The following is a 91,932-nucleotide window of genomic DNA, read 5'->3' as shown; positions in this document are numbered from 1 at the left end:
AACGGCCGCCCCGGCCCCCCGGGGACCGCGGGCGCCGGGCCGGGTCGGGGCCCCCAACCCACCCCGGGGGCCGGCCGCCCCCACACCCCCACTCTGACCCGCTTCGCGGGCAGATGAGCGTCAGGCTGCGGTTTCGGGGCCGTCTCGATAGAGCAGGGAGTGATCAACAGTGCGGGCCACGGCTGCGGAGTACCGGCGGATTTCCATATCGACTTGACGACAAGGGATGCCGATGGCGCGAAGCTGGGCCCGGAGGCTTTTGACGTGCTCGCTCCAGAATTTGCGGCCGGCGATATAGTCGAGGGAGCAAAGCTCATGCGCGGTTGCCCTGACCATAATGGCGCGGCGGTCGACCGGGAACGTCACCACTTGGCCTGGCTTCTTCGGTGCTTGCTTGAAAAGGTCCAGTTGCGTCATGCGTCACCCGAGCAAGATATGGCTGTAATAGCGGGACCACTGTGGCCCCACATTCGGGAGGTCGGCACCGGAAGGCATGCGAGACCACTATGGTCCGGCAGACTGGCGCCACCATGCGAGACCACTGTGGTCCTCACGGCCCGTCCTCCCTCATGGCAATTCCGGGGGCAAATGTCTTCGGTAGCGACAGGCGAAGGGTCCGGACTTCGATGATGCCGCCACCTGGCAGCTTGTGCCGACGTCGTGTTCCGATGAACAGGCCGAGCCCCTCATACAAGCCGATCTCACGCGAGATGGTCTTGATAGAGCAGCCCCCGCCCATCTTGGAGAATTCCAGATTGGTGCCGCTGATCGTGCCTGTCTTCATGTTGAGATGCTGGCGGACGAAGGCCAACAGGCGGAAGCTGATATTTTCGGCATGCACGATCTGCAGAGCGCAATGGTGCCAGTCGGCGAATGCCTCCTCGCACTCTTTGACGGTCTTGCCCCACCCCATATGGGCCGAGCCGGACGTGCAACGCGGGATCCGCTTGCGCTTGCCGGTCCAGCGCGGATTGTTCGGGTCGGTGCCAGGGATGAACGTCGACGGCTGAACGGTCATGCGCGAGCCCGGCGCAGGTTCGCCTCTTTGCAGACCTCGCAGGCCTCGGCGATAGTCAAGCCGAAGCGCTGACGCAACAGCGGGATCGGCCGCCCGATACGGTCGCGCGGGTGCTGTGACAGCCACTGGGTGGCTTTCTCGATCGCCTCGGAATGTTCGTTGTCACAGCCCGTCATGCTGCTTTCGGGCACGAGCGCGCTCCCAGGCGACGAGGTCGGAATCGAGGAAATAGCGCCGGCGGTTGATCACCATCGGCCTAGGGAAGGCGAGGGCGTCATCGGCAAGCCAGCGCCATAACGTCATGTCGGTAATATTGTAACGGCCAAGAACCTGCTTGGCAGTTACGTAGTTTCCGGGATTTTCCATCAGTGTTAGGCCCTGTGTTGCTACAGTGCCTAACTATTTATTGGGATGAGGCAGCCTCTTCACCGTGGACTTTTTCAGTCGGGTTCGAACGGGTCGAGGTCCACGTCGCCGAAGGGCTCGAACTTTGCCGGATGCCTGCCTTCTTCAGCAGCTTCGGCTTGGCGAGCCCTATCGTCGTGCTCTCTTATCACCGGCCGAATATGATCCTGTACCAATTGCAGCAGCGTTTTGGGTGCCGGTCTTTGGTCGCCCAGCGGGACTTTCAAGCAACAATCGATGAACCTGATTAGCGGATTCGACGGATTTGGATTTCGCCGCGGCAGTCCTAGCGATGGATCAACATAATCATGCCAAACTTGGCAGAAGTCGTAGATCATCTCCTGCAAATCCGTTGGGAGTCGCGAGGTGGTTGACGGCGGGCGCGTCCAATGCAGTTTCCATCGCGCTTTGTCCCACGACATCAGATCCCCAAATTCGGCGGATATGTCGCAACGGACATCCCATAAGCTTCTTATCTTCCAATTGTTTGATCGATCGAAATGCCCGTCCGGCTCCGGGCATTCGGCATTTGGGCCTTCGCCCTGAAGCCAGGCGTAGGCTTCGCCTTCGGTTCGAAATGCCCAAAGGTCGTCCTCGTCATGGAAGGACCATGATTTTATTAAGATGGACGCCAACGCCCGGTCGATATGTTCGAGCGCCCGGGACAAGCGATCATATTCTGCCGAATAAGATTCTGACCAACCATCAAGGAATCGCTCGATCGCGAGCTCTATGAGCTCGATCATATTGTCTTCTTCCGCTCGCAGGAGCTGCTTAACAAACTTTGTGTGAGCGAAAATCTCCGAACGGTCTAGGGTTACTCGACGCTCGTTCATTTCGCGGTCGCTTTCAATGTCACGACGTTCGCTGCTGGCCCGTCGTCGACCAGCGCCGACAGGTAATCCGCCCAGGCGTTCATCGCTCGCCGCTTCTCGTCCTTGAATTCATGCCGTTGGTAGACGCCGACGATGCCGGCGAACGTTCCAGAGACATGGTTCAGGACTTTCTCGATCACCGGCAAATTGATGTTCAACCCGGCCAGGCGTGACGCAACTGTGCGGCGTAAGTCGTGGAGTGTCCAATGGGGGATTGCCTTGACGGCTGCAAGGTCCTCTCCGCGCTCGCTGGCCGCCTCGCGAAGGATTTCCAGCATCTTCGCTTCGACGCGCTCCTTGGCCCTGCTGTAGCCCGATACGGGCGTCTCGCCGGTAGTGGTGAACAAGAAGCCTCTCTTCCCGATCTTCGGCAGGCCTTCGATGATTCCCACTGCCAGCTTGGACAGGGGAACGGTGTGCTCGCTCCCGTTCTTGGCGCGGCCGCCGGGCAGCGTCCAAAGCGGATCGGCGCCGAGAGTAAGCTCCTTGCTGATCAATGCGCCGACCTCTTCCCGACGCTGGCCGGTGACGAGTAACAACCGGAACATCGGCCCGAACGGGTACTCGAGCGTTTCCGTCGCTTTCCAGAACAGGCGCAGTTCGTCGTCGGAAAGGATCCGATCGCGCGACTTCTCAGCCGTCGGCATCTTCACCCCGACACAGGGCGAAGTCGTGATGACGTCGCGATCGATGAGCCATGAGAAGAACTTGCGGACGGAGGCAAACACCCGGTTCGCGGTCACCGGCGAGCCGCGGTCAATAATGCCATCCAGAAGATCGAGCACGTCACGCTTAGTGATGTCCTTGACGCTGCGATCGCCCCAGAAAGGCTTGCCGTCTCGGTCGTAAATCTCGACTTTGAACTGGCGCTCGACCTCGGCCCATGAGCGATTGCGCGGCTTCGCATAGCGCTCGATGAATGACGCGCCGAGCGCGCGCACCGTGTCCTTGTCAGGCTCGGCCGCAACCGCCTGCAGGGCCTTGGAGAGCTTCTTGGCCTGCGATGGGTCTTTGCCCTCGGCAATCCCTCGGAGCGCCCTCCTGGCCGCGCTGCGAGCCTCAGTGAGCGTCATCGGCACACCGAAGGGCAGTTCGCCTCCAGCCGGCTCGGCACGCTCGGTAAGCACCGGCCCAATGGTCAGTTTCTTGGGTACACCGGCGAACCGGTAGCGCAGCGCCCACGACTTCACCCCGCTGGGTTGGATGATCAGGTAAAGGCCCGGCAGGGCCGCATCGGGCCTTTCAATGCGTTTGTTCGGGTTCGGCTTCGCGGATTCCACCGATCCCACCGTAAGCACCTTCGATTTTGCCATTTTCTCGCCCCGGGTAACAAGGGGTAACATGATTTGCCTGTTAGGATGCGTTACCCTGCAATACTAACATTAAGCATAGATACGGCATATTTCCATGCGGCACTAGCGGTTGTGGCATTGAAGAGGTTTTGATCTGTTAGGCGGTGGAGGCGGGGATAATTTGAATGGCATTCAAGAGGTCGTCGGTTCGATTCCGATTGGCTCCACCAGTTCTCTCCGCGAAAATCGCAGAACGGCCGCCCGTACCGGGCTGGCCGCCGCCTATCGCGGAACTTAGCTGAGACATAAACAAGTATGATTGGCCGCCCGGCTTGGGCTCGCCGCTCCATTCAAAAGTAGTGAGCCCGCGCCCGGTCAGTGCATTTTTCCGGCCGCAGTTTGAACCGTGAGCACCGGGTCTGGACCAGGCAGCGGGCTGAAATGACCGCTGAGCAAAACTCCGTTACTTGTTGCAGTTCTGCATATCCGACGTCATAGCCCCGCTGGGGGTGTTGTTGTCGGCATCGTTGCCCGCCGTATCCTTGCAGCGGTCCTCCATGCCGTTTGCCTGCGGCGTGGCGTTCGTTGCGTTCGGATCGATCGTGTTCGGGGTAGTTGCGGTGTTGCCGCCGGAAGTGCCTGTGTTGACGCCGGTATTGCCATCGGTGCCACCGGTCCCGGAACCCATCGATTGTGCCATGGCAGATGTGGCCAGGCCGATAGCAAGTATGGATGCAGAGAGAATTTTCATCATCTTGGTGTCTCCATTGAGTTGCATCGCTCTATCGCGATCTATACCAACGACAGTTTTTTCGAGATGTTCCGTTGGGTAGAAATATTGATCGATACAATCACTATGGATCTTTGTTGCTCGTCGTTTCATGAATGCGGCTGCGAAATTCCTGCCGCATAGCGGCAATTTTCGTCTGGAACCAAATCGAGCATGCCGCGTTGTTGCGCTTGCGGGGAGTTGTGTCGGCCGCCGGGGACAGTTTCACCAGGACATTCAGGAAATCCGTGAGCTGGGAGGGGCGCTGTGAGCGTGCTTGCATCCACAAGACAATTGGATCATCGTCAAATACTGAACGCGCTGAAGGCTTTTCGGAGCGGTGATTTCTCCGTTCGCATCGACAATGTCTATGCCGGCCTCGATTCCGAGATCGCCGATACCTTCAACGAAATCGTAGAACTCAACGACCAGGTCACGCGCGAGTTCGAACGCCTCAGCAAGGTCGTCGGCAAGGATGGCCGGATCGGCGAACGCGGCCGTGTCCGCAACGCCACCGGCAGCTGGGAATCGAGCGTCCGTTCCGTCAACGATCTGATTGAGGACATGGTTCAGCCGACGGCCGAAGTGGCGCGCGTCATCGGCGCGGTCGCCAAGGGCGACCTGTCGCAGACGATGATGGTCGAAATCGATGGCCGGCCGTTGCGCGGCGAATTCCTGCGCATCGGCAAGATCGTCAACACCATGGTCGGGCAACTGGCCTCCTTCGCCTCGGAAGTGACGCGCGTGGCGCGCGAGGTCGGTACCGAAGGCAAGCTCGGCGGCCAGGCCCGCGTGAAAGGTGTGGCCGGGACCTGGAAGGACCTGACCGACAACGTCAACGCCATGGCGACGAACCTGACCGGGCAGGTGCGCAACATCGCCGAGGTGACGACCGCCGTCGCCTCCGGCGACCTGTCGAAGAAGATCACCGTCGATGTGAAGGGCGAAATCCTCGAGCTCAAGAACACCATCAACACGATGGTCGACCAGCTCAATTCCTTCGCCTCCGAGGTGACACGCGTCGCGCGCGAGGTCGGTACAGAAGGCAAGCTCGGCGGCCAGGCGCGCGTCGAAGGTGTCGGCGGCACCTGGAAGGACCTGACCGACAACGTCAACCTGATGGCCGAAAACTTGACCGGCCAGGTGCGCAACATCGCCGAGGTGACCACGGCTGTGGCGCTTGGCGACCTGTCGAAAAAAATCACGGTCGACGTCAAGGGCGAGATCCTCGAGCTGAAGTCGACCATCAACACCATGGTCGACCAGCTGAACTCATTTGCCGGCGAAGTGACGCGCGTCGCCCGCGAAGTCGGCACTGAGGGCAAGCTCGGCGGCCAGGCTCAGGTGCGCGGCGTTGCCGGCACCTGGAAGGACTTGACCGACAACGTCAATTCGATGGCCGAGAACCTGACCGGCCAGGTCCGCAACATCGCCGAGGTGACGACCGCCGTCGCTTCGGGCGACTTGTCGAAGAAGATCACCGTCGCCGTGCAAGGCGAAATCCTCGAGCTCAAGGACACCATCAACACGATGGTCGACCAGCTCAATTCCTTCGCTTCGGAAGTGACGCGCGTTGCGCGCGAGGTCGGCACCGAGGGCAAGCTCGGCGGCCAGGCCGAGGTGAAGGGCGTCGGCGGCACCTGGAAGGACCTGACCGACAACGTCAACCTGATGGCCGCCAACCTGACCGGCCAGGTCCGCAACATCGCCGAGGTGACGACCGCCGTTGCCCGCGGCGACCTGTCCAAGAAGATCACCGTCGACGTCAAGGGCGAAATTCTGGAGCTCAAGGATACCGTCAACACGATGGTCGACCAGCTCAATTCCTTCGCCTCGGAAGTGACGCGTGTGGCGCGCGAAGTGGGGTCGGAAGGCAAGCTCGGCGGCCAGGCGCATGTCGAGGGCGTCGGCGGCACCTGGAAGGACCTGACCGACAACGTCAACGCCATGGCCGGCAATCTGACCGTGCAATTGCGCGACGTCTCCAAGGTGGCGACGGCAATTGCGACCGGCGACCTGACCCAGAAGATCACCGTCGATGCATTGGGCGAGATCCTGCAGATCAAGGACGTCATCAACACGATGGTCGACCAGCTCAATTCCTTCGCCTCCGAGGTGACGCGCGTGGCGCGCGAGGTCGGTTCGGACGGCAAGCTCGGCGGCCAGGCACAGGTGCGCGGCGTTGCCGGCACCTGGAAGGACCTGACCGACAACGTCAATGCGATGGCCGCCAACCTGACCGGCCAGGTCCGCAACATCGCCGAGGTGACGACGGCAGTGGCGCTGGGCGACCTGTCGAAGAAGATCACCGTCGATGTGCGCGGCGAGATTCTCGAGCTCAAGGACACCATCAATACGATGGTCGACCAGCTCAATTCCTTTGCCTCGGAGGTGACGCGTGTGGCCCGCGAGGTCGGCACCGAAGGCAAGCTTGGCGGTCAGGCGCAGGTGCGCGGCGTTGCCGGCACCTGGAAGGATCTGACCGACAATGTGAATTCAATGGCCGAGAACCTGACCGGCCAGGTCCGCAACATCGCCGAGGTGACGACGGCTGTGGCGCGCGGCGACCTGTCGAAGAAGATCACCGTCGACGTCAAGGGCGAGATCCTGGAGCTGAAATCGACCATCAACACCATGGTCGACCAGCTGAACTCCTTTGCCGGCGAAGTGACGCGTGTCGCCCGTGAGGTCGGCACCGAGGGCAAGCTCGGCGGTCAGGCGCGAGTTGAGGGCGTTGCCGGCACCTGGAAGGACCTGACCGACAACGTCAACCTGATGGCGACGAACCTGACCAACCAGGTGCGCGGCATCGCCGAGGTCGTGACCGCGGTCGCGCAAGGCAATCTCAAGCGCAAGCTGACGGTCGATGCCAAGGGCGAGATCGCCTCGCTCGCCGACACCATCAACGGCATGATCGAAACGCTGGCGACCTTCGCCGACCAGGTGACCAACGTCGCCCGCGAAGTGGGCATCGAAGGCAAGCTCGGCGGTCAGGCCCGCGTGCCCGGCGCTGCCGGCCTTTGGCGCGACCTGACCGACAACGTCAATCAGCTCGCCGCCAACCTGACTACCCAGGTGCGCGCCATCGCCGAGGTGTCGACGGCGGTGACCAAGGGCGATCTGACCCGCTCGATCAGCGTCCAGGCCTCCGGCGAGGTGGCGGCGCTGAAAGACAACATCAACGAGATGATCCGCAATCTGAAGGACCAGACGCTGAAGAATGCCGAGCAGGACTGGCTGAAGACCAATCTCGCCCGCTTCTCGCGCATGCTGCAGGGCGAGCGCGACCTGGCCACGGTTTCGCGTCTGATCATGTCCGAACTCGCCCCGCTGGTGAATGCGCAATATGGCGTGTTCTACGTGACCAACCGCGACGAGGATGAATTCTATCTGGAGCTTGCCGCCTCCTATGGCGCCGAAAGCAAGGCGGAGATCAAGCAACGCCTCGATCTGCGCGAAGGCCTTGTCGGGCAAAGTGCCGCCGACAAGCGCGCCATCATGCTGGACAATGTGCCGCCGAATTTCCTGCGCGTCACCTCCGGCCTTGGCAATGCCGCGCCGGCCAACGTGATCATTCTTCCGGCTCTGTTCGAGGACGAGGTGAAGGCCGTCATCGAACTCGCCTCGTTCAGCGAATTCCGCGACACGCACCAGTCGTTCCTCAACCAGCTGATGGAATCCGTCGGCATCGTTCTCAACACCATCGCCGCCACCATGCGCACCGAAGGCCTGCTCAAGCAGTCACAGCTGCTGACCTCGGAGCTGCAGGCGCGTCAGACCGAGCTGACCAAGAAGCAGGAGGAGCTGCACGCCACCAATGAGGAGCTGCAGGAAAAAGCACAGCTGCTCGAGAACGAAAAGAAGCAGGTGGAGAACAAGAACCTCGAAATCGAGATGGCGCGCCGGGCGCTGGAGGAGAAGGCCGAGCAGCTGGCGCTTACCTCGAAATACAAGTCGGAATTCCTCGCCAATATGAGCCACGAACTGCGCACGCCGCTGAACTCGCTGCTCATCCTTTCAAACCTGCTCGCAACCAACCAGCAGGGCAATCTCAACGACAAGCAGGTCGAGTTCGCGCGCACCATCAATTCGGCGGGCACCGACCTTTTGAGCCTCATCAACGACATCCTCGACCTGTCGAAGATCGAATCGGGCACCGTCTCGATCGACATCAACGACATGCCGGTGGTGCATCTTCGCCAGCATATGGAGCGAACCTTCCGGCAACTGGCGACCGACAAGGGACTTGGCTTCACCATCAATGTCGACCCCGAGCTTCCGGAGACCGTCCGCACCGATGAGAAGCGATTGCAGCAAATCGTGCTCAACCTTTTGTCGAACGCGTTCAAATTCACCTCGCAAGGCGAGGTCCGCTTGAATTTCCGGGCCGAAAAGACGGGCCGTCACAACGGTTCGGCGCAACCGATGGAGGCGCTTGCGATCGTGGTCACCGATACCGGCATCGGTATTCCGCAGGACAAGCAGAAGCTGATCTTCGAGGCCTTCCAGCAGGCCGACGGCACCACTAGCCGCAAATATGGCGGCACCGGGCTTGGGCTCTCGATCAGCCGGGAGATTGCCCGGCTGCTCGGCGGCGAATTGCGGGTCGAGAGCACGCCGGGCAAGGGTTCGACGTTCACGCTGGTCATTCCATTCGACGGACCCCGGATGGCCTTGGCCCCGCAAGCGGCGTTGCTGCCGGCGATGGAAGTGGCCGCCACGACATCGCAGCCGAGCCCGCCGTCTTCCGAATTGCTCGATGACCGCGACACGATCTCGCCGGAAGATCGGGTTGTGCTGATCGTCGAGGACGACCCGACCTTCGGCGGTTTGCTGCTCGGCCTCGCGCGTTCGGCCGGGCTGAAAGGCGTCCTGTCGACCGCCGGCTCCGGCACGCTGGCTTTGGCCCGCAAGCTGGTTCCCGACGCGATCACGCTCGATCTCGGACTGTCGGATATCGACGGCTGGGTGTTGTTCGATCTGCTTCGCCATGACCCGAAAACCAAGGACATTCCCGTCCATGTCATCTCGGGCGCCGAAGACATCGAGGTGCTTGCCCGCAAGGGTGCCTCCAGCATTTCAACCAAGCCCGTGTCGTCGGACGAACTGATGAAGGTCTTCCAGGACATTCACTCCAGAAAGCTCCGCGTCCAGAGCCGCGTTCTGGTTGCCGATCCCGATCCCGAGCGCCGCCTTTCGCTGATCGACGCGATCCGCGACGGCGTCACCTCGGTTACGGCGATCGGCCGCGTCGCCGCGAATGCGGACGACATCGGCATCGCAAACTATGATGCCGTTGTGCTCGGCTTTGGCCGCTCGGCCAGGGACAACGCCCAGATGCTGGACGAGATTGCCGTCCTGTTCGGACAATCGGTGTCGCGGCTGCTGTTCTTTGCGCCTCATCCGGAAGCGCTGCAACAGTCGCTCGCCTTGCATCCGGCATTGGCGGATGTTCCGCGGGCGGAGAATTTCGCGCAGCTGGCCCTCCTGATGTCCGCGACACTCCCCGGGCGAGGCCACGAAAACGATGGTGCGGCAGCCGAACAGCCGGACAAGTTCGACCTGGCCGGCGCAAAGGTCCTCATCGTCGACGACGACATCCGCAACATCTATTCGCTTACCAGCGTTCTCGAGACCTATGACATCCAGGTGCTGCATGCGGAGCGCGGCCGGGAAGGTATCGCGCTTCTGGAGCAGAGCCCAGACATCGATGCCGCACTGATCGACATCATGATGCCGGAGATGGATGGCTACGAGACGATGCGGCAGATCCGCGGCATGCCGACGATCGCCCATATCCCGTTGATCTCGGTCACCGCCAAGGCAATGAAGGGCGACCGGCAGAAGTGCCTCGATGCCGGCGCCTCCGACTACATCGCCAAGCCTGTCGACCTCGATCTGCTGCTGGCATTGCTGCGTGTCTGGATCGGCCGCTCGCGATCCCGTGTCCATGGTCCGGAAAAGACGCTGATGGCAGTGAACTGACGGCCGCTCGATGCAGAAACTGTCGAGAAACGGAGCAAGGAAGCTGGAGGTCATGGCGCCGGCAGCGGGGCCGGCAAAGGCGCGCATCCTGGCGGTGGATGACGACGAGCGCAATCTGCTGGCGATCGGTGAGGTTCTGGCCCCGATCGGTGAAGTCGTCTGCGTGCAGTCGGGCGAAGAGGCGTTGCGCGCACTGCTGAAGGAGGATTTCGCCGTCATCCTGCTGGATGTGCTGATGCCGCGGCTGGACGGCTACGAGACCGCGGGATTGATCCGCCAGCGCGAGCAATCCAGGCGAACGCCGATAATTTTTCTCACCGCCATCAACAAGGAAGACGCCCACATGCTGCGCGGCTATGACGCCGGCGCGGTGGATTACGTGTTCAAGCCCTTCGACCCGGCCATGCTGCGCTCCAAGGTCGCCGTGTTCGTCGAGCTTCATGAGAAGACGCTCGAAATCCAGCAAAAGGCGGCTGCCGAGCAACGGCTGCTGGCCCAGGCACTGCAGGCGCAGCAGGAAAAGCTCGAGGCCGAGCGAGCGCTGCGCAGCGCCCAGGAGCGGCAGCATGCCATTTTGAGCTCTCTTCCGGTCTGCTTCCACGCAAGGGCGGCGGAGCCGCCGTTCGGCGCCAGCTTTGTCACCGAAGGGGTCGAACGCCTGACCGGCTTTCCTGCCGAACGACTGACCGCCGATCCAGACTTCGGCCTGAGCCGGGTTCATCCCGACGATCTGCCGAGGGTGAGGCAAGCCCTGCTCAACGCCAAGGCCGCCGGCTCCTACACCTGCGAATTCCGCTGGCAATGCGCCGACGGCAACTACCGGATTTTCCTCGACCAGGGCGTCCTGTCGAACGGCTCCGACGGCCAAAAGCCCGAGATCCTCGGCACGTTGCTGGATATTACCGAGCGGCGCGAGCTTGAGAACCAACTGCTGCAGTCGCAGCGCCTCGACGCGATCGGCAAGCTTACCGGCGGCCTGGCACATGATTTCAACAATCTGCTTGCCGCAATTCTCAGCGGATTGGGATTGCTCGAGCGCCACGCCGAGTTCGATGGACAGACCAGGCAGGTTCTGGAACTGACACGCCGGTCGGCAAAACAGGGCGCCGAGCTCGTCAACCGCATGCTTGCGTTCTCGCGTCGCCAGACACTGAGGCCGGAGGCCGTGCGCCTCGCCGCGCTCGGCGATACCATGAACGGATTGGTAGCCCCGGTCCTGGGCGGCCTGATCCGTTTCGATTGGCGTGTCGACGACACCGTGTGGCCGGCGCATGTCGATGCCAGCCAGCTGGAGCTGGCGCTGATGAACCTGGTCTTCAACGCGCGCGATGCTATGCCGTCCGGCGGCACCATAATCGTGGAGGCGCAAAATCGAACGCTGGGCAGTGCAGCCGAGGATATTTCGGCGGGCGACTATGTCGTGGTCACCGTCAAGGACACGGGGTCGGGCATACCGGCTGACATTCTCGCCAAGGTCGTCGAACCGTTCTTCACCACAAAACCGGTCGGCAAAGGCACTGGCCTCGGTCTGAGCACGGTGCATGGTTTCGTCAAGCAATCGGGCGGCACGCTTCGCATTGAAAGCACCGTCGGCAGTGGAACATCCGTCCAGCTCTGGCTGCCGCGTTCAATCGAGCGCCCGGTCGAAATCGCCGACAAATCCGATGCCGACGACAGCGTCGTGAATGCCGGCGAGGACTATCCATCGGTCCTGCTGATCGACGACAGTAATGTACTGCGGGAACTGACGGCGCAATCGCTTCGCCAACACGGCTTTGCGGTGACCTGTGCCGGGGGCGGTGCGGAGGCGCTGGCGATGATCGAGCGGGCGCCATACGATTTCGATGTCATTGTCACCGATTTTGCCATGCCGCTCGTCTCGGGCCTCGAGGTCATTCGGTTCGCCCGCAATCTGCGGGCCGATTGGCCGGCGGTGATGATAACGGGATATGCTGATGCCGACGCCATAGCCGACCGGCCCCCCGACGTGCCGCTGCTCGGCAAACCGCTGCGCGAAAAGGACCTGATGGAGAGCATTCTTGCAGCCGCCCCGCGCGCCGGCTCGCAGAGGGCCAAGCAGGCCCAGCCGGTGACGAAGCGGACCATTCGAACCTGACGTACAGGTTGTCGTTGGATAGGTCGTTAGCTGCGTTAGGATCGGAGGAAAGACTGATGGCGACAGCGGACTGGCCTCTTCCTGAACGCTTCACCTTTCAAGGGAACTCGATCGCCTGGGGCGCGATGGGCGAGGGCTCACCCGCGGTATTGCTGCATGGCACGCCTTTCTCATCGTCGGCATGGCGTAGAATTGCGCCTTTGCTCGGCCAACAGAGGCGAATCTATTCCTTTGACATGCTCGGCTATGGTCGATCCGACAAACCCGACAGCGACGTGTCCCGTGGCATGCAGAACGAACTTTTCGCGGCCCTTTACGATCATTGGGGCCTGCGTAACCCCGATATCGTTGCGCATGATCTCGGCGGCTCAACAGCGTTGCGCGGTCATTTGCTCAACGGGCTCGACTACCGGTCGCTGGTTCTGATCGATCCGGTCGCAATCAGCCCGCAAGGCTCACCACTTGTTCAGGCCGCCAAGAAACACGAGACGGTCTTTTCCGGCCTCCCGCACTACATTCACGAAGCGATCCTGCGCGCCTACATCGGCGGCGCCGTAGCGAATGCGCTACGCGAGGAAGAGATGGCGCTTTACCTCGCGCCGTGGCTGGGAGCCGAAGGCCAAAAAGCCTTCTGGCGCCAGGTCGCTCAGATGGATGACAAATACTCGCAAGAGGTCGAGTGGCGATACGGTGAGATTCGTTGCCCCGTTGCCATCCTGTGGGGCGAGGACGACCAGTGGATTTCCATCGCCGACGGTCGCGAGCTCGCGCGCCGCATTTCGAGCGCTTCCTTCCACGTCGTGCCGAACGCGAAGCATCTTATGCAGGAGGACGCGCCGGAAGCGATCATGGCGACAGTGCTTGGCTTCTGGCGAGACCTGGAGGAGCGGGCAAATGCCCACAAAAAATCGGCTTCGGCCGCTCGATCTCCACCGCGTCAATGACCGCGTCGGGCGCCTCTATCCGGTAGCCGATGCGAAGGACAGGAATCCACTCCTTAGTGGCAGTCTTGAATCGAAACGGTACGTTTCGTATCGTTGACCTGGCAGCATCCAGCCTGTGCGCAACACCGAGCGCCGGCCATGGCGCGCTCGACTGGCTGTGATGCGGTTGATAAGCCTCTCCGCAAGGAGAGTCGAAGACATGACCGTTGCGATCGAGATGGGCCAGACGAGCGCAGGCGCCCCGGCGGCGCTGGATCTTGAGGAGCTGCTGGCGACGCGCCTTCTGGTGCAGGGCAATTCCGGCTCCGGCAAATCCCATCTGCTGCGCCGGCTCCTGGAGCAGAGTGCGCCCTGGGTGCAGCAAACCATCATCGACCCCGAAGGCGACTTCGTAACGCTGGGCGACCGGTTTGGCCATCTGGTTATCGATGCCGAGGAGCATACCGAGCGCGGCCTGCAGAGCGCCGGCGAGCGGGCGCGCATCCACCGCGTCTCCACGGTGCTCAATCTCGAGGGGCTCGACGCCGAGAACCAGATGCGCCGCGCCGCCGCCTTCCTCGGCGGGCTGTTCGAGGTCGCCCGCGACCACTGGTACCCGATGCTGGTGGTGGTCGACGAGGCGCAGCTGTTCGCGCCGGCAGTGGCCGGCGAGGTTTCGGACGAGGCGCGCAAGCTCTCGCTCGGCGCCATGACCAATTTGATGTGCCGTGGCCGCAAGCGCGGGCTGGCCGGCATCATCGCCACCCAGCGGATGGCCAAGCTCGCCAAGAACGTCGCCGCCGAGGCTTCCAATTTCCTCATGGGCCGGACCTTTCTCGATATCGACATGGCGCGCGCTGCCGACCTTCTCGGCATGGAGCGGCGCCAGGCGGAGGCCTTTCGCGACCTCGAACGCGGACAGTTCATGGCGCTCGGCCCGGCGCTGTCGCGCCGTCCGCTCGGCTTGCGCATCGGCCCGACCGATACAAGTCCGCGCAATGCGACCCCGCGCCTGATGCCGCTGCCGGAAGCGGCGTTGGAGGATGCCCGCGCGATCATCCTGGCGGCCCCGCCGCCGGAAACTGTCCGGCCGCAGCGCCGGTCGTCACCGGACCTGCTCGATCAGCTGATGGCGGCAAAATCGGCGGCGCTGGAAATTCGCCCTGAACCGGTGGAGCCGCCGATCAGCGCCGAGGATCTGGCGGAGCGGCGCGAGCGCGTCGACCGGGTGCTGCGCGCCGTGCTGGCGCAGCCCGATGCCGGCTTCCGCGTCATCGGCGTGCTCTATCAGGAGTTCGTGGTCCGCTGCCGTATCGAGGGCCTCGCCTCGGTCGTGCCGGACTTGGCCGAATTCCGCCGCATGCTGACGCGCGCCCGCGCCGGCCTCGGCTCCGACATGGCAGGCGACGCCGCCTGGCAGGACGTCTCGGCGCGCGCCTCGCTGCTGCCCGAGGATATGCAAGGCGTCTTCATGATGATCGCCCGCGCCGCCAAGGAGGGCTGGCCCTGCCCGAGCGACGCGGCGATCGCCCGTGCCTACGGCTCGCACTCGCTACGCCGCGCCCGGCGCCTGCTGACCTACATCGAGGAGCAGGGGCTGATCGTGTGCCAGCTCGACGGCGTTGGACGGCGGACTGTGACGCTGGTGGAACTGGCCTGGGCGACCGCCCCGGGCGATCCTAATGCGGGAGAGGTGGATCAGGGGAGTGCGGTGGGGTGAGGCGGCGGCCGAGCGCGGTCTTCATCATACGACGGCGATTGGCGCGACGCAGAGCCGCTATTGTAAGTTGTTCGACGCTACAGCACTCCCTCCTGCCGACGGCGCTTTACATATCTTCTAAACTACCAGCGGGTCGGTTTGCCAATGAAGAGATCAGCCTCAATCAACTGACGAAGACAAGAAATACGGCAGGACTGTAGCGCAAATATCCTCCGAACCTACGCTACCTCCGCCGATTACCCCTTCGGTTCATTCTGTTGACATCTCCTGCTTCTGGAGAGATGGTAAGATACTACGCGGCGGCCCTTTCCGAAGAGTTTATTCTGCAGCTTTATCAAAGGATTTTGGCAATGCGTTTGTCTCGATCGCGCCGACTTCTGGCCATCGCTTTGACGGCAATCGCAGCCGTTCCCTCTTATGGACATGCCGAGGACAAGCTGCTGACGGAAGCGGTGCAGTTCAACGGTACGATCCTGTATCTCTCCACCAAGGTGCCTGGCCTGATCTTCGGCGCCGTACGCAACGGCGAGACGGCCTTGGCCGGTTTCGGCAAGATTGCCGACGGGAGTGAAAAGGTGCCCGACGGCGACACAATGTTCCGCATCGCGTCCGTGAGCAAAGTGTTCTGCGGCAGTGTGCTTTCCTCGCTGGCGATCGACGGCAAGGTACAGCTCACCGACCGGCTGCAGGATCGCCTTGGCTGGGACCTCACGCTCCCGGAGAAAGATGGCCGCGCCCTCCGCCTGATCGATCTCGTCACGCAAGCTTCCGGCCTTCCGCGGGAGGTGCCAGTGGCCGAGGCGCCCCCCTCCGACCCCTTCTCTACGAACACCAAAGAGGCGCAGATTGCCGCGCTCAAGGACAATCCGCTGCTGTTCGCGCCGGGCACCGCCGTTCTCTATTCGAACTTCGGATACGACCTCCTCGGAGCGGCGCTCGCGAATGTCTCTGGAAAGCCGTATGCCGAGGTCCTTCGGGAGCGTGTCCTCGAACCTCTCGGCATGAAAGACACGGTTTTCAGCCCAAGACCGGAGGACGAGCCGCGCCTGATGCAGGGCCATGACTTCGACGGCAGCCCCATGCCAATCGTGCCGACGAGCACAGCCATGGAGTGCGCCGGTGGATTGTACTCGACGGCGGCCGACCTGCTGCGCTGGATGAACTGGCATGTCGACAACAAGCCTTCCGCGGCCGACGCCGAGTTGCGCCTTTTGAACCACGCGGCTTTTTTGTACCGGGACGGGCTCGCGTCGGTGGTGGGGCTGGATGACGGCGGCCCGATGGACGCCATGGGTCTCGGATGGGTCATCATGCTCCCCAACGAGCATCGCCCGCTCATCCTCCAGAAGAGCGGCGGCCTGCAAGGGATGTTTCTCTATGTTGCGATTGCACCGACACGCGGCGTCGGCGCTTTCTTCGTCATGAACGAATTCAATGCCGCCGGCTTCATGGCTGGGGTCAAGACGACGAACGATCTCGTCGCAGAGATCGCTCCACGCTGATTTTCGCGCTGATCGGGAGGACGTGCGCGATGATTGACGCTGTGAAGGGGCCTGACGGACGGCATGTTTCGCGGCAAGGCAAGCGCGACATCGGCTATTTCCGGCCGACCGCTTAGCCTCCCGAGGACGACCTTTGCCGGCGCCGACCGCTTCATCGCTGCTCACGGCCTGCTCAAACGGCGGCCAAGGTTCTGCCTCTCGCCTCTTGGCATCCCGCTTTCGTAGCCGACCGCGAATGCCGCGCTGCTCGCAGTCCCGACACCATCAGCCGCCTCTTGGCGCAGCCCGATGCCGGCTTCCGGTCATCGGCGTGCTCTATCAGGAGTTCGTGGTCCGCTGCCGCATCGAGGGCTTGGCCTCGGTCGTGCCGGAGTTCCGCCGCATGCTGACGCGCGCCCGCGCCGGCTTGGGCTCCGACATGGCCGGCGACGACGCCTGGCAGGACGCCTCGGCGCGCGCTTCGCTGCTGCCCGAGGATATGCAAGGCGTGTTCATGATGATCGCCCGCGCCGCCAAGGAGGGCTGGCCCTGCCCGAGCGACGCCGCGATCGCCCGCGCCTACGGCTCGCACTCGCTGCGCCGCGCCCGGCGCCTGTTGACCTACATCGAGGAGCAGGGGCTGATCGTGTGCCAGCTCGACGGCGTTGGACGGCGGACGGTGACGCTGGTGGAACTGGCCTGGGCGACGGCGCCGGGGGATTCGAATGCGGCGGAGGTGGAGCAGGGGAGCTTGGTGGGGTGAAGGCTGATGCGTTTTGGGCGAAAGCTGACATTGCTCAACATTAGCAAAGCACCAGAGCGGTCATCGCCAAACCATTACTCATACGTCGCGTTTGGGCCGTGAGCCGACTGTCAGCTTCTAGGCTGAAGTCATCAGCAAATGGACGTTCCGCTGGCGACCTCATTGCGGACCTAAACAGAACAAACAATCTCTATTGGCGGATGGTTCAAAGCCTAGCAGTCTGGCATCGCGTTGCTCGCCAACAGTGACGATCCGACCTCTCCGTCGAGCGCAAAACGCTGGCAGCGCTCGCCGTGGGACTCATCGATTAGGCTCTCGATATGTTTGAAGCCGAGCTTCGCCAATATTCGCAGCGACGCGAAATTGCGCGCCGCCGCCTCGGCCGTCACCTGTTCAAGCGCCAGAGTTTCAAAGGCGTAGCGGAGGACTTCGCGCGCCGCCTCGCTGCCCAGTCCGTGCCCCCAATGCGCACGCGCCAGCACAAATCCCAATGCGGCTGCCTTGGCGTCGGTTGCGCCGAAGGACAGGGTTATCGTCCCGATCGCGTCCGATACTCCTGCTTGGTCTACGGACCACTGGATCGCCTTGCCGTCAGCGAACCGCTGACGCGAACGGGCGAACCACCGTTCGCCTGCCCTTATGTCGTCACGAACGGGATCGCCGGCAAGGGACGCGGATTCGACATCCATCGCGCGCGCAAACCATGCTGGGATATCCCGTTCGCTCGGCGCCCGAAGCACGAGCCTTGGTGTCGTGAGCTTGGGAAATCGGACTGCTTCCATGGGGCATTTTCGACCTGAGGCGGCGCCAACGCAACGGCCCTGGCAGGCCGCTAATCACCAATGACAGCCCCTTGGTAGTGTGCCGTCTTCAGGTCGCAGCCCAATCGCTGAGACCTATCTATCGACCAGCCGGGCATACTGCCGTGTGCTCATCGGCGCCTCGGAGAGCCTTGCGTCCGAAACCAACCATCCAACCACGATCAGCCCGTGAGGCGCGCACGAAACAAGGTGCAGCCGTCCGCCAGGCGCGACCTGGAGATATCCCGGAATCCAGCCTCGGTCATCCACGCTCGATACTGACCTTCAGTGTACGATTCGCCGTGGCCATAGAGGTTCAAGAAGGTGATATTCAGAAAGACACCCTCAGGCGGGCCGAGGCGGTCGTCATCGACGACACCCCACCCCGCAATTGCGATCTCGCCTCCCGGTGTGAGGCAACGCGCCGCGTTCAGGATCGAACTGCGCGCCTGGTCAGGCGGAAGGACCTGGACGACGGCCTTCAGGATCGCCAGATCGTGCCGACCGATCGATGGCGCGACAGTTATGTCCCCCTCTTCGACAACCACGTCGTCGGCACCGTATTCTGACAGGATATCTGGCGCGACCGCCGCGACCGCTGGCAGTTCCATCAATGTCGCCGCAATCTGCGGCTGCCGCTCGCGAAGTCCGACGAGAATGGTCCCGGAGCCCCCGCCGATGTCGATCACGGAACCGATCGCCGAGAGGTCTATCTCCCGGGCCAGATGTCGGCCGAAGATCACCCCGCCCGGTGCGAGCATGCGGCTGAAGGCCGCCGCCGCTGCGGGCCCTGCTTCAGAAAAGTCGTGCAGCGCAGCCGGCCGGTTCTGTCGCAGCGACTCTGCGGTCAGCAAGTCGGCTCCCCAGAGCTCGCGCAGGAGCGCATGATCGCCGCCGCGATAGGTCGGCTTGGACGCGTCGAGGAAGGCCGCCGCTTCGGCTCCGTTGCGAAATTGACCATCCTTGACTTCGAGGAGACCGATGCTGGCGAGCGCGTAGAGGAGCCGCGACAGACGATCGGGCTCGACTTTGAGCGCGGCCCCCAGGCTGTCAGCAGTCACCGCGCTGCCACCGAGCCGGGTGAAGATGCCCAGGTCCAGCCCGGCTCGAAGCGCTAAGGCGGGGGGCACCGCTGCGATCAGCTTGTCGATCCGAGCAGAATCCACCATGTCGCCCCCCTTCCGCGACCGAATTTGAAGCAGCTCCCATAGATTAGAACTTCCGTTCTCCGGAAAGTGAAGACAAAATCATTATTTCGAGCGACCGACACGATGACGTAACGGATACTCCTGGCAAAGCTGAACGTCAGCTTCTGAGAATGTCTATCGCCGCCTCGAACGGCCGACATCGGCGCAAAGCTGTCATGCGCGGCTCCGCTTTGGGTCAAAAGCAGCCGTCGCCTCAGCCCTTCCCCTATCTCTCCTCCACAATCCGCAATACGCCGACGTCACGAACAGCACGATCAGCCCAAACAATATCCTTCTCGCCCCCTCCGGCAAGCACGATGGTCAGCAGCGTCGTCAGCACGGTGAGGATCACGCCGGACAGCCGCCCGCGACTCTGGCCCGTCGCTCCCAATGCCTCGGGCGGCGCGCCGGCTTTGTTTCCGTGAATCTCGCCATGCCGCATTGCACAATCGCCTCGCCTGCGCAAAATGCGGCATGATCCGCAAATCCCTCACTGTCCTGGTGATCGATGAAAACCACATCCGCGCTTCCATCATCGAAGCAGGGTTGCGGGAGGCCGGGCATCAGCAGGTCACGGTCATCCACGATGTCGCCGGCATAGCGCGGCGGATCGCCGAGATCGAACCCGATGTGATCGTCATCGATCTCGAAAATCCCAACCGCGACATGCTCGAAAACATGTTCCAGCTGTCGCGCGTGGTGAAGCGGCCGATTGCCATGTTCGTCGACCGCTCGGACCAGGCGTCGATCGAAGCTGCGGTGGAAGCCGGGGTGTCGGCCTATGTCGTCGACGGCTTGCGCCAGGAGCGCGTCAAGCCGATCCTCGACATGGCGATCAGCCGCTTCAACGCGTTTTCGCGCATGGCGCGCGAACTGGAAGAAGCCCGCAGCGAATTGGAAAGCCGCAAGGTGATCGATCGCGCCAAGGGCATATTGATGAAGTCGCGCGGCCTGTCGGAGGACGCGGCCTATACGCTGCTGCGCAAGACCGCCATGAACCAGAACCGCAAGATCGCCGAAATCGCCCAGAGCCTGGTGACGGCGGCAGGCCTGCTGGATCCCGAGGAGAGTTGAGAATGGCGGCCGAGCACCGGATCAATGCTGGCTTCATGCCGCTCTTCGACAGCGCTGTCCTTGTCGCGGCGAAAGAAATTGGCTTCGCCCTGCGCGAAGGCGTCGACCTGACGCTCAACCGGGAAACGTCGTGGGCCAACATCCGCGACCGCATCGCCATCGGCCATTTCGATCTGGCGCACATGCTGGGGCCGATGCCGATCGCCTGCAATCTGGGGCTGACGCCGCTCGCCTCCGACACGGTCGTGCCGTTCTCGCTCGGCCTCGGCGGCAATTGCGTCACCGTTTCGAACGCCGTCTGGGCGGGCATGGCCGCGCACGGCGCCTTACCCGACCTCGATCCGGCGCGGGCCGGCAAGGCCTTGGGAGCGCTGATCCGTGAACGGGCGAATGCCGGCGGCGATCCGCTTCGCTTTGCCGTCGTCCATCCGCATTCCGGGCACAATTACGAACTGCGCTACTGGCTCGCCGCCTGCGGCATCGACCCGTCGCATGAGATTGAAATCGTCATCGTGCCGCCGCCTTTTATGGCGGATGCGCTCGCCGCCGGCAGGATCGACGGCTACTGCGTCGGCGAACCCTGGAACAGTGCTGCGGTCGTCGCCGGCACCGGCCGCATCGCCACGGTCAAGGCGGCAATCTGGAAGACCAGCCCGGAGAAAGTCGTCGGCGTGCGCAAGGCATGGGCCGAAAAACAGCCGGACGCGCTTTCGGCCCTGCTGCGCGCGCTGCATCATGCGGCGCGCTGGTGCCAGGACCCGGCAAACCGCGGCGAACTTGCGGCCCTGATGGCGCAGCCGGCTTTCCTTGGCCTGGCGCCGGCGCTGCAGATGCCGATCCTCAGCGGCCATCTTGCGCTCGGCGGCGGCGCCGAACTCAGCGTCGGCGACTTCTTTCTGCCCTTCGACAAGGCGGCGAACTTCCCGTGGAAGAGCCATGCGCTGTGGTTCTACACGCAGATGGTGCGTTGGGGGCAGGTCAAGCACAGCGCCGCCAATATGGCGCTGGCACGCGAGACCTATCGGCCCGACCTCTATCGCGCGGCGCTGAAGCCGCTCGGCGTCGCTCTGCCGGGTGCCAATTCCAAGGTCGAGGGGGCGCTTACGGTTGCCACTCCGGTCGGCTCGGCCGGTGCCAGCCTGGTGCTCGGTCCCGACGGCTTCTTCGATGGCCAGATCTTCGATCCCGACGAGATCGACGCCTACATTGCCGGCCAGAAATTGGCGCGCGCCGAAGCCTGATCATTTCCGCGGCATTCTTGTGCGCTGCACAAAAAATGTGCGTGCAAATGCGCTAATGAACAATCCTTGGCTTGCTCGCCCAGCGGGCCGGCGCGCCGACGATTGTGGCATGGCATTGATCTCATTGATGTTTGTCATCCATTCCGAAACTGGCACGGTTCCTGCTTTGCAATAGGCAGACTCTTCTCGGGTCACGGAATACGCGTCCAATGGCGGGCGCTACAGGCAAAGCTGCCGCTCAGGTCAACACGCGATCCCGGATGGACGGACGCGCGCGGCCTGGCCGGCAGCTTTTTTGTTTTCACGCAATCGACGGCGCCGATCCCAAGCCGCGCCCAACCGGAGATGACGATGACGAAACGCATCAAGAGCCATTCCGCCCAAACGGCGATCAGCCGCCGGGATTTCCTGAGGATCAGCGCGGCTACCGCGGCAACGCTGGCGGCGGCGCGTGCGCTGCTGCCCTCCGGCGCCTATGCGGCTACCGCCGTACCGGAAGTCACGGGCGCCAAGCTCGGCTTCATTGCGCTGACCGATGCGGCGCCGTTGATGATCGCCAAGGAAAAGGGCCTGTTCGAGAAATTCGGCATGCCCGATGTCGAGGTGCTCAAGCAGGCCTCGTGGGGCGCAACGCGGGATAATCTGGTGCTCGGCGGCGACGCCAACGGCATTGACGGCGCCCATATCCTGACGCCGATGCCCTATCTGATGCACACCGGCAAGGTGACGCAGAACAAGCAGCCGCTGCCGATGGCGATCGTGGCGCGGCTCAACTACGACTGCCAGGGCATTTCCGTCGCCCAGGAATATGCCGCCACCGGCGTCGGCCTCGATGCCTCCAAGCTGAAGGAAGCCTTCGCCGCCAAGAAGGCAGCAGGCAAGGAGGTCAAGGCCGCCATGACCTTCCCGGGCGGAACGCACGATCTCTGGCTGCGCTACTGGCTGGCCGCCGGCGGCATCGATCCCGACAAGGACGTCTCGACCATCGTCGTGCCGCCGCCGCAGATGGTCGCCAACATGAAGGTCGGCAACATGGACGTGTTCTGCGTCGGCGAGCCATGGAACGAGCAGCTCGTCCACCAGGGCGTCGGCTTCACCGCCGCCACCACTGGCGAACTGTGGAAGGGCCATCCGGAAAAGGCGCTCGGCCTGCGCGCCGCCTTCATCGACAAATATCCGAACGCCACCAAGGCGATCCTGATGGCCGTCATGGAGGCCCAGCAATGGTGCGAGGCCAAGGAGAACAAGGACGAGATGGCCGCCATCATCGGCAAGCGGCAGTGGATGAACGTGCCGACCGCCGACATCATCGGCCGCCTCAAGGGCGACATCAACTACGGCAATGGCCGCGTCGCCACCGGCACCGATCTCTACATGAAGTTCTGGCAGGGCGGCGTGTCCTATCCCTTCAAGAGCCACGACAGCTGGTTCCTCGCCGAGAACATCCGCTGGGGCAAGTTCGCGCCGACCACCGACATCAAGGCGCTGGTCGCGCAGGTCAATCGCGAGGATCTGTGGCGCGAGGCGGCCAAAGATCTTGGTGTCGCCGCGGCCGATATTCCGGCGTCTTCGTCGCGCGGCACCGAAACCTTCTTCGACGGCAAGATCTTCGATCCGGAGAACCCGTCGGCCTATCTCGACAGTCTAAAGATCAAGGTGTCGGCCTGAGCCTGACATAGACGCGCGGGGCAGGCGGTGACAGCGCCGCCTGCCTTGCACGTGCCGCCAAGGAGTTTTTCGAAACAATGTCTATCCAAGCCATCGAGGACAGCAAGGTGAAGCCGTTCCCCGCGCCGGCCAAGCCCGCCGAAATCATCGCTTTCACCGCCAGGGCGCGGCGCCGCTTCGACCCGGCCGCGATCGCCGCCAAGCTGGCAAGCACGCTGGTGCCGCCGGTCATTGTCATCACCATCATGCTCGTCGTCTGGCAGGTCGCCTGTTCGTCGCCCACAGCCAGCCTGCCGCCGCCAAGCCAGGTGTGGAACGAAGCCTATGACCTGATCGCCCACCCGTTCTTCGACAATGGCCCGCAGGACATTGGGCTCGCCTGGCGGGTGCTGATGTCGCTGCAGCGCGTCGCCATGGGCTTCGGCCTGGCGGCAATCGTCGGCATCGCGCTCGGCGCGCTCGTCGGCCAGTCGATCTGGGCGATGCGCGGGCTCGATCCGGTCTTCCAGATCCTGCGCACGGTGCCGCCGCTCGCCTGGCTGCCGCTGTCGCTGGCGGCGTTCCGCGATTCCAGCCCGTCGGCGATCTTCGTCATCTTCATCACCTCGATCTGGCCCATCATCATCAACACCGCGGTCGGTGTCCGCAACATCCCCGAGGACTACCGCAACGTCGCCCGTATCCTCCGGCTCAACCAGTTCGAGTTCTTCGTGAAGATCATGGTGCCGGCGGCCGCGCCTTACATCTTCACCGGCTTGCGGATCGGCATCGGCCTGTCGTGGCTGGCCATCGTCGCCGCCGAAATGCTGACCGGCGGCGTCGGCATCGGCTTCTTCATCTGGGACGCGTGGAATTCGTCGCGCCTGCCCGACATCATCGTCGCGCTCGCCTATATCGGCGTCACCGGCTTCTGCCTCGACCGCCTGGTCGCGGCGGTCGGCGCCTTCGTCACCCGCGGCACAACGGCAAAGTGAGGAGAGGGACGATGACGGCCTATCTGAAGCTCGACCACATCGACAAATCCTTCGCCCGCGGCAGCCAGGTCAGTGACGTCCTGAAGGATATTCGGCTGACCATCGACAAGGGCGAATTCGTCTCGATCATCGGCCATTCAGGCTGCGGCAAGTCGACCTTGCTCAACCTGATCGCCGGCCTGACCAAGGTCTCGGCCGGCGCCGTTCTGCTCGAGGACAAGGAGGTCGACAGTCCTGGCCCGGAACGCGCCGTGGTGTTCCAGAACCACAGCCTGCTGCCATGGCTGACCGTCTACGAAAACATCAATTTGGCAGTATCGAAAGTCTTCGGTCACACCAGGAGCCGGGCCGAACGGCATGACTGGATCATGCGCAATCTCGATCTCGTGCAGATGGCACATGCGAAAGACAAGCGCCCAGCGGAGATATCGGGCGGCATGAAGCAGCGCGTCGGCATCGCCCGGGCGCTGGCCATGGAACCGAAGATCCTGCTGCTCGATGAGCCCTTCGGCGCGCTCGACGCGCTGACGCGCGCCCATCTTCAGGACGCGGTGATGGATATCCATTCGAGGCTCGGCTCGACGACGATCATGATCACCCATGATGTCGACGAGGCGGTGCTGTTGTCCGACCGCATCGTGATGATGACCAACGGCCCGGCGGCCACCATCGGCGAGGTTCTTCCCGTGCCGCTGGCCCGGCCGCGCCGGCGCATCGAGCTTTCCTCCGACCGCACCTTCCTGCGCTGCCGCGAGGCGGTGCTGAAATTCCTTTACGAACGCCACCGCTTCGTCGAAGCCGCGGAGTAAGGCAATAACCTGAAAACTCGTCATCTGCATCGGCAATGGGCAACCTACCGCATTGCACAAATATTATGCTGCTGTGCAAGGCATTCTGACTAATCTTTGATCCGCTGCCGAGCTTGGTCAAAAGTCGCGCGGCTGCAGTTCGCATTGATTTCATTCGATAATTCAGAGCGCTGTCGAATTGGCACGCTTCCTGCTTTTCAAAATGTAGGTCCGCAAGGGCCAAGTGACACGGCGTCCAATGGCGGGCGCCACAGGCAAAGCTGCCGCTCAGGTCCACACGCGCCCCCGGAACCCGGACGCGAAGACCTGGCCGGCGGCTTTTTTGTTTTTGACGCAATCGACCGCGCTGGTCCCAAGCGGCGCCCAACCGGAGACGACGATGACGAAACGGATCGGAACTGGCGCGTCCCTCGCGGACTTCACGCGCCGCGATTTTCTGGCCGTCAGCGCGCTGACCGCGATGCCGCGCCGCTGACAGTCGCGAACGAACAGACAAGGGCGGTGCCTCCCACGCCGCAAACCGGAGCCAGAAAATGACCGCAAATCTCCCAGCAGCGCCCAGCCAGGACAGTGCTCCCCGGCAGGCGCTTGTCATGTCCACCATCGCCTTCACCGTCTGCTTCGCGGTGTGGACGATCTTTTCAATCATCGGCGTGCGCATAAAGCAGGAGCTGGGGCTGAACGAGACGGAGTTCGGCCTGCTCGTCGGCACGCCGATCCTCACCGGCTCGCTCGTGCGTATGGTGCTCGGTGTCTGGACCGACCGTTTTGGCGGACGGCTGGTATACACCGCGACCATGCTTGCGGCGGCGGTCGCGACCTTCCTGCTCGCTTTTGCGCACACCTACGGGCAGATGCTGGTCGCTGCGCTAGGCGTTGGGCTCGCCGGCGGTTCCTTCGCCGTCGGTGTCGCCTATGTCTCGCGCTTCTTCCCGGCCGGCAAGCAGGGCACGGCGCTTGGCATTTTCGGTGTCGGCAATGTCGGCGCCGCGGTCACCAAGTTCCTGGCACCGTTCGTGCTTCTCTCCTGGGGCTGGCAGACGGTCGCGCTGATCTGGGCGGCAGCACTCGTCGTCATGGCCGCCGTCTTCTGGTTCACGACCGGCGACGATCCGGTCATCCGCGAGCGCCGCGCCGGCAAGGCAGCGCCCGCGAGAAGCTTCTGGCAGGAATTCGCGCCGCTCAAGAACCTGCAGGTCTGGCGCTTCGCCTTCTATTATTTCTTCGCCTTCGGTGCATTCGTGGCGCTCTCGCTGTGGCTGCCCCGCTACCTGATCGGCGTCTACGGCTTCGGGCTTGCGACCGCCGGCATGATCGGGGCGGCCTATTCAATTCCCGCAAGCATTTTCCGCGCCTATGGCGGCGTGCTTTCCGACCGGATCGGCGCGCGCACCGTGCTCTACTGGACCTTCGCTGTCAGTGCCGCCGCGACTCTCGTTCTGTCTCTCCCCTCGGCAGATTACGTCGTGCGCGGTGTCAGCGGGCCGATCGCCTTCCATTTCGAGGTCGGCCCGCTCGCCTTCATAGCCGTTGCCTGTGTGCTCGGCTTCTTCATGAGCCTTGGCAAGGCTGCCGTCTACAAGCACATCCCGGCTTACTATCCGCAGAGTGTCGGCGCGGTCGGCGGCGTTGTCGGCATGATTGGCGGGCTCGGCGGCTTTATCCTGCCAATCGTCTTCGGCGCGCTCAACGACCTCACCGGCGTCTGGTCGAGCTGCTTCATGCTGCTCTTCGTCATCGTCGCCACCTGCTTTGCCTGGATGCATTTTTCCATCCGGCGGATGGAGCGCACGGCGTCTGACGAAGCGTCAGGCCTTTCCTACGCGGCTGAGTGAGACCGGAGTGGATCAGGACATGACCGAGAAACTCGTTATCATCGGCAACGGCATGGCCCCCGGGCGCATGCTGGAGCACCTCCTGGAAAAGGCGCCTGGGCGCTACCAGGTCACCATCTTCAACGCCGAGCCGCGCGTGAACTACGACCGCATCATGCTGTCGCCGGTTCTGTCGGGCGAAAAGGCCTATGAGGAGATCATCATCCATGGCGACGGCTGGTACATCAAGCACGGCATCACCCTCTACAAGGGCCACAAGATCGTCGCCATCGACCGGCAGGCAAAGACCGTCACCTCCGATCACGGCGTGACCGAGCCCTACGACAAGCTCGTCATCGCCACCGGCTCGGTGCCGTTTATCATTCCGGTGCCAGGCCATGACCTGCCGGGCGTGCTCACGTATCGCGATCTGGACGACGTCCGCGCCATGATGCTGGCCGCCCAGTCGCGGGCCAAGGCTGTGATCATCGGCGGCGGCCTGCTCGGGCTCGAAGCAGCCGCGGGCTTGAACGCTCAAGGTATGGACGTCACCGTGCTGCATGTCATGCCGACGCTGATGGAGCGTCAGCTCGATCCGGCCGCCGGCTATCTCCTGCAGCGCGCAGTCGAGCAGCGCGGCATCAAGGTCATCACCAAGGCCAACACCCAGGCGATCACCGGCAACGGCAAGGTCGAGCGGGTGGAGCTTGCCGACGGCACTATCATTCCGGCAACGCTTGTCGTCATGGCGGTGGGCATCAGGCCGAATGCGGCTTTGGCGAAGGAAGCCGGCATTGCGGTCAATCGCGGCATTGTCGTCGACGCCGGCATGCGCAGCAACGATCCCGAGATCTACGCAATCGGCGAATGCGCCGAGGTCAACGGCCAGGTGTACGGGCTGGTCGCGCCGCTCTACGAGATGGCGCGCGTCGCCGCCAGCCATCTGGCCGGCAATGAGACGGCGGCTTTCGTTCACATGGACACGCCGACCAAGCTCAAGGTCACCGGCATCGAGCTGTTTTCGCTCGGCGACTTCGCCGAGGGCGATGATCGCCAGGAGATCGTGCTGCGCGATGCGGCGGCCGGCGTCTACAAGCGCCTGGTGCTCAAGGATGACCGCATCATCGGCACCGTGCTTTATGGCGAGACAGCGGACGGCGCCTGGTTCAACGACCTCAAGAAGAAGCAGACCGACATATCCGAGATGCGCGACACGCTCATCTTCGGCCAGTCCTACCAGGGAGGCGCCCCCCTGGACCCTATGGCGGCCGTTGCAGCCTTGCCGGATGATGCGGAAATCTGCGGTTGCAACGGCGTATGCAAGGGAAAGATCACCGGCGCGATCACGGCCAAGGGCCTGACCTCGCTCGACGACGTGCGCGCCCACACCAAGGCGTCGGCCTCGTGCGGTTCCTGCACCGGGTTGGTCGAAAAGCTGATGGTGCTGACCATCGGCGACAAATACAACCCTGCGGCGGTCCAGCCGATGTGCAGCTGCACCACGCTTGGCCATGACGAGGTCCGCCGGCTGATCAAGGCCAAGGGCCTGAAGACCATTCCCGCCGTCATGCAGGAACTGGAGTGGAAGACCTCCTGCGGCTGCGCCAAATGCCGGCCGGCGCTCAACTATTATCTCGTCTGCGACTGGCCCGACGAATACGCCGACGACTACCAGTCGCGCTTCATCAACGAGCGCGTCCACGCCAACATCCAGAAGGACGGCACCTATTCGGTGGTGCCGCGCATGTGGGGCGGCGTCACCAACGCCGCCGAATTGCGCGCCATCGCCGACGTCGTCGACAAGTTCGAGATCCCGATGGTCAAGGTCACCGGCGGCCAGCGCATCGACATGCTCGGCATCCGCAAGGAAGACCTGCCGGCGGTATGGGCCGATCTCGGACAGGCTGGCTTCGTCTCCGGCCACGCCTATGCCAAGGGGTTGCGCACGGTGAAGACCTGCGTCGGCTCGGACTGGTGCCGCTTCGGCACGCAGGATTCGACCGGCTTGGGCATCCGTATCGAAAAATTCATGTGGGGCTCGTGGACCCCGGCCAAGGTCAAGATGGCGGTGTCGGGCTGTCCCCGAAACTGTGCCGAGGCGACCTGCAAGGATGTCGGCGTGATCTGCGTCGACAGTGGCTACGAAATCCATTTCGCCGGCGCCGCTGGCCTCGACATCAAGGGCACCGAAGTGCTCGGCCTGGTCAAGACCGAGGACGAGGCGCTGGAGCATATCGTGGCGTTGACGCAGATGTATCGCGAGCAGGGCCGCTATCTCGAGCGTATCTACAAATGGGCCAAGCGCGTCGGCATCGCCGAGATCAAACGCCAGATCATGGACGATGGCGAGAAGCGCAAGGCCTATTTCGACCGCTTCGTCTTTTCCCAGAAATTCGCCCAGGTCGACCCGTGGTCGGAACGTGCTTCCGGCAAGGACAAGCATGAATTCCGGCCGATGGCTTCGGTCGGTTTCGCGCAGGCGGCGGAGTGATCATGATGAACTGGGTATCAATCGGCTCGATGTCAGACATTCCGCGCCGCGGCGCCCGCTGCGTCGCAACGCCTCAAGGCAAGATCGCCGTCTTCCGCACGGCGGACGATCAGGTCTTCGCCATCGAGGACCATTGCCCGCACAAGGGTGGGCCACTCAGCCAGGGCATCGTCCATGGCACGGCGGTGACCTGTCCCTTGCACAATTGGGTGATCTCGCTGGAGACAGGCAACGCGCTCGGCGCGGACGAGGGTGTGGTGCGCACCATTCCGGTCCGGATCGACGGCGAGCGGCTGTTCATTGCGCTGGAAGCGCTGGCCAGCCGCGCGGCGTGAACCATGCAGATTGATGAAGCGCGCGAGGTGAGGACCACCTGCCCCTATTGCGGGGTGGGTTGCGGCGTGCTGGCGAAGGTCGCCGCGGACGGCCAAATTACCGTTCGTGGCGACCCGGACCACCCGGCGAATTTCGGCCGGCTCTGCTCCAAGGGCTCGGCGCTGGCCGAGACCACCGATCTCGAAGGCAGGCTGCTTCATCCGGAAATCCACGGTCGCCGCACCGACTGGGACGAAGCGCTCGACCTTGTCGCTTCGACCTTCTCGCAAACCATTGCTGAGCACGGCCCTGACGCGGTCGCCTTCTACGTCTCCGGCCAGTTGCTGACTGAGGACTATTACGTCGCCAACAAGCTGATGAAAGGCTTCATCGGCTCGGCCAATATCGACACCAATTCGCGCCTGTGCATGGCCTCGTCGGTCGCCGGCCACCGCCGCGCCTTTGGCTCGGACACCGTTCCGGGAAATTACGAGGATCTGGAACTTGCCGACCTGATCGTACTGGTCGGCTCCAATCTCGCCTGGTGCCATCCGGTGCTCTACCAGCGCATTGCCGCCGCCCGGGAAAAGCGGCCCGAGATGAAGGTGGTGCTGATCGACCCACGCCGCACCATGACCTCAGATATCGCTGACATGCATCTGGCGATCGCGCCCGATGGCGATGTAGCTTTGTTCACAGGGCTGCTCGCCTATCTCGGCCAGCACAACGCGCTGGACCGCACCTATATCACGGCGCACACGACCGGCTTCGGGCAAGCCCTTTTCGCCGCCTCGGCGCTCGACCTTGCCGGCATCGCGGCGGCCACGGGCCTCGGCGAGGACGAGCTGGCCCGCTTCTACAGCCTGTTTGCCGCGACGGCGAAGACGGTGACCGTCTACAGCCAGGGCGTGAACCAGTCATCTTCGGGCACTGACAAGGTCAACGCCATCATCAACTGCCATCTGGCCACCGGTCGCATCGGCAAGCCCGGCGCCGGGCCGTTTTCGTTGACCGGCCAGCCCAACGCCATGGGCGGCCGTGAGGTCGGCGGCATGGCCAACATGCTGGCCGCCCACATGGAGATCGAAAACCCCGAGCACCGCAACCGCGTGCAGCGCTTCTGGCATGCCCCAACCGTCGCCGAAAAACCCGGCCTGAAAGCGGTCGAGATGTTCCAAGCGGTGGCCGACGGACGCATCAAGGCGCTGTGGATCATGGCGACCAATCCGGTCGATTCGATGCCGGATGCCGATGCGGTCGAAGCGGCGATCAAGGCCTGCCCGTTTGTTGTGGTGTCGGACGTGCTGGGCGAGACCGACACGGTCCGCCACGCCCATGTCCGGCTGCCGGCCACCGCATGGGGTGAAAAGGATGGCACCGTCACCAATTCGGAGCGCCGCATCTCGCGCCAGCGGGCTTTCTTGGCCACGCCCGGCGAGGCGAGGCCAGATTGGTGGATCATCGCTGAAGTCGCCAAGCTGATGGGCTTTGGCGAGGCGTTTTCGCATGTGTCGCCGGCCGACATCTTCGCCGAGCATGCCGCGTTGTCGGGCTTCGAGAATGACGGGGCACGCGATTTCGACATCGGCGCTTATGCCGGGGTCGATGCAGGGACGTATGAGGAGTTGGCGCCATTCCAATGGCCAGCGCCGAGCCAAGGCACCCCCCTCTGGCCTGCCGGCCATCTCCCCCTCAAGGGGGGAGATCAGCCGCCACCATGGCCTTCGCCAATCGTTACCATCGCTGAAAAGGCGGTGCCGGCAAAACTGCAAATCTCCCCCCTTCAGGGGGAGATGGCCGGCAGGCCAGAGGGGGGTGCCTGGCGCCAGCCGGAGGACAAAAGCACCCGCTTCTTCGCCAACGGCAATTTCTACACGCCCGACGGCAAGGCGCGCTTCATTGCCATCCGCCCAACCGTCGAAACCCGCACTAGCCCGGACTATCCGCTGATACTCAACACCGGCCGCGTCCGCGATCACTGGCACACCATGACGCGCACGGGAAAAAGCCCGCGCTTATCGCAGCACATGGCCGAACCGTTCGTCGAAATCCATCCGGCGAATGCGCAGCACTACGGCATCGGCGATGCCGATATCGTGCGCGTCTCAACCGCGTATGGCGAGGTGCTGGTCCGCGCGCTGGTGACGGTGCGCCAACGCCAAGGCTCTGTATTCGTACCGATGCACTGGACCGATCAGTTCTCCGGCCACGCGCGCGTCGATGCATTGGTAGCGCCGACGACCGATGCGAGTTCAGGCCAGCCGGCCTCGAAGAATGTTGCCGCCCGCATCGAGCGGTTCGCTGCCACGGCCTTCGGCTTCGCCGTGCTTGCCGAACGGCCCGCATCCATCGACGCCGATTACTGGGGCCTCGCCCGCTGCCCCGCCGGCTGGCGGCTTGAAATTGCGCTGCAGGACAGCCGCGACTGGACCGCGTTTGCCGCCTCCCTGTTAGGCATGGAAGGGGAGACGCTCGCCTATCACGACATCGCCGGCGGGCACCATCGCTTCGCCCGTTTCGCGGGCAGTCGGCTGGTCGGCGCGCTCTATCTTGCGCCCACTCCGGTAGCGGTGTCGCGCGGCTGGGCGGTCGAACAACTGGATGCCGACCATGCCGATCGGCAGGCGCGGTTGGCGATTGTCGCCGGCAGGCCTGGTGGCAAGAGCGTCGATCGCGGCGCCATCGTCTGCGCCTGTTTCGGGGTCGGTGCCAACCAGATCGCGGAAGCGGTGCGCGGCGGCTGCACCAGCGTTGCGGCAATTGGCGCCGCCCTTCACGCCGGCACCAATTGCGGCTCCTGTCGCGCCGAGATCAAGACCATTATCGACGGGCGGCGTCTTCAAGCTGCGGAGTGATGCCGAGGAACCCTGCCGCGCCGCTGCACGATGCTTACTAGCAATTTTCAAACCATGGGCTACCAACGTTCTGACTTCGATTCGCTCGGAACGGGAACCTATGAGCAAAGCCCTGACCTCATTCGCGCTGGCCGCCGTGCTGACGGCCTTGCTGATGGCGCTCAGCCTGGCGGTGGCCAGGCATGGCTATCCCTATGGCGCGATCGGCGCCAAGCGTCTGAGCGACGTCGCCGATGCAGGGACGTTCATTCCGCTCGCGGCGGTGTATTTTTTCAGCGCACTGCTGATGATGGTTCTGCCCATCAGGCTCGCCGGCATCGTCCTGACACATGCCGCCAATGCGATCTTCTGGACGGTCATCGTGTTGTTTGCGGTCATCGTTGGATGTCTCGCCGCGAGATTTGCTTTCGGTCAGCGCGATGTGCTCTCGACACTGCTGAACTGGCGGCTCCTGTTTGTCGCAGCCGTCGTCGGATGCCATCTCTTCATCAACGAGCTGCGCCGCAACATCCTGTTGAGAAGCCTGTTCTTCGTCGTCTTCGCCGCGGCGACACTGGCCTGCCTGTTTTGGTCCTTCAGCGTCTGAGTATGTGCGACCGTCGGGCGGACGGCTTAATTCTTGTCGACCGGCTTTGAGCGCATTCGCGAAACGGTCTCACGCTCGGCCCGCTTCGAACGCATCGGCGGCAGGCCGCGGTCGACCAAGTCCATGTCTTCCAGCACCATGTCGCCCATCCGCTTGAAGGCGACGTCGAGCGCACCGGCCCTATGGGCGGAGCGCAGGAACCCCGGCAATGTGCGGACCGGGTGATCCTGGGCCAGCGGTTCCTCAGGAAAAACATCGCTGGCGGCGACGATATGGCCGCTGCGGACAGCATCCATCAGTGCCGGGAAATCGACCACGCCGGCCCGGCTGAGCAGGATGAAAGCGGCTCCCTTGCGCATCCTGGCAAACGCCTCGGCACCAAGGAAACCCTGGTTTTCACTGGTCACCGAAGCGACGACGAAGACGAAATCGCTGTTCGACAGAACGTCGTCGAGAGAGGCCGGCTCGACGCCGTTTTCGATCAGGATCGACGGCGGCAGCCACGGGTCGAAGACTTTTGTCCGCGTGCGAAAGCCCGCCAGCAGCCGCTTGAGCGCACGGCCAAGATCGCCGAAGCCGATGATGCCGACATCCGCACCGGAAAGGAGCCGCGCCGTCTGGTTGCCGTCGCCGCCCCACAGCTCCTCGCCCTGACGAAATGCAAGATCGGCGGCGACGATGCCGCGGGCGAGGTTGAGCGCCATGGCGAGGCCGAGCTCGGCCACCGGTTCGGCAAACACCAGCCCGGTGGTGACGACATGGATGCCGCGCGAAAACAGCGTCTCGTACGGCATGTTGTTGATGAGGTTGCTCTCGACATTGAAGATGCAGCGCAGCGCCTTCATTTTTTCCAGCGTCTCCGGCGCGATCGGCGGTTGGCCGACGATGTAGCGGGTCTCGGCAAGGATATCCGCTGGCAGCGCCGCCACCCCCTCGGGCGACGTTTCGACGATGCGGTATTTCGATCGAAATTTCGCCAGCGCAGCCGGCGTGAAGATTAGGTCGAGTGTCCGCGGTTCGGGTGCGCTGATCACCAGCGGCAAGGCGCTGTCGGACATGATACTTCCTCCCGTGCGATCCGCGTCGCACCACACTAGAATCGTCTTTTCCCGCCCCCCGACACCTATCACATGCCGGTCGAGGAGGAGAAGTTTGCCTTCTTCGGCCTTGCGGTGCGGCGGTCGGTGGTCCAGATAGACGGCGATCGAAGGACGACAAGGAAGACAGCGACATGATCCCGTTTCGAAAGAACCTCATCGATGGCGAGTGGGTAGGCGATGCCGGCTCCCGCAACATCAACCCGTCCAATCTCGACGACGTAGTCGGCGAATATGCGTCGGGGGGCGCCGAGCACGCCCGGCAGGCCATCGCGGCGGCGAAAGCGGCATTTCCGGCATGGTCCCGATCGGGCCTGCTGGCACGCCATGCGGTGCTGAGGAAGGCGTCGGACGAGATCACCGCGCGGAAAGATGAAATCGGCCGGGCGTTGGCACGCGAGGAAGGCAAGACGCTGGTCGAGGGCATCGGCGAGACTGTGCGGGCTGCCCAGATATTTGACTTCTTCGCCGGCGAGACGCTGCGTCTTTCGGGCGAGCTGGTGCCGAGCGTGCGGCCGGGTGTCGGCGTCGAGATCACCCGCGAAGCGGTCGGCGTCGTCGGCATCATCACGCCGTGGAATTTCCCGATCGCCATCCCGGCCTGGAAAATCGCTCCGGCGCTGGCCTACGGCAACACCATCGTCTTCAAGCCGGCGGAACTCGTTCCGGAGAGCGCCTGGACCATTGTCGACATCCTGCACCGCGCCGGGCTGCCCAAGGGCGTGCTCAACCTGGTGATGGGCAAGGGTTCGGTCGTCGGCCAGGCCATGCTCGACAGTCCTGACCTCAACGCCATCACCTTCACCGGCTCTGTCGGTACCGGCAAGCGCGTCGCCGCCGCCAGCGTCGAGCACATGCGCAAGTTCCAGCTCGAAATGGGCGGCAAGAACCCGCTTGTCGTGCTCGACGATGCCGACCTTGCCGTCGCCGTCGACTGCGCCATCAACGGTGCCTACTTCTCGACCGGCCAGCGCTGCACGGCCTCGTCCCGCCTGGTGGTGACGGACGGCATCCATGACCGCTTTGTCGAGGCGCTCAAGGACCGCATGGCCAAGCTGGTCGTCGGCGATGCCCTCGATGCCAAGACCCAGATCGGACCGGTTGTCGACCAGAGCCAGTTGAAACAGGACGAAGACTATATCGCCATCGGCCGTCAGGAAGGCGCGGACCTTGCCTTCGGTGGCGGGCGGCTCGATCGTGAAACCCGCGGTTTCTATTTGCAGCCGGCGCTGTTCACCGAAACCACCAACGCCATGCGCATCTCGCGCGAGGAGATTTTCGGACCGGTCGCCAACGTCATCCGCGTCAAGGATTATGACGAGGCGCTGGCGGTGGCCAACGACACGCCGTTCGGCCTTACCTCCGGCATCTGCACCTCGAGCCTCAAGCATGCCACGCACTTCAAGCGCAATTCGGAAGCCGGCATGGTCATGGTCAACCTGCCGACGGCCGGCGTCGACTTCCACGTGCCTTTTGGCGGGCGCAAGGGATCGAGCTACGGCCCGCGCGAGCAGGGCCGCTATGCCGCAGAGTTCTACACCACGGTGAAGACCGCGTACACGTTTGCCGGCTAAGAAAAGGCGGCAAACCAGCCAGGCAGGCGAGCAAATCGATGGCATCTGAGAATACAGACCTGACCTGGCTCAATCCACCGCCGCACTATGCCTTCGGCAACGATACGGTGCATGTGCGGACCGGCAAGGAGACCGACTTCTGGCGCGAGACGTTCTACGGCTTCTGGCGTGACAATGGCCATTTCCTCTATCGTGAGGTCGAGGGGGATTTCAGCGCCGAAGTCACGGTCAAGGGGCAGTATGAGGTGCTTTACGACCAAGCCGGCCTTATGGTCCGCCTGAGCGAGACGCACTGGATCAAGGCCGGCATCGAATACACCGACGGGCTGATGTATTTTTCCGTCGTCGTCACCAACGATGCCTCCGACTGGTCGCTGGCCAGCATTCCCGCCGACCCCGACGGGGTCAGAATCCGCCTGACCCGCCATGCCGAGACGATCCGCGTCCAGTATCTGGACGCGTCCGACAAGCACTGGAAACCGGTGCGGCTTGCCTATTTCCCGCCGTCGAAAACGGTCGATGTCGGCATGATGTGCTGTTCGCCGCAGCGCGAGGGTTTCGAGGTCACATTCAGCGATTTTTCGATCGGCCCGCCGATCTCGCGAGAGCTTCACGACTGAGGCGCCGCGCTCCGATCGAGCGGTTTCGCCGTCCGGCCTTAGTAGGTCGCCCGGCCGCCGGAGACGTCGAAGACGGCAGCCGTAGTGAACGAGCATTCCTCGGACGCGATCCAGCAAATCAGCGCCGCCACCTCCTCGACCTCGCCGAACCGTGCCATCGGTATTTTGGACAGCATGAAGTCGATGTGCTGCTGGCTCATCTGCTGGAAGATCGCGGTGCGCACGGCCGCCGGCGTGACGCAGTTCACCGTCACCTTGGTCTTGGCCAGTTCCTTGCCGAGCGACTTGGTCATGCCGATCACCGCCGCCTTGGAGGTGCTGTAGGCCGAGGCGTTCGGGTTACCTTCCTTGCCGGCAATCGAGGCGATGTTGACGATCCTGCCGTAATTGCGTTCGAGCATATGCGGGACCAGCGCCTTGTTGCAGAAGAAGACGCCGTTGATGTTGATGTCGATGACCCGGCGCCAATCCTCCACGGAATACTCCCAGGTCGTCATGTTCGGTCCGGTGATGGCAGCACTGGTGACAAGGACATCGACTGCGCCCAACGCTTCGATCGTCTCTCCGGCGGCGGCTTCGACCGCTAGGGGGTCGGCAACGTCGAGGGTCACGCTGTGCAGGCCTGGAACAATGGCCTTGGCCTGCTCGATCTGGGCGGCATCGCGATCCCAGACCGAAACACGCCCGCCTTCGTCGGTAATCCTTTGCGCGACGGCCAGGCCGATGCCTGAGGCGCCGCCGGTGATAACAGCAGATCGTCCGGCAAATCGTCCCGCGAAACTCATCGGCATGTCGCATTCCTCCCAATCGGCGGCGAATGTGAAGTCAACGGCGGACAAGTTCAAGCGCGGACTTGCAGCCTCCGAACAGCTTGTGATGGGCCAGCACCGGGCAATTGAACCGGTAGGCGTTCCTGGCCCAATCGTCTCGTCCGGTATTGGGAGAACGGCTGGAACGACGCGCCCGGTTGGCATCCGGGTGACAGGCGGCGCCGGATGGGTTATATTGCACTGCACAATGCGAGCGCCTGCAGGCGAGCCCCGATCGATCCAATGAATCCGCCCATGAGCGGCCCATGAAATCGGCATTGAGCTGCAAGGACGGAAAACCGCTACCGAGATGAAGATTCCAAAATCTCTGTTGATCGATCCGGACAAGAACACGGCCTATGGCAGCTTTGCCGTTGCCGTCTCGATCTGGGCGTTCTCCTACTCGACCATTTTCGGCCAGGCCATGATCCTGGCCTACTATGCGGTCTGGCTGCCGCTCATCCTGGTCGACTACCGGAAGATATTAAGGCACGCTTCCAGCGCCTGGCTTCCGCTGGCCTTTGCAACCTATGTCTGCTTCTCGGTGTTCTGGTCGGCGGCCCCTGGCACGACGGCAAGGACGGCCGTCCAATATTGCTCCCATATCGCCTGCGCCTACATTGCCGCGCGCACCGTCAGCGTCCGGACTTTGACCATAGGCGCCCTGATCGGGATTTTCGTCGTCCTGCTCTATTCGCTCAAGGTCGCGAGTTATTCCTACGACGTTCTCGATGGCACGTATAATTTCGTCGGCGCATTCAGCTCCAAGAACCAGATCGGCTTTGTCGCATCGCTTGGCATCTATTTCTGCGTTGTCTACCTCGCCTTTCTCAGGCGTGGCCGGATAAGCTTTCTGCTGATCGTACCGATTGTCCTTCTATCGGGCTATCTGCTGGTGGTGTCTCATTCGGCCACTTCCATGGCATCGACCCCGGCGGTTCTCGCTCTGGTCGCCCTGCTTTCCATAGGCAAGCTGCTTTCGCTCCGCCATCGCCGGGTGATTTTCATGATCGGTGCGGGCGGGCTGATCGCCTGCACCGTGATTGCGCTGAATCTCGGGCTGATGGACTTTGTCCTTGGCCTTTTCGGCAAGGATTCAACGCTCACCGGACGAACCTACCTCTGGCAACAGGGCTGGAATGCCGCGCAGCAATCGCCCATACTCGGCGTTGGCTACGCGGCCTATTGGGTCCAGGGCTTCTCCGAGGCCGAGCGGCTGTGGAACGAATTCTACATCGCCGCCCGAAGCGGCTTCCACTTCCACAACACCTACATCGAGACCTTGGTGGAACTCGGCTTCGTCGGGGCGACACTGCTTTCGCTGATCATCCTGCGCACGCTCTGGGGTCACGTCTCGGCGCTGATATTCAGGACATGGCAAGCCGACTCCGTGATTCTTGCCGGCGTCATGGTGCTTCTGTTCATCCGCTCCTTCGTCGAGGTCGAGACCCTCAACCCCTACATCATGGGTTCGTTCCTGCTGTATTACAGCTACTTCAAGCTGGTGAGGGCGCCGGCCGTCGCTCCTTCCCGGTGGAGCGCCGTGAACCATCTCGAGGAACCGGACGCCGTGCGAGGCTAGCGCGGGCGGATCCAGGCGGTTCGTTGCCCGAAGGCCACTTTGTTTTCTGATCCACAAGATCCCAAACGCAAAAACCCCGCAGACCGCTGCCTGCGGGGTTGGTGCTTCTTCGCTCCGGTCGAAAGAAGCTACTGGATGGCCAGGGGCGCCGGTTTGACCTTGATCACGTCCCCTGGCAGCACTGGTGTGTCTTCATCGGCGGTGATTTCGCTGGTCTTGCCGTCGACCACCCGCACCAGGGAAAATGACAAGGCCGCTGGTTCGTTGTTGCCGTAGAATTGCGGCATGGGGCTGCCCGACAAGGCTTCGGACATCAAGGCCTTTTCCATATTGAGCTTCAGCGTCACCTCGTTGAGATCGGCTTCCGTCTGTTGCCGGTCGGTCGCGAGGCTGGAGTTCTGGGTGTTCTCGAGATCGATAGCGTCCTGGGTGGCCTTGCTGATCGACTGCTTGGCCGTGAGAATCGCCGTTTCGTAATCCAGGATCTGGCCTTCAAGGTCGGCGATGGTTTGCTGCGAGTTCAAAACCCGCGTGTTGACGACCAGGCCCTTTTGCGCCAGCGAGCCGATGCCGTTGAGCTGCTCCTTTGCCAGATCGACCTGCTTCTGCTGGTTGACGATCTTTTTCTGCAGCGAATCGATCTCGCTCTGCAGCAGCGCCTTCAAATCGTCGAGCGCCTGCAAGCGCAGCTTGAGTTTCTTCTGGTCGGCCGCCAGGATCGCCGTCTCATCGGCAACGATACTGGGCAGTTTCGGATCGTCGGCCACCTCTTTCGGCACCGCGAATGTCGGCTTGTCCGCCAGTTCCGCTTCGAGGCGGGCGCGCTTGACGGTTAGCCTGACCAATTGGTCCTGTAGTACGTCGAAATTGCCCTTGGCATTGATCAGGTCGCGGTCGAAGCGCTGCCCGCTCTCCGGGTTCCGCCGGGCTCCGCCGGCAATGCTCATCGCTTTCAGCACGGACAACCCAGGCACACAAGGGTACTGGCCGGGCGATTGCACCTCGCCAGAGATGTAGAATGGCCGGTACTGCGCCATTTCGACGGAAGCCTCCGGCTTGTCGGCCAGAGCGAGCTTGCGCTGCAGTGCCTCGCCGAGCGATGCCGCGATCTCCGAAGTCGTCTTGCCGGATGCGGGCATCTCGCCGACGAAGGGAACCGACAAGGTTCCAGCGGGGCCGACCGTGTATTCTCCATTGATGGCCGACCAGTCACGGAACGTGCCTTCGACGGTCTGCCATTCCGCCACGCGGATGGTCAGCTTGTCCTGTGCTCCAAGCCGATAGTCGTCGGCGAAGGCGAACTGTGGCAGGGCTAGCGACAGCGTCAAGCCGGTCGCCATTGTGAGGCAAGTCGTCAAAAGCCGTACTCGCCGCATGTGTCTGGAGAGAATGCCGGTGCAAAAGATATCGATTATATCTGCTTCCAACTGAGCGTTTCCGATCTGGTTTGCCCCGCCCAATGAGCTGCCGATGCCTGAGTCAGGGGCCTGAGTTCCGGGCCCGAATTCTGGACAGTCGCTCCTCGATGCACGGCCAGCAAGCGGCCGTCAGTAGCAGCCTCGCGACATCCAGACCGCAGGTACGGTCTTGATGATGATGCGGATGTCTTCGAACATCGACCAGTTCTCGACATAGTGCCTGTCGAATGCGACGCGACTGTCATACGAAACATCGTTGCGTCCGCTGACCTGCCAGAGCCCGGTCAGGCCGGGGCGCGATTTCAGGTAATAGACGGCCGAATTGCCATAGATCTCCAGCTCATCGCGCACCACGGGACGAGGCCCGACCAGGCTCATATCCCCCTGCAGGATGTTGATGATCTGCGGCAACTCATCAAGGCTGAGCTTCCTCAGCACCGCTCCGACGCGCGTGATCCGCGGGTCGTTCTTCAACTTGCGGGTCGCTATCCATTCGGCATTGGCCTCCGGATTCGCGGCGAGATAGGCAGCAAGCACCCGCTCGCCGTCTGGAACCATGGTGCGGAACTTGAGGCACGGAAAAATCCGTCCTCCGCGGCCGATCCGGCTGTGACCATAGAAAATCGGCCCGCCATCGGAAAACCTGACAAGCAGCGCTATCATCACAAACAGCGGGCTGAGAGCGACCAGGCCGATCAGCGAACCGGCAATATCGAAGCTGCGTTTGAGCAGGCCGCCGATCGGTGGCGGAAAATCGAGGCCGGCCTGCGAAAAATCCGCATCGGCCGGCTTGGCTACGTCCCTCATGCGTAAACTCCATACGTTGAACGGATGGTTTAGCGCACGATACCAAAAAAATGTTGCAGCGCAACACACAATTTCCCAGTCGGCTGTAATAGTCGCGTCATGAACTGACTAAATAATAAACTCGTCCTGCACAAAATTTCGCCTTTATGTCGCAAAAGAGACAGATTATGGGCAAATTTGGAAAAGCTAGTCCAATTTTGGGGCTGATTTTAGGCGATTCGCTCTTTATACGCTGCTACGGAGCTTTGCCGTCATTTAGAATTTCAAAATATCGACTGATGTCATGATGAAATACTAGTCGATATCATAACTCTTACTAGAGAGAGTCGATATCCGGCAATCGGTGGTGATGCCGACGTGTGCATTGCACCATGGCAGAGTCGATCCCGAGGATTCGTCTAAAATTATTCCGCAGCTGCCCTTGCCGACTATTGCGCGGCTCAATAGAGTTGCAAATTGTTTCTGTCGGACCATGGACAGATTGGGCTAGGCCGGAAGCAACCGGCCAGAAGCGGGCAACCTAAATAAGCTCGCAGAGTTTAAGGGAGGTGCTCGGGGTGGGCTTGTCGACATTTTTTCCCGAGCCGGTTGATGGGCTATCGGGTATGTCACTGCCAAAGTTCATTATCGGAATGTGTTTTGCGCTGGCGATCGTGATCGTCTGGTCCTATTTGGGCGGCGCCTCGCTCGGCACGACGCTGTTTCGCGTCATCGGCTGTGCCATAGTCATCCAACTCGGTTATTTTCTGCTGGTCTTTGCCATGGTCGCCAGAAATGCCCCGACCCCGGCGGACAAGATTCGCGACACAGAACGAAAGCTGAGTTCGAACGAGGCGGCCGAAGGCGAGAAACTCAGTGCCAGGAGGGGCCTTCACTGATTTCGGGCCTGGCCTCCAGCAACGCGCCGCAAGTCGGCATCCCGTTTCTTCAACTCCTCGATGCTTCCGGCCTCAATCAAGCGGCCACTCTCCATTGCCGCGACCTACTCGGCAGTGACCGGCTGGCCAACTGAGCGCGCCATTGGGGCGCGCCATTGGGGGTTGATCCTGAGCGTGTAGGAACGGCTCTGCCAAGCGGCGCATTTCTGGAGCTATCCCGATTGAGGCTCGCCGCCTGCCGAACCGGGCCATGACACCCAGCAAAATGAAAAACTGGACGGCGCCGATGATTTTGGCGATGCTTGCTTCGCACTTGCAGCATAGGCATTTGGGCCGATGCATTTCAGATGGGCGGTGGGGCATTGAGCGGACGGGGCGAGGAAATCCGCAACGACTTCTGCAATCGAGAGGCATTGTCCATGACATCATCCCAGGTCTGCGTGATCATCGCCGCCCGCAATGCGGCGCGGACAATCCCGGCTGCCATCGCATCGGCGTTACGCGAGCCGGAGGTTGCGGAAGTCGTCGTCGTCGACGACGCGTCCACCGACGATACCGCGAAAGTCGCCCACGCGGCCGGCGACGGCACGGGCCGCCTTTCCGTCATCCGCTTCGACGTCAATCGCGGCCCATCCTTTGCCCGCAACGCCGCGATAGCGGGTTCCAGGTCGCCGTTCATCAGCATCCTGGACGCTGATGATTTCTTTTTCGAAGGCAGGTTTCACAGACTGTTCGCCAGCACCGATTGGGACTTCGCTGCAGACAACATCATGCTTGTCAGGGACGACGCGGCAACCGATGTTTCGAAAATCGTCGCTCCACCGTTCTCGCCCGAGCCGGAATTCCTCGACTTCGAGGGTTTCATCGACGCCAACATCTCCAGGCGCCGTGTGCAACGAGCGGAACTGGGCTTCCTCAAGCCAGTGATCAGCCGCGCCTTTCTCGATCGGCATGGGCTGCGCTACGACGAGAAGCTGCGCCTGGGTGAAGACTATGAACTCTATGCGCGCGCGGTTGCCCATGGCGCGCGCTTCAAGGTCATCAAATCCTGCGGCTACGGCGCGATCGTGCGCGCCGATTCGCTGAGCGGACGGCACAAGACCCAGGACCTGAAGCATCTGGCCGATGCCGACCTGGCACTGCTGGCGATCGACAGTTTGCCGGAGGCATCGAAGGCTGCGGTGAGAAGGCACGAGCGGCACATCCGCGACAAATACCGGTTGCGGAAGTTTTTAGACGTGAAGGCTGAGCGTGGGCTGGCGCCGGCCGCGGCCTACGCCTTGGCCGGCCCGTCCAACCTCACAGCCGTCGTCCGCGGCGTCGCCTCCGACAAGCTGGATGCGCTGTTTCGCCGCGCTGGCCTCACCGCGAAGCGTCAGCATGTGCCGCCGCTCCGCTTCCTCATGGCCGGAACCAGCACGGCCGGCGAAAGCTAGGCCCGTCAACGTGCGACGGCGGTAGCTACTACCTTACCCTTCTGTCGGCTCGCACCGTTTCAACGAGATTCATGAGTTTACGATCTAGGTGGTTGCCTATCCGCGCAGGGAATGGCAATCTATGTTGCGGTGCAGCAATTTTGGACGGCCAACCGAACTGGCCCGAGACATCCCCTGTCGGAGGAGCTGGACGATGCGAGAAATGTCTTTTGAATGTGGACGGGCACTAAGGCCGTTCACCAGCTCGACGATGATGGGACGCTGAGTGCATGGCCTCGATCTTTCGCTTCCGATCGAGAGATCCGGCGCGCGACACGCAGACCGACACCTCGCGCCTCGATCGGTTGGCAAAGCTGCTGGACCAGATCGCGGCCGAAGTCGAGGCGGAGAAGAGCGGCCTTGAGAACCGCTACAGGACAACGGCTACCAATGCCGCCTTTCTCGTCGAGGCCATGGAGAACGGAGCAGTCTCCTCTCGCAGGTCTTCCGAAGTCGGCGAACTGACGAGGTCGATCCTGAATTGCGAGCGGCGCATCGCAGCGCTGTCGCGCCAGATGCAGATGATGAAGGATCTCCGTCATTCGCTGGATGAAATCTTCGAGGAGAAGCGGCAGAACCGTCCCGACATAAGGACCGATTTTGTGAAGCCCGCCGATTCCGGCACAGGCTGAGCGAACACCCCGGTTCGGCGCAATGGTTTTAGGCACAACACGGAGCTTGGGAGCGACAGAGGTCAAGATCAGGTTGTTTCGTCACGGTTCGAACGATCGCTTTGGGGGCGCACAGCACAAGGTGAGTTTGATATGAATGCAGATCCTAAAAGCACGTCCGCCCCGGCGACCCGCGGCACCCCGTCCACGCGCCCGATCCCAGGCGAGCTGCGGCGGCTCCGTTCAGACGGCGCGTTTCTGCTGCTCGTTCTCGTCAGCATGGTTGCGGGCCTGGTGCCCGTCCGCGCCCAAGATCTCCCAACCGCGCCGTCCTTTGTCGATGATTTCAACAGCCTCAGTCGCGCGCGCTGGTACATTTCCGACGGCTGGACGAACGGCAAGCATCAGAACTGCACCTGGTCCAAAAGCCTGATCGGGCTTTCCGACGGCATGCTGACGCTCGGTTTCGAGAAGCGCAAGCTGAAGGATCGCGAATTCGCCTGCGCCGAGATCCAGACCAAACAGCGCTTCGGCTACGGCACTTACGAGGCGCGGATGAAGACCGACACGGGCTCCGGCGTCAACGCGGCATTCTTCAGCTTCGTCGGCGATGCCGACAAGCAGCCGCATGATGAGATCGACTTCGAGGTGCTGACCAAGGACACGTCCAAGGTTCAGGTCAACGCCTACATAGCCGGCAAAGGCAAGAACGAGAAACTGGTCGACGTCGCCGGCGGCACCGACAAGGCCTTCAACGACTACGCCTTCGTCTGGGAAAAGGACCGGCTGCGCTGGTACGTCAACGGCAAGCTTGTCCACGAGATCACCGATCCGGCGAAGCTGCCCACCCATTCGCAAAGGATCTATTTCAGCCTGTGGGGCAGCGATACGATGAAGGGCTGGATGGGGCCGTTCTCGGATCCGGGCCGCAAGCTCACCATGCAGGTGGATCGCGTTGCATTCACCGCACTTGGCCAGCCCTGCCAATTCCCGGAATCGCTGGCATGCAACACAAACTAGAAGCGCATCTGAACCGGCCGGGCCGAAGATGGTCCGAAGCCCGAAGCTCGAACAGGCCTGAAGCCTTGAACAGGAATGAAACCGAATGAATTTGACTGTCTTTGGAATCGGCTATGTCGGTCTTGTACAGGCGGCGGTGCTTGCCGAAGTCGGCCATCAGGTGGTCTGTGTCGACATCGATGCAAAAAAGGTCGAGCGGCTCAACCAGGGTCATGTCCCGATCTTCGAGCCGGGGCTCGAAAACATGGTCAAGGAGAACCATGCCGCCGGCCGCATCAAGTTCACCACCGACGCCGCCGCGGCGATCAAGCATGGCCAGATCCAGATGATCGCCGTCGGCACGCCGCCGGGCGAGGATGGTTCGGCCGACCTCAAATATGTGCTGGCCGTCGCCGAGGCCATCGGTCGTGAGATGGACGAGCCCAAGATCGTCGTCGGCAAGTCGACCGTGCCCGTCGGCACCTGCGAAAGGATAAAGGCCAGGATCGCCGCAACGCTGAAGGCGCGCGGGCGCGAGGATCTGGCTTTCGACGTCGCCTCCAATCCGGAATTCCTCAAGGAAGGGTCCGCTGTGAGCGACTGCATGAAACCCGACCGCATCATCGTCGGCACCAGCAACGAGGAGACCGAGGCGGTGATGCGCGAGCTCTACGCGCCGTTCAACCGCAACCACGAAAAGATGATCGTGATGGATGTGCGCAGTGCCGAGTTCACCAAATACGCGGCCAATTGCATGCTGGCGACCAAGATCAGCTTCATGAATGAAATGGCCAACCTGGCCGAGCAACTGGGCGCCGACATCGAGGAGGTCCGCAAGGGCATCGGCAGCGACCCGCGGATCGGCTACCACTTCATCTATCCGGGCCTCGGCTATGGCGGCTCGTGCTTCCCGAAGGATGTGCGTGCCCTGATCAAGACCGCCGAGGCCGTCAAGTTCGACGCCAAGCTGCTGCGTGCCGTCGAGGAGCGCAACAACCAGCAGAAGTCGGTCCTGTTCGAGAAGGTGGACCGCTATTTCAAGGGCAATCTCAAGGGCAAGACATTTGCTCTGTGGGGCCTGGCCTTCAAACCCAATACCGACGACATGCGCGAGGCCCCGGCCCGCACGCTGATGGAAGCGCTCTGGGCCGCCGGTGCCAATGTCCAGGCCTATGATCCGGAGGCGATGCAGGAATGCCAGGCGATCTACGGGCTGCGGGACGACCTGCAACTGTGCGGCACCAAGGAGGCCGCGTTGCGAGGCGCCGACGCGCTCTTGATCGTGACCGAGTGGAAGAGCTTCAGCGCGCCGTCCTTCGATGCGCTGAAGAACGCGCTGACCACGCCCGTCATCTTCGACGGACGCAACCTCTACGACCCCAAGGTCATCGCCCGCCACGGCATCGAATACCACAGCATCGGCAGAATGGCGGCGTGACGCCAGGGCGGTCCAGCAAGGAGCCAGGTTCATGAAAGTTCTGTTTGCAGGCGGCAACGGCTACACGCCCCAGTTCAGCGGTGGCGTTCAGTCGAGCACGCACCATCTGGTCGAGCAGCTGCGCGAGCACGGTCATGACGCCTCGGTTCTGGCGGCGCTGTTCGGTGACGGCATGTTCGGTTTCAAGGCGCGCGCCAAGATGAAACTGCTTCGCCAGCGTGCGGTCATCGACAGCTATCCCGGCTATCCGGTCGTGCGGGCATGGTTTCCCTGGGAGGCGGCCCGCTTCGCGGTCGAACGGCTCGATCCCGATGTCGCCGTCGTGCAGTGCCACAAATCGGTGCCGATCGGAAAGGCGCTGCAGGCGCTCGGCGTGCCACTAGTGGTCTATCTGCGGAACGTCGAATTCCACGAATTGGCCGGCGACCTGCGCGAATTGCATTCGGCGCTTTATATCGCCAATTCCGAATTCACAGCGCGCACCTATAAGGAAAAGTTCGGCATCGATTCGACCGTGATTCCACCGACCATCAATCCCGGGCTCTATAGCACGCCGACCACCGGCGAATTCGTCACGCTGATCAATCCTTACAATGAAAAAGGGTTCGAACTCGCCGTGCGCATCGCCGGCCAATGCCCCGAAATCCCGTTCCTGTTCGTCGAAAGCTGGAAGCTCGACGACGACCACCGGGCGCAGATCGAACAGATCATCGCGCCGCTGCGCAACGTCAGGCTGGAAAGCCGCACCAGCGACATGAAGACCGTCTATGGCCGCACCAAGATCCTGCTGGCGCCCAGCAAATGGGAAGAGGCGTGGGGGCGGGTGGCGTCCGAGGCCCATTGCAGCGGTATTCCGGTCGTCGGGTCCCGCCGCGGCGGCCTGCCGGAAGCGATTGGCGCCGGCGGCGTGGTGCTCGACTACGACGCACCGCTCGACGACTGGGTCGCTGCGGTCAGGCGGCTATGGAGCGACAAGGCCGAGTACGACCGTCTGTCGGCGGCGGCGCAGCTGTTTTCGGAGCGGCCGCAAATGAACCCCGACAGCCAGTTCGCGACTTTTCTCGGCGTTCTCGACCGCGCCAGGCAAGGCGCGCTAGAGCGTGCCGCCTGATGCATTTCGTCCAAAACCATGCATGTCGCGTAAAAGCCAGCCTTCGCGCCTGACCCGAGGGGATGGCTTGGGACAACGACACGCACAACACCAGACGCTTGAAGCGCCTCGCACGGCGGCGACGAGCGTCAGCCCTCATCCGCGCGAGCCGATCGACCGGCCTCGAAAGATCGTCCATTCGATGAAGATTTGCTTCGTAGTTGATAAGTTCCCCTCTTTGTCGGAGACCTTCGTCCTCGACCAGATAGAAGGGTGCCTCGAGCGCGGCATGCAAGTCGGCGTCGTCTGCAACGAGACATCCTTCGGTAAGGACAGCAACATCGACGATCGCCGCTGGCAGGCTCTCCCTGGCAAGGTCGTCTGCTGGTGGGGCGGGCTAGGGCGCTTTCGCCCGACGCTCAGGAGATGGTCGGGCAGGTTCTGGGATAAGCTCTCGACCGCTGTCGACATCGCTTTTGCGCGCAAATTGCAGAACGCCGATGTGATCGTCGCGCATTTCGGCAATAACGGCATGCGCGTCGCCCGCGCCATGAAACGAGGCCGGATTTCCGCTCCGCTGGTGACCATATTCCACGGCCGCGATGTTGGCGAACCGCTGCATGACAAAACGCTCACGCGCTACAAGGTTGTCTTCGACAAGGGCGTGCTCCAGCTGCCGGTGAACGCGTTTTTCCGCGACGCCCTGATCGGCGTCGGCGCACCCTCCGCGCAAGTCATGGTTCACCATATGGGCGTGCGGCCCGGTGAGATCGGCTACCATTGGCGTTCCTGGGACCGGGACACGCTGTCCTTCATCTCGGTCTGCCGGCTGACCGAAAAGAAGGGCATCGAATTCGCCCTTCGCGCCCTCGCCAGCCTGCCGCGGCGCGACTGGGTCTATTCGGTGATTGGCGGCGGCGAATTGTTGGAAGAGTTGAAAAAGCTCGCCGCAAATCTCGGCATTGTCGACCGGGTGACTTTCCTCGGGCCGCGCCCGCACGCCGAGGTCAAGCAGCGCCTGCGCAATGCCCACGTATTCCTCCTGCCCAGCGTTGCCGCGCGAGACGGCGATCTCGAGGGTATTCCGGTGGCGCTGATGGAGGCTATGGCCGCCGGGCTGATCGTGGTCAGCACCTATCACTCGGGCATTCCCGAGCTGATCGAGGATCAGGAGACAGGCTTCCTCGCACCGGAGCGAGATGTCGCGGCGTTGGCCCGCAAGCTTGTCTGGGTGGCCGAGAACCCGGACAAATGCGAGCGCATCGCACGTGCGGCGCGCCGCAAGATCGAGCAGGATTTCAACGCGGACGTACTCAACGAACGTTTTGCGCAGATCGTTGCCCAACTGGCCGAAGCCAGGCGCCCGGCATGAACGCCAACCCGCCCCCCCAGTTTGGTCGCGTCGCCCTGCGCGGCGGCGTGGTGACGATCGGCGCGCAAGGCTTCAAGATGGCGATCCAGTTTCTCTCCGTCATCGTGCTTGCGCGTCTGCTCGTGCCCGAGGATTTCGGCCTGGTGGCTTCCGTCGGGCCGATCGTGGCCTTTGTCGGGCTGCTTCAAAACCTTGGCCTGCAGCAGGCCGTGGTCCAGCGCAAGGACATCAGCACCGAGCAGCTCAACCAGGTATTCTGGATCAGTGCGCTGGTGGGGCTGGGCAGTGCCGTGATGGTGGCATGCCTGGCGCCCGCCATCGCTGCCTTCTATGGCGATCAACGCATGGTCGGGATCACCATCGGCTCTGCCTTGCCGCTGCTGCTTGGCAGCCTCGCCGCGGTGCCGCTGGCGCTGATGAACCGTCATTTGCGCTTTGGCCAGCTCGCGCTGAACGACGTGATAACCGCTGCCGCCGGACTTGCGACTACCGCAATCGCCGCCTATGCGGGACTGGGCTACTGGTCGCTGGTCATAGGCCCGGCGGTTTCGGCTGTTGTCGCGCTTGCCGCGGCGTGGCAGGTGGCGCGCTGGGCACCTTCGCGGCCGGACCTGAAGGTCGATACCGACATATTGTCCTTCGGCGCGAATCTGACCGGCTTCAATCTGGCCAACTTCTTCTCGCGCAATCTCGACAACATCCTGATCGGAAAATATTCGGGCGCGATCGAGCTCGGCTATTATGACCGCGCCTACAAGCTCCTGCTGTTTCCGCTGCAGAACATCAACCAGCCGCTGACACGCGTGATGGTGCCGCTGCTGAGCCGCATCCATGAGGACAAGGTGCGGTTTCGCGACATCTATGTGCGAACCAATTGGATGCTGGCGGCCATCACCATGCCCGGCATCGCGGCGCTGACGCTGACGTCGGACCAGGTCGTCGGGCTTCTCTTCGGCGAGCGCTGGACGGCGGTGGCGCCGATCTTCGCCTGGCTGGGCATTGCCAGCCTGATCCAGTCCGTCTCGAGTACCACAGGATGGATCTTCATCTGCCAGGGCAAGACCAAGACCATGTTCCACTGGGGCATCTACTCGTCGCTGACGACGGTCGCCGCTTTCATCATCGGCCTGCACTGGGGCGCCGTCGGCGTCGCGGCGGCCTACGCGATCAGCGGCTATGTACTGCGCGTCCCGGTACTTGCCGTTCTTGTCCACCGGGTCGGCCCGGTGACCGCAGCCGACTTCCTGGTCATGCAGGGGCTTTTCATCGCGTCGTCGCTGCTTGCCTGGTCCGTGTACCGCGAGTTGCCGGCATCGCTGACCGGCCAGTCAGACCTGCTCGCGGTGGTCCTGGCGGTTGCGCTCAATTATTCGATCGGCCTGATCCTCATGCTTGCCCTTCGCCAGTCGCGCAGCGCCTTGTTCACCACGCTTTCCAGCGCCATGCGCAACGCCCGCTAGGCCGGCAATCACCGGCCTCAAAAGCTCACCTGCCGACATCGCCGACGCATGCTCCTCAAGCACTGCCTGAAGGCTCGTCCTGCGATAGAGGTCGAGATTGGCGGTAAGTCTGCCGAGCTTCTCGCTCGCTTCCTCTGGCGTCACCGTGTCGATGTCGAGCAGCAGGTCGGCGACGCCGATCCGCTTGGCAAGTTCCTTGGTCTTGAATTCATAGGCAATCGGCAACACCGGCGTGCCGACGCAGAGCGACATGATCATCATGTGCATGCGCGTTGCGACGACGAAATCGAAGCCTTTCACCAGTGCCATCAGTTGCTCCGGCGTGTGGAACGAAGCGTCGACGCTGACATGCTTGGCGATCGCCGGATCGAGCTCGGCAACGATCGCCCGCGCCGTCTTGGAATCGTCATGGGCGTATTCCGGCACGCCCTGGCAGGTGGAGACGAAGGTGACCTCCTTGGCGTGGTCCCTGACCAGGATGGTCGCGACCTCGCGGATCGAGTCGATGTAGCGGCGCATCCCACCCTCGCCGTCGCTGACATAGTTCCAGTGACGGACGGAAATGGCGACGCGGCCGGTGACGGTTGTCGACTGGCCAGAGGCCAGAATTTTTCCGATCCTGTCGGTGTCGGCCAGGGCAAAGACGGCGTCGGCCACGACGTGGCATTTGCCGGGGTCTTTCACCATGTCCACAATGTGGCCTCTCGAACGTTCGTCGCGCAGCAGGATGAGTGGGCTCCGGTCGAAGATAGGGCTCAACTCCTGGCGATTGTAACTTTTGTTGAACGGGCCGAGCGATTGCGTGAAGAAGACGGGGTCCTTGCCCAGAATCGCATCAATCCGGAATTGATTGAGCCGCCGCTCCAGATTGTAGGTCTCGACGAGATAGGTTCCGCCTGTCGTGACCACGAGGTCGGCGTCTTTGTAGATGTCGAGACCACGGCGATTGCTTGAGCTGAACAAACGCCCGAGAACGCCGCGGATGCCGAACCGCCGCAGGGCATTCAGGACGAGCCGATTGTAGATTGGCTTGAACAGGTTCTTCAGCCCGCTGCCGTATTTGTAGCGGAACAGCGATTCCGACAGCAGCTTGTGGAATTCGAGATCCGGATAGTCCTTCTTCGTGTAGAGCCTCGCCGCCACCTCCGGCTGGCTGTCGAAGACGTAGAACTGGATATCGTCTTGCACGATCGTCTTGAAAACATGGCGGATCGCCAGGAGGATCGCCGCATCCCCGGTATTCAGGCAGACGGTGTTTTCAACCGCGATCTTCATGGAATGACCTCATTTCGTGAGTAGTCCCGTGCTTCCATCGACGGGTGCGAAGGGGGCGGATTGCAGGCGGTTTGGCCGAAAATGCTGCACGCCAAGGATGGTCCTCGCGTCGTGATTATTGGCGCGCAGCCCGATGGGCAGGCCAGCGCGCGGTCCATGCGGCCCAAGCAGAGCGAGATTAACCCATCGATTTTGCAGTGCAACAAAAAATGTGGAACTTTGCTACGCTGCAACCAAAAATGTTGCGATGCAGCAAGAGCTGTACTAGCATCGTCGCGGGCGGGCCAACAGCGGTCGAGTTTTCATGCTGCATGTCTTGTACTTGGTACACGACGTCTCCGACCCGGCAGTGCGCCGGCGGATCATAATGCTCAAGGCAGGCGGCGCCCAGGTTACGCTGGCGGGCTTTCGTCGTACGGCAAGCGCAGTTGCTGATGTCGAGGGCTTGCAGCCGATCGATCTCGGCCCGACGCGTGATGGCCGATTCGCCCAGCGTCTGGCCGCGATCATGAAGGCGGTGGTCTCGACCGGCTCGAAGCTGGGCTCAATGCCACGGCCCGACCTCATTATCGCGCGCAATCTGGAGATGCTGGCGCTTGCCCGCCGCGCCAGATCGGCTTTCCAGGCAACGGTGCCGATCGTCTACGAGTGCCTGGACATCCATCGCCTGCTGCTTCGCGACGATCCGCTGGGCTGGGCGATGCGCGGCGCGGAACGCTTCCTGGCTAGGGATGTGAAGCTTCTGGTGACCAGCTCTCCGGCCTTCATTGCCAACTATTTCAAGCCGTTCGGACAGATTGCCGCGCCGGTCGAACTGCTCGAAAACAAGTATTTCGAGCCAGCCGCAGCCTCGCTGGATGACCGCGCGGCGCCGGAGAACCCCGTTGCGCCGCCTTGGCGGATCGGCTGGTTCGGGGCGCTTCGCTGCCGTCGCTCCCTGGAATTTCTGGCCGAATTTTCGCGCCGCCTCGACGGCCGCTTTGAAATCGTCCTCAGGGGGCGCCCGGCGCTGTCCGAATTTCCCGATTTCCATGGTTTCGTCGAATCGGAACCCTGGCTGTCGTTTGGCGGGCCCTACCGCAATCCCGAGGATATGGCGGCGATCTACCGCGAGGTCCACTTTTCCTGGGCCATCGACTTTTTTGAGCAGGGCCTGAACTCCGAGTGGCTGCTGCCCAACCGGCTATATGAGGGCTGCCGCTTCGGAGCCGTGCCGATTTCGATGGGGACCACTGAAACCGGCCGGTTCCTCGACCGGCAAGGCATAGGGGTTCTTTTGCCAGAAGCCACGCCCGAGGCGCTCGAAGCCGCCGTCGGCACGATGGAGCAGCATCGGTTCGAGACATTGAAGGCGCGTGTTCTCGCCCGCAATCCGCGCACCTGGAGCTACGACCGCGCCGATTGCCGGGCGCTCGTCGAAAAGCTCCGCGGGCTGACTGCGGCTCCCGGTCCATATGCTGCCGAAGCATTGGCATAGAAGGACTGCCGATGACGCAAACCGAAATTCCATCCTGCATGATCGTGGTTCCGTGCCTGAACGAAGCGGCCCATATCGGCGCGTTGCTTCGAGAGCTCCACCCTACGGCCGAGAGGCTGGGCGCCGTGATCATCGTTGCCGATGGCGGCAGCACGGACGGCACCAGGACGATCGTCGCGGACATCGCCGCAAAAGATCAGCGGGTGATCCTGCTGCACAATGAAAAGCGCTTGCAGAGCGCGGCGATCAATCTCGCCGTCGCCAGATTCGGGAACGGCGTCGACTATCTCATTCGCATCGACGCGCACGGCGGCTATCCCGCGGACTATTGCGACCAGCTGGTCGAAGAAGCGCAGGCTACCGGCGCGGATTCGGTCGTTGTCTCGATGCTGACCAGTGGTAGCGGCATGGTGCAGAAAGCGGCGGCAGCGGCGCAGAACTCCAGGCTCGGCACCGGCGGCTCCAAGCACCGGCATCTTTCGGCGGGGGAATGGGTCGATCATGGCCACCACGCACTGATACGGATATCGGCTTTCACCGCGGTCGGCGGCTATGACGAGACGTTCAGCCACAATGAGGACGCCGAACTCGACTATCGGCTCCGCCAGGCCGGCTACCGCATCTGGATGACCGGCAAGACGCAAATGGTCTACTACCCGCGCTCCTCGCTGAAGGGCCTCTACTTTCAGTATCTCGGCTATGGCCGTGGCCGCGCGAAGAACGTTCTCAAGCACCGCATGATCCCGAAGATCCGGCAGATGGTGCCGCTTCTGGTGTTCCCCGTGGTTCTTCTCGCCGCCTTTTCCTTCGTCCACTGGCTGGCGGCCGTGCCGCTTTTGCTATGGGCGTCGGTCTGCCTCGGCTACGGCTTTTGGACCGCCATCAGCCAGCGCAAAGCCGACATTGCGCTTGCCGGGGTCTCGGCAATGGTCATGCATTTCGGCTGGTCGGTCGGTTTCTGGCTGCAACTGCTCGCACCGCGACCGCAGCGCGGGGTAGCGTGATGGACCCGGTCAGGAAAAATCGAAGCATCGATATCTGCGTATGCACATTTCGCCGGCCGGAGCTTGCCGACACGCTTCGCTCCATAGCGGCCGTGGATATGCCCACGGGATTCGACATCGGTGTCATCATCGCGGACAACGACGATACGCCGACGGCTGAAACGCTGGTCGCCAAGCTGGCGGGGGAGTTGAAGCTGCCGGTGACCTACCGGCACGCCCCGGCCCGCAACATCTCGATAGCGCGCAACGCTTGCCTCGATGCCAGTGCGGCGGATTTCGTCGCCTTTATCGACGACGACGAGACGGCCACCGCTGGCTGGCTTGCCGAACTGGTTGCGACGGCGGAAGCAACTGGTGCTGCGACGGTGCTTGGACCGGTGCAAGCCCGTTACCTGCCGGATGCGCCCGCCTGGATGCGCAAAGGCGATTTCCACTCGACCTTGCCGGTCTGGGTGAGCGGCGAAATCCGCACCGGCTACACCTGCAACGTCCTGCTCAGGATTGGCGCTGAGAGCCTGCGCGGCAGGCGCTTCAGCCTGGCACGTGGCCAGACCGGCGGCGAAGATACGGAATTCTTCGACCAGATGGTCAAGGCCGGCGGCCGCATCGCCTTTTCGCCGGAGGCTTGGGTCGACGAAGCGGTGCCACTTGCCAGGGCGGCATTCGACTGGCTCGGCCGCCGCCGGTTCCGCGTCGGGCAGACGCACGGTCATCTTCTGGGGCGCAACGCACACGGCCTTGCCCGGCTCAAGCAAGTCGGCATTGCCGCGGCAAAGGCCGGCTACAGTTTCCTGTCGGCAATTCCGGTCGTCATCGACCCCGTACGCCGGAACCGCAGCCTGCTTCGCGGCATTATGCATGTCGGCGTCGTCAGCGGCCTCGTCGGGGTTCGTGAAATCCGCCAATACGGCCTGTCTTCGCCGCAGCAAGGGGGCAAGCGTGCAGCCTGACGTGAGCTTCGTGATTGCCGCCTACAATGCCGAGGCGACCATCGATCGGGCGATTGCCAGCGCCGTCGCCCAGCGCAATGTCAGCGTCGAGGTCATCGTCGTCGACGACAAGTCGCGCGACCGGACGCTCGACCTGGCGAGATCCTATCCCGAAGACATCGTACGCGTTGTCGCGCTTGAGCAAAACCGTGGCCCCGGTGGCGCCAGGAATGCCGGCCTTGAGCTTGCTCGCGGCAGGTGGGTCGCGGTCCTAGATTCGGACGACGCGGTCTATCCCGGGCGAATCTGCACCATGATCGAACGCGCGGAGAAAGCGGGCGCCGAGATCGCGGTCGATAATCTGCAGGTCGTTCGCGAGGATGGCGTTGCCGAAGAGACGATGTTCCCGGCCGACTATCTGGAAGGGCTCGGTGAAATCTCGCTGGCGGATTTCATCGGCGGCAATGTCCTCTTCGAATCGAGGTTCAATCTCGGCTACCTCAAGCCGATCTTCCAGCGCCGGTTCCTGAACGAGAACGGGCTTCGTTACGATGAAAGCCTGATCATTGGCGAAGACTATATCCTCCTGGCCAGTGCTCTGGCCAAGGGCGGCAAATGCGTGGTCGAGCCGACGACGGGCTATATCTACCACATTCGCACGGGTTCCATCTCCCGGGTGCTCGAACCTCATCACGTCGAGGCGATGCGCAGGGCCGATGCCACATTCGCAGCGAGCCATTCCATGGATGCTGCGGCCGAGGCGGCGTTCGCCAGGCGCGCTCGCAGCCTGCGGCGGGCGGCATCATTCCTGTCGCTGGTCCAGCACATCAAGGCGCGGTCGCCGCTCAAGGCGATATGGACGGCGCTCAGCGATCCGGCGGCGGTTCGGCATATGGGCATGCCGATCGCCGTCCGGCTGCGAAGGGTAGCGGCACAGTTTGCCGTGGTGGCGGGGAGGTGAAGGGTTGCGGGCGAATGAAGATAAGTTTCGCCGCCTGCGACAGGGTTGAAATAGATCTCCTCAGAAGGAACATGCAATGGAAAAAGTCATTAAGGCAGTCATACCGGTGGCGGGGCTCGGAACGCGGTTCCTGCCGGCGACCAAGTCCATGCCGAAGGAAATGCTGCCGGTGGTCGACAGGCCTGTCGTGCAATATGCGGTTGACGAGGCATTCGAGGCCGGCATCGAGCACATCGTCTTCGTCACCGGCCGCAACAAGGCGGTGATCGAGGACTATTTCGACCTGCATCCTGAACTGATCGGAACCCTGGAGCAGAGCGGCAAGAAGGCGCAACTCGAATCGCTTGAAAGCCTGCTTCCCGTCGCCGGCGCGACGAGCTTCATCCGCCAGCAGTCGCCGCAAGGCCTCGGCCATGCCGTCTGGTGCGCGCGCGAAGTCATCGGCGACGAGCCCTTCGCTTTGCTTTTGCCGGACATGGTGTCCTTCGGCGGGCGCGGGTGTCTCGCCGAGGTCGCCGATCTTTATGCGCAGACTGGCGCAAACGTTATCGCCGTCGAGCGTTGCGATCCGACCGAGACCAGCAAATACGGCATTGTCGGGCGCGGCGCGGATGTCGGCACCGGCTTCGAGGTGACGGCCATGGTCGAAAAGCCGGCTCCTGCCAATGCGCCGTCGAACTTCTACATCAACGGCCGCTACATCCTGCAGCCCGAGATATTCTCGCTGTTGGCCAGCCAGCAACGCGGCGCCGGCAACGAGATCCAGCTGACCGACGCAATGGTGCGTCTCGCACAGACCCAGGCCTTCTTCGCCCAGCCTTTCGACGGCCGCATGTTCGACTGCGGCTCGAAGGAGGGCTTCATCCAGGCCAACGTCGCTTTCGCGCTGGCGCGGGAGGACATGAAGGGTCCGATCTTCGAGATGCTGCAGGAATTCGTCCGGTCGCATCAGCGTCGGGAAGAAGCCGCATAATGTCCATTTTTTCGAGGCATTGTGGGTGCGGCTGATGACGCAGGACAGGCCGTTGCGCCGCGCGTAACGCGCACTGTCCGGCGCAAGGTTTGCACCCTATGTCCCGACCTTCGAGGCGGTAGCGCCTGCAAACTAGAATTGGACCGAAGATGAACTATGCCAATTTTCCTGTCGACAAGAGGACGCCATTGCCGGCTTCAAATGCGGCAAACGCCGAAGACTTCATCGACATCGAGCGCCTGCTTGGCATGGCCGCGCGGCAGGCGAAAGTGGTTGCCGCCTGCGCCGTCATCGGTCTCTTTCTCGGCGTGCTCTATTTGCAGACGACGCCTCCTACCTATGTGGCGACGAGCAGCGTGCTGATCGACGAAGGATTGAACAAGGTCGTCGACGACATTTCGGCGGCGTCGGTCAGCATGCAGACCGACTCCGCCGTTCTAAGCCAGATCGAAATTTTGCAGTCGGCCAGGCTGGCGGGGGTGGTCGTCGACAAGCTGAAGCTCGATCAGAACGACGCTTTCATGAACCCTCCGACATCGGCCCTGTCGAAGGTCGCAAGCTTTGTGCGCGGTATCATCCAGTCTGTCCGCCCCAAGCGCGCCGCTAGCACAACCGATGTCACTCAGCTTGATGCTGCGACGCGTGACGCGATCACCGCATCGTCGTCGCCCCGCGACTACGCAATCTTCAAGCTGCAGAACCAACTCGACGCCGAGCGGATCGGCCGAAGCTTTGTCATCAGCATCTCCTTCCAGGCGACGGATCCGGCGCTTGCGACCGCCATCACCAAGGCCTATGCCGACGCCTATCTCGCCGATCAGCTCGATGCCAGCTTCGACGCGACCGAACGGGCGGCGGTCTGGCTGCAAGGCCGGCTGACCGAGCTCCGCGAGAGCTCCCAGGCGGCCGCACTGGCGGTCGAAAAGTTCAGGGCCGAACATGGACTGGCCGTCAATGACGGCCAGCTGATCAGCGACAAGCAATTGTCCGATCTCAACACCCAGCTGATCGTCGCGCAGGCCGATACCGCACGGGCCGGCGCCCGCTATCAGCAGTACAAGTCGATCGTCGAAAGCGGCTCGGACAATGCGTTCAAGGACGCCGCGATATCGAACGACCAGCCGAGCAGCTCCGTCATCACGACGCTGAAGAACCGCTATCTCACCGTCGCCAAGCGGCAGCAGGACGTCGAAGCCAATTTCGGCCCGCAACATCCGCAGGCCGTCGCGCTCGCCAAGGAGAAGGCCGACATATCGGCGCAGATTTTCGGCGAGCTGAAGCAACTGACCGAAAGCTACCGCAACGAATACGAGGTCGCTCTGGCGCGCGAAACCGCGCTCCGCGCAAATGTCGCCTTGGCGGCTGGCAAGAGCTCCATCGACAACCAGTCGCAGGTCAAGCTGCGTGAGCTGGACCAAAAGGCGACGGCGCTGTCGACGCTCTACCAGACGTTCCTGAACCGCTATGAGGAGGCAGCCCAGCAGCAATCCTTCCCGGTCGGCAAGATCCGGGTCATCTCGGACGCGACGATGCCGCAGTCGGCCGCAACCCCGCGAACGGCCATCGTGCTGGGGCTTTCGCTGGCGCTTGGCATAATGATGGGGGCAGGGGTTGGTGGTCTGAATGAATTCAGGGAACGCTTCTTCAGGACCGGCGAGGATGTGCGCGACCGTGTCGGCCTCAAATTCCTCGGCTATCTCCCGGTCATCGGCAAGGCTGGCAAGGATGACCAACGCAATGGCGGTCAGCCTGACGTCAAAGTCGTTGAATCCAAGACCGCCAAGTCCTCCAAATCCCAGCCCTCCAAAACATTGTCGGCGGCCGAAAAACGTGCGCGGATGCGGGTAACCGTCGACGCACCGGCATCGATGTTCTCCGAGACGCTGCGCAACGCAAAGATCGCCTTCGACGTCGTCATGGAGGGCCAGGGCAGCCGGGTCATCGGCGTGGTCTCGGTCCTTCCCGGCGAAGGCAAATCGACGGTGGCGGCCAATCTTGCCGGGCTGCTTGCCGTCAACGGATCGAAAACGCTGCTGATCGACGGCGACCTGCGCAATCCCGGCCTCAGCCGCAGCCTCGGTATGGAGGCCGAGCAGGGCCTGATGGAAGCTGTGGTGAGCGGGCAGACATGGCAGTCGGTCGGCAAGATCGACCGGCAGACCAAGCTGGCTATCATCCCGGCCGTCCTGCGTGGGCAGTTTTCGCATACCAGCGAGCTTCTGTCTTCGGCCGGCATGCGGCGCTTCATCGATAACGCCAAGGAAACCTTCGAATACATTATCGTCGATCTGCCGCCGCTCGGGCCTGTCGTCGACGCTAAGGCCTTCGCTCCGCTTGTCGACGGCTTCGTGCTGGTCACCGAGTGGGGACGCACGCCGCGTGCGATGGTGCAATCCGTGCTCAGTTCGGAGCCCTACATCGCCAAGAAGATCATTGGCGCGGTGCTGAACAAGGTCGAACTGAAGAAGCTGGCCAAGTATGGCGCGATCGGCGGCTCGGAAAAATTCTTCGACAAATATTCGAGCTACTATCTGGAAAAATCGGAAGCGCGCACCAAGGCGGCTGCCTGAGTGCAGTCCGCGCGTTTCGGCCATTTTGCACCCCAGCGGAATCACCGGCGTCGCAAAGATTTATTGGGGTGTTGACGTTCTGAGATGCTTGCTGATGAAGCCAAGCTTCTCCAAGCCTCTGCGCACTTCCGGCGCCCGCATGAAAAGCCGCCACAACAGCCCTGTACGATGGTTCTCGATCATCGCGATGATTGGCCCCTGATTGATGGCCAGATAGGTTCGGGAGTACCAGTTGCGGCTTTCGCAAAACGCGTCGACAAAGCCGAAGCGGCCCCATATGCGTTTCCGAGGCTTGGTCAGGAAGCCACGCAGTGCGCGCATCGCCTCCGCCGGTGCATAAGGGAAGCTCGACAGGGCAGCAGACGGAGTGATCACGCCAAAGTCCCTGTCGGGTGCATGCGCGACGTATCCTCGCGGCCCATGGCTCGCGGTCAGACCCCAGCAGTCAGGGCCGTATCCCAGATGGCTATGGGGATTGCGAACGCAGTGCCAATAATTGATCTGCGTATGACGGAGGTTCTGTTGCCAGTAGTCGGCGTAGCGGTCGCTTAGGCCCCGTGGATCGAGCCCGCAGAAGGAATATTGCGAAAAGAAGAGCGGACCACCAGAATCCATTCCCAATGGCAGGACGATCCCGTAATGATCGCGCCCGTTTCGAAAGTCGGATCCACCAGCAAAGCCTTCGTGATAGATGCCCGGATCAATGGGGTGGCGAGTTGATCCCGCCGCCAGCACGAAGGTGAGCAGGCATTCGTTCCAACCCGTGATCGGGCTGTCCATCGCCCAGCCAAAGCTCGGGCTCCAGTGCCACATCAGTTGCCGGGCTCCGCGTGTGAACCAATTCCATTCGGCCTGCAGCAACAGCGCGTTCACGCGCTGGCGAAGGAGAACTTCCTCGGTTGCCATCTCGGCGAAGTACTCACGGGCGCAGATCAGACCTTGGAACAGGAAGGTGGTTTCGACCAGATCAGCGCCGTCGTCCTTACGACGGAACGGAATCGTCGCACCAGTTCGCCCGTTGATAAAATGTGGAAAAACGCCGTGGTAGCGCGGGGAGTTTTCCAGGAAATCGAGCATGCCATGCAGTCGCGGTAAAGCCGCAGCGCGGTCGATCCATTCCCGTTCGACCGCAACGATGATAGCTGCAATGCCAAAACCGGACCCCCCGATCGTCACCAGATCGTTGGCAGGATCACCTGTGGTCCTCTGCCGGTCGCGGGCAAGACCGCTAACGGGATGCGCGCCTTCCCAAAAATAGCGCACCGTCTGCCGCTGCACAGCATCCAACAGCGCATCATCGTCGAGTTCGAAAGTATCTTCCGGAAGGTCGAGTGCTGGAATCATCGAGCCGGTGTTAGTGCCTCGGGTGCCCCAAGGCCATTCCTAAAACAATTGGGCACACGGACCGCCACTCACTGCTGCGTTTGGCCGATTCAATTCGCGACAGGTGGCTGGCAAACCGGTAGAAAGAAAATCAAGGGGACACGGCCCCTGGATTGGCCTCGAAGCCTATGTTCCACCCCATTGCGAATATCGAAGACGCGCAGACGCTGGCGCAGGCCATCGTCAATACGATCGTCGAACCCTTCCTCGTTCTCGATGAGAACTTTCGCGTGCTGGCGGCCAACCGCTCCTTCTATCAGACCTTCAGGGTCGACCCCGAGCAGACGCACGGCTCGCTGCTCTACGCGCTGGGCGACGGCCAGTGGGACATTCCAGCGCTTCACCTGCTCTTGGAGACGATCATTCCCGAGAAGACCGCCATGGACGGCTTCGAGGTCGAGCATGATTTCCCCGATATCGGCCGGCGCACGATGCTGCTCAACGCGCGAAAGGTCCTTTACGACCACAGTTCAGCCGCGACCATCCTGCTCGCCTTCAATGACATCACGGCGCGCCGCGCCATCGAAAGGGAAAAGGAAGAGCTTCTCGGCCGCACCGAAGACTTGCTGCGCCAGAAAGATGTGCTGCTGCGCGAAATGGAGCACCGGGTCGCCAACAGCCTACAGATCATCGCCAGCATTTTGCTGCTGAAGGCTCGGTCCGTCACCTCAGATGAAACGCGGCAGCACCTGAAGGATGCCCATCAACGCGTGCTGTCGGTGGCCGAAGTGCAGCGGCATCTCCATGCCTCAACCGGTGCCGACGAAATCGAGGTTGGCTCTTATCTGTCGAAGCTTTGCAGCAGTTTGGCCGCTTCGATGATCGGGGAAACACAGGCTATTGCCGTCAACGTCATGGCGGAAAATGGAAGGATAGATTCCCAGAAGGCGGTGAGCCTTGGCCTGATCGTAACCGAGCTCGTTCTCAACGCCATCAAGTATGCATTCTCGACAGAAAAGGTCGATGCGCTGATCTTGGTGACCTATGAGACCGATGCTGAGGATTGGAAGTTGACCGTATCGGACAACGGGTGGGGCAAACCCGTTGGCGACATTCCATGTGCGGGACTGGGGACAGCGATCGTGGAGGCACTTGTCAAACAGCTTGAAGCACGCATTGACACCGTCACGGGCAACACTGGCACGACGATCGCCGTTACCAGAGCGACATTCACGTCGCGGATGCCGAAAGCAGCATAGCTTGGTCGCTTGGCGTAGGCTTTAAGCGGTTATCCGAATAGTGCCTCGAAGATCGTCCCATCAGGTGGGTGTAGCTCGAATGTTTCGAAGCCGCTCGCGAGCGGCTGCCGCTGATGTTCCTATTCTGTGTGCTATAGGTTCTGTTTAATTGGAGAAAAACCGATGCAGCGGACCGTGACGGTAATCGAGAAAATTACGGGGCCGGGTGATCGGCGCGTATCCGGTCGATCTTTCGGGCCAGGATCACCAGACTTCCGATGATCAGTATTTTGCCAAAGCATTCGAAGCCGCCGTCGACGGCGGCCTTATTACGGAGGCTGAAGCGCACGCTGTCGAATTCCGTCTGGAATAGACACTCAAGCCGAGATCCACGCTACGTTCGCCTTTCCATCGCCGCCTTGGCGCCGCTACGAAAAACCCCGCGCGATGCGGGGTTTTTGATGCGGTAAAAAACCTTACGTCTCAGTACGGCGAATTACACAGCTGCCGAGGGCCATAGCTAGGCTGGAATGTATCGTCTGAAGCTCGATAGCTCCGGTATCGGTCATAGCACCACTGTACATGCGAATCGCCGCGACTGACCCGGTTCTGGTTGTTGTTGATGATCACGCCGCTGATCACCGCGCCGGCAGCGAAGGCCGCCAGCGGAAACCAGTAGTCACCATGGCGGCGATAGCCGCGATGGTATTCATGATAGCCGCGATGACCGTTCCAGTTCACGCCATCGTTGCGCGAAAAATTGCGATTGCGGTTGAATTTCCGCTTCATCCACGGCTTGTAGTCGACCGTCGCCACATCGGACGAAACGGAAGGTGTTTGCGGCAGGAACAGTGGAGCTGCGCCGGCTGACCCGGCTGCCGTCACGAATGAAACTGACAACGTGGCCGCGAGCAAACCCGATAATATCTTGTTCATAAATCTCCTTTGAAGGGATGGTTGATATTCCCTCTTCGAATTTAAAACGATTTAAAGAGGTCAAGGTTCCATGGCGTGTCAGACAGCTTTCGACACCGCCAGCCAGGCTGTTCGAATCACTTGCCAGGTGCTACGGCTCGAATAAGCATGGGCAATCTTCACACGGCGCCGCGGTGTGCTGGCTTGTTTTTCTACGTTTCATACAGTGAGGGACAATGGCAAGCACTCCTTTGATCAGCATTCTGATCACTTTCCTTGTAATCATTCTGGTGCTTTATCTGGTCAACCGGTTGCCGCTTGATGGTCGCACTCGTCAGATTGCCCAAATTGTCGTGATCATTATCGGCATTATTTCACTGCTGAAGTACCTCGCGGTGTTTTAAAGCCAACACGAAAGCGATCGGCCAGGCGGCTGGGCAATGCCCGATTCAATTTGATCGCATTCCGCTCTAGGAAAATATCAGTCTGGCGCGGTTGTCTACGATCCTGACTGCGGTCAGCCGGCCGCTTTGGAAAGCGCCCGTGTCGATGCCAAGCCGGCGTCCCTCGAGCTTCGGAATGTCGACCGGCGTATGTCCGTGCACGACATAGCGGTCGAGAAGATGCGCGGCGTCAAAGAACTCCGAGCGGATGTTGAGCAGGTCGTCCTCGTCCTGCGCGGCGAGGTCGATGCCGGGCCTGATGCCGGCATGAACGAACACGAATTTTGCCGAACAGACCATGACCGGCAGCGCGCGCATGAAGCTGATATGGCCGGCGGGAATGATCTCCCGAATGCGCCGGTCGACCTCCTCGCTTGAACCGTAGAGATCGGCCATGCGCGACGGATCGACGCCGTAGGAAAACAGCGTTTGCAGGCCGCCTATCGCCAGCCACGACTCTCGCGAAATGATCCCGTCGAGATAGTTCAGCATCACGACTTCGTGGTTGCCGGCAAGGCAAATGCGCTGGAAACCTTGGGGTGGCGGCGCCAGCAGATGATCGAGCACACGCGCCGACTGAGGCCCACGATCGACGTAGTCGCCGAGCATGATGATCAGCTTTCGTCCTTCGAAGGGCACCGAATCGAGCAGGATCTTCTGCTCCAGGGCGCGGAGTTCCTTGTAGCAGCCATGCACGTCGCCGATCGCATAGACGACGGTGCCCCGCATATCGATCTCCAGCCGCCGGCGCGCCGCGGCCTGGGACTTTCTCGATCGCTGGAACAGGGTCACGTATGGCATCTCGCATGGCTGTGGTGCGCCTCGATTCCGAAGCAACATGACGCGCTGTGCGTGGATACCATGTCCGGCGCCGGTCGTTCCATACCGGAGTTTCGGACACAACTCGGCTTCGGCGTCCTTACAGGCCGATGCCGCGGCGGTTCAGCGCGGCGGTGATCTCGTCGAGGATGGCCGGGTCGTCGATCGTTGCCGGCATGGCCCATTCCTCCTTGTCGGCGATCTTCTGCATGGTGCCGCGCAGGATCTTGCCGGAGCGCGTCTTCGGCAGGCGCTTGATCGTCACCACCGTCTTGAAGGCGGCGACCGGGCCGATCCGTTCGCGCACCAGCGTGACAACCTCGTTTTCGATGATGCCGGCGTCGCGGTCGACCCCGGCATTCAGCACGACGAAGCCGAGTGGAACCTGGCCTTTCATAGCATCGGCAATACCGACGACAGCGCATTCGGCGACGTCGGGATGCGCGGCCAGAACCTCCTCCATGGCGCCGGTCGATAGCCGGTGACCGGCGACATTGATGATGTCGTCGGTGCGAGCCATGACATAGAGATAGCCGTCCTCGTCCATCATGCCGGCATCCGCGGTTTTGTAGAAGCCGGGGAACTCCTCGAGATAGGCTTGGCGAAACCGCTCGTCGGCATTCCACAGCGTCGGCAGGCAGCCGGGGGGCAACGGCAATCTCACCACGACATTGCCAAGCGTACCACGCTTGACCCCATGCCCGGCATCGTCCAGCACGCGGATGTCGTAGCCGGGCATCGGCACGCCGGGCGAGCCGTATTTGACCGGCAACAGGCCCAGTCCGGCGGGATTAATGGTCATCGGCGAGCCGGTCTCCGTCTGCCACCAATGATCGATCACGGGCACGTTCAATTTCTGCTCCGCCCATTTGATGGTTTCCGGATCGGCGCGCTCGCCGGCCAGGAACAGCGTGCGGAATTTGGACAGGTCGTATTTCGGGACGAATTCGCCTTTGGGGTCCTGTCCTTTGATGGCGCGAAAGGCGGTTGGCGCGGTGAACAGCGCGACCACCCCATGCTCGGCGATCACACGCCAATAGGTGCCGGCATCGGGCGTGCCGACCGGCTTGCCCTCGAACAGGATGGTTGTGCAGCCATGCAGCAGCGGGCCGTAGACGATATAGGAATGGCCGACTACCCAGCCGACATCGGAAGCGGCCCAGAACACTTCGCCCGGCTTGACGCCGAACTCGTTTTCCATCGACCATTTCAGCGCGACCATGTGGCCGCCATTGTCGCGCACGATGCCCTTCGGCTGGCCGGTCGTGCCCGACGTGTAGATGATGTAGAGCGGATCGGTGGCAAGCACCGGAACACAGTCGACATTGGCGCCGGCGGCCCGCTCACGTGCCACGGCGTCGGCATAGTCGATGTCGTAGTTTTCCCTGAGCTCGCAGCGCAATTGGTCGCGCTGCAGGATGAGGCAGCTTTCCGGCTTGTGCCGCGACATCTCGATCGCCTTGTCGAGCAGCGGCTTATAGGCAACGATGCGCCCTGGCTCCAGTCCGCAGGACGCCGAGATGATCAGCTTCGGCTTGGCGTCGTCGATGCGGGTGGCGAGCTCATGCGAGGCAAAGCCGCCGAAGACCACCGAATGCACGGCGCCGATCCGCGCACAGGCAAGCATGGCGAAGGCTGCCTCCGGTACCATCGGCATGTAGATGATGACGCGATCGCCTTTTTGAATGCCGCGATTCTTGAGCACCGAGGTCAGCGCGACCACCTCGCGCTTCAACTCGGCATACGTGAATTTCCTGATTGTACCCGAAATCGCGCTGTCATGGATCAACGCGATCTGGTCGGCACGGCCGCCCGCCACATGACGATCGACGGCATTGAAGCAGGTGTTGCACGAGGCGCCGTTGAACCACCGGCCATAGACGCCGGCATTGGCATCGAAAACGGTCTCGAAAGGCGAGAACCAGTCGATTGCACTCGCCGCATCGGCCCAGAATTTTTCCGGGTCGCGTTTCCAGTCGTCATAGACCTCATGGTAGCGTGACGCCATCCAGCTTCCTCCCCAGGAATGTTTGCTGTCCTTGAAATAGCGTATGCTGGTTTGTGTAACCATGTATTTGTGCGTTTCGTTTGCCGTCGTTCTAATTCGGCCGCAAATGCAGGTCGTCGTGGTCTGCGGGGCTGATCGGCCGAATTTTCAACATTGGGGGGCAGGGCGCGATGAAACTGCGATACGAGCTTGGATTTGCCGTGATTGCGACGCTGGCGTTGGTGCTCGCTTCAGCTGCTCAGGCCGGCGATGCGGCGGCACGGCGCATCATCGGCTTTTCGCCAGACGGCAACTACTTCGCCTTCGAACAGTACGGCAAGCTCGATGCCGGTGCTTCGGATTCGGGCTGGTCGGAGATCGACATCATCGACACGCGGACCGATGAGTTCGTCGGCGGCAAGCCGATCGTCATCGTCGACGAGACGGAGGATGCGACACTGACGCTTGCGCAGGCGAGGGAGCGTGCCGCGGCGCAGGCGGCGCCGTTGCTGGCCAAATATGCCATAGCGCCGCGCGGCGAGCGGACGGGCTTAGACAAATTCACCTTTCCCGACGACATGGTCGCCTACAACGACATTGCGCGCCTTGAGCAGGTTTCGCAGAAATGGCTTTCGCCGGCCTATGACGAGCTTGGCATCTCGACCATCCAGCTCGAGCAGATCCTTGCCGACAGCACGGCGGATTGTTCATCGAGTTTCGACGGGACGCAGCAAGGCGAAACGACCGGCAAGGCGCTCGGCTTTCGCCTGACACTGCAGGGTCAGGACGGCAAGCCGATCAAGCTGCTGCATGAGGACAAGGCGGTGCCCGGTTCGAGGAATTGCCCGACTTCCTACAGCCTGTCGGAATCTTACGCATTCACCCCGGATGGAAAACCGGGCGTGCTTGCCGTGCTCGTGCAGCGCTTCAGCCAGGGATTTGAAGGGCGCGACCGCCGTTTCATCGCCGTGACTGGCCGGGCGCACTGAGGCAACGGGCTGAGAAGTAGTCCGCTACGCGAGTTTGTTGTCCCTAAAGCGGGAGGGCAGCGAGCATAAGTCCGACCCCGCCGACGATCAGCAAGGCGGCTGCCAGCACCTTTCCATGGCGCTCGAAACCCGTCGGCGCCCGATCCCAATTGTAACGCATGCTCAAACTCCCCAAACCCGCAGGTTCTTTATCTTACGCAGGGTGAGGAGGGCAACTGTCTGGCGATGTGCGGCGTTGCCGATGTCGGTCTTATCACCGACTATTTCTGGGGCATTCTCCGCCGCTACATGCCCCAGCGCAGCGCGGCCGTATGTACCGGTGCATCCCACCAAACAGCCGCCTCGTCGTCGAGCATGCTCAGCGTGATCGAACAGCCGGCCATGTCGAGCGAGGTCACATAGGACCCGACCAGCGACCGGGCCACCGTCACGCCGTGCTTCTCGAAGATTTTGCGGGCGCTGTTGTACATCAGATAAAGCTCCATCAACGGTGTGCCGCCAAAGCCATTGACGAAGAGTAGCGCCTGGCCTCTGGCACCGTCGCCCAGGTCACCCAGGATTGCGGTACAGATCTCGTCGGCGATAGCGTCGGCGCTCTTCAATGTGTCGCGTCGCCTTCCCGGCTCGCCATGGATACCGACCCCGAACTCCATCTCGCCGTCGCCGATGTCGAAGGTCGGCTTGCCCGCCGCCGGCACGGTGCAACTGGTCAGCGCCACGCCCATCGAGCGCGTCGCGCCGTTGACGCGCTCGCCGAGCGCCTTCAAAGGCTCTAGTGGCATGCCTTGTTCGGCCGCCGCGCCGACGATTTTCTCGACCACCAGCGTACCGGCGACGCCGCGCCGGCCGGTGGTGTAGGACGAGTTTTCGACCGCGACGTCGTCATTGGTCACGATTTGCATCACGCCTTCCGTCATTTCAGCGGCCATGTCGAAATTCATCACGTCGCCCTCGTAGTTCTTGACGATGAACAGGCAGCCGGCGCCCGTATTGACGGCTTCAGCCGCCGCCATCATCTGGTCAGGCGTCGGCGAGGTGAATACCTGGCCGGGGCAGGCGGCATCCAGCATGCCGTGCCCGACGAACCCGCCATGCAGCGGCTCGTGACCCGAGCCGCCGCCGGAGATCAGCGCCACCTTGCCCGGCTTGAGCACCTTGCGGCGGACAAATTTGTGCTCCTCGCCGAGCGCCAGGATATCGGCATGCGCGGCAACGAAGCCGTCAAGGCTCTCGGTCAGCACCGTATCGACCGAATTCAGAAATTTCTTCATGGCTGTCCTCCCGAAATAGCCCAGCGTCAGCTGCCCTTGCCGGCGATGCTGGTGATCTTCTGGATGAAATCGTTGACCGCCCGGTCGAGCGCCGCGTTCTGCTTGTCGTCGCCGAAATCGGGAACGATCAGCGAGACATGCCGTGTCCTACGCATGCCTGCAGCCAGCGACATTTTTCCCGGATGCGCCCGATGGTAGGCTTCAAGGAAATGATCGCGTTCGGCCGGGCTGAAATGGCAAACGGAGAAGATAGCCGGCAAATGCTTCGACGGGATCGGCGTCGAATAGGCCGGGCTGGAAATCTGCGTGACGAAGCTGCGATGCTTGCCCAGCGCATCGGCGAGGCGCTGGCGCATGCCGGACGGGCGCTGGTCGATCACCTGCGACAGGATCGTCTTGTAGGCGCGGATCGCCTCTTCGGGGCCGGATTGCGACGCTTTGTCTGACATGCCGGGGCCTAGATCGAAACGTCCGCGATGGCCGCCTTGGCCATCGCGAGTTGGGCGGGAGCGACGGAGAGGTCACGCAGGCCAGTTTCAAGCAGCGCCGGGATCGAGGCGGGGTCGCCGCCGGCATCGCCACACAGGCTAACCGGGATATTGTGCTCACGGCCGAAGGCGGCAACCGAGGCGATCAGCCGGAGCACCGCCGGGTGCCTGACGGAATTCAGATGTGCGACCGAAATGTTGTCGCGAGCGGCAGCCATTACGTATTGGGTCAAATCATTCGAACCGATCGAGAAGAAGGCGGCCTTGGCGAATGCCTCCGGTGCGATGGCCACCGACGGCACCTCGACCATGATGCCAAGCGGCGGCATTTTTTGCGCGATGCCGCGCGCCAAAAGGTCAGCCTGCTCTTCCGCGAACAGCGCGGTGGCGTGTTCATACTCTTCCGGAACGGCGATCATCGGGAACATCACCTTCAGATTGCCGTGCATGGCGGCGCGTAGCAAGGCGCGGATCTGCACGCGAAAGACCTCTGGGCGCACCAGCGACAGCCTGATCCCGCGCAGGCCAAGGAATGGATTACCTTCCTCGACGGTCAGGCCCGGCACAGGCTTATCGCCGCCCGCATCGACGGTACGGATCGTCACCGGCTTGTCGCCTGCCCATTCCAGCACTTTGCGGTAGGCGCGATATTGGGTTTCCTCGTCCGGCAGCGTCTTGCCGAACAGGAATTCGGTCCGCATCAGCCCGACACCGTCGCACGCCGCAGCATCGATGCTGTCGACATCGGACGGATCGGCAATATTCACCTGCACGCGGACCGCTATGCCGGTCTTCGTTGCTGCCGGCCTTGTCAGATAGGCTGCCGCTTTGCCGCGATGCGCTGCGAAAGCCAACGACGATCGTCGGAATGCGTCGATCTCCGCTTTCGAAGGCGCCAACACGATGCCGCCATGTTCGGCATCGAGCAGAGCCATTCCGGCAAGGTGAGCCGGCGAAGCACCGGGCCCGGCCACCCCACGCGCCACGAGCCCAAGCCCCACCACCATTGGCACGCCGCGTGAGCGTGCCAGCATTGCGACATGACTTGCAGCACTTCCGGCCGTAAGTGCTATGCCGCCGCCGGCACTCCAGTCGGTCTCGAGGAAGCGCGTCGGTGCGATATCCTCGCCGTAGAAGATCGCACCCGCCGGTGCGGCAATGTCGCCGCCCCCGGTCAGCGCGCGTAGCACCTGGTCGCGTATATCGCGCATGTCGGCCGCGCGCGCCCGGAAATAGTCCTGGTCGGATGTTTCGTAGCCGGCGATCTCGGCGTCGAGCGCTGTTCGCCAAGCCACATCAGCAGCCATGCCCTCGACGATGTGCGCAAAGGCCGGACCGGTCAGCGCGTTGTCCTCCAGCATGGCGAGCTGGAATTCGAGGATCCCGGCCGCCTCGCTGTCGCTGGTTTCGATCAATGTCGCGAGCCGGCCTGCGGCAATGGAGATGGCGGCTTCAAGCGCCGCCTTCTCGTCCGCGGCAGTCGCCTTGCGGACATAACGCACAGCAGCCTGGTCCAGATCGAACAGCGGCCCCTCGGCATAGCCGGCCGATGCCGAAATGCCCTGCAGCCTAAGCGGTTCGGGCATGGTCCTTGCCTTCGTCGAAATCGCGCCGCACCAGCTCGACCAGCGCGCCCACCGCCTCACCGGCGCCGTCCCCTCTGGCTCTGATATGCAGGACAGTACCTTTCGGCGCTTTCGCAGCCATTACCTTGACGATGCTCTTGGCGTCGAGCCACGGTCCGTTGGCGGCGAGCGCAATCTCGACGTCGGCCGAAAACGTCTTGGCAAGCTTGGTGAACTTCACCGAAGGACGCGCATGCAGTCCCACCTCATGGGTGATCAGGACGCTGGCTTCGACTGCTGCGGACATGCTTGTCAAAATTCCCGTTCATTCACGACGGCGACAGTTCGTGCGCCGTCGCCACCACTTCCTTGAGCGAGGCGCCGCCGGAAGCCTCGGTTGCCGCCATCACCGCGCCTTCGACGATCGGCGCATTGCAGACGATGATCTTCTGGGCGCGCGGTTCGCCGATCATCTCGACCGCCATCTCGCTATTGGTCTCGGCACCGCCGAGATCGACGAGGATCGCGACACCCGCCTCCGACCAGGCCTTGTCGATGGCGCCTATGATCGCCTCGACATTGGTTCCCAGCCCGCCATGGCCGTTTCCGCCGCACCATGCAAGCGGCACTTCGTTGCCGACCATCTGCCGCACCATGTCGGCGGTGCCTTCGGCGACCAGCGGCGAATGCGATACGATGACGATGCCGACATTGCTCATGCGCGCCTCTCGATTGTCTCGGCTACGGCCCGCACCAGAAGCGCGGTCGAGCGTGCGCCGGCATCCATATGACCGATCGAACGGTCGCCAAGGAAGGAGGCGCGCCCACGCAGCGCCTTCATCGGCACGGTCGCGTCGGCCGCGTTGTCGGCGATCTCGACGATGTCCGCTGCCGCCTTTCCCTCCAGCAGGGCCTCATGCACCGGCTGCAGCACGTCGAGCATGGTTTTTTGCCCGGCCTGCGACTTGCCTCGGGCGGCCACTGCTTCGATCGCCTTGCCGAAGGCCGCCGCCAGATCGGCGCGATCCGGCGCGGCGGGAATCTCCTTGCCGAGCGCCATGAACAGCGTGCCGAACAAGGGACCGGAGGCTCCGCCGACGGTCATCACCAGCTTGGTGCCGATCGCCTTCAGCGCCTCGGGCAACGGCTTTGCCGCGAACGCGCCGGCCTCGGCCCGCACGGCCTCGAAGCCGCGTTTCATGTTGAGCCCATGGTCGCCGTCGCCGATCGCCTGGTCGAGCCTGGTCAGCTCTTCGGCATGGGCGGCGATGGTGTTTGCCGTCGCCTCGATCAGCTTGGAGAGATCCGCTGCCGCCATGTCACCCATGCTCCTGGCCCCTGCGCTGCCGGCAGTACGAGAAAATTGCATATCCGGCAATTGAAGCATTCTTTTCCCCAGTCAAGCGGGTTCGAGCAACGCAGCGAGGGCAGTGAAGACCTCGGCGACGGCAAAGGCGCCCGGATCGACCACGCCGTCGAGCTCGCTGCCAATATAGGCGGACCGCCCGGCCTTGGCCTTGCGCATGGCAGCGGTGGCCTCGGCTCCGCGTTGCGCCGCGACCGCCGCATCTTCCAGACTCCCCTTATCCAGCGCCCTCAAGGCGGGTTCCAGGGCATCGATCATCGTGCGATCGCCGATCCTCGCTCCACCATAGAAGGACACCCGATCCAGGCCAGCGAGAAGCGCCTTGGGAAGCGTTTCGCCAGACTGCAGCGCCTGCGCGGCGGCGGTGAAGAAGATCGACAGCAGCACGCCGCTAGAGCCGCCCATGCTGGCGCTCAGGATGTCGCCGACGGCGGCGAGCGTTGCGGCAGGGTCGGCGAGCGGCAGTGTCGCAATGCGGCCTAGCACGCTGCGCGCACCGGCCGCCACAGTCGATCCGGTGTCGCCGTCTCCAGCCTTGGCGTCCAGTCCGTTCAACGCGCCTTCAAGCGAGATCAGCCGTTCGCAGACCGCGACCACCAGCCGCTCGGTGCGCGCGTCCTGGCTGGCTTTCGACGCGTTGCCAAGGCTGCCGGCTTTTGCCATCGGCACGATGCTCATTGGGCCAACCGCTCTTGCCGGCAGCCAGGCGTGAGGACCTACCGGCGCCCGCAACGCCGCTTCGCGCGGCGCATCGAGCCGGATCAGCGACAGAGAAAAGCCGTTCATGTTGAGCGCCGTCATAAGCTGCCCAGGCCCGATCGTCAGCGTCACCTTTCGTGCCAGCGGTGATGCCAACACCGCATTGGCGACAAGCAACATTTCCAGCGGTGGCACCGAACCGAGATTGTTGATCAGCAAGGCGTAGTCGCTGGCCGGATCGAGCCGCGCGGCAAGGCGCTCCGACATGATCGCAACCAGTCTTTCGGCACTTTGTATCGCAATCCGCTCAACGCCCGGTTCGCCATGGATGCCGAGGCCGAGTTCAGCGTCGTCGGCGCCAAATCTTTCGTCATGGCTCTGGCCGGGGATCGAGCAGGACGACAGCGATATGCCGAGTGAAACGATATCCGCCACCGCGGCGCGCGCCGCAGCGGCAACCGTCGCCAGATCGTTGCCGGCTTCTGACAGATAGCCTGCGATCTTGTGCACGAACAAGGTGCCGGCAACGCCGCGCGGCTGGGCAATGTCCGGCAGGGCAATGTCGTCGGCGACGATCACCATCTCGACGCGGAAGCCTTCGGCGCGCGCCTTCTCGGCGGCCAAGCCGAAGTTGAGGCGATCGCCGGTATAGTTCTTGACGATCAGCAGGCACCCGGCGGGACCGGTCACCGCGCGGATGGCGGCCAATACTGCTTCCACGCTCGGCGAAGCAAAGATCTCGCCCGAAACCGCCGCCGTCAGCATGCCCATGCCGACGAAGCCGGCATGGGCGGGTTCGTGCCCGGCCCCGCCGCCGGAAATGACCGCGACCTTGGTCTTATCCCAGTCGGCGCGGAGAATGACCTTGATCTCGGGATAGCCGTCGAGGCGAGCGAGAACGCCGGCGCCGGTCGTGCCGAGAAAGCCGTCCAGGGCCTCAGTTACGATCGTATCCCTGCGATTGAAAAAATGCTTCATCGAATTGGTCCAGTCCGGTGCCCGAAATTGCCGGTTGAAAGGTGCCAGGAAAACACTCGCGCAGCGCTCACATCAGCCGTCGCCCATCGGCGCCGAAATACAGCGGCGAGCGATAGCGGATCATGATCTTGTCGCCCTGCGCCAGGTCGGTGTCGGGGTCGGTCAGCGTCACCAGCTTCTTGGTCCCCACTGTCACGTGCAGATGGTTCTGGTCGCCGAGATGCTCGACCCAATCGACGACGCCGTCGGCATGGCCGTTCGCGGCCTTCTCGATCGAAAGATGTTCGGTACGCGCACCGATTGTCTTGGTTCCCGTCGGCGCGCCGCCATCCGGCAGCAAGCCGACCGGCAACAAATTGATGGCCGGTTGGCCGAGCCTTGCCGCGACGTGAAGGTTTGCCGGCTCAGAATAGATCGTGCGCGGGGAACCAATCTGCACCAGCACGCCGTCGGCGAGGATGCCGATGCGGTCGGCCATGGTCATCGCTTCGATCTGGTCGTGTGTGACGTAAAGCATGGTGGCGCCGAGTTCGGCCTGGATGCGCTTCAGCTCGAGCCTGAGATCGGCGCGCAGCTTGGCGTCGAGCGACGACAGCGGCTCGTCCATCAGGTAGATCGACGGCTTGCGCACCAAAGCGCGGCCGATGGCGACGCGCTGCATCTCGCCGCCCGAGAGTTTGGTCGAGCGATTATTCAGCTTGTGGTGGATGCGCACCATCTTGGCCACATCCTCGACGCGGCGGCGGATCTGGTCCTCCGGCATTTTCCGCGCCGGCGAGCGCAGCGGAAAGGCGAGGTTGTCGTAGACTGACAGATGCGGATAGAGCGAATATTGCTGGAAGACGAAAGCGGTGTCGCGCTCGGCCGGCGACAGCGTCGTCGTGTCGTGGCCGGCAATATGGATCGAGCCCGCTTCCGGCCGCTCCAGCCCGGCGATCAGCCTGAGCGTCGTCGTCTTGCCGGCACCGGTCGGCCCGAGCAGCACGACGAATTCGCCGTCGGCGATATGCAGGTCGAGATTGTCGAGGGCGACATGCTCGCCAAAAACCTTGGTCACGCCTTTGATGTGAACGTCAGCCATGATGCGCTCTCCCCTGGGAGGCCGAGTCATGGATTTCGGTGCGCACCGCACGCCCGGATCCTTTTGCGAACAGCGACAGCCGCGCGCTGCTCAGCGCCAGGCCGACATGATCGCCCGGATTGAGTCGGATTTCGGCCGGCACCCTGGCCTTGATGATGCCGTCTGCCGTCTCCACCGCCACGATCTGAGTCGTGCCGAGATATTCCGTGCCGTAAATAGCACCGCGCAACTTCGAAGCGTCGTCGAAGCGGATGTGCTCCGGTCGGATGCCAAGCGCCATCTCGGCCGGCGCGACATCCTCGCGCACCTCCGGCACGGCCACCTTCGCGCCCTGCACAACAATTTCCCTGGCACCCTTTGAAAGGCCTCCGCCGAAGCCGAGGAAATTCATCGGCGGCGAGCCGATGAAGTCGGCGACGAACATCGTCGCCGGCCGGTCGTAGATCTCGCGCGGCGTGCCGAATTGTTCGATGACGCCGTGGTTCATCACCGCGATCTTGTCGGCCATCGACATCGCTTCCATCTGGTCATGCGTGACATAGACGGTGGTGGCGTGGATGCGGTTGTGCAGTTCGCGCAGCTCATGGACCATCAGGTCCCGGAATTCGGTGTCGAGCGTGCCGAGCGGCTCGTCCATCAGGAAACATTTTGGCCGCCGTACGATGGCGCGGCCGAGCGCCACGCGCTGGCGATCGCCGCCGGCTAGCCCGGAGACCGATTTGTTGAGCAGATGGTCGATCCGCAACAGCTTCGCCGTCTCTTCCACCCTGGCTCGGATTTCAGCGCCTGGCATGCCTTGCGCCAGCAGTGGAAAGCCGATGTTCTTCCGCACATTCATGTGCGGATAGAGCGCGAACAGCTGGAATACGAAGGCAATGTCGCGCTCGCGGGCACGCCGCATGGTGACGTCCTCGCCGCCAAGCAGGATCTTGCCGCCGGTCGGCAGTTCGAGCCCGGCGATCATACGAAGCGTCGTCGTCTTGCCGCAGCCCGACGGCCCCAGCATGACGAAGAATTCGCCGTCCTCGACGACGAAGTTGGAATCCTGCACGGCGACGAAATCGCCGAATGCCTTCCTCAGATGTTCGACCCTGATCTCGGCCATCGTCTACTCCGGAAATTTCGAGACGATGATGAACATCGCCGTGCCGGCCAGCATGGTGATGAAGGAATAGGTGTAGAGCGCCAGCGCGAAGGGCTGGAACAGCATCAGGAAGCCGATCGCGATGATCGCGGTGGCGACGTTTTCCATCAGCCCGCGCCTGGCCCAGACGGGCCAGCGCGATTTGCGTTTAGTGGTCAGGTTCATTTGCGCACCGCGCCGAAGGTGATGCCGCGCAACAATTGCTTGCGAAGCAGGATGGTGAAGACAAGGATCGGCACCAGGAAGATCGTCGTGCCGGCAGCGACCGCCGGCCAGTCCTGGCCGCCTTCGCCAATGATGGTCGGGATGAAGGGCGGCGCGGTCTGCGCCGTGCCCGAAGTCAGCAGCGCGGCGAAGGCATATTCGTTCCAGGCAAAGATCAGGCAGAAGATGGCTGTTGCGGCAATGCCGGTGGTCGCCTGCGGCAGTACGGTGCGCCAGAACGCCTGCAGCCGCGTATAGCCGTCGATCATCGCCGCTTCTTCATATTCGCGCGGGATCTCGTCGATAAAGCCTTTCAGCAGCCATACCGCCAAGGACACGTTGACCGCCGTATAAAGCAGGATCATGCCGAGCGCCGTATCCGACAGGCCAAGCTCGCGATACATCAGGTAGATGGGAATCGCGACGGCGATCGGCGGCATCATCCGCGTCGACAGGATGAAGAACAGAAGGTCGTCGGCGAGCGGCACCTTGAAGCGCGAAAAACCATAGGCCGACAGCGTGCCGAGGAACACCGCGCAAAACGTCGAGCCGAACGCGATGATCAGCGAATTGACGAAGCGCGGCATGAAGTTCGACGGGCCGGCGATCACCATGTTGCGCTTGCGCACCGTCTCGTCGCACAGGCCCGTCGCCGGCCCAAGCGAGTTGATGTATTCCGGCGTCTGCCTTGTGCGCGTCGTGAACAGGTTGCAGTAGCCCTCAACGCTCGGCTGAAACAGGATCTTCGGTGGGTAAGCGATGGAATCGGGCGGCGTCTTGAAGCTGGTGGCGAAGATCCACAGCAGCGGCACGATCGAGATCAGCGCGTAGGCGACGATGATCGTGCCGGCGACGCGCTTCGACGTGGCCGACGGCGCGACAACGGAATGGGCTGACGTCAGGCTCATCTCTGCTTCACCTTGTTGAGCGCCTTGACGTAGATGTTGGCCAGCCCGAACACCGCGACGAACAGGATGATGGCGAAGGCCGAGGAATAGCCCGTCCGCCAGCTTTCGAAGGCCTGCCGCTTCAACGTGATCGAGGCCACTTCGGTGGTCGATCCCGGCCCGCCGCCGGTGAGCAAATTGACCATGTCGAACATCTTGAAGTTCTCGATGCCGCGAAACAGCACCGCCAGCATGATGAAGGGTAGCGCCATCGGCAGTGTGATCGACCAGAACTGCCGCCAGTTGGAGGCGCGGTCGACCTCGGCCGCTTCGTAGATGTATTCGGGGATCGAGCGCAGGCCGGCGAGGCAGATGAGCATCACGTAAGGCGTCCACATCCAGGTGTCGACGATGATGATCGACCATGGCGCCAGTGACACGTTGGAGAGCATGCTGATTTCGGTTGCTGGTATGCCGGTGACGAACGAAACGGCGTAGGCGAACAGCCCGATCTGCGGCTCGTAGAGGAAGCGCCAGAAATTGCCGACCACCGCCGGCGACAGCATCATCGGCACCAGGATGATTGTCGTCCAGAAGGCGTGGCCGCGGAACTTGCGGTCGATCAGCCAGGCCAGCGTAAAGCCGATCAGCGTTTGCAGCAGGATGGTCCAGAACACGAAATGCGCCGTCGTCTGCATGGCGATCCAGATGTCCTGGTCAGCCAGGATGCGCTTGTAGTTCGCCAGCCCAAGGTTTTTCACAACCTCGTTGGGCCGATTGGCGCGAAAATTGGTGAAGGACAGATAGATCGCCCAGAACAGCGGGAAGATATTGATGGCGAGAAGCAACAGGATCGTCGGCGAGATGAACAGCCAGGCGAGGCCCTTGTCGCTGATGCCCCGGACCTTGCGGGCCAACGGCTCAGGCGTAGCCCGGGCAACGCTGTCCGCCGTCCGATTGAGCATGGTCAGTCCTGCTTCGGTCACTTGGCTCGTCTCGACAATGGAATTTATCTGAACTGTGTCCCGTGCCAAGGGTGGCACGGGACGGTTCGGTCATGGGCTCGGGAGGAGCCGTTTACATCTTGCCGTCGTCCTGGAACACCTCGGTCCAGTCCTTGACGAGGCCGTCGAGCGCATCCTTGGCCGAGCCTTGCCCGGCAACCACATAGTCGTGGAAGCGCTTCTGCGATGCCTGCAACAGCGGGGCATAGCTCGGCTCGGCCCAGAAGTCCTTCACGATGGCCATCGAGTCGAGGAAGGTCTGCGCGTAGGGCTGGCTGGCCGGGAAGGCCGGGTCCTTGACGACCGCGTTGAGGCAGGAATAGCCGCCGAGCGACCACCATTTGGACTGCACGTCCTTGTTGGCGAACCATTTGATGTATTTGAGCGCGGCTTCCTGCTTGTCGGAATAGGAGACCACCGAGATGCCCTGGCCCCCGAGCTGGGCGAACTGGTCGCCGTCCGGACCTTTAGGATTGACGAAATAGCCGATCTTGTCGCCGCCGACATTCTCGTCCTTCTGCAGGCCTGGCCAGGTGAAGGCGAAGTTCATGTGCATGGCCACCTGGCCGGATTTGAAGGCATCGACGCCTTCGCCCATGTAGCTGTTCGAGGCGCCGGGAGGGGTGCAGCAATCGTAGAGGGCTTTGTAGAATTCCAGGCCCTTCACCGATTTATCGGAGTTTACGAAGCCTTCCATCTCGTAGGGCTTTTTGGGGTTCTCGTACTGGAAGCCGAAGCTGTAGAGTACGTCCATGGCGCCCATGGTGATGCCTTCCGAGCCGCGCTCGGTATAGATCGACGCGCCATAGACGGTCTTGCCGTCGATCTCGCGCTTCTGGAAGAATTCGGCGATCTGCTTCAACTGGTCGAAGGTCGTCGGCGGCCCGAGATCCCAGCCGTACTTTTCCTTGAATTCCTTCTGCAGCTCCGGCTTGGAGAACCAGTCCTTGCGGTAAGTCCAACCGACAACGTCGCCCATAGCCGGCAACGCCCAGTAATTCGGCGAGTTCTTCGGCCATTCCGAATAGCCAACGACGGTCGCCGGCACGAAATCGTCCATGCTGATCTTCTCCTTGTCGAAGAAGTCGTTCAGCTTGACGTAGTGGCCGTTCTCGGCGGCACCGCCGATCCACTGGCTGTCACCGATGATCAGGTCGCACAGCTTGCCGTGCGAATTCAGCTCGTTGAGAAAGCGGTCGGCATAGTTGGTCCACGGCACGAATTCGAATTTCATGCCGATGCCGGTTTCCTTGGTGAAGTCCTTGGACAATTCCACAAGCGCGTTGGCCGGGTCCCAGGCTGCCCAGCAAAGCGTCAGATCTTCTGCCTGCGCGACGTTCGAAACGGCTGTCGATGCAAAGAGTGTCGAGGCCAGTCCCAACGTCAGTTTCAAGGTCGATTTCATGCCTTCCTCCCATTTGCGAAACGCGTCCGGATGACGGTTTCAAGAGCCCGCTAAACCCCTCCTCCGGGGCCTAAACACTACGACGCGGCGGCGCACCGGATGTTTAGTAATTTGTTTAGTGATGCAATTTTTACTAAACAACGCAAGCGAATTCGTTGCTGCATCGCAGCATGCTGGATAGGAAAGCAACGTGAGAAGTTGCGGCGACCTGCCTAGGTCGCCGTCTTGTTGCTGATCGCCACCGGACGGATCACTGGGGCCGGCGGCAGCAGCGCGCGGATGTCGGCGAAGGGGAAGACCGGCTCGAAGCGGAAGGCCTCGGCGAACGATCCGGCTGGGCCGTTGCACTGGCCGGCGCGAAAGGCGTTCTGCGTGCGCGCCGCGTCGACGAAACGCTCGGGATCCTGCGACTGGTGCGCCCGGATGGCGTCCACCTTTAGATCGAAATGCCTGGAGATATCGACATAGTGCGTTGGCGAAAACCCGGTGCCGCCGAACGTGTCGGCATGCAGCACCGGCACCGAGAATGACGCTGCGATGCGCACGCTATCCGATAGCGCGCGGTGGTCGCCATGATAGTCGTTCGGCGCATGGGTGATCGCCAGATCCGGCCCTATCTCGCCGATCAGTGCTTTCAGCGCCCCGATCAGCGCGGCATCGGCGACCAGTGCGCCATCGGGAAAATCGAGAAAGCGCGGCGTCACGCCAAGCAGGCCGGCCGCCGCCATCGCCTCCTTGCGGCGCGTGCGGGCCAGCGCGGCCGGATCGCCATAGCCGCCCCTGGCGCCATCGGTGGCTATGGCAAAGAAGAGTTCTGCGCCTTGCGCGGCATAAGCCGCCATCGTACCGAACATGAAGATCTCGATGTCGTCCGGATGCGCGCCAAGCGCCAGTATCTTCACTCTCATCTCTCCCGGAAACGGAAAAACGTGCCCAACGGAATTCTGCTCGCTCTCATCGCCTATGCAAGCTATTCGTGCAGCGACGCCGTTGTCAAAAGCCTGGGCGGGCAGTTCAACGTCTTCGAGATCGGCTTCTTCTCGACATTGTTTGCCGGCTGCTTTCTGCTCTTTGCCAGGCCGGCAGGCGAGCGCTGGCGCGATTTCTGGCGCACGACCCGGCCGTGGGCGGTACAGGCCCGCGCCTGGGCCGGCATCGCCTCGGGCGTGCTCAGCGTCTACGCCTTCACCACCATCCCGCTGGCGGAAGTCTATGCGCTGATCTTCCTGGCGCCACTGTTCGTCACCATCCTGGCCACGCTGGTCCTCAAGGAGAAGGTCGGCCCATGGCGGTGGCTGGCGGTCGTCGCCGGCTTTGCCGGGGTCATGCTGGTCGTCAGGCCTGGGTTTCGCGAGTTGCAGCTTGGTCATCTGGCGGCGTTCATCATCGCCTTCCTGGCCGCCACCAATGTCATCCTGATGCGTTCGCTGGCCGCGCAGGAAAAGCGCACGACGATGCTCGGCGTGCTGATCGGCTACGGCCTGCTCTTCAACGGCGTCGGTGCGGCCGCCACCTCGTTCACGCTGCCGGATGGCAGGCAATGGGCCTGGCTGGTGCTGGCCGGCGCCTTTACCGCCGGCGGTCAGCTGCTGCATCTGCTGGCGGTCAAATACGCACCGGCCAACCGCATCGCGCCGACGCATTACTCGCAGATCGTCTGGGCGGTGGTTTTAGGTGCGCTGTTCTTCAGGGAATATCCGGATTTTCTGTCGCTGGTCGGGCTCGCCGTGGTCGGCGGTTCCGGCCTGCTGACGATGGTGCGCGAGGAGGTGCGGCTCGGCACCGTGCGCTGGAACCCGTTTTCGCGGACCAGGCTTTGAGTCGGCGCCGAGGTTGCGCCGCGACCGCCACCGCTGATATGCGGTCGCTGCCAACTGGCTGCACAGCATAGCACAATGACCACAAAACCCTTGCCGGAACTGCCGGTCTCCGCTGTATTGCCGGCGCTCAATGAAGCGCTCGGCCATGGCAACAGCGCCGTGCTGGTGGCGCCGCCCGGCGCCGGCAAGACGACGCTGATTCCACTGGCGCTGCTCGACGCTGAATGGCTCGGCGCCGGAAAGATCATCCTGCTCGAGCCGCGCCGCCTCGCTGCCCGCGCTGCCGCCCGCCGCATGGCCGAATTGCTTGGCGAAGAACCCGGTGAGACGGTCGGCTATGCCATGCGCATGGAAAACCGCACTTCCGCGAAGACCAGGGTCCTCGTCGTCACCGAAGGCGTGCTCTCCCGCATGATCCTCGACGATCCCGAACTGCCCGGTGTCGCGGCGGTGTTGTTCGACGAGTTCCACGAACGCTCGCTCGACGGCGATTTCGGGCTGGCGCTGGCGCTCGACGTGCAAAGTGCGCTGAGGACCGACCTCAGATTGCTGGTGATGTCGGCGACGCTCGACGGTGCGCGTGTCGCAAAATTACTGTCCGGCTCGCCGGTGATCGAGAGCGCAGGCCGCGCCTTTCCGGTCGATGTCCGCTATGACGAGCGGCAGGGCGGCGTCACCATCGAGGACGCGATGGCCAGGACGATCCGCTCGGCGCTTGCCGGGGAGGAGGGCAGCGTGCTCGCTTTCCTGCCCGGCCAGCGCGAGATCGAGCGCACCGCCGAGCGGCTGGCGGGCAAGGTCGGCGCCGATACCGACATCGTGCCGCTCTACGGCATGCTCGACAACAAGGCGCAGGACGCGGCGATCAAGCCGGCGCCGCTCGGCCGCCGCAAGGTCGTGCTGGCGACGTCGATCGCCGAAACCTCCATCACCATCGACGGCGTGCGCGTCGTCATCGATTCCGGCCTGTCGCGGCTGCCGCGCTATGAGCCGGCGAGCGGCCTGACGCGGCTGGAGACGGTACGTGCTTCCCGCGCTTCCGCCGACCAGCGCGCCGGCCGTGCCGGGCGCACGCAGCCGGGCGTCGCCATCCGGTTATGGCGGGCCGAGCAGACGGCGGCCCTGCCGGCCTTCACGCCGCCGGAAATCCTCGAGGCCGATCTTTCCGGCCTGTTGCTCGATTGCGCCGCGTTCGGTGTCGCCGATCCGACCAGCCTGTCCTTCCTCGACCCCCCGCCGGCTCCGGCGCTCACCGAGGCTAGGGCGCTGCTGCGCGCGCTCGATGCTGTCGATGCGGCAGGCCGCCTGACGGAAGCCGGTGCCGCGATGCGCAAGCTGGCGCTACCGGTTCGGCTCGGCCATATGGTCGCCGAGGCGGCAAGGACCGGACAGGCGCTCGAGGCGGCGATGCTCGCCGTGCTGCTCACTGAGCGTGGCCTTGGGGGCGATGGTGCCGATCTCGAACGGCGGCTGATGCGCTTTCGCGCCGAAAAATCGCGGCGTGCCACCGCTGCCCGGCAGCTGGCCGAGAGATTGGCAAAGCAGGCGTTACCCTCCCCCTTGAGGGGAGGGGGGGTACACCCAGCGGGGCGGGGTGGGGGGGGGGGGGGCCCCCCCAAGCCGCGCGCCCCCCCCCCCCCCGCCCCCGCGGCGGCGGGGGGGGGGGCGGCCCCCGGGGCGGGCACGCCATCGCCGACCCCACCCCGTCTCCCTCGCCTTGCTGCGCAAGGCTCACTCGCCGACCCTCCCCTCAAGGGGGAGGGTAATGCCGGCGCTCTCCTCATCCATGCCTGGCCGGATCGGGTCGCCAAAGCGCGCGGCGAGCGTGGTCGCTTCGTGCTGGCCAACGGCTCGGGCGCCATGCTCGACGCCTCCGATCCGCTGGCCGGCGAGACCTGGCTCGTCGTCGCCGACCTGCAGGGCAAGGCGCAGAACGCCCGCATCACTGCGGCGGCAGCCATCGATGAGACGGATATCCGTGCCGTGCTGGCGGAAAGGATCGAGACGCGCCGCGAGGCGAGCTTCGACCGCGATAGGCGCGCGGTGCGGGTGCGCGAAACGGTTCGCCTCGGCGCCATCACCCTGTCCGAACGCATGCTGCCGGCGCCGACCGGTGCCGACGCAGACAGCGCCATTCTCGGCGCCTTGCGCGAACACGGCCTGTCCCTGTTGCCGTGGAACAGGGAGGCGGAGATGTTGCGGCAGCGGCTCGGCTGGCTGCATCGCGGCCTTGGCGCACCATGGCCCGATGTCTCCGATGCCGCGCTCGCCGAGCGCCTCGACGACTGGCTGCTGCCGTTCCTTTCCGGTGCCGCATCCTTTGCGGCGATTGATCCCAGCGTGCTTTCGCAAGGCCTGATAACGCTGGTGCCGCACGAATTGCAGCGCAAGATCGACATATTGGCGCCGACCCACTTCGACGCTCCGTCGGGCAGTCGGCTGCCGATCCGCTATGACGGCGAATGGCCGGTGCTGGCGGCGCGCGTGCAGGAGCTGTTCGGCCTCGACCGGCATCCGGCGATCGCCAACGGCACTGTGCCGCTGACGCTCGAATTGCTGTCGCCGGCGCATCGGCCGATCCAGACGACGCGCGACCTGCCCGGCTTCTGGCGCGGCTCCTGGGCCGATGTGCGGGCAGACATGCACGGCCGCTATCCCAGGCATGTCTGGCCGGAGAACCCGCTTCTCGCCGCCGCCACCAGCCGCGCCAAGCCGCGCGGTACCTGATGCTTCGAGGCTGTCATCCCGAACGGAAGGCAAGCTTCGGCAGTTTTTCGGAAAAGACCTCCGGCTGTTTCCCCTCTATAATCATTGGCCATGATAAACATCCTGCACGCACCCGACTTCCAGCAAAGCCAGCGGCTGCGCCTCAACACGCTGATCAGGTTGCGCTGGCTTGCCATCGTCGGCCAGAGCCTGACCGTGCTAGTCGTCGCTTACGGGCTGAAATTTCCGCTGCCGGTCAGCATGTGTTTTGCGCTGATCGCTTGTTCGGCCTGGATGAACCTTTTGCTGACCTTCCGCTATCCGGCGGCGCATCGGCTTACCCCGTTCTCGGCCTTCGCCATCCTGACCTTCGATAGCCTGCAGCTTGCCGGCCTGCTCTACATGACCGGCGGCCTCACCAATCCGTTTTCGCTGCTGATGACCGTGCCCGTCGTCGTCTCTGCGACGTCGCTGCCGCTGCGGCTGACGGCCATGCTCGGCGCGCTGGTGATCGTGGCGGCGACGCTGCTGGTCTTTTACCACCTGCCGCTGCCCTGGTACGAGGGCGCGCCATTGGCGATGCCGTTCATCTATGTCGCCGGCATATGGATGGCGGTGTTCTGCTCCATCGCCTTTACCGCGATCTATGCCTTCCGGGTGGCCGAGGAGGCGCGGCTGCTTGCTAACGCGCTTGCCGCCACCGAACTGGTGCTGCAGCGAGAACAGCATCTCTCGGCCCTCGACGGCCTCGCAGCGGCCGCCGCGCACGAGCTCGGCACGCCGCTCGCCACCATCACGCTTGTCGCCAAGGAGATGGAGAAGGCGCTTGGCGAAGATCCGAAATACGGCGAGGACGTGAAGCTGCTGCGTTCGCAGAGCGAGCGCTGCCGCGAAATCCTGAAGCGCCTGACCAGCCTTTCCTCCGAGAGCGAGGTGCACCTCTCGCGTCTGCCGCTGACCTCGCTGGTCGAGGAAGTGACGGCGCCGCACCGCGATTTCGGCATTTCGATCAAGCTTCGGCCGGGCGAGCGCATCGGCCCGGAACCGGTGGGCCGGCGCAATCCCGGCGTCATTTACGGCCTCGGCAATCTGGTCGAGAACGCCGTCGACTTTGCCCGCAAAAACGTCACCATACGCTGGAAATGGAATGAGGCCGCCGTCAGCTTCTCGATCATCGACGACGGGCCGGGCTTTCCGCCGGAGATCATCGACCGCATCGGCGAACCCTATATGTCAACGCGCCAGGGCACCGAAGCCGGCGGCGGCCTCGGCCTCGGCTTGTTCATCGCCAAGACCTTGCTCGAACGCTCCGGCGCGACGCTCGATTTCCGCAATTCGAGCGAGCCCGGCGAGGGCGCTATCGTGCAGATATCGTGGCCGCGCAGCGTCTTCCTCAATCCCGAGCAGGCTTCGGCCACCATGTTCGACACGGCCTAAATTGGACAATAGCGTTGCGAAACTATATTTGCGTAAAAATCAGGCAGCAGGATTTTCAGCACGATGAGTACTGACGAAACGATTGGCGCAATGGTCGAAGGCGAGGACACCTCGCTGCTGATCGTCGACGACGACAAGCCGTTCCTGACGCGGCTTGCCCGCGCCATGGAAACCAGGGGTTTCGTGGTCGAGACGGCGGAGAGCGTCGAGGAGGCGGTTGCCAAGGCGCGCGCCAATCCGCCGGCTTATGCGGTGGTCGACATGCGGCTGGCCGACGGCAACGGCCTCGACGTCGTCGCTGCCATTCGCGAGAAGCGCGACGATGCCCGCGCCATCATCCTCACCGGCTACGGCAACATCGCCACTGCGGTGACGGCGGTAAAGCTCGGCGCCATCGACTATCTGTCGAAGCCGGCCGATGCCGACGACATTTTTGCGGCTCTGACCCGCACCGCGGGCGAACGCGCAGCGCCGCCCGAAAATCCAATGTCGGCCGATCGCGTGCGCTGGGAGCACATCCAGCGCGTCTACGAAATGTGCGACCGCAACGTCTCGGAAACCGCACGCCGCCTGAACATGCATCGCCGCACGCTGCAACGCATCCTCGCCAAGCGCGCGCCGCGCTAAAGGGCTCTGACTACAGGCTTGCCCGGCCAGCGCTGTTTGCGCATCATCGCTTGGCGGTGTCGGACCTTGCCGCTGATACGACGGAGGCGACATGCAGGACGAAAAGCGGCTGGTCTCCATGCTGCGCGAATTCCTCGACAGCGAGGCGGCCGGCGGCCTCATCCTGATGGCTGCGGCGGCCTTGGCCCTGATCGTCGCCAATTCGCCGCTGGGCGAGGCTTATTTCTCCGCCCTCCATGCCTATCTCGGACCGCTCAGCGTCTCGCACTGGATCAATGACGGCCTGATGGCGGTGTTCTTCCTGCTGGTCGGCCTCGAGATCAAGCGCGAGATGCTCGACGGCCAGCTCTCGACCTGGCCGCGCCGCGTGCTGCCCGGCATCGCCGCCGCCGGCGGCATGGCAGTGCCGGCACTGGTCTACGTCGCCATCAACCGCAACAATCCAGCCGCTCTGTCCGGCTGGGCGATTCCGACCGCCACCGACATCGCCTTTGCGCTCGGCGTGCTGTCGCTGCTCGGCAGCCGCGTGCCGGGCTCGCTGAAGATATTCCTCACCGCGCTCGCCATCATCGACGATCTCGGCGCCGTGCTCATCATCGCGGTGTTCTATACCAGCGGCCTGTCGCTCGCCTATCTCGGCGCCGCCTTCGCCGTCATCGCGCTGCTGGTGGTGCTCAACCGCATGCGGGTGCTGACGCTGCTGCCCTATATCGTGCTCGGCATCGTTCTGTGGGTTTTGGTGCTCAAATCGGGCGTCCATGCGACGCTCGCTGGCGTTGCGCTGGCCCTCACCATCCCATTGAAGATATCGCCGGGCAGCGGCCACGATCTCGACCATTCGCCGCTGCACCGGCTCGAACACGGCCTGCACAAAATCGTCGCCTTTTTCGTCATCCCGATTTTCGGCTTCGCCAATGCCGGTGTCTCGCTTGGCGGCCTCAGCGCTGCCGCCCTGGCCGAGCCGCTGACGCTCGGCGTCGCCGCCGGTCTCGTCGCCGGCAAGCTGGTCGGCGTGTTCGGGTCTTCCGCGCTTGCCATCCGGCTTGGCTTCGCCGATCTGCCGGTCAATGCCGGCTGGCTGCATATGGTCGGCATTTCGCTGCTGTGCGGCATCGGCTTCACCATGAGCCTGTTCATCGGCCTGCTCGCCTTCGCCAGCGACGTCGCTCTGCAGGACGCGGTCAAGGTCGGCATCCTCGCCGGCTCCTTCATTGCCGCGCTCCTCGGCGCCGCTGTGCTGCTGGTGGCGCCGGCCGCAGGCGAAGCGGAGGAGGCGGAAGAATAGGCCCCGTCTCCTCGCGGGCGCTACCCGTGCGCAACCATGACGTGGCGGACGGCTGTATAGTCCTCCAGCGCGTAGAGAGACATGTCCTTGCCGTAGCCGGATTGCTTCAGTCCGCCATGCGGCATCTCGTTGGTCAGCATGAAATGGGTATTGATCCAGGTGCAGCCATATTGAAGCCGGGCCGCCGTCGCCATGGCGCGCGAAACGTCCTTGGTCCACACCGACGACGCCAGGCCGTAGTCAGAGTCATTGGCCCAGTTCACCGCTTCGTCGACTTCGGAAAAGCGGGTGACCGAGACCACCGGGCCGAACACTTCGCGGCGCACGATCTCGTCCTCCTGCAGCGCGCCGGCAACGACGGTCGGCTGGTAGAAGAAGCCGGAGCCCTCGCCAGGCTTGCCGCCCGTGGTGATCTCGATGTGCTTGAGCTCAGAGGCGCGCTCGACGAAGCTTGAGACGCGGTCGCGCTGGCGACGCGAGATCAACGGGCCGATCTCGTTTTCAGTATCGTCAGGACGATCATATTTGATGGTCGAGACCGCAGCGGAGAGGTCGGCGACGAGCTTGTCGTAGATTTTCTTGCCGGCATAGATGCGGCAGGCGGCGGTGCAGTCCTGGCCGGCATTGTAATAGCCGAAGGCGCGCAGGCCGTTGACCACCGCACCGAGATCGGCGTCATCGAAGACGATGACCGGCGCCTTGCCGCCGAGCTCGAGATGCGTGCGCTTGACCGATTTGGCGGCGGCCTGCAGCACCTTCTTGCCGGTGGCGACGTCGCCGGTGATCGAGATCATGTTGACCTTCGGATGGTTGATCAGCGTGTTGCCGACGCTGTCGCCGCGGCCGAGCACGACGTTGACGACGCCTTCCGGCAGGATCTCGGCAAGGATTTTAGCCAGCTTCAGCGCGGTCAGCGGCGTCTGTTCCGACGGCTTGAAGACGACGGTGTTGCCGCCGGCAATCGCCGGCGCCACCTTCCAGGCCATCATCATCAGCGGATAGTTCCACGGCGCGATCGACGCGACAACGCCGATGGCGTCGCGGCGGACCATCGAGGTGTGACCGGGAATGTATTCGCCGGCGACCTGGCCGGGCATCGAGCGGACCGCGCCGGCAAAGAAGCGGTAGCAGTCGACGATCGCCGGGATCTCGTCATTGAGCACGGCATTGATCGGCTTGCCGCAGTTCAGCGCCTCGAGCGCCGCGAAATCCTTTGCCGCGGCCTCGATGCGATCGGCGATCTTCAGGAGATAGCCGGCGCGCTGCGCCGGCGTGGTGCGCGACCAGGTGACGAAGGCTTTTTCGGCGGCAAGCACTGCCGCTTCGATCTGCGCTGGGCTGGCCTCGGGCAGATTGAGGATGGTCGCCCCGGTCTTCGGGTTGAGGATCGGTTCCTCGGTCTCGGTGCCTTTTTCGAATTTCGAGCCGATCAGCATCTGCGTGTCCATGGAAGTCTCTCCCTTATGAACGAGATCATTTGCCCGAACCGGCGATCTGGTCGCCGTCGCGGGTCAGGTAATAGGCAGCGAGGATGGGAAGCAGCGTCACCAGCACCACGACCATCGCCACTACATTGGTGACCGGACGCTGGCGCGGACGGATCAACTCTTCGAGCATCCAGATCGGCACCGTCTGCTGCTGGCCGGCGGTGAAGGTGGTGACGATGACCTCGTCGAAGGACAGCGCAAAGGCGAGCATGCCGCCAGCCAGCAGCGCGGTTGCGATGTTGGGCAGCACGACATGCCGAAAGGTCTGGAAACCGTCGGCGCCGAGATCCATCGACGCCTCGATCATCGAGCCGGACGTGCGGCGGAAACGGGCGACGGCATTGTTGTAGACGACGACCACGCAGAAGGTGGCGTGGCCGAGCACGATCGTCCAGAACGAAAACGGGATTTCGGCCAGCGCGAAGGCCGAGCGCAGCGCAATGCCGGTGATGATGCCGGGCAGCGCGATCGGCAGGATGACCAGCAGCGAGATGGTTTCGCGGCCGAAGAATTTTGTGCGGGACACGGCCGCGGCGCACAGCGTGCCGAGGACCAGCGCGATGGCGGTCGAGATCGCCGCGACGCGCACCGACAGCGACAGCGCCTGCCAGACGTCGGGCCGGTTCCAGGTGACGGCGAACCATTGCGTGGTCAGGCCCGGCGGCGGCCAGACGAAGCTCTTCTCCTCGATGGTGAAGGCATAGACGAAGATCAGCAGGATCGGCAGGTGCAGGAAGAGCAGGCCGCCGGTGGCAGCGAGCTTCAGGCCGAGAGGCGCGGATGGGCCACGGTCAGAGCGCATCGAAAGCCCCCATACGCTTGGCGCCCCAGAGATAGAAGCCCATGATGACAATGGGCACCACGGTAAAGGCGGCGGCAAGCGGGATGTTGCCGGCAGTGCCTTGCTGCGAATAGACGGCCTGGCCGATGAACAGCCGCGAGGTACCGATGATCTGCGGGATGATGTAGTCGCCGAGCGTCAGCGAGAAGGTGAAGATCGAGCCGGCGACGATGCCGGGCAGCGCCAGTGGGAACAGCACGTTGCGGAAGGTCTGGCCGGGCGAGGCTCCCAGATCGGACGAGGCCTCGACCAAATTGCCCGGCACGCGCTCGAGTGCGGCCTGCACCGGCAGGATCATGAAGGGCAGCCAGACATAGACGAAGACGATGAAGGTGCCGGTTGAGGAGACCGACAGCGAGTTACCGCCGACGACCGGCAGCGATAGCCAGGCATCAAGCAGCCATAGAAGATGCAATTTGGCCAGCAGCCACGTCAGGATGCCTTCCTTGGCCAGGATCAGCTTCCAGGCATAGATCTTGACCAGGTAGCTCGACCACAGCGGTAGCATGACGCCGAGATAAAACAGCGCCTTCCAACGGCCGCGCGCATAGCGCGCCGCATAATAGGCGATGGGAAAGGCGATGACCGCCGACGCGAACGTCACCAGCGCCGCCATTGTCACCGTGCGCAGGATGATGTCGAGATTGGCGGCCTGCAGCAGGTCGCCATAGGTCTTTAGCGTGAACTGCCGGTTGATCAGGCCGGAGAACTCGTCGATCGAAAAGAAACTCTGCAAAAGCAGCGCGAACAGCGAGCCGATATAGACGATGCCGAGCCACAGAACCGGCGGCAGCAGCATGAGCAGAAGCAGGAGTTGCGGCCGGCGCCAGAAGAGATCCGACAGCGCGCCGCGCAAGCCGCCGCTTCCCGGCAGGATGGCGGGGGCGGGACTGGAGTTGAGCGCGGCGATGGTCATGACGCGCCTATCGTGTTGATTGGATCAATGGTGGAAAGGCCGAGATCCTTCACACCCCCCTCTGTCCTGCCGGACATCTCCCCCGCAAGGGGGGAGATCAGCAGCTTGTCTGCCCCGCCAGTTCTGCAATGTTGGAGATTGGCGAAGCCAGTGGTAACGGCCAATCTCCCCCCTTGCGGGGGAGATGTCCGGCAGGACAGAGGGGGGTGCCGTAGGGCGCCAACCTCGGACGCATACCCCGCTTCAAACCCGGCCCTCATCCCAGCTCGTCCATCAAATGCAAATGCTCGCGGTTGAAGGTGAGCACCACCGCCTCGCCCTCCCGGGGCAAGGCAGCACCCGCCGGCACGATGGCATGCAGCCGCAAGCCCTCTGCATCGAGTGCCAGTCTTGTCGTGGCGCCGAGATAATTGGTCGAGACGAGGCGGGCGGCAACGCCTTCGCCGTTGGCCCGGCCAATACGGATGGATTCGGGCCGCAGGCTGCCCCAGCGATGCTGGCCGGCATAGCGCTGGACGAAATCCGGCGGCAGCACGTTGGACGAGCCGACGAAATCGGCGACGAAGCGGGTCTTGGGGCGCTGGTAGATGTCTTCCGGCGTGCCGATCTGCATGATCTTGCCGTCGTTGAAGACGGCGACGCGGTCGGCCATCGACAGCGCTTCGCCCTGGTCGTGGGTGACGAACACGAAGGTGATGCCGAGCGCCTTCTGCAGCGATTTCAACTCCTCCTGCATGTTTTCGCGAAGCTTGAGGTCGAGCGCGCCGAGCGGCTCGTCGAGCAGCAGCACCTTGGGTTGGTTGACCAGCGCCCGGGCGAGCGCGACGCGCTGGCGCTGGCCGCCGGAAAGTTGACCAGGGCGACGCGCGCCGTAGCCGGGAAGCCGCACCAGCGCCAGCGCCTCTTCCGCCGCCTTTTGCCGCTCCGATCTGCCGACGCCCTTGACCATCAGCCCATAGGCGACGTTGTCGAGCACGTTGAGATGCGGGAACAGCGCATAATCCTGGAACACGGTGTTGACGTTGCGGCGATAGGGCGGCACGCCCTCGGCGCGTTCGCCGAAGATCGAGATCGAGCCCGCCGTCGGCTGCTCGAACCCGGCGATGAGGCGCAGGCACGTCGTCTTGCCCGAACCGGAAGGCCCGAGCATGGCGAAGAACTCGCCCGGCACGATGTCGAGATCGACCGCGTCGACGGCACGCACGCTGCCGAAATGGCGGGAGACTTTTTGGAAGGAAACGGCGGAGGTCATGGGCTGTCCTGATCTGTCAGGCTCATTAAATTTCAGGCGGTTGTGCCGCCCCTCATCCGCCTGCCGGCACCTTCTCCCCGTATAGCGGACGCTATCGGATTCACACATTTTGCAGATTGAGTTTGGTTCCGTACTTGATGGCGTGGAATTCGGCGAGGCCGATGCGCATGACCTT

77 protein-coding genes and 3 pseudogenes are annotated in these 91,932 nt (G+C 62.8%); 42 read left to right on the top strand and 38 right to left on the bottom strand.

Features of this window, described 5'->3' with window-relative positions; all coding sequences use genetic code 11:
• Positions 1–120: 120 nt before the first annotated feature.
• The 7 genes from NKG60_RS24625 to NKG60_RS24595 all read right to left on the bottom strand — a co-directional run bounded on the left by NKG60_RS24625 (position 121) and on the right by NKG60_RS24595 (position 4,473).
• A complete protein-coding gene (locus NKG60_RS24625) occupies positions 121–417 on the bottom strand; it encodes a DUF6074 family protein (protein ID WP_352975816.1) in 297 nt (98 codons plus the stop codon).
• 133 nt (positions 418–550) lie between these two features.
• Entirely contained in the window at positions 551–1,018 is a 468-nt protein-coding gene (locus NKG60_RS24620) for a hypothetical protein (protein WP_352975815.1), read from the bottom strand.
• On the bottom strand, positions 1,015–1,209 hold the full coding sequence (locus NKG60_RS24615) for a hypothetical protein (protein ID WP_352975813.1): 195 nt from the start codon (positions 1,207–1,209) through the stop codon (positions 1,015–1,017). Before NKG60_RS24615 ends, NKG60_RS24620 begins: the two co-directional genes overlap by 4 nt.
• On the bottom strand, positions 1,181–1,384 hold the full coding sequence (locus tag NKG60_RS24610) for a helix-turn-helix transcriptional regulator (protein ID WP_352975811.1): 204 nt from the start codon (positions 1,382–1,384) through the stop codon (positions 1,181–1,183). Before NKG60_RS24610 ends, NKG60_RS24615 begins: the two co-directional genes overlap by 29 nt.
• 74 nt (positions 1,385–1,458) lie before the next feature.
• On the bottom strand, positions 1,459–2,169 hold the full coding sequence (locus tag NKG60_RS24605) for a hypothetical protein (RefSeq protein ID WP_352975810.1): 711 nt from the start codon (positions 2,167–2,169) through the stop codon (positions 1,459–1,461).
• Between the two features lie 86 nt (positions 2,170–2,255).
• Positions 2,256–3,611, bottom strand: coding sequence for a tyrosine-type recombinase/integrase (locus NKG60_RS24600; RefSeq protein WP_352975807.1), 1,356 nt, complete (start codon positions 3,609–3,611; stop codon positions 2,256–2,258).
• A 442-nt stretch (positions 3,612–4,053) separates the two neighbouring features.
• Positions 4,054–4,473, bottom strand: a complete 420-nt coding sequence (locus NKG60_RS24595; protein WP_352866596.1) for a hypothetical protein — start codon at positions 4,471–4,473, stop codon at positions 4,054–4,056.
• A 159-nt stretch (positions 4,474–4,632) separates the two neighbouring features.
• Here NKG60_RS24595 and NKG60_RS24590 point away from each other — a divergent pair, with 159 nt between their 5' ends.
• From NKG60_RS24590 to NKG60_RS24565, 6 genes and pseudogenes are all read left to right on the top strand, one after another.
• Entirely contained in the window at positions 4,633–10,344 is a 5,712-nt protein-coding gene (locus tag NKG60_RS24590) for a HAMP domain-containing protein (RefSeq protein WP_352866683.1), read from the top strand.
• A 52-nt stretch (positions 10,345–10,396) separates the two neighbouring features.
• Positions 10,397–12,460: a PAS domain-containing hybrid sensor histidine kinase/response regulator gene (locus tag NKG60_RS24585; protein ID WP_352975805.1), complete on the top strand. Its 2,064-nt coding sequence runs from the start codon at positions 10,397–10,399 to the stop codon at positions 12,458–12,460.
• Positions 12,461–12,516: 56 nt separating this feature from the next.
• On the top strand, positions 12,517–13,404 hold the full coding sequence (locus NKG60_RS24580) for an alpha/beta fold hydrolase (RefSeq protein ID WP_352866601.1): 888 nt from the start codon (positions 12,517–12,519) through the stop codon (positions 13,402–13,404).
• Positions 13,405–13,603: 199 nt separating this feature from the next.
• Complete coding sequence (locus NKG60_RS24575) at positions 13,604–15,103, top strand: helicase HerA domain-containing protein (protein WP_352975804.1); 1,500 nt, start codon at positions 13,604–13,606, stop codon at positions 15,101–15,103.
• A 281-nt stretch (positions 15,104–15,384) separates the two neighbouring features.
• On the top strand, positions 15,385–16,605 hold the full coding sequence (gene ampH, locus NKG60_RS24570) for a D-alanyl-D-alanine-carboxypeptidase/endopeptidase AmpH (protein ID WP_352866605.1): 1,221 nt from the start codon (positions 15,385–15,387) through the stop codon (positions 16,603–16,605).
• 275 nt (positions 16,606–16,880) lie between these two features.
• Positions 16,881–17,347: pseudogene (locus NKG60_RS24565) on the top strand (ATP-binding protein); the annotation flags it as partial.
• A 212-nt stretch (positions 17,348–17,559) separates the two neighbouring features.
• On the opposite strand, the gene NKG60_RS24560 reads toward NKG60_RS24565, so the two are convergent.
• The 3 genes and pseudogenes from NKG60_RS24560 to NKG60_RS24550 form a co-directional block, all read right to left on the bottom strand.
• Positions 17,560–18,087 carry a GNAT family N-acetyltransferase gene (locus tag NKG60_RS24560; protein ID WP_352975802.1) on the bottom strand — a complete coding sequence of 176 codons (528 nt, stop codon included), beginning with the start codon at positions 18,085–18,087 and terminating at the stop codon, positions 17,560–17,562.
• Positions 18,088–18,329: 242 nt separating this feature from the next.
• Positions 18,330–19,316 carry a methyltransferase gene (locus tag NKG60_RS24555; protein WP_352866611.1) on the bottom strand — a complete coding sequence of 329 codons (987 nt, stop codon included), beginning with the start codon at positions 19,314–19,316 and terminating at the stop codon, positions 18,330–18,332.
• 244 nt (positions 19,317–19,560) lie between these two features.
• A pseudogene (locus NKG60_RS24550) lies at positions 19,561–19,689 on the bottom strand (ABC transporter permease); the annotation flags it as partial.
• A 119-nt stretch (positions 19,690–19,808) separates the two neighbouring features.
• Between NKG60_RS24550 and NKG60_RS24545 the strand changes: the two are divergent.
• A complete protein-coding gene (locus NKG60_RS24545) occupies positions 19,809–20,408 on the top strand; it encodes an ANTAR domain-containing response regulator (protein WP_023676288.1) in 600 nt (199 codons plus the stop codon).
• A 2-nt stretch (positions 20,409–20,410) separates the two neighbouring features.
• Positions 20,411–21,649: a CmpA/NrtA family ABC transporter substrate-binding protein gene (locus NKG60_RS24540; RefSeq protein WP_352866613.1), complete on the top strand. Its 1,239-nt coding sequence runs from the start codon at positions 20,411–20,413 to the stop codon at positions 21,647–21,649.
• A 191-nt stretch (positions 21,650–21,840) separates the two neighbouring features.
• Here NKG60_RS24540 and NKG60_RS24535 read toward each other — a convergent pair whose 3' ends face one another.
• Positions 21,841–22,014 (bottom strand): hypothetical protein, encoded by a 174-nt coding sequence (locus tag NKG60_RS24535; RefSeq protein WP_352866615.1) that lies wholly within the window; start codon positions 22,012–22,014, stop codon positions 21,841–21,843.
• On the opposite strand from NKG60_RS24535, the gene NKG60_RS24530 reads away from it, so the two are divergent.
• The 8 genes from NKG60_RS24530 (at position 22,001) to NKG60_RS24495 (ending at position 33,161) form a co-directional block, all read left to right on the top strand.
• The gene (locus NKG60_RS24530) at positions 22,001–23,317 is read left to right on the top strand and encodes a CmpA/NrtA family ABC transporter substrate-binding protein (protein WP_352866617.1); all 1,317 of its coding nucleotides are present in this window, start codon (positions 22,001–22,003) and stop codon (positions 23,315–23,317) included. The genes NKG60_RS24535 and NKG60_RS24530 overlap by 14 nt on opposite strands.
• Positions 23,318–23,394: 77 nt before the next feature.
• Complete coding sequence (gene ntrB, locus NKG60_RS24525; RefSeq protein WP_352975798.1) at positions 23,395–24,291, top strand: nitrate ABC transporter permease; 897 nt, start codon at positions 23,395–23,397, stop codon at positions 24,289–24,291.
• Positions 24,292–24,302: 11 nt separating this feature from the next.
• Complete coding sequence (locus tag NKG60_RS24520; RefSeq protein WP_352866621.1) at positions 24,303–25,100, top strand: ABC transporter ATP-binding protein; 798 nt, start codon at positions 24,303–24,305, stop codon at positions 25,098–25,100.
• A 533-nt stretch (positions 25,101–25,633) separates the two neighbouring features.
• Complete coding sequence (locus NKG60_RS24515) at positions 25,634–26,935, top strand: MFS transporter (protein WP_352866623.1); 1,302 nt, start codon at positions 25,634–25,636, stop codon at positions 26,933–26,935.
• Between the two features lie 19 nt (positions 26,936–26,954).
• Positions 26,955–29,405: a nitrite reductase large subunit NirB gene (gene nirB, locus NKG60_RS24510; protein ID WP_352975797.1), complete on the top strand. Its 2,451-nt coding sequence runs from the start codon at positions 26,955–26,957 to the stop codon at positions 29,403–29,405.
• A gap of 5 nt (positions 29,406–29,410) precedes the next feature.
• On the top strand, positions 29,411–29,740 hold the full coding sequence (gene nirD / locus NKG60_RS24505) for a nitrite reductase small subunit NirD (protein ID WP_352866627.1): 330 nt from the start codon (positions 29,411–29,413) through the stop codon (positions 29,738–29,740).
• 3 nt (positions 29,741–29,743) lie between these two features.
• A complete protein-coding gene (locus NKG60_RS24500) occupies positions 29,744–32,575 on the top strand; it encodes a nitrate reductase (protein WP_352866629.1) in 2,832 nt (943 codons plus the stop codon).
• Positions 32,576–32,675: 100 nt separating this feature from the next.
• Positions 32,676–33,161 (top strand): hypothetical protein, encoded by a 486-nt coding sequence (locus NKG60_RS24495; RefSeq protein WP_352975795.1) that lies wholly within the window; start codon positions 32,676–32,678, stop codon positions 33,159–33,161.
• 26 nt (positions 33,162–33,187) lie between these two features.
• Here the strand turns inward: NKG60_RS24495 and NKG60_RS24490 are convergent, their stop codons facing one another.
• On the bottom strand, positions 33,188–34,219 hold the full coding sequence (locus NKG60_RS24490; protein ID WP_352975794.1) for a hydroxyacid dehydrogenase: 1,032 nt from the start codon (positions 34,217–34,219) through the stop codon (positions 33,188–33,190).
• 176 nt (positions 34,220–34,395) lie between these two features.
• Between NKG60_RS24490 and NKG60_RS24485 the strand changes: the two genes are divergently transcribed.
• Both NKG60_RS24485 and NKG60_RS24480 read left to right on the top strand, forming a co-directional pair.
• Positions 34,396–35,832 (top strand): aldehyde dehydrogenase family protein, encoded by a 1,437-nt coding sequence (locus NKG60_RS24485; protein ID WP_352866685.1) that lies wholly within the window; start codon positions 34,396–34,398, stop codon positions 35,830–35,832.
• A 38-nt stretch (positions 35,833–35,870) separates the two neighbouring features.
• Entirely contained in the window at positions 35,871–36,452 is a 582-nt protein-coding gene (locus tag NKG60_RS24480) for a DUF1349 domain-containing protein (protein WP_352975792.1), read from the top strand.
• 38 nt (positions 36,453–36,490) lie between these two features.
• On the opposite strand, the gene NKG60_RS24475 is transcribed toward NKG60_RS24480, so the two are convergent.
• Positions 36,491–37,243, bottom strand: coding sequence for an SDR family NAD(P)-dependent oxidoreductase (locus NKG60_RS24475; protein ID WP_352665462.1), 753 nt, complete (start codon positions 37,241–37,243; stop codon positions 36,491–36,493).
• Between the two features lie 328 nt (positions 37,244–37,571).
• Here NKG60_RS24475 and NKG60_RS24470 point away from each other — a divergent pair, with 328 nt between their 5' ends.
• Positions 37,572–38,843 carry an O-antigen ligase family protein gene (locus NKG60_RS24470; protein ID WP_352866637.1) on the top strand — a complete coding sequence of 424 codons (1,272 nt, stop codon included), beginning with the start codon at positions 37,572–37,574 and terminating at the stop codon, positions 38,841–38,843.
• Between the two features lie 128 nt (positions 38,844–38,971).
• On the opposite strand, the gene NKG60_RS24465 is transcribed toward NKG60_RS24470, so the two are convergent.
• A complete protein-coding gene (locus NKG60_RS24465; RefSeq protein WP_352866639.1) occupies positions 38,972–40,183 on the bottom strand; it encodes a polysaccharide biosynthesis/export family protein in 1,212 nt (403 codons plus the stop codon).
• A gap of 207 nt (positions 40,184–40,390) precedes the next feature.
• Positions 40,391–41,068 (bottom strand): sugar transferase, encoded by a 678-nt coding sequence (locus NKG60_RS24460; RefSeq protein WP_352665459.1) that lies wholly within the window; start codon positions 41,066–41,068, stop codon positions 40,391–40,393.
• Positions 41,069–41,673: 605 nt separating this feature from the next.
• Between NKG60_RS24460 and NKG60_RS24455 the strand changes: the two genes are divergently transcribed.
• The 8 genes from NKG60_RS24455 (at position 41,674) to NKG60_RS24420 (ending at position 50,391) form a co-directional block, all read left to right on the top strand.
• Entirely contained in the window at positions 41,674–41,946 is a 273-nt protein-coding gene (locus tag NKG60_RS24455; RefSeq protein WP_352866641.1) for an exopolysaccharide production repressor protein, read from the top strand.
• Between the two features lie 419 nt (positions 41,947–42,365).
• On the top strand, positions 42,366–43,382 hold the full coding sequence (locus tag NKG60_RS24450; RefSeq protein ID WP_352975789.1) for a glycosyltransferase family 2 protein: 1,017 nt from the start codon (positions 42,366–42,368) through the stop codon (positions 43,380–43,382).
• A 269-nt stretch (positions 43,383–43,651) separates the two neighbouring features.
• Entirely contained in the window at positions 43,652–44,053 is a 402-nt protein-coding gene (locus NKG60_RS24445) for a hypothetical protein (protein ID WP_352665455.1), read from the top strand.
• Between the two features lie 132 nt (positions 44,054–44,185).
• On the top strand, positions 44,186–45,052 hold the full coding sequence (exoK, locus tag NKG60_RS24440; RefSeq protein ID WP_502911899.1) for an endo-1,3-1,4-beta-glycanase ExoK: 867 nt from the start codon (positions 44,186–44,188) through the stop codon (positions 45,050–45,052).
• An 85-nt stretch (positions 45,053–45,137) separates the two neighbouring features.
• Positions 45,138–46,469, top strand: a complete 1,332-nt coding sequence (locus tag NKG60_RS24435) for a UDP-glucose dehydrogenase family protein (protein WP_352665454.1) — start codon at positions 45,138–45,140, stop codon at positions 46,467–46,469.
• A gap of 31 nt (positions 46,470–46,500) precedes the next feature.
• On the top strand, positions 46,501–47,580 hold the full coding sequence (locus tag NKG60_RS24430) for a glycosyltransferase (protein ID WP_352487965.1): 1,080 nt from the start codon (positions 46,501–46,503) through the stop codon (positions 47,578–47,580).
• Positions 47,581–47,647: 67 nt separating this feature from the next.
• Positions 47,648–48,931, top strand: coding sequence for a glycosyltransferase (locus NKG60_RS24425; RefSeq protein WP_352866647.1), 1,284 nt, complete (start codon positions 47,648–47,650; stop codon positions 48,929–48,931).
• Positions 48,928–50,391, top strand: a complete 1,464-nt coding sequence (locus NKG60_RS24420; protein ID WP_352866649.1) for a lipopolysaccharide biosynthesis protein — start codon at positions 48,928–48,930, stop codon at positions 50,389–50,391. Before NKG60_RS24425 ends, NKG60_RS24420 begins: the two co-directional genes overlap by 4 nt.
• A 222-nt stretch (positions 50,392–50,613) precedes the next feature.
• Here the strand turns inward: NKG60_RS24420 and NKG60_RS24415 are convergent.
• Positions 50,614–51,666 (bottom strand): annotated as a pseudogene (locus tag NKG60_RS24415) (polysaccharide pyruvyl transferase family protein); the annotation flags it as partial.
• A 304-nt stretch (positions 51,667–51,970) separates the two neighbouring features.
• Here NKG60_RS24415 and NKG60_RS24410 point away from each other — a divergent pair.
• The 6 genes from NKG60_RS24410 (at position 51,971) to NKG60_RS24385 (ending at position 59,580) form a co-directional block, all read left to right on the top strand.
• On the top strand, positions 51,971–53,143 hold the full coding sequence (locus NKG60_RS24410; protein WP_352866651.1) for a glycosyltransferase family protein: 1,173 nt from the start codon (positions 51,971–51,973) through the stop codon (positions 53,141–53,143).
• Between the two features lie 11 nt (positions 53,144–53,154).
• Entirely contained in the window at positions 53,155–54,147 is a 993-nt protein-coding gene (locus tag NKG60_RS24405; protein WP_352866653.1) for a glycosyltransferase family 2 protein, read from the top strand.
• Positions 54,147–55,097 carry a glycosyltransferase family 2 protein gene (locus NKG60_RS24400; RefSeq protein ID WP_352866656.1) on the top strand — a complete coding sequence of 317 codons (951 nt, stop codon included), beginning with the start codon at positions 54,147–54,149 and terminating at the stop codon, positions 55,095–55,097. Before NKG60_RS24405 ends, NKG60_RS24400 begins: the two co-directional genes overlap by 1 nt.
• The gene (locus tag NKG60_RS24395) at positions 55,087–56,037 is read left to right on the top strand and encodes a glycosyltransferase family 2 protein (protein ID WP_352866658.1); all 951 of its coding nucleotides are present in this window, start codon (positions 55,087–55,089) and stop codon (positions 56,035–56,037) included. Before NKG60_RS24400 ends, NKG60_RS24395 begins: the two co-directional genes overlap by 11 nt.
• Before the next feature lie 76 nt (positions 56,038–56,113).
• Entirely contained in the window at positions 56,114–57,010 is an 897-nt protein-coding gene (locus NKG60_RS24390) for a UTP--glucose-1-phosphate uridylyltransferase (RefSeq protein ID WP_352975787.1), read from the top strand.
• Positions 57,011–57,159: 149 nt separating this feature from the next.
• Positions 57,160–59,580: a polysaccharide biosynthesis tyrosine autokinase gene (locus NKG60_RS24385; RefSeq protein ID WP_352665444.1), complete on the top strand. Its 2,421-nt coding sequence runs from the start codon at positions 57,160–57,162 to the stop codon at positions 59,578–59,580.
• A gap of 60 nt (positions 59,581–59,640) precedes the next feature.
• On the opposite strand, the gene NKG60_RS24380 is transcribed toward NKG60_RS24385, so the two are convergent.
• On the bottom strand, positions 59,641–60,924 hold the full coding sequence (locus NKG60_RS24380) for a glucoamylase family protein (protein WP_352975786.1): 1,284 nt from the start codon (positions 60,922–60,924) through the stop codon (positions 59,641–59,643).
• Between the two features lie 167 nt (positions 60,925–61,091).
• On the opposite strand from NKG60_RS24380, the gene NKG60_RS24375 reads away from it, so the two are divergent.
• Together NKG60_RS24375 and NKG60_RS24370 are read left to right on the top strand one after the other, a co-directional pair.
• The gene (locus tag NKG60_RS24375; protein WP_352719329.1) at positions 61,092–62,162 is read left to right on the top strand and encodes a sensor histidine kinase; all 1,071 of its coding nucleotides are present in this window, start codon (positions 61,092–61,094) and stop codon (positions 62,160–62,162) included.
• Between the two features lie 205 nt (positions 62,163–62,367).
• Positions 62,368–62,514: a hypothetical protein gene (locus NKG60_RS24370; protein WP_352869813.1), complete on the top strand. Its 147-nt coding sequence runs from the start codon at positions 62,368–62,370 to the stop codon at positions 62,512–62,514.
• A gap of 110 nt (positions 62,515–62,624) precedes the next feature.
• Here NKG60_RS24370 and NKG60_RS24365 read toward each other — a convergent pair whose 3' ends face one another.
• The gene (locus NKG60_RS24365) at positions 62,625–63,077 is read right to left on the bottom strand and encodes a BA14K family protein (protein WP_352975785.1); all 453 of its coding nucleotides are present in this window, start codon (positions 63,075–63,077) and stop codon (positions 62,625–62,627) included.
• Between the two features lie 215 nt (positions 63,078–63,292).
• On the opposite strand from NKG60_RS24365, the gene NKG60_RS24360 reads away from it, so the two are divergent.
• Positions 63,293–63,460 (top strand): Thivi_2564 family membrane protein, encoded by a 168-nt coding sequence (locus NKG60_RS24360; protein WP_352665438.1) that lies wholly within the window; start codon positions 63,293–63,295, stop codon positions 63,458–63,460.
• Positions 63,461–63,526: 66 nt separating this feature from the next.
• Here NKG60_RS24360 and NKG60_RS24355 read toward each other — a convergent pair whose 3' ends face one another.
• Together NKG60_RS24355 and NKG60_RS24350 are read right to left on the bottom strand one after the other, a co-directional pair.
• On the bottom strand, positions 63,527–64,228 hold the full coding sequence (locus tag NKG60_RS24355; RefSeq protein WP_352665437.1) for a metallophosphoesterase family protein: 702 nt from the start codon (positions 64,226–64,228) through the stop codon (positions 63,527–63,529).
• A gap of 190 nt (positions 64,229–64,418) precedes the next feature.
• Complete coding sequence (locus NKG60_RS24350) at positions 64,419–66,326, bottom strand: propionyl-CoA synthetase (RefSeq protein ID WP_352869809.1); 1,908 nt, start codon at positions 66,324–66,326, stop codon at positions 64,419–64,421.
• A gap of 170 nt (positions 66,327–66,496) precedes the next feature.
• Between NKG60_RS24350 and NKG60_RS24345 the strand changes: the two genes are divergently transcribed.
• Positions 66,497–67,294, top strand: coding sequence for a DUF2259 domain-containing protein (locus NKG60_RS24345; RefSeq protein ID WP_352869807.1), 798 nt, complete (start codon positions 66,497–66,499; stop codon positions 67,292–67,294).
• 284 nt (positions 67,295–67,578) lie between these two features.
• Here the strand turns inward: NKG60_RS24345 and dhaK are convergent, their stop codons facing one another.
• From dhaK to NKG60_RS24275, 14 genes are all read right to left on the bottom strand, one after another.
• The gene (gene dhaK / locus NKG60_RS24340) at positions 67,579–68,565 is read right to left on the bottom strand and encodes a dihydroxyacetone kinase subunit DhaK (RefSeq protein ID WP_352869805.1); all 987 of its coding nucleotides are present in this window, start codon (positions 68,563–68,565) and stop codon (positions 67,579–67,581) included.
• Between the two features lie 26 nt (positions 68,566–68,591).
• A complete protein-coding gene (locus NKG60_RS24335; RefSeq protein WP_352869803.1) occupies positions 68,592–69,014 on the bottom strand; it encodes a hypothetical protein in 423 nt (140 codons plus the stop codon).
• A gap of 8 nt (positions 69,015–69,022) precedes the next feature.
• Positions 69,023–70,639 carry a phosphoenolpyruvate--protein phosphotransferase gene (gene ptsP, locus NKG60_RS24330; protein ID WP_352869801.1) on the bottom strand — a complete coding sequence of 539 codons (1,617 nt, stop codon included), beginning with the start codon at positions 70,637–70,639 and terminating at the stop codon, positions 69,023–69,025.
• Positions 70,623–70,925, bottom strand: a complete 303-nt coding sequence (locus NKG60_RS24325; protein WP_352869799.1) for an HPr family phosphocarrier protein — start codon at positions 70,923–70,925, stop codon at positions 70,623–70,625. The genes ptsP and NKG60_RS24325 overlap by 17 nt, the downstream gene beginning before the upstream one ends.
• A 22-nt stretch (positions 70,926–70,947) precedes the next feature.
• Positions 70,948–71,337 (bottom strand): dihydroxyacetone kinase phosphoryl donor subunit DhaM, encoded by a 390-nt coding sequence (gene dhaM / locus NKG60_RS24320; RefSeq protein WP_352665432.1) that lies wholly within the window; start codon positions 71,335–71,337, stop codon positions 70,948–70,950.
• Positions 71,334–71,936, bottom strand: coding sequence for a dihydroxyacetone kinase subunit DhaL (gene dhaL, locus NKG60_RS24315; RefSeq protein ID WP_352869796.1), 603 nt, complete (start codon positions 71,934–71,936; stop codon positions 71,334–71,336). The genes dhaM and dhaL overlap by 4 nt, the downstream gene beginning before the upstream one ends.
• Positions 71,937–72,017: 81 nt before the next feature.
• Positions 72,018–73,661, bottom strand: coding sequence for a dihydroxyacetone kinase subunit DhaK (locus NKG60_RS24310; RefSeq protein WP_352975780.1), 1,644 nt, complete (start codon positions 73,659–73,661; stop codon positions 72,018–72,020).
• A 67-nt stretch (positions 73,662–73,728) separates the two neighbouring features.
• Positions 73,729–74,742, bottom strand: coding sequence for an ABC transporter ATP-binding protein (locus tag NKG60_RS24305; protein WP_352869792.1), 1,014 nt, complete (start codon positions 74,740–74,742; stop codon positions 73,729–73,731).
• Entirely contained in the window at positions 74,735–75,847 is a 1,113-nt protein-coding gene (locus tag NKG60_RS24300; RefSeq protein WP_352869790.1) for an ABC transporter ATP-binding protein, read from the bottom strand. Before NKG60_RS24300 ends, NKG60_RS24305 begins: the two co-directional genes overlap by 8 nt.
• A gap of 3 nt (positions 75,848–75,850) precedes the next feature.
• The gene (locus NKG60_RS24295) at positions 75,851–76,051 is read right to left on the bottom strand and encodes a hypothetical protein (protein WP_352665425.1); all 201 of its coding nucleotides are present in this window, start codon (positions 76,049–76,051) and stop codon (positions 75,851–75,853) included.
• Complete coding sequence (locus NKG60_RS24290; RefSeq protein ID WP_023717959.1) at positions 76,048–76,998, bottom strand: carbohydrate ABC transporter permease; 951 nt, start codon at positions 76,996–76,998, stop codon at positions 76,048–76,050. The genes NKG60_RS24295 and NKG60_RS24290 overlap by 4 nt, the downstream gene beginning before the upstream one ends.
• On the bottom strand, positions 76,995–77,942 hold the full coding sequence (locus tag NKG60_RS24285) for a carbohydrate ABC transporter permease (protein ID WP_031211681.1): 948 nt from the start codon (positions 77,940–77,942) through the stop codon (positions 76,995–76,997). Before NKG60_RS24285 ends, NKG60_RS24290 begins: the two co-directional genes overlap by 4 nt.
• A gap of 112 nt (positions 77,943–78,054) precedes the next feature.
• A complete protein-coding gene (locus NKG60_RS24280) occupies positions 78,055–79,386 on the bottom strand; it encodes an ABC transporter substrate-binding protein (protein ID WP_352665424.1) in 1,332 nt (443 codons plus the stop codon).
• Between the two features lie 212 nt (positions 79,387–79,598).
• Positions 79,599–80,288: a PIG-L deacetylase family protein gene (locus NKG60_RS24275; RefSeq protein ID WP_352869788.1), complete on the bottom strand. Its 690-nt coding sequence runs from the start codon at positions 80,286–80,288 to the stop codon at positions 79,599–79,601.
• 27 nt (positions 80,289–80,315) lie between these two features.
• Between NKG60_RS24275 and NKG60_RS24270 the strand changes: the two genes are divergently transcribed.
• The 5 genes from NKG60_RS24270 (at position 80,316) to nhaA (ending at position 87,261) form a co-directional block, all read left to right on the top strand.
• On the top strand, positions 80,316–81,206 hold the full coding sequence (locus tag NKG60_RS24270; protein WP_352869786.1) for a DMT family transporter: 891 nt from the start codon (positions 80,316–80,318) through the stop codon (positions 81,204–81,206).
• Between the two features lie 75 nt (positions 81,207–81,281).
• Positions 81,282–83,933 carry an ATP-dependent helicase HrpB gene (hrpB, locus tag NKG60_RS24265; RefSeq protein WP_352975777.1) on the top strand — a complete coding sequence of 884 codons (2,652 nt, stop codon included), beginning with the start codon at positions 81,282–81,284 and terminating at the stop codon, positions 83,931–83,933.
• A gap of 90 nt (positions 83,934–84,023) precedes the next feature.
• Positions 84,024–85,349 (top strand): ActS/PrrB/RegB family redox-sensitive histidine kinase, encoded by a 1,326-nt coding sequence (locus NKG60_RS24260; protein WP_352866770.1) that lies wholly within the window; start codon positions 84,024–84,026, stop codon positions 85,347–85,349.
• Positions 85,350–85,412: 63 nt separating this feature from the next.
• Positions 85,413–85,976: an ActR/PrrA/RegA family redox response regulator transcription factor gene (locus NKG60_RS24255; RefSeq protein ID WP_023676342.1), complete on the top strand. Its 564-nt coding sequence runs from the start codon at positions 85,413–85,415 to the stop codon at positions 85,974–85,976.
• 91 nt (positions 85,977–86,067) lie between these two features.
• Entirely contained in the window at positions 86,068–87,261 is a 1,194-nt protein-coding gene (gene nhaA / locus NKG60_RS24250; RefSeq protein WP_352866772.1) for a Na+/H+ antiporter NhaA, read from the top strand.
• A 20-nt stretch (positions 87,262–87,281) separates the two neighbouring features.
• Here the strand turns inward: nhaA and NKG60_RS24245 are convergent, their stop codons facing one another.
• The 4 genes from NKG60_RS24245 to NKG60_RS24230 form a co-directional block, all read right to left on the bottom strand.
• Positions 87,282–88,709: a gamma-aminobutyraldehyde dehydrogenase gene (locus NKG60_RS24245; RefSeq protein ID WP_352866775.1), complete on the bottom strand. Its 1,428-nt coding sequence runs from the start codon at positions 88,707–88,709 to the stop codon at positions 87,282–87,284.
• A 25-nt stretch (positions 88,710–88,734) separates the two neighbouring features.
• The gene (locus NKG60_RS24240; RefSeq protein ID WP_352665415.1) at positions 88,735–89,550 is read right to left on the bottom strand and encodes an ABC transporter permease; all 816 of its coding nucleotides are present in this window, start codon (positions 89,548–89,550) and stop codon (positions 88,735–88,737) included.
• Positions 89,540–90,505, bottom strand: a complete 966-nt coding sequence (locus tag NKG60_RS24235; RefSeq protein WP_352665414.1) for an ABC transporter permease — start codon at positions 90,503–90,505, stop codon at positions 89,540–89,542. The genes NKG60_RS24240 and NKG60_RS24235 overlap by 11 nt, the downstream gene beginning before the upstream one ends.
• Positions 90,506–90,761: 256 nt before the next feature.
• Entirely contained in the window at positions 90,762–91,757 is a 996-nt protein-coding gene (locus tag NKG60_RS24230) for an ABC transporter ATP-binding protein (RefSeq protein WP_352665413.1), read from the bottom strand.
• Positions 91,758–91,932: the final 175 nt, after the last annotated feature.

The sequence above is a fragment of the Mesorhizobium sp. M1428 genome (genome assembly GCF_040317515.1).
In the GTDB taxonomy this organism is placed as follows: domain Bacteria; phylum Pseudomonadota; class Alphaproteobacteria; order Rhizobiales; family Rhizobiaceae; genus Mesorhizobium.
This window is presented reverse-complemented; position numbering and strand designations above follow the sequence as displayed.

Excerpts from the sequence above, each read along its gene's own strand:
- NKG60_RS24625 (WP_352975816.1), bottom strand. The coding sequence starts at position 417 with ATGACGCAACTGGACCTTTTCAAGCAAGCACCGAAGAAGCCAGGCCAA.
- NKG60_RS24620 (WP_352975815.1), bottom strand. The coding sequence starts at position 1,018 with ATGACCGTTCAGCCGTCGACGTTCATCCCTGGCACCGACCCGAACAAT.
- NKG60_RS24610 (WP_352975811.1), bottom strand. The coding sequence starts at position 1,384 with ATGGAAAATCCCGGAAACTACGTAACTGCCAAGCAGGTTCTTGGCCGT.
- NKG60_RS24605 (WP_352975810.1), bottom strand. The coding sequence starts at position 2,169 with ATGATCGAGCTCATAGAGCTCGCGATCGAGCGATTCCTTGATGGTTGG.
- NKG60_RS24600 (WP_352975807.1), bottom strand. The coding sequence starts at position 3,611 with ATGGCAAAATCGAAGGTGCTTACGGTGGGATCGGTGGAATCCGCGAAG.
- NKG60_RS24595 (WP_352866596.1), bottom strand. The coding sequence starts at position 4,473 with ATGAAACGACGAGCAACAAAGATCCATAGTGATTGTATCGATCAATAT.
- NKG60_RS24585 (WP_352975805.1), top strand. The coding sequence starts at position 10,397 with ATGGCGCCGGCAGCGGGGCCGGCAAAGGCGCGCATCCTGGCGGTGGAT.
- NKG60_RS24580 (WP_352866601.1), top strand. The coding sequence starts at position 12,517 with ATGGCGACAGCGGACTGGCCTCTTCCTGAACGCTTCACCTTTCAAGGG.
- NKG60_RS24575 (WP_352975804.1), top strand. The coding sequence starts at position 13,604 with ATGACCGTTGCGATCGAGATGGGCCAGACGAGCGCAGGCGCCCCGGCG.
- ampH (WP_352866605.1), top strand. The coding sequence starts at position 15,385 with ATGGTAAGATACTACGCGGCGGCCCTTTCCGAAGAGTTTATTCTGCAG.
- NKG60_RS24555 (WP_352866611.1), bottom strand. The coding sequence starts at position 19,316 with ATGGTGGATTCTGCTCGGATCGACAAGCTGATCGCAGCGGTGCCCCCC.
- NKG60_RS24545 (WP_023676288.1), top strand. The coding sequence starts at position 19,809 with ATGATCCGCAAATCCCTCACTGTCCTGGTGATCGATGAAAACCACATC.
- NKG60_RS24540 (WP_352866613.1), top strand. The coding sequence starts at position 20,411 with ATGGCGGCCGAGCACCGGATCAATGCTGGCTTCATGCCGCTCTTCGAC.
- NKG60_RS24530 (WP_352866617.1), top strand. The coding sequence starts at position 22,001 with ATGACGAAACGCATCAAGAGCCATTCCGCCCAAACGGCGATCAGCCGC.
- NKG60_RS24535 (WP_352866615.1), bottom strand. The coding sequence starts at position 22,014 with ATGCGTTTCGTCATCGTCATCTCCGGTTGGGCGCGGCTTGGGATCGGC.
- ntrB (WP_352975798.1), top strand. The coding sequence starts at position 23,395 with ATGTCTATCCAAGCCATCGAGGACAGCAAGGTGAAGCCGTTCCCCGCG.
- NKG60_RS24520 (WP_352866621.1), top strand. The coding sequence starts at position 24,303 with ATGACGGCCTATCTGAAGCTCGACCACATCGACAAATCCTTCGCCCGC.
- NKG60_RS24515 (WP_352866623.1), top strand. The coding sequence starts at position 25,634 with ATGACCGCAAATCTCCCAGCAGCGCCCAGCCAGGACAGTGCTCCCCGG.
- nirB (WP_352975797.1), top strand. The coding sequence starts at position 26,955 with ATGACCGAGAAACTCGTTATCATCGGCAACGGCATGGCCCCCGGGCGC.
- nirD (WP_352866627.1), top strand. The coding sequence starts at position 29,411 with ATGAACTGGGTATCAATCGGCTCGATGTCAGACATTCCGCGCCGCGGC.
- NKG60_RS24500 (WP_352866629.1), top strand. The coding sequence starts at position 29,744 with ATGCAGATTGATGAAGCGCGCGAGGTGAGGACCACCTGCCCCTATTGC.
- NKG60_RS24495 (WP_352975795.1), top strand. The coding sequence starts at position 32,676 with ATGAGCAAAGCCCTGACCTCATTCGCGCTGGCCGCCGTGCTGACGGCC.
- NKG60_RS24490 (WP_352975794.1), bottom strand. The coding sequence starts at position 34,219 with ATGTCCGACAGCGCCTTGCCGCTGGTGATCAGCGCACCCGAACCGCGG.
- NKG60_RS24480 (WP_352975792.1), top strand. The coding sequence starts at position 35,871 with ATGGCATCTGAGAATACAGACCTGACCTGGCTCAATCCACCGCCGCAC.
- NKG60_RS24475 (WP_352665462.1), bottom strand. The coding sequence starts at position 37,243 with ATGCCGATGAGTTTCGCGGGACGATTTGCCGGACGATCTGCTGTTATC.
- NKG60_RS24470 (WP_352866637.1), top strand. The coding sequence starts at position 37,572 with ATGAAGATTCCAAAATCTCTGTTGATCGATCCGGACAAGAACACGGCC.
- NKG60_RS24465 (WP_352866639.1), bottom strand. The coding sequence starts at position 40,183 with ATGGCGACCGGCTTGACGCTGTCGCTAGCCCTGCCACAGTTCGCCTTC.
- NKG60_RS24460 (WP_352665459.1), bottom strand. The coding sequence starts at position 41,068 with ATGAGGGACGTAGCCAAGCCGGCCGATGCGGATTTTTCGCAGGCCGGC.
- NKG60_RS24455 (WP_352866641.1), top strand. The coding sequence starts at position 41,674 with ATGTCACTGCCAAAGTTCATTATCGGAATGTGTTTTGCGCTGGCGATC.
- NKG60_RS24450 (WP_352975789.1), top strand. The coding sequence starts at position 42,366 with ATGACATCATCCCAGGTCTGCGTGATCATCGCCGCCCGCAATGCGGCG.
- NKG60_RS24445 (WP_352665455.1), top strand. The coding sequence starts at position 43,652 with ATGGCCTCGATCTTTCGCTTCCGATCGAGAGATCCGGCGCGCGACACG.
- exoK (WP_502911899.1), top strand. The coding sequence starts at position 44,186 with ATGAATGCAGATCCTAAAAGCACGTCCGCCCCGGCGACCCGCGGCACC.
- NKG60_RS24435 (WP_352665454.1), top strand. The coding sequence starts at position 45,138 with ATGAATTTGACTGTCTTTGGAATCGGCTATGTCGGTCTTGTACAGGCG.
- NKG60_RS24430 (WP_352487965.1), top strand. The coding sequence starts at position 46,501 with ATGAAAGTTCTGTTTGCAGGCGGCAACGGCTACACGCCCCAGTTCAGC.
- NKG60_RS24420 (WP_352866649.1), top strand. The coding sequence starts at position 48,928 with ATGAACGCCAACCCGCCCCCCCAGTTTGGTCGCGTCGCCCTGCGCGGC.
- NKG60_RS24410 (WP_352866651.1), top strand. The coding sequence starts at position 51,971 with ATGCTGCATGTCTTGTACTTGGTACACGACGTCTCCGACCCGGCAGTG.
- NKG60_RS24405 (WP_352866653.1), top strand. The coding sequence starts at position 53,155 with ATGACGCAAACCGAAATTCCATCCTGCATGATCGTGGTTCCGTGCCTG.
- NKG60_RS24400 (WP_352866656.1), top strand. The coding sequence starts at position 54,147 with ATGGACCCGGTCAGGAAAAATCGAAGCATCGATATCTGCGTATGCACA.
- NKG60_RS24390 (WP_352975787.1), top strand. The coding sequence starts at position 56,114 with ATGGAAAAAGTCATTAAGGCAGTCATACCGGTGGCGGGGCTCGGAACG.
- NKG60_RS24385 (WP_352665444.1), top strand. The coding sequence starts at position 57,160 with ATGAACTATGCCAATTTTCCTGTCGACAAGAGGACGCCATTGCCGGCT.
- NKG60_RS24380 (WP_352975786.1), bottom strand. The coding sequence starts at position 60,924 with ATGATTCCAGCACTCGACCTTCCGGAAGATACTTTCGAACTCGACGAT.
- NKG60_RS24375 (WP_352719329.1), top strand. The coding sequence starts at position 61,092 with ATGTTCCACCCCATTGCGAATATCGAAGACGCGCAGACGCTGGCGCAG.
- NKG60_RS24365 (WP_352975785.1), bottom strand. The coding sequence starts at position 63,077 with ATGAACAAGATATTATCGGGTTTGCTCGCGGCCACGTTGTCAGTTTCA.
- NKG60_RS24360 (WP_352665438.1), top strand. The coding sequence starts at position 63,293 with ATGGCAAGCACTCCTTTGATCAGCATTCTGATCACTTTCCTTGTAATC.
- NKG60_RS24355 (WP_352665437.1), bottom strand. The coding sequence starts at position 64,228 with ATGCGGGGCACCGTCGTCTATGCGATCGGCGACGTGCATGGCTGCTAC.
- NKG60_RS24350 (WP_352869809.1), bottom strand. The coding sequence starts at position 66,326 with ATGGCGTCACGCTACCATGAGGTCTATGACGACTGGAAACGCGACCCG.
- NKG60_RS24345 (WP_352869807.1), top strand. The coding sequence starts at position 66,497 with ATGAAACTGCGATACGAGCTTGGATTTGCCGTGATTGCGACGCTGGCG.
- dhaK (WP_352869805.1), bottom strand. The coding sequence starts at position 68,565 with ATGAAGAAATTTCTGAATTCGGTCGATACGGTGCTGACCGAGAGCCTT.
- NKG60_RS24335 (WP_352869803.1), bottom strand. The coding sequence starts at position 69,014 with ATGTCAGACAAAGCGTCGCAATCCGGCCCCGAAGAGGCGATCCGCGCC.
- ptsP (WP_352869801.1), bottom strand. The coding sequence starts at position 70,639 with ATGCCCGAACCGCTTAGGCTGCAGGGCATTTCGGCATCGGCCGGCTAT.
- NKG60_RS24325 (WP_352869799.1), bottom strand. The coding sequence starts at position 70,925 with ATGTCCGCAGCAGTCGAAGCCAGCGTCCTGATCACCCATGAGGTGGGA.
- dhaM (WP_352665432.1), bottom strand. The coding sequence starts at position 71,337 with ATGAGCAATGTCGGCATCGTCATCGTATCGCATTCGCCGCTGGTCGCC.
- dhaL (WP_352869796.1), bottom strand. The coding sequence starts at position 71,936 with ATGGCGGCAGCGGATCTCTCCAAGCTGATCGAGGCGACGGCAAACACC.
- NKG60_RS24310 (WP_352975780.1), bottom strand. The coding sequence starts at position 73,661 with ATGAAGCATTTTTTCAATCGCAGGGATACGATCGTAACTGAGGCCCTG.
- NKG60_RS24305 (WP_352869792.1), bottom strand. The coding sequence starts at position 74,742 with ATGGCTGACGTTCACATCAAAGGCGTGACCAAGGTTTTTGGCGAGCAT.
- NKG60_RS24300 (WP_352869790.1), bottom strand. The coding sequence starts at position 75,847 with ATGGCCGAGATCAGGGTCGAACATCTGAGGAAGGCATTCGGCGATTTC.
- NKG60_RS24295 (WP_352665425.1), bottom strand. The coding sequence starts at position 76,051 with ATGAACCTGACCACTAAACGCAAATCGCGCTGGCCCGTCTGGGCCAGG.
- NKG60_RS24290 (WP_023717959.1), bottom strand. The coding sequence starts at position 76,998 with ATGAGCCTGACGTCAGCCCATTCCGTTGTCGCGCCGTCGGCCACGTCG.
- NKG60_RS24285 (WP_031211681.1), bottom strand. The coding sequence starts at position 77,942 with ATGCTCAATCGGACGGCGGACAGCGTTGCCCGGGCTACGCCTGAGCCG.
- NKG60_RS24280 (WP_352665424.1), bottom strand. The coding sequence starts at position 79,386 with ATGAAATCGACCTTGAAACTGACGTTGGGACTGGCCTCGACACTCTTT.
- hrpB (WP_352975777.1), top strand. The coding sequence starts at position 81,282 with ATGACCACAAAACCCTTGCCGGAACTGCCGGTCTCCGCTGTATTGCCG.
- NKG60_RS24260 (WP_352866770.1), top strand. The coding sequence starts at position 84,024 with ATGATAAACATCCTGCACGCACCCGACTTCCAGCAAAGCCAGCGGCTG.
- NKG60_RS24255 (WP_023676342.1), top strand. The coding sequence starts at position 85,413 with ATGAGTACTGACGAAACGATTGGCGCAATGGTCGAAGGCGAGGACACC.
- nhaA (WP_352866772.1), top strand. The coding sequence starts at position 86,068 with ATGCAGGACGAAAAGCGGCTGGTCTCCATGCTGCGCGAATTCCTCGAC.
- NKG60_RS24245 (WP_352866775.1), bottom strand. The coding sequence starts at position 88,709 with ATGGACACGCAGATGCTGATCGGCTCGAAATTCGAAAAAGGCACCGAG.
- NKG60_RS24240 (WP_352665415.1), bottom strand. The coding sequence starts at position 89,550 with ATGCGCTCTGACCGTGGCCCATCCGCGCCTCTCGGCCTGAAGCTCGCT.
- NKG60_RS24235 (WP_352665414.1), bottom strand. The coding sequence starts at position 90,505 with ATGACCATCGCCGCGCTCAACTCCAGTCCCGCCCCCGCCATCCTGCCG.
- NKG60_RS24230 (WP_352665413.1), bottom strand. The coding sequence starts at position 91,757 with ATGACCTCCGCCGTTTCCTTCCAAAAAGTCTCCCGCCATTTCGGCAGC.